Origin of the sequence: Amycolatopsis sp. NBC_01307, assembly GCF_035975215.1 — a bacterium.
Classification (GTDB): Bacteria; Actinomycetota; Actinomycetes; order Mycobacteriales; family Pseudonocardiaceae; genus Amycolatopsis.
The window spans coordinates 1,997,020-2,109,939 of record NZ_CP108403.1 but is presented as its reverse complement, the minus strand read 5'-3'; the positions used below and the strand labels follow the sequence as shown (position 1 = coordinate 2,109,939).

Annotated in this window: 106 protein-coding genes (2 of these 106 cut by a window edge); 41 read left to right on the top strand and 65 right to left on the bottom strand. The window is 73.2% G+C overall.

What is annotated here, in order from left to right:
* On the bottom strand, positions 1-574 hold the 5' portion of the coding sequence (locus tag OG439_RS09105) for a creatininase family protein (protein WP_326948930.1). Its footprint begins 170 nt before the window's first position; the window shows 574 of its 744 coding nt (coding positions 1-574); its start codon is at positions 572-574; its stop codon lies off the left edge, out of view.
* Between the two features lie 41 nt (positions 575-615).
* Here OG439_RS09105 and OG439_RS09100 point away from each other — a divergent pair, with 41 nt between their 5' ends.
* Positions 616-1,548, top strand: a complete 933-nt coding sequence (locus OG439_RS09100; protein WP_326948929.1) for an ROK family protein — start codon at positions 616-618, stop codon at positions 1,546-1,548.
* 5 nt (positions 1,549-1,553) lie between these two features.
* Here the strand turns inward: OG439_RS09100 and OG439_RS09095 are convergent, their stop codons facing one another.
* The 5 genes from OG439_RS09095 to OG439_RS09075 are packed head-to-tail and all read right to left on the bottom strand — an operon-like array spanning position 1,554 to position 6,535.
* Positions 1,554-2,357 (bottom strand): ATP-binding cassette domain-containing protein, encoded by an 804-nt coding sequence (locus OG439_RS09095; protein WP_326948928.1) that lies wholly within the window; start codon positions 2,355-2,357, stop codon positions 1,554-1,556.
* Positions 2,354-3,148 (bottom strand): ABC transporter ATP-binding protein, encoded by a 795-nt coding sequence (locus OG439_RS09090; RefSeq protein ID WP_326948927.1) that lies wholly within the window; start codon positions 3,146-3,148, stop codon positions 2,354-2,356. Before OG439_RS09090 ends, OG439_RS09095 begins: the two co-directional genes overlap by 4 nt.
* Positions 3,145-4,023, bottom strand: coding sequence for an ABC transporter permease (locus OG439_RS09085; protein WP_326948926.1), 879 nt, complete (start codon positions 4,021-4,023; stop codon positions 3,145-3,147). The genes OG439_RS09090 and OG439_RS09085 overlap by 4 nt, the downstream gene beginning before the upstream one ends.
* On the bottom strand, positions 4,020-4,991 hold the full coding sequence (locus tag OG439_RS09080; RefSeq protein WP_326948925.1) for an ABC transporter permease: 972 nt from the start codon (positions 4,989-4,991) through the stop codon (positions 4,020-4,022). The genes OG439_RS09085 and OG439_RS09080 overlap by 4 nt, the downstream gene beginning before the upstream one ends.
* Entirely contained in the window at positions 4,988-6,535 is a 1,548-nt protein-coding gene (locus tag OG439_RS09075) for an ABC transporter substrate-binding protein (protein ID WP_326948924.1), read from the bottom strand. Before OG439_RS09075 ends, OG439_RS09080 begins: the two co-directional genes overlap by 4 nt.
* A gap of 67 nt (positions 6,536-6,602) precedes the next feature.
* On the opposite strand from OG439_RS09075, the gene OG439_RS09070 reads away from it, so the two are divergent.
* Entirely contained in the window at positions 6,603-7,409 is an 807-nt protein-coding gene (locus OG439_RS09070; RefSeq protein ID WP_326948923.1) for an IclR family transcriptional regulator, read from the top strand.
* Positions 7,399-8,403, top strand: coding sequence for a serine hydrolase domain-containing protein (locus OG439_RS09065; RefSeq protein ID WP_326948922.1), 1,005 nt, complete (start codon positions 7,399-7,401; stop codon positions 8,401-8,403). The genes OG439_RS09070 and OG439_RS09065 overlap by 11 nt, the downstream gene beginning before the upstream one ends.
* Here OG439_RS09065 and OG439_RS09060 read toward each other — a convergent pair.
* Complete coding sequence (locus tag OG439_RS09060; RefSeq protein WP_326948921.1) at positions 8,400-8,873, bottom strand: MarR family winged helix-turn-helix transcriptional regulator; 474 nt, start codon at positions 8,871-8,873, stop codon at positions 8,400-8,402. The two genes, OG439_RS09065 and OG439_RS09060, sit on opposite strands and share 4 nt — an antisense overlap.
* An 84-nt stretch (positions 8,874-8,957) precedes the next feature.
* Here OG439_RS09060 and OG439_RS09055 point away from each other — a divergent pair, with 84 nt between their 5' ends.
* The 5 genes from OG439_RS09055 (at position 8,958) to OG439_RS09035 (ending at position 12,010) form a co-directional block, all read left to right on the top strand.
* Entirely contained in the window at positions 8,958-9,551 is a 594-nt protein-coding gene (locus OG439_RS09055) for an NADPH-dependent F420 reductase (RefSeq protein WP_326948920.1), read from the top strand.
* A 125-nt stretch (positions 9,552-9,676) separates the two neighbouring features.
* On the top strand, positions 9,677-10,114 hold the full coding sequence (locus OG439_RS09050) for an ATP-binding protein (protein ID WP_326948919.1): 438 nt from the start codon (positions 9,677-9,679) through the stop codon (positions 10,112-10,114).
* A 68-nt stretch (positions 10,115-10,182) separates the two neighbouring features.
* Positions 10,183-10,560 (top strand): STAS domain-containing protein, encoded by a 378-nt coding sequence (locus tag OG439_RS09045; RefSeq protein WP_247051110.1) that lies wholly within the window; start codon positions 10,183-10,185, stop codon positions 10,558-10,560.
* 89 nt (positions 10,561-10,649) lie between these two features.
* Complete coding sequence (locus OG439_RS09040; RefSeq protein ID WP_326948918.1) at positions 10,650-10,859, top strand: DUF2188 domain-containing protein; 210 nt, start codon at positions 10,650-10,652, stop codon at positions 10,857-10,859.
* A 164-nt stretch (positions 10,860-11,023) separates the two neighbouring features.
* Positions 11,024-12,010 (top strand): esterase/lipase family protein, encoded by a 987-nt coding sequence (locus OG439_RS09035; protein ID WP_326948917.1) that lies wholly within the window; start codon positions 11,024-11,026, stop codon positions 12,008-12,010.
* Between the two features lie 50 nt (positions 12,011-12,060).
* On the opposite strand, the gene OG439_RS09030 is transcribed toward OG439_RS09035, so the two are convergent.
* On the bottom strand, positions 12,061-12,540 hold the full coding sequence (locus OG439_RS09030) for a hemerythrin domain-containing protein (RefSeq protein ID WP_326948916.1): 480 nt from the start codon (positions 12,538-12,540) through the stop codon (positions 12,061-12,063).
* A gap of 61 nt (positions 12,541-12,601) precedes the next feature.
* Positions 12,602-13,792 carry a zinc-dependent alcohol dehydrogenase gene (locus tag OG439_RS09025; RefSeq protein ID WP_326948915.1) on the bottom strand — a complete coding sequence of 397 codons (1,191 nt, stop codon included), beginning with the start codon at positions 13,790-13,792 and terminating at the stop codon, positions 12,602-12,604.
* A gap of 192 nt (positions 13,793-13,984) precedes the next feature.
* Between OG439_RS09025 and OG439_RS09020 the strand changes: the two genes are divergently transcribed.
* Complete coding sequence (locus OG439_RS09020; RefSeq protein WP_326948914.1) at positions 13,985-14,392, top strand: ATP-binding protein; 408 nt, start codon at positions 13,985-13,987, stop codon at positions 14,390-14,392.
* Between the two features lie 3 nt (positions 14,393-14,395).
* Here OG439_RS09020 and OG439_RS09015 read toward each other — a convergent pair whose 3' ends face one another.
* The gene (locus OG439_RS09015; protein WP_326948913.1) at positions 14,396-14,812 is read right to left on the bottom strand and encodes an STAS domain-containing protein; all 417 of its coding nucleotides are present in this window, start codon (positions 14,810-14,812) and stop codon (positions 14,396-14,398) included.
* Positions 14,813-15,045: 233 nt separating this feature from the next.
* Positions 15,046-15,516: a MarR family winged helix-turn-helix transcriptional regulator gene (locus OG439_RS09010; RefSeq protein WP_326948912.1), complete on the bottom strand. Its 471-nt coding sequence runs from the start codon at positions 15,514-15,516 to the stop codon at positions 15,046-15,048.
* A gap of 49 nt (positions 15,517-15,565) precedes the next feature.
* Here OG439_RS09010 and OG439_RS09005 point away from each other — a divergent pair, with 49 nt between their 5' ends.
* Entirely contained in the window at positions 15,566-16,789 is a 1,224-nt protein-coding gene (locus OG439_RS09005; protein WP_326948911.1) for an MFS transporter, read from the top strand.
* A 4-nt stretch (positions 16,790-16,793) separates the two neighbouring features.
* On the opposite strand, the gene OG439_RS09000 is transcribed toward OG439_RS09005, so the two are convergent.
* From OG439_RS09000 to OG439_RS08990, 3 genes are all read right to left on the bottom strand, one after another.
* The gene (locus OG439_RS09000; protein WP_326948910.1) at positions 16,794-18,551 is read right to left on the bottom strand and encodes an SGNH/GDSL hydrolase family protein; all 1,758 of its coding nucleotides are present in this window, start codon (positions 18,549-18,551) and stop codon (positions 16,794-16,796) included.
* Between the two features lie 12 nt (positions 18,552-18,563).
* Entirely contained in the window at positions 18,564-21,764 is a 3,201-nt protein-coding gene (locus OG439_RS08995) for a family 78 glycoside hydrolase catalytic domain (RefSeq protein WP_326948909.1), read from the bottom strand.
* Between the two features lie 158 nt (positions 21,765-21,922).
* Positions 21,923-22,816, bottom strand: coding sequence for a TIGR03619 family F420-dependent LLM class oxidoreductase (locus OG439_RS08990; RefSeq protein WP_326948908.1), 894 nt, complete (start codon positions 22,814-22,816; stop codon positions 21,923-21,925).
* 154 nt (positions 22,817-22,970) lie between these two features.
* On the opposite strand from OG439_RS08990, the gene OG439_RS08985 reads away from it, so the two are divergent.
* Positions 22,971-24,035, top strand: a complete 1,065-nt coding sequence (locus OG439_RS08985) for a serine hydrolase domain-containing protein (RefSeq protein ID WP_326948907.1) — start codon at positions 22,971-22,973, stop codon at positions 24,033-24,035.
* Between the two features lie 18 nt (positions 24,036-24,053).
* Here the strand turns inward: OG439_RS08985 and OG439_RS08980 are convergent, their stop codons facing one another.
* The gene (locus OG439_RS08980) at positions 24,054-26,741 is read right to left on the bottom strand and encodes a helix-turn-helix transcriptional regulator (RefSeq protein ID WP_326948906.1); all 2,688 of its coding nucleotides are present in this window, start codon (positions 26,739-26,741) and stop codon (positions 24,054-24,056) included.
* A gap of 122 nt (positions 26,742-26,863) precedes the next feature.
* Between OG439_RS08980 and OG439_RS08975 the strand changes: the two genes are divergently transcribed.
* On the top strand, positions 26,864-27,289 hold the full coding sequence (locus OG439_RS08975) for a hypothetical protein (RefSeq protein WP_326948905.1): 426 nt from the start codon (positions 26,864-26,866) through the stop codon (positions 27,287-27,289).
* Here OG439_RS08975 and OG439_RS08970 read toward each other — a convergent pair.
* The 3 genes from OG439_RS08970 to OG439_RS08960 form a co-directional block, all read right to left on the bottom strand.
* Entirely contained in the window at positions 27,277-28,758 is a 1,482-nt protein-coding gene (locus tag OG439_RS08970) for a glycosyltransferase family 39 protein (RefSeq protein ID WP_326948904.1), read from the bottom strand. The two genes, OG439_RS08975 and OG439_RS08970, sit on opposite strands and share 13 nt — an antisense overlap.
* Entirely contained in the window at positions 28,742-29,467 is a 726-nt protein-coding gene (locus tag OG439_RS08965; protein WP_326948903.1) for a TetR/AcrR family transcriptional regulator, read from the bottom strand. Before OG439_RS08965 ends, OG439_RS08970 begins: the two co-directional genes overlap by 17 nt.
* Before the next feature lie 333 nt (positions 29,468-29,800).
* Positions 29,801-31,750: a potassium transporter Kup gene (locus tag OG439_RS08960; protein WP_326948902.1), complete on the bottom strand. Its 1,950-nt coding sequence runs from the start codon at positions 31,748-31,750 to the stop codon at positions 29,801-29,803.
* A gap of 167 nt (positions 31,751-31,917) precedes the next feature.
* Between OG439_RS08960 and OG439_RS08955 the strand changes: the two genes are divergently transcribed.
* On the top strand, positions 31,918-33,372 hold the full coding sequence (locus tag OG439_RS08955; RefSeq protein ID WP_326948901.1) for a phospholipase D-like domain-containing protein: 1,455 nt from the start codon (positions 31,918-31,920) through the stop codon (positions 33,370-33,372).
* A gap of 12 nt (positions 33,373-33,384) precedes the next feature.
* On the opposite strand, the gene OG439_RS08950 is transcribed toward OG439_RS08955, so the two are convergent.
* Positions 33,385-34,320, bottom strand: a complete 936-nt coding sequence (locus tag OG439_RS08950) for an AraC family transcriptional regulator (RefSeq protein WP_326948900.1) — start codon at positions 34,318-34,320, stop codon at positions 33,385-33,387.
* 82 nt (positions 34,321-34,402) lie between these two features.
* Here OG439_RS08950 and OG439_RS08945 point away from each other — a divergent pair, with 82 nt between their 5' ends.
* The 4 genes from OG439_RS08945 (at position 34,403) to OG439_RS08925 (ending at position 37,914) form a co-directional block, all read left to right on the top strand.
* The gene (locus OG439_RS08945) at positions 34,403-34,825 is read left to right on the top strand and encodes a pyridoxamine 5'-phosphate oxidase family protein (protein ID WP_326948899.1); all 423 of its coding nucleotides are present in this window, start codon (positions 34,403-34,405) and stop codon (positions 34,823-34,825) included.
* 110 nt (positions 34,826-34,935) lie between these two features.
* Entirely contained in the window at positions 34,936-36,033 is a 1,098-nt protein-coding gene (locus OG439_RS08940) for a ferredoxin reductase (RefSeq protein ID WP_326948898.1), read from the top strand.
* A gap of 14 nt (positions 36,034-36,047) precedes the next feature.
* The gene (locus tag OG439_RS08935) at positions 36,048-37,325 is read left to right on the top strand and encodes a fatty acid desaturase family protein (protein WP_326948897.1); all 1,278 of its coding nucleotides are present in this window, start codon (positions 36,048-36,050) and stop codon (positions 37,323-37,325) included.
* 286 nt (positions 37,326-37,611) lie between these two features.
* Positions 37,612-37,914: a hypothetical protein gene (locus OG439_RS08925; protein WP_326948896.1), complete on the top strand. Its 303-nt coding sequence runs from the start codon at positions 37,612-37,614 to the stop codon at positions 37,912-37,914.
* A 7-nt stretch (positions 37,915-37,921) separates the two neighbouring features.
* Here OG439_RS08925 and OG439_RS08920 read toward each other — a convergent pair whose 3' ends face one another.
* Positions 37,922-38,371: a MarR family winged helix-turn-helix transcriptional regulator gene (locus tag OG439_RS08920; protein ID WP_326948895.1), complete on the bottom strand. Its 450-nt coding sequence runs from the start codon at positions 38,369-38,371 to the stop codon at positions 37,922-37,924.
* A gap of 113 nt (positions 38,372-38,484) precedes the next feature.
* Between OG439_RS08920 and OG439_RS08915 the strand changes: the two genes are divergently transcribed.
* The gene (locus tag OG439_RS08915; protein WP_326948894.1) at positions 38,485-40,911 is read left to right on the top strand and encodes an FUSC family protein; all 2,427 of its coding nucleotides are present in this window, start codon (positions 38,485-38,487) and stop codon (positions 40,909-40,911) included.
* 79 nt (positions 40,912-40,990) lie between these two features.
* Positions 40,991-41,599 carry an ArsR/SmtB family transcription factor gene (locus OG439_RS08910; protein WP_326948893.1) on the top strand — a complete coding sequence of 203 codons (609 nt, stop codon included), beginning with the start codon at positions 40,991-40,993 and terminating at the stop codon, positions 41,597-41,599.
* 156 nt (positions 41,600-41,755) lie between these two features.
* On the opposite strand, the gene OG439_RS08905 is transcribed toward OG439_RS08910, so the two are convergent.
* From OG439_RS08905 to OG439_RS08855, 9 genes are all read right to left on the bottom strand, one after another.
* Positions 41,756-42,166, bottom strand: coding sequence for an STAS domain-containing protein (locus OG439_RS08905; protein ID WP_326948892.1), 411 nt, complete (start codon positions 42,164-42,166; stop codon positions 41,756-41,758).
* 202 nt (positions 42,167-42,368) lie between these two features.
* Positions 42,369-44,507 carry a SpoIIE family protein phosphatase gene (locus OG439_RS08900; protein ID WP_326948891.1) on the bottom strand — a complete coding sequence of 713 codons (2,139 nt, stop codon included), beginning with the start codon at positions 44,505-44,507 and terminating at the stop codon, positions 42,369-42,371.
* A 168-nt stretch (positions 44,508-44,675) separates the two neighbouring features.
* A complete protein-coding gene (locus OG439_RS08895) occupies positions 44,676-45,644 on the bottom strand; it encodes a glycine betaine ABC transporter substrate-binding protein (protein ID WP_326948890.1) in 969 nt (322 codons plus the stop codon).
* Positions 45,645-45,671: 27 nt separating this feature from the next.
* Positions 45,672-48,056, bottom strand: a complete 2,385-nt coding sequence (locus OG439_RS50045) for an ABC transporter permease subunit (RefSeq protein WP_442792291.1) — start codon at positions 48,054-48,056, stop codon at positions 45,672-45,674.
* 145 nt (positions 48,057-48,201) lie between these two features.
* Positions 48,202-48,969, bottom strand: a complete 768-nt coding sequence (locus tag OG439_RS08875) for a sigma-70 family RNA polymerase sigma factor (protein WP_326948889.1) — start codon at positions 48,967-48,969, stop codon at positions 48,202-48,204.
* Positions 48,970-49,236: 267 nt separating this feature from the next.
* Positions 49,237-49,803: an SRPBCC family protein gene (locus tag OG439_RS08870; protein ID WP_326948888.1), complete on the bottom strand. Its 567-nt coding sequence runs from the start codon at positions 49,801-49,803 to the stop codon at positions 49,237-49,239.
* A gap of 98 nt (positions 49,804-49,901) precedes the next feature.
* Positions 49,902-50,489 (bottom strand): ABC transporter permease, encoded by a 588-nt coding sequence (locus OG439_RS08865; protein ID WP_326948887.1) that lies wholly within the window; start codon positions 50,487-50,489, stop codon positions 49,902-49,904.
* The gene (locus OG439_RS08860) at positions 50,486-51,118 is read right to left on the bottom strand and encodes a TetR/AcrR family transcriptional regulator (RefSeq protein WP_326948886.1); all 633 of its coding nucleotides are present in this window, start codon (positions 51,116-51,118) and stop codon (positions 50,486-50,488) included. Before OG439_RS08860 ends, OG439_RS08865 begins: the two co-directional genes overlap by 4 nt.
* The gene (locus OG439_RS08855; RefSeq protein WP_326948885.1) at positions 51,115-52,167 is read right to left on the bottom strand and encodes a medium chain dehydrogenase/reductase family protein; all 1,053 of its coding nucleotides are present in this window, start codon (positions 52,165-52,167) and stop codon (positions 51,115-51,117) included. The genes OG439_RS08860 and OG439_RS08855 overlap by 4 nt, the downstream gene beginning before the upstream one ends.
* A gap of 108 nt (positions 52,168-52,275) precedes the next feature.
* Between OG439_RS08855 and OG439_RS08850 the strand changes: the two genes are divergently transcribed.
* Genes OG439_RS08850 through OG439_RS08840 form a run of 3 tightly spaced genes read left to right on the top strand, consistent with a single transcriptional unit; the run spans position 52,276 to position 56,507 of the window.
* Positions 52,276-52,908, top strand: coding sequence for a TetR/AcrR family transcriptional regulator (locus OG439_RS08850; RefSeq protein ID WP_326948884.1), 633 nt, complete (start codon positions 52,276-52,278; stop codon positions 52,906-52,908).
* A gap of 60 nt (positions 52,909-52,968) precedes the next feature.
* Positions 52,969-54,942 (top strand): hypothetical protein, encoded by a 1,974-nt coding sequence (locus tag OG439_RS08845; protein WP_326948883.1) that lies wholly within the window; start codon positions 52,969-52,971, stop codon positions 54,940-54,942.
* Between the two features lie 2 nt (positions 54,943-54,944).
* On the top strand, positions 54,945-56,507 hold the full coding sequence (locus OG439_RS08840) for a hypothetical protein (RefSeq protein WP_326948882.1): 1,563 nt from the start codon (positions 54,945-54,947) through the stop codon (positions 56,505-56,507).
* A 4-nt stretch (positions 56,508-56,511) separates the two neighbouring features.
* Here OG439_RS08840 and OG439_RS08835 read toward each other — a convergent pair whose 3' ends face one another.
* Positions 56,512-57,060, bottom strand: coding sequence for a TetR/AcrR family transcriptional regulator (locus OG439_RS08835; protein ID WP_326948881.1), 549 nt, complete (start codon positions 57,058-57,060; stop codon positions 56,512-56,514).
* Between the two features lie 110 nt (positions 57,061-57,170).
* On the opposite strand from OG439_RS08835, the gene OG439_RS08830 reads away from it, so the two are divergent.
* Positions 57,171-58,184: an NADP-dependent oxidoreductase gene (locus OG439_RS08830; protein WP_326948880.1), complete on the top strand. Its 1,014-nt coding sequence runs from the start codon at positions 57,171-57,173 to the stop codon at positions 58,182-58,184.
* Positions 58,185-58,272: 88 nt separating this feature from the next.
* On the opposite strand, the gene OG439_RS08825 is transcribed toward OG439_RS08830, so the two are convergent.
* Positions 58,273-59,094, bottom strand: coding sequence for a MerR family transcriptional regulator (locus OG439_RS08825; protein ID WP_326948879.1), 822 nt, complete (start codon positions 59,092-59,094; stop codon positions 58,273-58,275).
* 231 nt (positions 59,095-59,325) lie between these two features.
* Here OG439_RS08825 and OG439_RS08820 point away from each other — a divergent pair, with 231 nt between their 5' ends.
* On the top strand, positions 59,326-59,670 hold the full coding sequence (locus OG439_RS08820) for a putative quinol monooxygenase (RefSeq protein ID WP_326948878.1): 345 nt from the start codon (positions 59,326-59,328) through the stop codon (positions 59,668-59,670).
* Here the strand turns inward: OG439_RS08820 and OG439_RS08815 are convergent.
* Positions 59,636-60,418 carry an oxidoreductase gene (locus OG439_RS08815; RefSeq protein WP_326948877.1) on the bottom strand — a complete coding sequence of 261 codons (783 nt, stop codon included), beginning with the start codon at positions 60,416-60,418 and terminating at the stop codon, positions 59,636-59,638. The genes OG439_RS08820 and OG439_RS08815 overlap by 35 nt on opposite strands.
* Before the next feature lie 75 nt (positions 60,419-60,493).
* Here OG439_RS08815 and OG439_RS08810 point away from each other — a divergent pair, with 75 nt between their 5' ends.
* The 3 genes from OG439_RS08810 (at position 60,494) to OG439_RS08800 (ending at position 62,452) form a co-directional block, all read left to right on the top strand.
* Positions 60,494-60,982: a MarR family winged helix-turn-helix transcriptional regulator gene (locus tag OG439_RS08810; protein WP_326948876.1), complete on the top strand. Its 489-nt coding sequence runs from the start codon at positions 60,494-60,496 to the stop codon at positions 60,980-60,982.
* A gap of 76 nt (positions 60,983-61,058) precedes the next feature.
* Entirely contained in the window at positions 61,059-61,667 is a 609-nt protein-coding gene (locus OG439_RS08805; RefSeq protein WP_326948875.1) for a TMEM175 family protein, read from the top strand.
* A gap of 50 nt (positions 61,668-61,717) precedes the next feature.
* Positions 61,718-62,452 carry a hypothetical protein gene (locus OG439_RS08800; protein WP_326948874.1) on the top strand — a complete coding sequence of 245 codons (735 nt, stop codon included), beginning with the start codon at positions 61,718-61,720 and terminating at the stop codon, positions 62,450-62,452.
* Here the strand turns inward: OG439_RS08800 and OG439_RS08795 are convergent.
* Entirely contained in the window at positions 62,419-63,882 is a 1,464-nt protein-coding gene (locus tag OG439_RS08795) for an MDR family MFS transporter (RefSeq protein WP_326948873.1), read from the bottom strand. The two genes, OG439_RS08800 and OG439_RS08795, sit on opposite strands and share 34 nt — an antisense overlap.
* A gap of 88 nt (positions 63,883-63,970) precedes the next feature.
* On the opposite strand from OG439_RS08795, the gene OG439_RS08790 reads away from it, so the two are divergent.
* Both OG439_RS08790 and OG439_RS08785 read left to right on the top strand, forming a co-directional pair.
* Entirely contained in the window at positions 63,971-64,555 is a 585-nt protein-coding gene (locus tag OG439_RS08790; protein WP_326948872.1) for a TetR/AcrR family transcriptional regulator, read from the top strand.
* 256 nt (positions 64,556-64,811) lie between these two features.
* Positions 64,812-65,162, top strand: coding sequence for a DoxX family protein (locus OG439_RS08785; RefSeq protein WP_326948871.1), 351 nt, complete (start codon positions 64,812-64,814; stop codon positions 65,160-65,162).
* Here the strand turns inward: OG439_RS08785 and OG439_RS08780 are convergent, their stop codons facing one another.
* The 4 genes from OG439_RS08780 to OG439_RS08765 all read right to left on the bottom strand — a co-directional run bounded on the left by OG439_RS08780 (position 65,163) and on the right by OG439_RS08765 (position 69,745).
* Complete coding sequence (locus OG439_RS08780) at positions 65,163-67,190, bottom strand: MGH1-like glycoside hydrolase domain-containing protein (protein ID WP_326948870.1); 2,028 nt, start codon at positions 67,188-67,190, stop codon at positions 65,163-65,165.
* Between the two features lie 110 nt (positions 67,191-67,300).
* Positions 67,301-68,203: an NADP-dependent oxidoreductase gene (locus OG439_RS08775; protein ID WP_326948869.1), complete on the bottom strand. Its 903-nt coding sequence runs from the start codon at positions 68,201-68,203 to the stop codon at positions 67,301-67,303.
* Complete coding sequence (locus tag OG439_RS08770) at positions 68,200-69,156, bottom strand: alpha/beta hydrolase (protein ID WP_326948868.1); 957 nt, start codon at positions 69,154-69,156, stop codon at positions 68,200-68,202. The genes OG439_RS08775 and OG439_RS08770 overlap by 4 nt, the downstream gene beginning before the upstream one ends.
* A gap of 28 nt (positions 69,157-69,184) precedes the next feature.
* Positions 69,185-69,745 carry a hypothetical protein gene (locus tag OG439_RS08765; RefSeq protein WP_326948867.1) on the bottom strand — a complete coding sequence of 187 codons (561 nt, stop codon included), beginning with the start codon at positions 69,743-69,745 and terminating at the stop codon, positions 69,185-69,187.
* A gap of 139 nt (positions 69,746-69,884) precedes the next feature.
* Between OG439_RS08765 and OG439_RS08760 the strand changes: the two genes are divergently transcribed.
* The 4 genes from OG439_RS08760 (at position 69,885) to OG439_RS08745 (ending at position 73,332) form a co-directional block, all read left to right on the top strand.
* On the top strand, positions 69,885-70,454 hold the full coding sequence (locus OG439_RS08760) for a TetR/AcrR family transcriptional regulator (protein ID WP_326948866.1): 570 nt from the start codon (positions 69,885-69,887) through the stop codon (positions 70,452-70,454).
* A gap of 61 nt (positions 70,455-70,515) precedes the next feature.
* Positions 70,516-71,433 (top strand): trypsin-like serine peptidase, encoded by a 918-nt coding sequence (locus tag OG439_RS08755; protein WP_326948865.1) that lies wholly within the window; start codon positions 70,516-70,518, stop codon positions 71,431-71,433.
* Between the two features lie 118 nt (positions 71,434-71,551).
* Entirely contained in the window at positions 71,552-72,187 is a 636-nt protein-coding gene (locus OG439_RS08750; RefSeq protein WP_326951509.1) for a hypothetical protein, read from the top strand.
* The gene (locus tag OG439_RS08745; protein WP_326948864.1) at positions 72,184-73,332 is read left to right on the top strand and encodes a PrsW family intramembrane metalloprotease; all 1,149 of its coding nucleotides are present in this window, start codon (positions 72,184-72,186) and stop codon (positions 73,330-73,332) included. The genes OG439_RS08750 and OG439_RS08745 overlap by 4 nt, the downstream gene beginning before the upstream one ends.
* 2 nt (positions 73,333-73,334) lie before the next feature.
* On the opposite strand, the gene OG439_RS08740 is transcribed toward OG439_RS08745, so the two are convergent.
* Positions 73,335-73,835, bottom strand: coding sequence for a DUF6630 family protein (locus OG439_RS08740; protein WP_326948863.1), 501 nt, complete (start codon positions 73,833-73,835; stop codon positions 73,335-73,337).
* A gap of 78 nt (positions 73,836-73,913) precedes the next feature.
* On the opposite strand from OG439_RS08740, the gene OG439_RS08735 reads away from it, so the two are divergent.
* On the top strand, positions 73,914-75,500 hold the full coding sequence (locus tag OG439_RS08735) for an amidase (RefSeq protein ID WP_326948862.1): 1,587 nt from the start codon (positions 73,914-73,916) through the stop codon (positions 75,498-75,500).
* Between the two features lie 14 nt (positions 75,501-75,514).
* Here the strand turns inward: OG439_RS08735 and OG439_RS08730 are convergent, their stop codons facing one another.
* Positions 75,515-76,378: an AraC family transcriptional regulator gene (locus OG439_RS08730; protein WP_326948861.1), complete on the bottom strand. Its 864-nt coding sequence runs from the start codon at positions 76,376-76,378 to the stop codon at positions 75,515-75,517.
* 33 nt (positions 76,379-76,411) lie between these two features.
* Entirely contained in the window at positions 76,412-76,834 is a 423-nt protein-coding gene (locus OG439_RS08725) for a tautomerase family protein (protein ID WP_326948860.1), read from the bottom strand.
* Between the two features lie 124 nt (positions 76,835-76,958).
* Here OG439_RS08725 and OG439_RS08720 point away from each other — a divergent pair, with 124 nt between their 5' ends.
* The 3 genes from OG439_RS08720 to OG439_RS08710 all read left to right on the top strand — a co-directional run bounded on the left by OG439_RS08720 (position 76,959) and on the right by OG439_RS08710 (position 79,371).
* Positions 76,959-77,852 carry an isocitrate lyase/PEP mutase family protein gene (locus tag OG439_RS08720; protein WP_326948859.1) on the top strand — a complete coding sequence of 298 codons (894 nt, stop codon included), beginning with the start codon at positions 76,959-76,961 and terminating at the stop codon, positions 77,850-77,852.
* Between the two features lie 84 nt (positions 77,853-77,936).
* Positions 77,937-78,755: an alpha/beta fold hydrolase gene (locus OG439_RS08715; RefSeq protein WP_326948858.1), complete on the top strand. Its 819-nt coding sequence runs from the start codon at positions 77,937-77,939 to the stop codon at positions 78,753-78,755.
* Between the two features lie 43 nt (positions 78,756-78,798).
* Positions 78,799-79,371 carry a TetR/AcrR family transcriptional regulator gene (locus tag OG439_RS08710; RefSeq protein ID WP_326948857.1) on the top strand — a complete coding sequence of 191 codons (573 nt, stop codon included), beginning with the start codon at positions 78,799-78,801 and terminating at the stop codon, positions 79,369-79,371.
* Between the two features lie 407 nt (positions 79,372-79,778).
* Here OG439_RS08710 and OG439_RS08705 read toward each other — a convergent pair whose 3' ends face one another.
* Both OG439_RS08705 and OG439_RS08700 read right to left on the bottom strand, forming a co-directional pair.
* Positions 79,779-81,194, bottom strand: coding sequence for a hypothetical protein (locus tag OG439_RS08705; RefSeq protein ID WP_326948856.1), 1,416 nt, complete (start codon positions 81,192-81,194; stop codon positions 79,779-79,781).
* A 97-nt stretch (positions 81,195-81,291) separates the two neighbouring features.
* On the bottom strand, positions 81,292-82,731 hold the full coding sequence (locus OG439_RS08700) for an FAD-dependent monooxygenase (protein WP_326948855.1): 1,440 nt from the start codon (positions 82,729-82,731) through the stop codon (positions 81,292-81,294).
* A 115-nt stretch (positions 82,732-82,846) separates the two neighbouring features.
* On the opposite strand from OG439_RS08700, the gene OG439_RS08695 reads away from it, so the two are divergent.
* Positions 82,847-83,812, top strand: coding sequence for an Lrp/AsnC family transcriptional regulator (locus OG439_RS08695; protein WP_326948854.1), 966 nt, complete (start codon positions 82,847-82,849; stop codon positions 83,810-83,812).
* 59 nt (positions 83,813-83,871) lie between these two features.
* Here OG439_RS08695 and OG439_RS08690 read toward each other — a convergent pair whose 3' ends face one another.
* From OG439_RS08690 to OG439_RS08680, 3 genes are read right to left on the bottom strand one after another with little or no spacing between them, the layout of a single operon-like run.
* Entirely contained in the window at positions 83,872-84,675 is an 804-nt protein-coding gene (locus tag OG439_RS08690) for an alpha/beta fold hydrolase (protein ID WP_326948853.1), read from the bottom strand.
* Positions 84,668-85,954: an O-acetylhomoserine aminocarboxypropyltransferase/cysteine synthase family protein gene (locus OG439_RS08685; RefSeq protein WP_326948852.1), complete on the bottom strand. Its 1,287-nt coding sequence runs from the start codon at positions 85,952-85,954 to the stop codon at positions 84,668-84,670. Before OG439_RS08685 ends, OG439_RS08690 begins: the two co-directional genes overlap by 8 nt.
* A complete protein-coding gene (locus OG439_RS08680; RefSeq protein WP_326948851.1) occupies positions 85,951-86,982 on the bottom strand; it encodes an isopenicillin N synthase family dioxygenase in 1,032 nt (343 codons plus the stop codon). Before OG439_RS08680 ends, OG439_RS08685 begins: the two co-directional genes overlap by 4 nt.
* Positions 86,983-87,218: 236 nt before the next feature.
* Between OG439_RS08680 and OG439_RS08675 the strand changes: the two genes are divergently transcribed.
* Entirely contained in the window at positions 87,219-88,382 is a 1,164-nt protein-coding gene (locus OG439_RS08675) for a S8 family peptidase (RefSeq protein ID WP_326948850.1), read from the top strand.
* 53 nt (positions 88,383-88,435) lie between these two features.
* Here OG439_RS08675 and OG439_RS08670 read toward each other — a convergent pair whose 3' ends face one another.
* Both OG439_RS08670 and OG439_RS08665 read right to left on the bottom strand, forming a co-directional pair.
* Positions 88,436-89,257 carry a hypothetical protein gene (locus OG439_RS08670; protein WP_326948849.1) on the bottom strand — a complete coding sequence of 274 codons (822 nt, stop codon included), beginning with the start codon at positions 89,255-89,257 and terminating at the stop codon, positions 88,436-88,438.
* Positions 89,258-89,422: 165 nt separating this feature from the next.
* Complete coding sequence (locus OG439_RS08665; RefSeq protein ID WP_326948848.1) at positions 89,423-89,965, bottom strand: TetR/AcrR family transcriptional regulator; 543 nt, start codon at positions 89,963-89,965, stop codon at positions 89,423-89,425.
* An 86-nt stretch (positions 89,966-90,051) separates the two neighbouring features.
* On the opposite strand from OG439_RS08665, the gene OG439_RS08660 reads away from it, so the two are divergent.
* The gene (locus tag OG439_RS08660) at positions 90,052-90,981 is read left to right on the top strand and encodes a TIGR03564 family F420-dependent LLM class oxidoreductase (RefSeq protein WP_326948847.1); all 930 of its coding nucleotides are present in this window, start codon (positions 90,052-90,054) and stop codon (positions 90,979-90,981) included.
* 3 nt (positions 90,982-90,984) lie between these two features.
* Here OG439_RS08660 and OG439_RS08655 read toward each other — a convergent pair whose 3' ends face one another.
* The 17 genes from OG439_RS08655 to OG439_RS08575 form a co-directional block, all read right to left on the bottom strand.
* Entirely contained in the window at positions 90,985-92,172 is a 1,188-nt protein-coding gene (locus tag OG439_RS08655; RefSeq protein ID WP_442792326.1) for an FAD-dependent monooxygenase, read from the bottom strand.
* A 90-nt stretch (positions 92,173-92,262) separates the two neighbouring features.
* Positions 92,263-93,528 (bottom strand): cation:proton antiporter domain-containing protein, encoded by a 1,266-nt coding sequence (locus OG439_RS08650; protein WP_326948845.1) that lies wholly within the window; start codon positions 93,526-93,528, stop codon positions 92,263-92,265.
* The gene (locus OG439_RS08645; protein ID WP_326948844.1) at positions 93,525-96,443 is read right to left on the bottom strand and encodes an AfsR/SARP family transcriptional regulator; all 2,919 of its coding nucleotides are present in this window, start codon (positions 96,441-96,443) and stop codon (positions 93,525-93,527) included. Before OG439_RS08645 ends, OG439_RS08650 begins: the two co-directional genes overlap by 4 nt.
* A gap of 182 nt (positions 96,444-96,625) precedes the next feature.
* The gene (locus tag OG439_RS08640) at positions 96,626-97,351 is read right to left on the bottom strand and encodes a DsbA family protein (protein ID WP_326948843.1); all 726 of its coding nucleotides are present in this window, start codon (positions 97,349-97,351) and stop codon (positions 96,626-96,628) included.
* 34 nt (positions 97,352-97,385) lie between these two features.
* Positions 97,386-98,441, bottom strand: a complete 1,056-nt coding sequence (locus OG439_RS08635; protein WP_326948842.1) for a serine hydrolase domain-containing protein — start codon at positions 98,439-98,441, stop codon at positions 97,386-97,388.
* Complete coding sequence (locus OG439_RS08630; protein WP_326948841.1) at positions 98,435-99,028, bottom strand: nitroreductase family protein; 594 nt, start codon at positions 99,026-99,028, stop codon at positions 98,435-98,437. Before OG439_RS08630 ends, OG439_RS08635 begins: the two co-directional genes overlap by 7 nt.
* On the bottom strand, positions 99,015-99,560 hold the full coding sequence (locus OG439_RS08625) for a flavin reductase family protein (protein WP_326948840.1): 546 nt from the start codon (positions 99,558-99,560) through the stop codon (positions 99,015-99,017). Before OG439_RS08625 ends, OG439_RS08630 begins: the two co-directional genes overlap by 14 nt.
* A complete protein-coding gene (locus OG439_RS08620; RefSeq protein WP_326948839.1) occupies positions 99,544-100,662 on the bottom strand; it encodes a HesA/MoeB/ThiF family protein in 1,119 nt (372 codons plus the stop codon). Before OG439_RS08620 ends, OG439_RS08625 begins: the two co-directional genes overlap by 17 nt.
* Positions 100,659-101,909 carry an aKG-HExxH-type peptide beta-hydroxylase gene (locus OG439_RS08615; protein ID WP_326948838.1) on the bottom strand — a complete coding sequence of 417 codons (1,251 nt, stop codon included), beginning with the start codon at positions 101,907-101,909 and terminating at the stop codon, positions 100,659-100,661. The genes OG439_RS08620 and OG439_RS08615 overlap by 4 nt, the downstream gene beginning before the upstream one ends.
* Positions 101,906-103,198: an aKG-HExxH-type peptide beta-hydroxylase gene (locus OG439_RS08610; RefSeq protein WP_326948837.1), complete on the bottom strand. Its 1,293-nt coding sequence runs from the start codon at positions 103,196-103,198 to the stop codon at positions 101,906-101,908. Before OG439_RS08610 ends, OG439_RS08615 begins: the two co-directional genes overlap by 4 nt.
* A gap of 5 nt (positions 103,199-103,203) precedes the next feature.
* On the bottom strand, positions 103,204-104,457 hold the full coding sequence (locus OG439_RS08605) for an aKG-HExxH-type peptide beta-hydroxylase (RefSeq protein ID WP_326948836.1): 1,254 nt from the start codon (positions 104,455-104,457) through the stop codon (positions 103,204-103,206).
* Entirely contained in the window at positions 104,454-105,791 is a 1,338-nt protein-coding gene (locus OG439_RS08600) for a tetratricopeptide repeat protein (RefSeq protein WP_326948835.1), read from the bottom strand. Before OG439_RS08600 ends, OG439_RS08605 begins: the two co-directional genes overlap by 4 nt.
* The gene (locus OG439_RS08595; protein WP_326948834.1) at positions 105,788-107,143 is read right to left on the bottom strand and encodes a tetratricopeptide repeat protein; all 1,356 of its coding nucleotides are present in this window, start codon (positions 107,141-107,143) and stop codon (positions 105,788-105,790) included. The genes OG439_RS08600 and OG439_RS08595 overlap by 4 nt, the downstream gene beginning before the upstream one ends.
* Positions 107,144-107,149: 6 nt before the next feature.
* Entirely contained in the window at positions 107,150-108,721 is a 1,572-nt protein-coding gene (locus OG439_RS08590; protein ID WP_326948833.1) for an NAD(P)/FAD-dependent oxidoreductase, read from the bottom strand.
* Positions 108,718-110,439, bottom strand: coding sequence for a S9 family peptidase (locus OG439_RS08585; RefSeq protein WP_326948832.1), 1,722 nt, complete (start codon positions 110,437-110,439; stop codon positions 108,718-108,720). The genes OG439_RS08590 and OG439_RS08585 overlap by 4 nt, the downstream gene beginning before the upstream one ends.
* Positions 110,436-111,689 carry an MFS transporter gene (locus OG439_RS08580; RefSeq protein WP_326948831.1) on the bottom strand — a complete coding sequence of 418 codons (1,254 nt, stop codon included), beginning with the start codon at positions 111,687-111,689 and terminating at the stop codon, positions 110,436-110,438. Before OG439_RS08580 ends, OG439_RS08585 begins: the two co-directional genes overlap by 4 nt.
* Before the next feature lie 135 nt (positions 111,690-111,824).
* Positions 111,825-111,962 carry a hypothetical protein gene (locus tag OG439_RS08575; RefSeq protein WP_247050999.1) on the bottom strand — a complete coding sequence of 46 codons (138 nt, stop codon included), beginning with the start codon at positions 111,960-111,962 and terminating at the stop codon, positions 111,825-111,827.
* A 130-nt stretch (positions 111,963-112,092) separates the two neighbouring features.
* Between OG439_RS08575 and OG439_RS08570 the strand changes: the two genes are divergently transcribed.
* Complete coding sequence (locus OG439_RS08570) at positions 112,093-112,692, top strand: alpha/beta fold hydrolase (protein ID WP_326948830.1); 600 nt, start codon at positions 112,093-112,095, stop codon at positions 112,690-112,692.
* Here the strand turns inward: OG439_RS08570 and OG439_RS08565 are convergent.
* Positions 112,670-112,920, bottom strand: partial view of a TetR/AcrR family transcriptional regulator gene (locus OG439_RS08565; protein WP_326948829.1) — the 3' end only. It continues 340 nt past the right edge of the window; only the last 251 of its 591 coding nucleotides appear in the window; its start codon lies beyond the right edge, outside the window — the gene reads right to left on this strand; it ends in the stop codon at positions 112,670-112,672. The genes OG439_RS08570 and OG439_RS08565 overlap by 23 nt on opposite strands.

Here is a 112,920-nt window from a genome sequence, read left to right as displayed (position 1 = left end):
CGGTCAGGCCCGGGTACGGCGGGTACGCGAACAGCGGTGGCGGCGTGACGTCGGCGCGTGGTTCGGGCGGCCGCACCAGGTCGCCGCGGGTGGCGAGCATCAGCGACGTCTCGAACGCCCCGGCGTGGCCCGGCGAGGAGCCGTCGCCGAGCGAGAAGTAGGAGCACGCCGCGAGCGCGACGTCGGCCCGCAGCGCGTACTCCTTGACGGCGAGGCGCATGATCTCGTCGTTGCCGCCGTGGCCGTTGACCACGAGGATCCGCCGGAAGCCGCTGCCAGCGAGCGAGTCCAGGACGTCGGCGAGCACGGCCTGCAGCGTCGACGCCCGGAGCGAGACGGCGGCGGCGAACAGGTGGTGCGGGCTGTGGCCGAACGGCAGCGCGGGCAGCCGCACCACGACCGGGTCGGCCACCCGCGCCAGCGCGCCGTCGACGACGGCTTCGGCGAGCATCGTGTCGGTGCCCATCGGCAGGTGGGCGGCGTGCTGCTCCTGCGAACCGATGGGCAGCAACGCGATCGCCGACCGCCCGGCGTCACGCACCTCCCGCCAGGTCATCCGCGTCAGTTCCGGCACGTGGTCTCCCCTCCGGAGCCGGGTCGTGGCATCGTGATCGCATGAGCACCGGCGAACGCCCGGCCCTGCGGCTGGTCCCGGCGCCGGCCGCGCCCGAGGCCGGCGCGGGCCCGGTGCTGGGCGCCGTCGAGCTGCTGCCGGGCCGGGTCCGGGCCGCGTTGCTCGACCTGTCCGGCACCGTGCTGTGGCGCGCCGAGGCGACTTACCCGCGCGACACGTCCGACCGGGCCGAGATCGACGCCGCACTGGCCGAAGCCGTGCGGTTCCCCACGCCGCCGGTGGGCGTCGGCGTGGCCGCCGCGGGCCTGGTCGACGCCGACGCCGGCGTGATCATCGAGGTCAGCGAAGTGCCCGCGCTGCACGGTTATCCCGTGGCGGCCGTGCTCGCCGAGCTGGTGCACGCGCCGGTCCACATCGAGCACCGGGCGCGGCTGCAGGTGCTGGGCGACCGCTGGTTCGGCCCGGGTCGCGGCCGCACGACGTTCGCGTCCGTGTCGACGGGCGAGGTGCTCGGCGTCGGCCTGCTGTACGACGGCGAGGTGCTCGCCCCGCCGGGTGGCCGCAGCGGCGCGCACATGACGGTCGCCGCGAGCGGCCGGCCGTGCACCTGCGGCGCGCGTGGCTGCTGGAAGACCGTCGCGACGACGCCGTGGCTGCGCGCGGAGGCCGAGCGGCGGGGCCTCGGCGCACGCACGGTGCGGGAGCTGGCGGGTGACCCGCTGCTCGACGAGTACGCCGCCAACATCGCGCTGGGCCTGGTGAACATCCAGCAGCTCTTCGCGCCGGGCCTGTTCGTGCTGCACGGCGAAGCCGCCGAGGGCGGCGAGCGCTTCCGGGCGCGGATCGAGCAGCGGCTGCGTGAGGACTCGTCGTGGGCGCTGACCGCCGAACCGCCGACGGTCGTCGTGAACCCCGGCCCGGCCGACGATATCGCGCTGCTCGGCGGCGCCGGGCTCGTGCTGTCCCACCACTGACGCCCTCACGCCGTCACCTGGCGGCGGCGCGCGAGCCGGGGATCCGGGTTCGGGACCGCGTCGAGCAGGCTCTTCGTGTACTCGTGCGACGGCGACGCGAACAGCCGCGCCGACGGCGCCAGCTCCACGATCTTCCCCGCCCGCATCACCGCGACGCGGTCCGCGATCTGCTGCACCACCGCCAGGTTGTGCGACACGAACACGTACGTCAGCTTCAGCCGGTCCTGCAGGTCGGCCAGCAGGTCCAGCACCTGGGCCTGCACCGAGACGTCGAGGGCGCTCGTCGGCTCGTCGAGCACCACCAGCCGGGGTTCCAGGGCCAGCGCGCGGGCGATGGAGATCCGCTGCCGCTGGCCGCCGGAGAACTCGTGCGGATAACGGTCCTGGACCTGCGGTGACAGCCCGACGGCGTCCAGCAGGCCCGACACGCGCTCACGCACCTTCGCCCGGCCGCGGCGGCCCCGCAGTGAGACGTCGTGCGTCACCAGCGGTTCGGCGACGATCTCCGTCACGCGCAGCCGCGGGTTCATGCTCGAGTACGGGTCCTGCAGCACGACCTGCATCTCGCGCCGCACCTTGCGCAAGCTCGCCGCGCCCAGCGCGTGCAGGTCCGCGCCGTCGAACCGGACCGTGCCCGCCGTCGGCTCGATCAGGCACAGCAGCAGGCGGGTCAGCGTCGTCTTGCCGCTGCCCGACTCGCCGACGACGGCCAGGGTCTCCCCCGAGACGACGTCGAGGTCGACACCGTCCACCGCGGACAGTGCGCCGTAGTCCTTGCGCAGCCCGCGGATCTCGACCAGGTTCGTCATACCCGCTCCAGCTTCGGTGTCGCGCGCAGCAGTTCGCGTGTGTAGTCCTCGCGCGGCGCCTCGAACAGCGGCACCACGTCCCCGGTCTCGACGACCCGGCCCGACTTGAGCACCACGACCCGGTCGGCGACCTCCGCGACGACGCCGAGGTCGTGCGTGATGAGCAGGATCGCCATCCCGTGCCGCCGTTGCAGGTCGACCAGCAGCTCCAGGATCTGCGCCTGAACGGTGACGTCGAGGGCCGTGGTCGGCTCGTCGGCGATGAGCACCCGGGGCCGGCCGACCAGGGCCATCGCGATCATCACGCGTTGCCGCAGCCCGCCCGAGAGCTGGTGCGGGTACTGCGAAGCGCGCGCCTCGGGATCGGGAATCCCCGCCTCTCGCAACGCCTCCACGGCAGCGGCCCGCGCGTCGGAGCGTGACGCGTTCTGGTGCTTGCGGACGACCTCGGCCACCTGCGCGCCGACGCGCTTGACCGGGTTGAGGCTCGTCATCGGGTCCTGGAAGACCATCGCGACGTCGTTGCCGCGGATCCCCCGGAGGTCCTTTTCGGACAGTCGCAGCACGTCACGGCCGTCGAGGAGGATCTCGCCGCCCGCGTACACGCACGGCGGCTCGGGGTTGAGCCGCAGCACCGACAACGCGGTCGCGGTCTTGCCGCTGCCCGACTCCCCCACCAGCGCGAGGGTCTCGCCCTCGGCCACGGACAGGCTCACGCCGTCGACGGCGGTCACGGTGCCGGTGTCCACCCGGAACTCGACGCTCAGGTCGGTGATCTCCAGCAGGCTCATGAGCGGTACGCCTTCGGGTCCGCGACGTCGCGCAGGACGTCGCCGGTGATGTTGACGGCCAGCGCGGTGAGCATCAGCGCGACGCCGGGGAACACGGCCACCCACCACGACGTGCCGAGGTAGAGCTGGCCGTCGGCGAGCATCCCGCCCCAGGTCACGGTCCGCTTGGGCACGCCGAGACCGAGGTAGCTCAACGACGCCTCGGCGACGATCGCCGCGGCGACGTGCAGGGTGCCGATGGTCGCCAGCGGCGCCATCACGTTGGGCAGCAGGTGGCGGCGCATGATCGTGAAGTCCGTGACGCCGATCGCGCGCGCCTCGGTGACGAACTCCCTGGTGCGCAAGGAAAGCACCTCGGAGCGGATCACCCGGGCGTAGGACACCCAGCCGGTGAAGCCGAGCACCAGCACGACGTACCAGAGGCCGGAGCCGAGGAACCCGACGATGGCGAGCGCGAGCAGGATCGACGGGAACGCGAGCTGGATGTCGGCGATCCGCATCAGGATCCGGTCGAACCAGCCGCCGAGGAACCCGGCGACCAGGCCGATCGCGGCGCCGACGACGCCGGCCAGCAGCGCCGCGCACGCGCCGACGAGCAGCGAGACGCGGGCGCCGTAGCACAGGCGCGACAGGATGTCGCGGCCCAGCTGGTCGGTGCCGAGCAGGTGCGCGGAGTCGCCGCCGGCGGCCCACGCGGGTGGGTGCAGCCGCACCAGCAGATCCTGCGCGCCCGGGTCGTACGGCGCGATCAGCGGCGCGAGCAGGGCAGCGAGCACCACCAGCGTCAGCACGCTCACGGCGACGACGCCGAGCTTGTTGCGCAGGACCCCGCGCACCACACCCGGCCGGGCCAGGGGAACAGCGATGGCGGTCACGCGGTCACCCGCACCCTCGGGTCGAGAATCGTGTAGGACAGGTCCACCAGCAGGTTCACCACGACGAACGTCGCGGCGAAGAACAGCACCGCGGCCTGCACCAGCGGGAAGTCGCGGTTCTGGATGGCCTCGACGGTGAGCCGGCCGAGGCCGGGCCAGGAGAACACCTGCTCGGTGAGGATCGCGCCGCCCAGCAGGCTGCCGACCTCCAGGCCGACGACCGTGACGACGGGCAGCGCGGCGTTGCGCAGGCCGTGGCCCAGCACGATCCCGCCGGGGCTCAGGCCCTTGGCCCGCGCGGTGCGGATGTAGTCCGAGCCGAGCACGTCGACCAGGGAGCTGCGCAGCAACCGCGCGATCACCGCCACCGAGTACACCGCCAGCGTGATGGCCGGGAGCACGAGGTGCTCGAAGCCGCCGTAACCGGACGCGGGCAGCACCTGCAGCTGCACGGCGAAGATGAGGATCAGCAGGATCCCGACCCAGAACGCGGGCGTCGACTGGCCGACGAGGACCCCGGTCATCACGCCGGTGTCGCCCGCGCGGCCGCGGCGCAAGGCGGCGAACGTGCCCGCCGGGACGGCCAGCACGAGCGCGACGAGCAGCGCGGCGCCGGCCAGTTCCAGCGTCGCGGGGACGCGGGAGAACAGGACTTCGGCGACCGGCTGGTCGTAGACGAGCGACGTGCCCAGGTGCAGCCGCGGCAGGCCGCCGAGGTAGTCGAGGTACTGGGTGAGCAGCGGCCGGTCCAGCCCGAGGCTCGCGCGCAGCGTGGCCTCCTGCGCCGCGGTGGCGTCCGGCGGCAGGATCAGCTTCACCGGGTCGCCGGACAGCCGGACCAGGAAGAACGCCGCGGTGGCCACGAAGAACAGCACCACGATCGCGGTCAGCACCTTGGTGACGACCACGCGGAGCACCCCGCGGCCCGGGGCGGCCGGGCGGGTCACGGCGACGGCCGGCGCGGTCACCGGGTCACCGTCGCCTTCGCCATGCCGAGCACACCGACCACACCCGGTGTCCACTGTGGACGCGTGTTGACCGCGTAGACGTTGTCGATCTGGTAGAGGAACACGAACGGCGCCTCCTGCTTGAGAAGTTGCTGGAGCGAGGTGAAGGCCCGCTGCCGGTCGGCGGGCGCGAGCGACTGCTCCTCGGCGTCCACGAGCCGGTCGGCCTCGGGGTTGGTCCACCGGCTCTGCCGCCGGTCGTGGCGGACGTTGGACTGCACGAGGCTTTCGGCGTCGAGCGTCCAGCCGGTGCTGGCGGCGAGGTAGATCGGGCCGAGCGCGCCGCGGTTGCTGGACGTCAGGCGGCTGCTGTACGTGCCGGGGTCGACGAGGTCCACGCGGGCTCGGACGCCGACGCGGGCGAGGAGCCCGGAGATCGCCTCGGCGAGGTTCGAGTCGGCGGTCTGCGCGGTGATCGAAGTGTCGAACCCGGCCGCGAAGCCGGCTTCGGCGAGCAGCTGCTTCGCCAGGCCGACGTCACGGGTGAAGGGCGTGATCGCCGGGTCGAAGCCGAACGCCTCGCGCGGGAACATCGTCGGCACCTCGCGGGCCTTGCCGTCGAGCACGGCCTTGATCAGCAGCGGGACGTCGACGGCGTGGTTGAGCGCGCGGCGCACCCGGACGTCGCGCAGCGGGCCGGCGGTGGTGTCGAGTGAGAGGTACGACGTGCGGATGCCCGGGTAGTGCCGGATCGAGACGCCGGTGTAGCCCTGCAGCTGGAGCGCGGCGTCCGGGGTGAGCCCGGCGACGATGTCGACCTCGTCGCTCTGCAGCGAGGCCAGCGACGAGGACGCGTCGGGCATCGGGAGGAACACCAGCTCGTCGTAGGCCGGTTTGCCGCCCCAGTACGCGGGGTTCGCGCGCAGCCGCAGCTGGTGGTCGCGCTGGAACTCCTCGAAGGTGAACGGCCCGGTGCCGACCGGGTGCTTCGCGAAGCCGGCCGAGCCGACCTGCTTGAGGTAGCCGGGCGGCACGGCGACGCCGCCGAACAGCGAGACTTTGGCCGGGATGATCGGGTCCGGGGCGCTGCAGCGGAGGTCCACTGTGGACGCGTCGAGCGCGACGGCCTGCTTCACGTAGCGCAGCTCGACGATCGGCGACTTCGTGGCCGGGTCGAGCAGCCGGTTGATGCTGAACGCGACGGCGTTGGCGTCACACGGCTCGCCGTTGTGGAACCGCACGCCGGGGCGGAGCTTGAACCGCCAGGTCAGCGGGTCGGGCGAGGTCCACGACAGCGCGAGCCCGGGCGCGAGCTGGTTGTCCGGGCCGCGGGTGGTGAGCGTGTCGAACAGGTTGGTCAGCACGTTCATCGAGGTCAGGTCGCCCTGCTTCTGCGGGTCGAGCGTCTTGGGGTCCGACGACTGCGCGACCCGCAGCACAGTGCCGGTGGTGCCCGCGGCGCTGCCGCACGCGGAGAGCAGGCCGGGCAGGGCCAGCGCGGGGAGCGCGAGACCGCCGAGCCGGAGGGCGTCGCGGCGCGACAGCCGGGAACGGGCCACGGTCACCAACTATCTTCCGTCCTGTGAAACACCGTTCCGTCAGATGGAACGCGATTGCGCTAAGGTAGGCGGCGTGAACAACGCTGTCAACACTTCGCCCGGCAGCTCGCCCGGCAGCTCACGTGGTGCGGTCGAGAAGGCCCTGGAGGTGCTCGCCACCCTCTCGGCCCCCGGCGGCCCGCACCGGCTGGCCGACCTCGCACAGGCTTGTGACCTGCCGAAACCGACCGCGCACCGGATGCTGCAGACGTTCACCGAGGCCGGGTACGCGGTCGGTGCGGGCAGCGGGCGCTACACGGTCGGGCCGCGGCTGCTGGGCCTGTCGGCGGCGGCGCTGACCAGCACGCGGCCGCTGCGCCCGGTGCTGGCGGACCTGCAGCGGCGCAGCGGGCACACGGTGCACTACGCGGTGCGCCACGCCGACCGCGCGGTGTACGTCGAGAAGCTCGAACCGGACCAGGCCTACCGGCTCAACACCCGGCCCGGCGGCGAGGTGCCGCTGTACTGCACCGCCGTGGGCCGCGCGATCCTCTCGCGTCTGCCCGAGGCCGACGTCGCCGCGGCGCTCGCCACGCCGCTCACCGCGCGCACGGCCAAGACCTTGACCGACCCCGGCGCCGTCCGCCGCGAACTGGCCACTGTGGACAGTGCGGGTTACGTCGTGGACGACGAGCAGTTCGAGGCGCACGTGCGCTGCCTCGGCGCGCCGGTGCTGGACGCCGAGGGTGCCGTCGTCGGCGCGGTGAGCGTGTCGGGGCTGACGTTCACCCTGCAGCCGTCGAGCTTCGACGTCCTGGGGCCGCTCGTGGCCGAGGCGGCGAACCGGCTGTCCGCCGTCCTGGCCGGGACGGCGCCGCGGGCGGTGCCCGATGCTCGCTGACCTCCTCGCCCGGGCCCGCGACGCGCGGGTGTTCTCCGCCGCCGCGTGGTCGGTGGGCACCGCGGACGGTGTCCTCGACCGGGGCGTTCTCGGCACGCGGTGGCAGGACGGGCCACCCGCCGGCGAGACGAGCCGGTGGGATCTGGCGTCGGTGACCAAGCCCGTCGTGGGCATCGTGGTGGCCGCGCTGGCCGAGCGCGGCGTGCTCGCCCTCGACGACCCGCTCCCCCGCCACCTCCCGGCCTACGCCGGCACCGACAAGGCGTCGATCACCGTGCGGCAGCTGCTCCTGCACACCTCGGGCCTGCCCGGCGGCACGCCGTTGTGGCGGACGCACGACACCCGCGAGGCGCTGCTGGAAGCCATCCGCACGACGCCGTTGCCCGTCGCCCCCGGCACGCGCGTGGAGTACTCGTCGCAGGGGTTCATCCTGCTCGGCCTGATCGCGTCGGCCGCCGCCGGAAAGCCGTTGGACCGCCTGGTCGCGGACCTCGTCACGACACCGGCGGGGATGCCGGACACCGGCTTCGGCCCGGTGGCCGACGCCGTGGCCACCGAGGACTGCCCGTGGCGCGGCCGGGTCGTGCGCGGGCAGGTGCACGACGAGAACGCCGTGGTGCTGGGCGGAATCTGCGGCCACGCCGGGCTGTTCGCGCCGCTGGGCGACGTCGAGCGCCTCGGCCGGGTGCTCGCCGGCGGCGCCGCGCCGCTGCTGAAACCGGCCACGCACGCCGAGATGATCACCGTTCAGACGGCAGGCCTGCGCCGCGGCCTGGGGTGGCAGGGACTGGACGCCCCGGGTTCGCCGGTCGGCACCGCGCTGGAGCCGGATGCCTACGGCCACACCGGGTTCACCGGCACGAGCCTGTGGGTGGAGCCTTCGCGTGGGCGGTACTACGTGCTGCTCACCAACCGCGTCCACCCGACGCGCTCGGGCGACGCGATCGCGGCGGTGCGCCGCGAGTTCCACGACACGGCGGCCCGGCTGGGCTAGCCGTCACCGGCGGTCAGGGCCGCGAGGCGGCCGCGGACCTTCTCGCCGATGGTGGTGAGCGTCTCCAGCTCCGCCACGGTGAGCTGGTCGATGAACGCGTGCCGGACGTCGGCCACGTGCTGTGGGGCCGCGGCCTCGATCAGTTCCCGGCCTCGCGGGGTGCTGACGACGACCGCCCCGCGCTGGTCGGTGGCGCACCGCTCGCGCGTCACCAGGCCGCGGTGCTGCATCCGGCCCAGGTGCTGGGACAAGCGGCTCTTCTCCCAACGCAGCAGCTCGCCGAGTTCGAACGACCGCAACCGGCCTTCCGGCGCCTCGGAAAGGTGGGCCAGCACCTGGTAGTCGGCCCGGGACAGCCCGCAGCGGGTCCGCAGCTGCCGCTCGATGAACTCCGAGAGACCGTCCTGCATCGCCATCAGGCCACGCCAGGCCCGGTCTTCCCGTTCGTCCAGCCACCGCGCGTCCGCCATGACCGGGACTCTACCGCTTGGTTGACATGTGAACCAGTTGCGGCCTACGTTTGGTTAACACGTTAACCACATCGGGAGGACACCATGACCACGCGCCCCGCGATCATCGGCAGCGGCAACATCGGCTCGGCCCTGGCCCGGCTGTTCGCCCGGGCCGGCGTCGAGGTGAGCATCGCCAACACCCGCGGACCGGAGTCGCTGCCGTCGTTCGGCGCCGGCGTGCACGCCGTGCCGCTGGAAGAGACGCTGGAGAGCGACGTCCTCTTCCTGGCGATCCCGTTCACGGCGGTCGAGCGCTTCGGCAAGTCCCGGCCGGACTGGACCGGCAAGACCGTCGTCGACACCACGAACGCGTACTACGCGCCGAACGCCGACGAGATCCTGCAAGGCCGGCTGTCCACCCACTACGTCGCCGAGCAGCTGCCCGGCGCCGAGGTCGTCAAGGCCTTCAACCAGCTGCCGTCCGGGACCCTCGCGGCCGAACCCGCCCCGGGACCGGGCAAGCGGGTGGTCTTCATCGCGACCGACGCGCCGGCCGCGGGCGACCGGATCGCGGACCTCGCCGTCGCGCTCGGCTTCGCCGCGGTGCAGCTGGGCCGGATCGACGAAGGCGGCCGCCTGATCCAGGCGCAGAACGCCCTCGTGCTGCGCAACTTCGTCGAGCTGCCGCTGCGCTGAGCACGGCGCTCCGACGGCCGCGGCGGGCGCCGATCCCGAGCGCGGGTAGCCTGCCTGGAGAACACGACAGCCCAGGCAGGGTCCTCACCTCTGGGAACGGGCCCGCGGGAGGAGTCGTTTTGCCGGTGACCTGGGCTCGAGACGACCAGGCCGGCTGGCAGATCCTGGACGTGACCGGCCGCGACCGGGCCGACTCGGCGTCCGCGCGGCACTGGGCCGAAGCCCGGCTCGCCACGCTGGGCGAACCACACCGCCTCGACGTGCTCATGGTGATCGGCGAACTGCTCGACAACGCCTATCAGCACGCCGACGGCCCCACCCAGGTCCGGCTCCACCGGCTCGCCGACCCCTGCGAGATCACCGTGGCCGTCGCCGACACCAGCGGCAGCTCGCCGCGGCTGCGCGTCCCCGACGACCACGGCGGCCGCGGGCTGCTGCTCGTCGACCAGCTGTGCCTCGCCTGGGGCGCGAGCTACCACGACGACGGCAAGGTCGTGTGGGGCCGCCTCGGCTGCGCGGAGCCCGGCCTCGCCTGCCCGAAGGACGAAGCCGGCCCGAGCTAGGCAGGCCCCTTGGTATCCGCCGCCGGACCTGGTGGGATGGAACCGGCCACGCGAGTGGAGGAGCTGCCATGGAGACGCCGCGTCCGGACGGCACCGGACCCGCCGACGACCTGCTCACGGTGACCCGGCAGAGCGCCGGTGACGGCGACGTGAGCGTGCGGGCGCGCGGCGAGGTCGACGCCTCGACCAGCCCCGTCCTGGAGGACGCGCTGACCGCGGAGCTCGCCGGCGGCCCGCGACGGCTCACGCTCGACCTCGACTCCGTGACCTTCTTCAGCTCCGCCGGCATCTCGACGCTGGTGACCGTGCAGGGGCGCTGCGCCGACCGCGGAACGAGGTTCGTCGTCCTCGCACCGCGCCGGGTCCGGCGGGTGATCGGCCTCGCCGGGATCGACCGGGTCGTGACGGTGCTCGACTCGGGCGCCCCCGGCCCGGGCGGCACTTGAGCCCTTGATCGGCGGTACCGCGTTTGTGTCGCACCGGGAAGGGCACCCACCTCGGGTAGGACGGCCCACCCACGGTGAAAGGCGTCGGCGTGACCCGGGGAGACGTGCACACGTACTACGAAGACGGACTGTGGAAGAACCGGATCGAGGGCGGCGTCCGCGCCTCGAACACCTCGGCGCGCCGCAGCGACGCGGTGTCGTTCGGGCGCACGATGGCGCGCCGGAAGCGGGTCACGCACTTCGTCCACGACGCGGCGGGAAACGTCGAAAGCCGGAAAACGTACGGGCCGCGTTCCTGACGGCGATTCGGCGTCCATTCAGGACAGTGAGAACGGCCCGGGCCCGGCAGTGCGTCGGACGTCACCCCGGCGCTTCGGGTCCGGCCGCGTACCGGGCGTCGACGCGGGTAGTCCCCCACCTGAGGCCGGCCGGTCCTGCGGCGGCGAAGCACGGAAGAAGCACCATGACGAAGACGACCGCTTCGGCGCTGCACGCACTGCTGGGCCGGGTCCCCGCGCGACTCGCGTGGCGGTACTGGGCCGGCTCGGTGCTCGAGTCCTCGGCGGGGCACTACGTCACCGGGGTCGCCCACGGGGTGTTCGGCGCGAGCCTGCCCGCTCCCGGCCGGGACGCCATGACCGTCCGAGCGGCCCGAAGAGCCGTCGAGGTCGAGCGCCGGACGCTCGCCGCGGCCTTCCCGGACGCGACCGGCAGCGTGGTGGTCTTCCTGCACGGCCTGGTGGAGACCGAGCGCGGCTGGTTCCGCGATGCGACCCCCGGCGCCGACTTCGGGACGCGCTTGGCCGCCGACGTCGGCAGCACCCCGGTGTACCTGCGGTACAACTCGGGCCGCCACGTCTGGGAGAACGGCCGTGAGCTCGTCGCGCTGCTGTCCCGGCTCGTCGCCGCGTGGCCGGTCCCCGTCACCGACGTCGTCCTCATCGGACACTCCATGGGCGGCCTGGTCGCGCGAAGCGCGCTGTACCAAGCACAAGAACAGGGTTCGCCGTGGCTCCCCCGCGTGACGCGCCTGGTGTGCCTGGGCACCCCGCACCGCGGCGCGCCGCTCGAACGCCACGTCGCCCGGCTCGTCGGCGTGCTCGGCCGCTCGGCCGCGGCGGCGCCCCTGGCCCGGGTGCTCGCGCTGCGCAGCGACGGCATCCAGGACCTCGCCTACGGCCACGTCCACCACGCGCAAGCAGAGGCCGGGGCCACCTGGCGACCGGAACCCGGCTCGGGCGCGGGCATCCGCCGGTTGTTCGTGTCCGCGACGCTCTCGCGCACCCAGGACAGCACGTGGGGCCGGCTCTTCGGCGATCTCCTGGTGACCCCGGTCGGGAGCGACGACCTGACCGAGGACGCCGACGTCGTCTGGCTCGGCGGGCTGAACCACTTCGCGCTGCTGCACGAGAACGTCGTCTACGAGGCCCTGCTCGGCTGGTTGCGGTGACGGGACCGGCCCGGGCGCGAGTGCGCCCGGGCCGGTTCACGCGACGCGCGTCAGGCGTGCGCGCTGCGGATCTTCAGCGGGTCCTTGGGGGCCTTCGACCGGATGTCGCGCATGGTCTGCCCGATCTCCTGCAACCGCTTGCGCCCCAACGCCTTGCGCACCTCCGGGAACCACTCTTCCTCTTCTTCTTCGACGTGGTGGCGCACGCTTTCGGTGAGCACGGTGACCTTCGCGTCGAAGGTTTCGTCCTTCGGGTCGAGCGTCCGCAGCTCGGCCATCAGCCACACCATCACGTGGTGCTCTTCCACGCTTTCCAGCACGTGGTCGCGCGTTTCCGGAACGGCTTCGCGGGCGACGGGGTAGAAGATCTCTTCTTCGATGTACGTGTGGGTGGTCAGCTCCTCGATCATCGCGTCGACGAGCTTCCGCTTCTCCTGGTAGGCCCGCTCGCCCGCCTTCTCGAACTGCTTGAACAGCCTTTCGACTGTCTTGTGATCGTCCTTGAGCATCACGATCGCGTCGGTCGACACGGGCAGCCTCCTTCGTCCCCCGGCGGGTACCCGCCGGGGGACGGCCCAACCGGCGTCCCGCTCAGGACCCCGGCCGCAGCAGGATCTTCTGGGCACCGTCGAGCTTCTTCTGGAACATCTCGTACGCCCGGGGCGCCTCCGACAGCGGCAGCTTGTGCGTGGCGAACCCTTCGACGCCGAGCGGGTCGCCGTCCCCGGTCAGCACCGGCATGATGTCGTCGATCCAGTGGCGGACGTTCGCTTGGCCCATCCGCAGCTGGAGCTGCTTGTCGAACATGTCCATCAGCGGCAGCGGGTCGACCATCCCGCCGTACACCCCGGACAGCGAGATCGTGCCGCCGCGGCGCACGCTGTCGATCGCGGCGTAGACGACGCTCAACCGGTCGATGCCGGCCTTCTCGGTGATCTTCGCGCCGATCGGCTGCGGCAGCATCGCGACCAGGTTGTGCGCGAGCTTGCCCACCGGGGCGCCGTGCGCCTCCATGCCGACGGCGTCGATCACCGAGTCGGCGCCGCGGCCGCCGGTCAGCTGCCGGATCGCGTCGCCGATGACCTTGTGGTCGCGGGTGTCGATCGCGGTGGCGCCGTGTTCGCGGGCGCGGGCGAGCCGTTCCGGCACCAGGTCGACGCCGATGACCTGGCCGGCGCCGCGGTGGCGGGCGATCCGGCAGGCCATCTGCCCGATCGGGCCGAGGCCGAAGACCACGACCGTGCCGTCGCGGGGGACGTTCGCGTACTCGACGGCCTGCCAGGCGGTCGGGACGACGTCGGACAGGTAGACGAACCGCTCGTCCGGCGGGCCGTCCGGGACCTTGACCGGCCCGTACTGCGCCTGCGGGACCCGCAGATACTCGGCCTGCCCGCCCGGCACCTGGCCGTAGAGCTTGGTGTAGCCCAGCAGCGCGGCGCCCTTGCCCTGGCCGGTGACCTGGGTGGTCTCGCACTGCGACTGCAGCCCGCGCTCGCACATCCAGCAGTGGCCGCACGAGATGTTGAACGGGACGACCACGCGGTCACCCGGCTTCAGGCCGGTCACCTCGGCCCCGACCTCCTCGACCACGCCCATCGGCTCGTGGCCCAGGATGTCGCCCTCGGTCATGAACGCCCCGAGCACCTCGTACAGGTGCAGGTCGGAGCCGCAGATGCCGCTGGAGGTGATCCGCACGATCGCGTCGGTGGGTTCTTCGAGCTTCGGATCCGGCACTTCTTCGACGCGGACGTCACGCTTGCCGTGCCAGGTCACTGCCTTCATGGGACTCCTCTGCGGGTACGGACTACCCGGTTTCCCGCGACGGGCGGGCACAAACCCGGTTCAGCCGGTCGGGGCGTCCGCGAAAAGGGGCGCGAGTCACGGGTAAGCCCGGCGGCTCGGGGTACCTACCGGACAACGACGCCGGCCACCTGTGCTCCCCGGTGTGGCGGACGTCGTCGTGAGGAGTTGTTCATGCCGGTGACCTGGCGCGAAACCGATCGGCCCGGCTGGCAGGTCCTGGACCTGACCGGCCACGATCTCGCCGACCTCGCCGCGGCCCGGCGGTGGACCGAAGCGCGGCTCTCGACCCTCGACGAGGCCCACCGCGTCGACACGATGCTGGTCGTCGGGGAGCTGCTCGACAACGCCTACCACCACGCGAAAGGGCCGATCCAGCTCCGGCTCCACCAGGTGGACGACCCCTGCGAGGTCGTGGTGGCCGTCGCCGACCACGGCGGCGGCGTGCCGCGCATGCGGGACCCGGCCCACGACGGCGGCCGCGGGCTGCTGCTGGTCGACCGGATCTGCCGGGCCTGGGGTGTCAGCGACGACGACGGCGGCAAGACCGTCTGGGGCCGGGTCCCCTGCACGGAAGCCTGAGGGCTAGCAGTCCGGCGCCGGCTCGGTCAGCCGCGGCAGCAGCGCCAGCCACGACAACGCCTCGGCGAGGTCGCGGTAGACCGGCAGCACCCGCTCCAGCCCCAGCGCGGTCAGCGGGCGCAGCACCGACCGCTGCCGGGTCACGAGCACGAACGGGACCCCGGCGGCGTGCGCGTCGGCGGCGGTCTTCACCAGCACGGTCAGCGCCCGCGCCGCGCAGAAGGTGACGGCCGCGGCGTCGACCACGAGGACCGGCGGCCGCAGGGCCAGTTCACGCTCGAGCGACTCGGCGAGCGAAGCGGCGACGGAGATGTCGAGCTCACCGGCCGCGGCCAGCACCGTGGCCTCGGCCGAGACCGAAACGTCGAACCGCGCCGACGCGAACACGCCGCGCTGACGGGGCAGCGGAACAGCAGGCATGACGGGTGGCCTCCCTCTTCACCGTGAGGCCAAACCGCGGCGTGCACCAGTCCAGTCCCACGCCGGTCCCGGACGGGATCGCGGATGTGGGGTGCGGCGGCTGCTCAGGTGAACCGCTGCACCCCTGACGGTACAACCGATTCACAACCGATGCAGAATCCGGGTCCCGAAGCCCGGCTCCTGGCCTGGCGCGGGCGACCTGACGAGCGTGCAACGGTTGTGCGACGCGGTGCTCAGGACGCGTCTTCGCCGGGTTCCGGCAGCCGCCCCGCGACGTGGTCGCGGAGCCGGCCCAGAGTGTCGAGCAGAGCGCTGCGCTCGGCGGCGCCGAGGACGGCGAAGGTGTGTTCGGCGTGCGCGTCGTGCAGGGCCTTGATCTCGCCGAGGTGTTCGCGGCCCTTGGCGGTGATCTCGAGCCGGGTGGAGCGGCGGTCGCCGGGGTCGTCGCACCGGCGCAGCAGGCCCTCGTCCTCCAGGCCGTCCACCAGGGACGTGATCGACCGGCCGGTGACGCCGAGCCGGTCCTTGAGCTCACCCATCCGCGGGGTGCCCGCTTCGTCGACGGCGAGCATCAGCAGCACCCGGGACGTGGACCAGCCGCGTTGCTGGTAGGGCTGCCCGGCGTACCGCCGCAGCGCGTGGGTGGTGCGCATGAGCGCGTCGGCCAGCTGCGCCCCGGACGGCGGCGTTATCTCACTTGACACGCTCCCAGAGTAGCCGCAACCCTCATGTACACAATTGACACTATCCGGGTTGAAACGTCTTGGGGAGAACATCGTGTGGCGAAGCCGCAACTACCGGCTGCAGTTCGCGAGTGCGGTCGTCTCGGCGCTGGGTACGGCCGCCGCCCCGGTCGCGATGGCGTTCGCGATCCTCTACGCCGGCGGCTCGGGCACGGCGGTGGGCCTGGTGTCCGCGGCGGGCACGGTGCCGGCGGTGTTGTTCTTCGCGATCGGCGGCGTCGTGGCCGACCGGCTGCCGCGGCACCTGGTCATCGTGGCCGCGAACCTGGTCAGCGCGCTCGCGCAGGCGCTGTTCGCGCTGGTGGTCTTCATGGAATCGGTGAAGGTCTGGCAGCTGGTGGTCTTCGCCGCCGTCAACGGCCTCGCCATCGCTTTCCGCATGCCCGCCACCGAGGGTCTGCTGATGCGCAGCGTGGACCGGGCGGACGCGAGCAAGGCGTTCGCGCTCTTCCGGACCGGCCTCAACGGCGCCCAGGTCGCCGGGGCCGCGCTCGGCGGTGTGCTGGTCGCGGGCTTCGGCCCGGGCTGGGTACTGGCCCTCGACGCGGCGACGTTCCTCGTCGCGTCCGGACTGGGGGTGCTGATGGAGGTCGACGGCCACCTGCGCAAGCGCACCGCGCTGCTGACCGAGCTGCGCGAAGGCTGGACGGAGTTCGCCGGCCGGCGGTGGTTGTGGAGCGTGGTGGGCCAGTTCGCCGTCGTCAACGCCCTCGGTGTCGGCGCTTTCGCCGTCCTCGGCGCGCTGGCCGCCCACGCGAAGTTCAACGGCGCGGCCGACTGGGGTTTCATCCTGTCGTGCGACGCGGCCGGCATGATCCTCGGCGGCTTGCGCATGGTGCGGTTGCGGCCGAAGCGGCTGCTGGTGTCCGGTACCGCCGCGGCGTCGCTGCTGGCCCTGCCGCTCGCGGCGTTCGCGGCTTCGGCGCCGCTCCTGGTGATCTGCGCGGCGTCCCTGCTGGCCGGGGTCGGCGTGGAGATCTTCAGCGTCAACTGGCTGACGACCCTGCGGCAGGAGGTGCCGCACGACAAGTTCTCGCGCGTCGCGGCCTACGAGGCACTCGGCTCCTTCGGGCTCACTCCCCTGGGCGCGGCCGCCGCGGGTCCGGCGGCGGACAAGATCGGCCTGGACCGCACGCTGTGGTGCGCGACCGGCGCCATCGTGGCCGCGACCGCCGCGGTCCTTGCCATTCCCGACGTGCGGCGGATCCGCCGCACGGCAGAGAGTCCGAAGTAGACACTCACAGCGCGTCGAGGGGGATGGCCTCGGCCATGGCGCGGTAGCCCGCGTCGCCGGGGTGCAGGTGGTCGCCCGAGTCGTAGACCGGCAGCATGGCCTCCGGGTCGGCCGGGTCGCGGACCGCCGCGTCGAAGTCGATCCAGCCGTCGAACACTCCCGTGCTCGTGCGGATGAAGGTGTTCACCTGGTCGCGGGCCGCCAGGTGGGCGTCGTTGCTGCAGGAGCAGCCCTTGATCGGCGTGAGCGTGGCCGCCAGCACCCGGATGCGGGCCGCGTGCAGCTCGGTGGCGATCTGTTTCAGCCCGGCGATGACGTCGTCGGCGCTCGCGTCGCTGTTGATGTCGTTGATGCCCTCCAGCACGATCGCGGAGCGGGCCCCGGGCTGGCTGATCAGGTCGTGGCCCAGCCGGGCGAGGCCGCTCACGCCGGCCGTGCGGCCGTCGGGGAAGCCGCTGAAGGCGTCCTGCAGGATGCGGTTGCCCGCGATGCCCTCGTCGACCACCCCGGGCGCACTGTCCGGGCCGCGCGCGAGCAGGCGCTGGGCCAGGAAGTCCGGCCAGCGGCTGTTGGTGTTCGGGGTCGACGAGTAGCCGTCGGTGATCGAGTCGCCGAAGGCCACCACGGAACCGGCCGGGCCCGCGTCCGCGACGTCGATGCCGCTGAGGATCGTCCAGAAGCCGAACGTGCCGGCGGACGGGAAGTCGCCGGCGTCGGCGGTGTGGTCGCCGGTGCCGTCCGCCGTGGTGTACATGTCCTGCAGCCCGACGCTGTGCGCGGGCGCGTTGGTCACGGTCCCCTTCAGGTACAGGCTCACGAGCAGGTCGGCGTCGGCGGGCACTGCGAACGGCAGCGCGTCGCTGACGGCCTGTCCGCCCGCGGGCAACCCGGCTTCCGGCTGCCCGCCGAAGGTCAGGGTGACCGGCGTGCTCACCGGCGTCGCGCCCGCCTGCCGCACCGCGACGGTGGCGTGGCCGACGACCAGCGGCCCGGGGTCGTAGGCGTTGTCGAGCCGGACCCGCGCCTGGGAGCCGCCGCGGCTGGTGTGCTCGACCATGCGCAGCGTCCGCTCGGTCCACGGACCCGCGGCGAGGCCGTCGTCGGTCGCCGCGGCCCACGTTCCCGCCCACGGCCCGGCCGCGGGCCGCACGCCGAGGGCGAACACGTGCAGGGCCGCGCCCGGGCTGATCGTGGGCAGGGTGACGGCGGTGGCCGGCGCACCCGGGTCGAGCGGGACCGACACCGTGTACAGCTTGGCGGAGAAGGCGTTCGGCCCGCTCGGGGTGTTCCACCGCGGGAACGACACGGTCATCCGGTCACCCGGCCCGAAGTACCAGTCGGGTGCGCCCAGCTGAAAGGCCTGGACGTGCCCGTCCGCGTACTCGATCGTCCCGGTCCCGGCGGACGCCGTACCCGTGCTCGTCACCAGGAACGACAGCGCCGCACCGGAAAAGGCACCCTCGATCCGCTGGCCGGCGGCGACGACGTTGTCGGGCGAGCCCGGGCTGTAGCCGGGCAGCGCCAGCGGTGCGCCGTCGACGGTGACCGTGCGGCCCGGATCCCAGCCCGCGGCGGCGAGGTCTTCGGCGATGAGGCTGTGCCCGCTCCCGTCGAGGTCGGCCGCGCCCGGCTGGGCGGCGGTGCTGACGCCGACGTTGTCGAAGGCGGCGGCGAGACCCGGGTAGCTGACGGCCGCGGCGGCCGTGCTGACCGGGACGACAAGACCGGCGACCACCAAGGCGGCCAAGAGGATTCGCTTCACAAGGACTCCCAGTCAGTCGCAGTGGCGGGCGGTGAACGTCCAGGTGCCGGAGCCCACGGAGAACCGGTTCGCCCCCGGCAACGGCGTCGCACCCGGCGGCGCCGTCACGCCCGTACCGGGGACCGTCACCGTGCCGGTCGTGGTGGCGGGCACCGTGACGGTCAGGTCCAGCCGGCACCCGGACTGCGTCCACGCCGACGAAACCGGGCCGCGGACCGTGTCGAGCGACGCCGCCACGTGCCCGAGACCGGCGGGAACCTGGGGTGCGAAAGCGATCGCGGCGTAGCCGGGCGCGGCCGGGGTGATCCCGGCGAACTGCGTGTACAGCGCGGCGTTGACGCCCGCGAACATGGCGTGGTCGTGGGTTTCCATGCCGGACTGGTACGTCCACTGCTCCCACGGCGTCGTCGCGCCGCGGCCGATCTCGTACCCGAACCCGGGGTAGGTCTTCTGGTCGAGCACGGTCAGCGCGACGTCGATCCGGCCGACCTTGGCGAGCGCCTCGGGCAGGTAGCGGGTGCCGAAGATGCCGGTGTCGAGGTGGCCGCCGTTCTTCGTCAGGATCGTGTCGACGAGCTGCGCGCCGACGGCGGCGAGCTTGTCCGGCGGCACGATGCCGAAGGCGAGCGGCAGGATGCTGGTGGTCTGGCGGCCGTCGCCGTAGGTGTTGCCTGCGGCGTTGAGGAAGTGCGCGTTGAACGCGTCGGCGATCGACGTCGCCAGTCCGGCGAAGTGGGCCGCGTCGGCCGCGTTCCCCAGTGCTCGCGCGGCTTTCGCGACGTCGGCGGCCTGCCGGAACGACAGGGCCGTGTTGACGATCGACCGCTCGCTGAAGCAGTCGCCCGCCGACGGGTTTCCCTGACCCCCGTTGGCGTTCGGGCCGCGGTCGGGCGGGCACCAGTCGCCGAACCCGCGGTCGTCCGGCCAGATCCGGCCGGGGTAGGCGGCCGCGTTGGTGTCCACGAACGCCGTCATCTTCGGGTAGGTCGCGGCGAGGCGCCCGAGGTCGCCGTACTGCTCGTAGAGCGACCACGCGAGGTCGACCGATCCGCCGCCCATGTCCGGCAGCTGCGCGTTGCCCGCGTCGCTGGGCAGCGCCGTGCCGGGCGGCAGGTCCTGCAGGTACTTGCCGTAGAAGCCGTCCATGCCGAAGTCGAGGACGGCCGCGTCGTGGTAGGCCTGCACGTCCATGCCCGGCGGCGTCCGCTCGTCGCGGACCGGGTTGTCGGTGGGCAGGCTCATCGAGTTGTTCAGGACGGCACGCCGGTTGTTCGCCCAGATCGTGTTCAGCAGCGGGTCGGACGTCTCGACGTGCCCGGTGGCCGCGACGTCGGCGTGCGCGACGCGGCCGGCGACGCTGCCGAGGTCCGGCGTGCCCGGGAAGCCGGTCAGCTCGAGGTAGCGGAAGCCGTGGTAGGTGAACCGCGGCTCGTAGACCTGGGTCCCCGCGGCGGATCCGAGCGTGTAGGAGTCGGTCGACGCGGCGTTCCGGTTGGTGCTGGTGTCGAGCATCCCGTCGGCGCCGACCTCCTCCGCCGTGCGCATCCGCACGGTCGTCCCGGCCGGCCCGGCGACGCGGAGCTGCGCCCAGCCCGCGAAGTTCTGCCCGAAGTCGTAGACGTGGACACCCGGGCGGGGCTGCTTCACCGACACCGCGCGCAGGGTCTGCACCACGCGGATCGGCGGCGCCGTGGCGGCGGTGAGGGTGGCGCTGGGCGCCGCGACCGTGCGCACCGGGTGCCAGGACGCGTCGGCGAAACCGGGCCGGTCCCAGCCGTTCTGCTGCAGCCGCGCGTCGTAGCTCTCCCCCGCGTAGAGGTCGTTGGCCGTCACCGGGCCGTCGGACCAGCGCCAGGTGTCGTCGGTGGTGACGGTCCGGGTCGTCCCGTCGGTGAAGGTGACGGCGAGCGCGAGGATGCCCTGTTTCGGGCCCGTCCACCGGAAGCCGTACTGGCTGAACCGCGAGCCGTACCCGTTGCCGAGCCACAGGCCCACGGCGTTGCGCCCGGCGTGGACCTGCTTGGTGACGTCGAAGGAGTCGTAGAGGTTTCGCTGGTCGTAAGGGGTACTGGCGGGCGAGAGGACCTGGTCGCCGGTCTTATCGCCGTTGAGGTGGAGTTCGTAGAAGCCGAGGCCGTAGACGTACGCCCGCGCGGTGGCGACCGGCTTGTCCAGGACGAACTCGTGGCGCAGCAACGGCGCGTCCGGCGTCTGGGCCAGCAGGACCGGGTCGCCCTGCGGTTCCAGCTGGCCGTCGGCGATGGTGACGCCGGGGAAGCGCGGGTCCGGGACGGCCGAGAAGTCGTCGGAGAACAGCGGTGTGCCGTCGGGCGCGTGCACGGCGACGTTGTCGTAGCGGGCGTCCTCGGCCGTGCCCTGGCTGACGGACGTCCGGAAGCCGAGGGTGCCGGTGGTCGCCGCGCCGACCGTGCGGGAGTCGACCTGCGTGCCGTCGATCGAGGTGACGACGGTGTCGCCGCGGGCTTCGAGACGCAGGTGGTGCGGTGCGCCGACGGTGCCCGGGGTGATGACGGGCGCGAGGTCGGTCTCGCCGAGGAGCGTGAAGGCGCCGTGGCTCTTCACGTGCGGCCGCAGCAGCACTTTGCCCGGTGTCGTGGCCGCGTTGACCTGCCACATCAGGAAGTCGTCGGGGCCGGCGGCGCGGAAGAGGACGCTCGCGGCGCCCGCCTTGATCGTGAAGTCGAGGTCGAGGGTGAAGTCCTGCCACGCGTACGCGCTCCCCGCGTCCGGGCTGATCCAGGCCGCGCTCCCCCAGTCCGCCGGCCCGGTCTCCCACCAGGCGGGCCCGGCCGGTTTTGTCACGCCACCGCGGGAATCCCAGACTTCGACGGTCCAGTAGCTCCGCTTCCCGGCCGCGGCGGCCGCACCGCGGTAGGGCACCGAAACCGACTCGCCGCTCACGACCTTGCCGCTGTCCCAGACGTCGGTGCGACGCGCCGCGAGCAGGCCGGGCGAACTGGCGACGAGGATCCGGTAGGCCGTCTGCCGCGCGCCGGACCGGTCGGAGCGCAGTTTCCAGCTCAGCGTCGGAACGCCGGTGGTGGCCAGCGGGTTGACAACGTTGTCGGCGCGCAGGTCGTAGACCTCGATCCCCGCGCCGCGATCCCCCGCGAGCGCGGGGGTGCCGAGGAAGAGCGTCGAGAGCAAGGCGCACAGGAAAGCGAGCGCGACTCGTGCGGGGTGACCGGGCATGGACGCTCCACTCGCGGCCGCAGCCGGCCGACGTCAAATCTTCGCTGATTTGAAACGTTTCAAGTTATCTTATCACCACGCCGGTGACGCAGACAACCGGAAATCGTCGGGAACGCTCCGGTGGCGGCTCACCCGCGGGCGGGCCGCCACCGGGGATTTCAGCCCTGGGCGGTCAGTTCCAGCAACCGGCCGGTGAGGTCGATGTGCTCGTCCACACTGCTGGTCAGGTAGCTGATGTCGATGAAGGTGTGGTCCGGCTCGAGGATCGAGACGATCTTGACGACGGACTCGGCGATGTCCTCTGGCTTCGTGTCCGGGGCCGCGTTCACCCGCAGCGCCGCGCTCAGCGCCCCCGGGTCACGGCCGGCCTGCTCGGCGTCGGCGCGGAGCTTGGCCAGGGTCGTGGTGAGCACGTCCGCGGGGAACGCTTCGGGGATCGACCAGACCGGCAGCCAGCCGTCGGCCCGCTCGGCGACCCGGCGCAGCGACTTCTCGCCGAACCCGGCCAGGTGCACCGGCGGCTTCCGCACCGGCTTGAGGTCGACGTACGACTCCGCGATCTTGTAGCCGACACCCTCGTGGGACACGATGTCCTTGCTCCACCAGGTGTCGAGCAGGTCGAGCAGGTCGTCGAGCCGCTTGCCGCGCTCGGACATCGGGATGCCGACGGCGTCGTATTCGTCCGGCGACCAGCCGATGCCCAGCCCGGGCAGCAGCCGGCCGTTGCTGGCGACGTCGATGCTGGTCAGCAGCCGCGCGAGGTTGGCGGGCTGGTACTGCGTGGCGTTGATGGTGCTGGAGCCGAGGATCACGGTCTCGGTCACCGCCGCGGCGACGGCCAGCGCGGCGAACGGGTCCTGGGCGGTCCGGAACTCGTCGGGCATGGTCTCGTAACCCGGGTAGGGCACCACGGGCTTGACCGGCGACAACAGCCGGTCCCCCACCCACAGACCGGCCGCCCCGGCCTCTTCGGCGGCCCGCGCGTACCGCGCGACCCCGCCCGGCGTGGCCGCCGCCTTGCCGAACACCGGAAGGCTGAAACCAATGCGCATCAATGACTCCCCTGGAGAACGAACGGATCATGGAGGTCCTGGTGCCACTACTACTCGCATCTGGTTGTTCGTTCAAGTAATTCGGCGGCGCGGCTGATCACGGCCTGCGTTAATCCGTTGGCGCCGGCCGGGAAACGAGGGTTGGGTACCGCTCATGGCCCACATCGAGGGTACGTGTGACGAACGGTTCGAAGCGGTGCGGGACGCCCTGGCGGCGTCGCTGGACAAGGACGACGTCGGGGCGTCCGTCGCGGTGTACGTGGACGGTGCGCCGGTCGTCGACCTCTGGGGCGGGTACGCCGACGAGGCGCGGACGCGGCCGTGGGAGCGCGACACGATCACCGCGGTCTGGTCGACCACCAAGACGATGACCGCGCTGTGCGCGCTGATCCTCGCCGATCGCGGTGAGCTCGACCTGGACGCGCCCGTGGCCGCGTACTGGCCCGAGTTCGCCGCCGCCGGGAAGGGCGACGTGCGGGTGCGGCACGTGCTCGGGCACACCGCGGGCCTGCCGTCCTGGGACGAGCCCCTGACCGTCGAGCAGCTCTACGACTGGCCCGCGATGACCGCGCTGCTGGCGGCGCAGGCGCCCGCCTCGAAGCCGGGCACAGTGGGCGCCTACCACGCCGTCACGCAGGGGTACCTGGCCGGCGAGGTGATCCGCCGGGTCACCGGGCGCCGGCTCGGCCGGTTCTTCGCCGAGGAGGTGGCCGGGCCGCTGGGCGCCGACTTCCACATCGGGCTGGCGCCCGAGCACGACCACCGGGTCGCGCCGGTCATCCCGGCCACGACGCGGGCGCCCGAGTTCGCGGACCGTGGGCCCGGCAACCCGGACGTCCCCGCGGCGGTGGCCAACACGGAGGCGTGGCGGCGGGCGGACATCCCGTCCGCCAACGGGTTCGGCAACGCGCGGTCGGTGGCCGCCGTGCAGTCGGTGCTCACCTCGGGCGGCCGGGGGCTGCTGTCCGCGGCCGGCTGCGAGCGGGCCCTGGAGGAGCAGTTCGCCGGCGAAGACCAGGTCCTGGGCGCCCGGATCCGGTACGGCATGGGTTACGCCGTGCAGGGCCGCAGCTGTTCCTGGGGCGGCTGGGGCGGATCGCTCGTCATGAACGACTTCGACCGCCGCATGACCGTGGCATATGTGATGAACCGGATGCTGGAACAAGGCCCGCTGGGCGACGACCGCGGGCTGAGCGTCGTGCTGGCCACGTTCGGCTGACCGGCCGGGCCCCGGGCGTCAGACGTCGAGGCCCGGCTGGTTCCGCAGCTGCCGGCGGGACGTGATGCCCAGTTTGCGGAAGATGTTGCGCAGATGGGCATCCACGGTGCGGGGGCTGAGGAACAGCTGCGCGGCGATCTCGTTGGACGTCGCGCCGGTGGCGGCCATGCGGGCGATGTGCGTCTCCTGCATGGTCAGCCGGTCCGCGGTGCGCGCGGACCGGGCCCGCGCCGTTTCGCCGGTGGCGCGCAGTTCCTTCGCCGCGCGCTCGGCGAACGCTTCCATCCCCGCGCCCGTCAGGAGTTCGTGCGCGGTGCGCAGGTGCTCGCGGCTGTCGCGCCGGCGGCCTTCGCGGCGCAGCCATTCCCCGTACAGGAGGTGCGCCCGGGCCCGGTACGCGAGCAGCGGGCTCTCCCCCAGGTGCTCGACGGCGTCGCGGTAGTGGTCCTCGACGCCGGTCACCACGCCGCGCGCGTACGCCGCGACGCCGAGGCCCGTGGCGGTTCCGCTCGCTTCGGTGCGTTCGGTCAGCGACGCCAGGGCCGCGGCGGCTTCGGCGGGATTTCCGGTCCGGGCGGCCGCCTCCACCAGTTCGGGCAGAGCTGCTCCGGCGAGGGAGAGCCCGCCGTGCGCGGTGGCCTGGCGGGCGGCCGCCAGCGCGGCCGGGTAGTCGGCCAGCCCGTTGTGCAGCACGGCCGACGCCCAGTGCACGTTGGCGACCAGCTGGCCCGCGCCGCCGGCGGTCGCGGTCGCCGTGGCGGACTCGAACAGCGCCAGGGCCTCCTCGCGACGGCCGCGCATCGCCGCCAGGTGCAGCCGCGGGTACAGCATCGGCGGCCCGTCGACCGCGTCGGCGATCGCCTCCTCCTCGGCGATCGCCGCCATCGCCTGCCCGGTGTCGCCGGTCAGCGCGCCCTGCGAGGCCAGCTGGGCGAGGCCGAGCCGCAGGACGAGCGGCGACCCCGACTCGCGGCCGGTCTTCATCAGCCACTCGGTGATCGCCGCCTGGGCGTGGGGATCCCACATCTCCGACGCGAGCATGATCGCGAGCGCCGGCCGTTGCGTCCACAAGGGACTGTCACCGTCGTCGAACAGTTTGCGCAGCAGGGGAACCGCGGCCCGGTGCTCTCCCCCGGTCACCAGCACCAGCACGTCGAGGACGTCCGGTGAGCCCGGCGCGGGCCCGGCGGACCGGACCGCGGCCAGCACCGTGTCCAGCACACCACCGGGCCGGCCGACGAGCAGGCCCATCTCGAGCGCGTCGAGGTAGCACTCGCGCGACCGGTCCGGATCCAGCTCCGCGAGCCGCCGCGCGGCCCGCACCATGAACATCGGGCCGTCGCCGTCGTGGTGCCGCTGGAAGGCGACCTGACCGCGCAGGAGATCGACCTGCGCGTGCCGGATCTCGTCCAGGGCCACGGGTTCGACGACCGTGAGGAGCTCGGCCGCCGCGTCGGGCGCACCCGCGTCGAGTGCGGCCCGGGCCGCGACGATCGTCCGTTCGACCCGCTTCCCGGCGTCCAGCGACAACGCGGCAGCGCGGTCCAGGAAGGCCGCGGCGGCCACCACCCCACCCCGGGACCGGGCCCGGGACGCGCACCGCTCCAGCTCGGCGGCGACGTCGTCGTCGGGGCCGGCGCAGGCCTGGGCGCGGTGCCAGGCCCGCCGGTCGGGATCGACGGCCGGGTCGGTGACCTCGGCCAGCACCCGGTGGACCGCGTAGCGCCGACTCGCCTCCGCGGCCTGGTAGACCGCCGACCGGGCCAGCGGGTGGCAGAAGCGGACGCGGGTGGCGAACTCGACCAGCCCGGTGGCGGCCGCGGCCGCGCCGGCCGTGGCGACGTCGAGGTCCAGCCGCCGCGCGGCCGGCCACAGCAGGCCCGGGTCGCCGGTCGGGTCGGCGCTCGCGAGGGTGAGCAGCAGCCGCGCGGCGGCGGGCAGGTCCGCCAGCCGGGCCTGGAAGCCGCGTTCGATCCGGGACGGCACCGACGAGGAGTCCGGCGCGGCGAACCCGCCGGCCGTCGAGAGTTCCAGCAACGCCAACGGGTTCCCGCGCGCCTCGGCCAGCAGCCGGGCGCGCACCTGCTCGTCGAGCGTCACGTGGCTCCGCGCCGCCAGCAGCTCCCGCGCGTCGGTGTCGCTCAGCCCGTCGACGTCCACGCCCGGCAGCCCGGCCAGCGCGCCCGCACCCGGCGGCCGGACCGCGACCACCACCGCCACGCGCTCGGCGCCGACGCGACGGGCGAGGAAAGCCAGTGCCTTGGCCGACTCCGCGTCCAGCCACTGCGCGTCGTCGACGACGCACAGCAGCGGGCGTTCCGCCGCCGCGGCCGCCAGCAGCGCCAGGGTCGCCAGGCCGACGCGGAACAGGTCCGGGGTGCCCTCGGCCAGCCCGAACGCGACGCGCAGGGCGTCGCCGTGCCGGCCGGGCAGGTCGGCGAGCCGCGCCAGCACCGGCACGCACAACTGGTGCAGCGCGGCGAACGGCAGCTCCGACTCGAACTCGGCGCCGCCGGCCCGCACGACCCGGAACCCGGACGCCTGTGCGGCGTGCTCCAGCAGCGCGCTCTTGCCGATCCCCGCCTCACCGCGGAGCACGAGCACGCCACCCTCGCCCGCGCGTGCCGCCGTCGTCAGCTCGTCGATCCGCCGGATCTCGGCGCGCCGCCCGAAGAGCGGTCCACGGGGGTGCGCCGGCGTCCGCATCCCGCGAATGCTAGCCGGGCCGTGATCGATCGCCTACCCGGTCACCTAGGTGATTACCGCCGACGCGAACGGCCGTCCGCCGGTGCGAACGTGAAGGCCCGACCAGCACACCGGAGGCAGCCATGACCACCCAGGACACCGCGCTCACCACCCGCCCCGCGACCACCCGCCGAGACGTGCTCGGGCGGGTCCTGCTCACCATCGCCTCGCTCGCCACCGTCGGCGCGGCCATCCGCGGGATCGTGTACACGAGCCAGGTCGCCGACGACCGGGTCTGGATCGAGAGCTGGCGGATGACCGCTTTCTGGCTGGTGGCCGGGCTGTTCGCGCTGCTCGCCTGGAAACCGCGGGCGCAGCGCGGGGTCTGGGAGCTGCTCTTCGCCCAGAAGGCGTCGCTCGTCGTCATCGCCGTGGCGCTGGGTGACGTGCCCGAGGCCGGCGAGGCCGGGTACGTCGACTTCGGCCTCGTCGTGATCCTCGTGGCGGCGTACTTCCTGTGCCGCGGCTGGCTCGGCTGGCGCCGCGCCGAGCCCGCTCAGCCCAGGTGAGCCAGCTCCGGCCACAGCTGCGTCCAGGTCCCGCGCGGCTGCCGGCACAGGTAAATCGCCGCGCCCTTCTCGACCTCTTCGTTCGACAGGCCGTCGGGCAGGGTGAGCGGCGCGATCTCCGTCACCTGCGCCCAGAAGCGGTGCAGGTAGGCGGGGGTGAACTCGCCGACGCAGAGCACGGTGGCGTCGCTGCCCGGGGGCGGCCCCCAGAACCCGTAGGCGTTGTGGCCGCTGGCGACCGGGTTGCGCAGGCCCTCGGCCGGGCCGAGGGTGGTCAACGCGCCGGCTTCGCCGTAGTTGCTGGTGAAGATCACCGTGTCGGCCGGGTAGCGGTCCGCGACCGCGACGATCTGGCGCACGTACCCGGGCCAGCCGTAGGTCTCCATCACGGTGCTGCTCAAGCCGATGCCGTTCGTGATCTTCGGCGGGAACACGGGCAGGCCGATCACGACCGCGAACACGGCCGTGGCGGCGATCGCGATAGGCCACGACCGCCGGCCGTCCCGCGTGTCCGCGGCCTCCACCGCCACCGCGCCGGCGGCGAACAGGCCGGGCAGCATCGGGGCCGCGTAGTAGGACTTGCCCGACGTGACGGCGATGAACACCACCGCGGTGATCGCCACGACCAGCAGCCACCGGTGCGGCCGCCCCGCGCCGGTGCACAACCGGCGTACGCCGATCACCCCCAGGCAGAGCAGCGGCGGGCCGGTCAGCACCAGCAGCAGCAAGGGAACCTGGGTGAGCGCGTTGCCCTCCCGGCCGGACAGCACCCCGGCCATCCGCACGGCCGGCCACGGCCAGCCGTAGGAGGCGTTCCACAGGATGTTCGGCAACGCGATCAGCAGCGCCACTACGGCGGCCAGCCACGGCCCCGGGGTGCGCAGCACCGCACGCCGGGTGACGACCAGCCCGAGCCCGATGCCGACGAGCAGCGCGGCGATGGTGTCTTTGTTCTCCAGCCCCACCCCGGCGAGCAGGCCGGCGAGCAGCCACGCCGGGATCGTGCCCAGCCGCAGCGCCCGCGCCGTTGCGACCATCACGCCCAGCCAGCACAGCTGGTCGAGGACGGTGGTGCCGAACAACGCCGACGCGGCCACGAACGCCGGGCAGGCCGCCACCGCGGCGGCCGCGACGAGCTGGGCCCGCCGACGTCCGCCGAGCTCGGCGGCGAGTTTCGCGGCCAGCAGCACACAGCCGGCCGCGGCCGCGATGGCCAGGACGCGCAGCGGCAGCACCCCGCCGGGCAGCGCGGCGGCCAGTCGCGCCAGCGCCGGCGTCAACGGCGGTTGGTCGACGTACCCCCAGGCCGGGTGGCGGCCGGTGAGCACGTAGTAGAACTCGTCGCGGTGCCAGCCGTAGCGGGCGGCCACGGCCAGGTGGATCACCGCGACCACCCCGGCGATCAGCAGGACCGGCCGCCACTCCACGCGCGGTCCGGTTTCCCGGGTGTCCTCAACCGTCTGCGTCATCGTCATTTCCCCCAGGAGATGGCTCGGCCGGCAGAAACGCGGCCAGCAACAGGTGGCGCACGGTGCGCCGGCAGTCGTCGTCCTTGAGCATCAACGAATCCTGGTCACCGTGGCGGTGCCAGGCGAACCAGGCGACGGACTCGACGAGGAACCGCGCCGACGTCGGGACGTCCGGGACGGGACGCAGGTGCCCGGAGCGGATGCGGCGGCGCAGGTAGTCGCCGAGCTGGTCGAGGACCACGCGCCGGCCGCGCACGAAGTGCAGCTCGGCCAGCTCCGGGATGTCCCGCGCGCAGCTCTCGACCAGCGCGAGCAGGCCTTGGTGGCCTTCGATGTAGGCGTACAGCTCGTCGATGATCCCGCCGAGTTCGTCGGCCACCGGCTTGGTGCGCCGGCCGAGAGCGGCGTCCAGCGCCGGAAAGCCGGCGGACGCGACCGACCGCGCGTCGATCTCCGCGATCCCCGCCGGCCCCGGGCTGCCGACCGGAATGGTCAGCCCGGCCGGCGCCTCCGGTTCGGCGAGGTGCAGGAAAGCCAGGTACAGCAAGGCTTCCTTGCTGTCCACATAGGTGTAGAGGGCGCCGTGGCTCAGGCCGAGCACGGCGGCCACGTCGGAGATCCCGGCCGCCTTGTACCCCTTGCCGGTGAACACCCGCGCCGCGGCCGCGGCGATCTCGCCCAACGGCCGCGGCTGTACCCGTCCGCGCATGCGGTGAGTATTGACTGAACGAGTCAGTCAGTCAAGAGGTCGTGCTACGCGGCTTCCCCGAGCTCGTCGCGGGTCAGGCTTCGAGCGCCCAGCGCACGCAACGCATCTTCGGGGTGAAGCCGGCCTTGGCGATGAGCCCGGACCAGGCTCGACGCGCAGCCCGCCGGGGATCGCGGTGGCCGGGATCGCGGTGCCGGGCGGGTGCTCCCCTCCGCTGGAACCAGCGGACCGGCGTGAAACCGCGGGAGCGGACGAGTTCGCGTCGACGTCGAAGGCGCCCAGGCTCGCGCGCTCCAGGTCGTCCACGCGGCCGACCGCAATGGCCCGCCCGGTTCACACCTCGATGTGCGAGCCCATCACGACCGTGCGGTCGCGGGGCAGCGCGAACTGCTCGGCCGCGTCCGCGGTGATGAACGACGTCGCGATGAACAGCCGCTTGCGCCAGCCCGCCATCGTCTTCGCCTCGCCGAGCTGGAGCTCGATCTTCGACAGGAAGTACGACGCGTCGTCCACCTGCAGCCGGCCCTCCGTCTCCTTCGGCTCGAGGGACCGCAGCGCGGCGGGGACGTCGGGGCGCTCCATGTAGCCGAACCGGGCGCTGACGTGGGTGATGCCGTCGTGGGCGTGGCCGAGGTCGTCGACGACCGTGCGCTCGCTCTCCGGCACCCGGGGCACCGGCTCCGTCTCGATCGAGACGATCACGACGTGCTCGTGCCGGACGTGGTTGTGCTCCGCGTTGGCCCGCATCGCCAGCGGCGCGGTCACCTTGCCGCGGTTGAGGAAGACGGCCGTGCCCGGGACGCGCTGGGTGACGGGCTTGTCGTTCTCCAGGTCGTCGATGAACTCGCGCAGCGAGCCCTCGTGCTGCTCGCGCTCCGCGGTGACGATCTGCCGGCCCCGCTGCCACGTGATCATGACGGTGAACACGGTGAGGGCGATCAGCAGCGGCAGCCACGCGCCGTGGATCAGCTTGGTCAGGTTGGCCGCGACGAACAGCAGGTCCACCGACAGCAGCACGGTCGCGCCGAGCCCGATCAGCCACTTCGGCGTGCCCCACTTCACGCGGGCGACGTAGAAGAACAGCAGGGTCATGATGGTGATCGTGCCGGTCACCGTCATGCCGTACGCGTAGGCCAGCGCCGCCGAGCTGCGGAACGCGAAGACCAGCGTCAGCACCGAAACCAGCAGCAGCCAGTTGATCCACGGGACGTAGATCTGGCCGATGTTCGACTCCGAGGTGTGCCGGATCCGCAGCCGGGGCAGGTAGCCGAGCCGGGCGGCCTGCGCCGTGACCGAGTACGCGCCGGTGATGACGGCCTGGGACGCGATCACGGTCGCGGCGGTGGCCAGCAGGACCATCGGCAGCCGCGCCCAGCCGGGCACGAGCAGGAAGAACGGGCTGCTGATACTGGCCTGGTCCGCCAGGATCAACGCGCCCTGACCGAAGTAGCTGAGCGTGCACGCGGGAAGCACCAGGAACAGCCAGCCGCGGGTGATCGCCCGCCTGCCGAAGTGGCCCATGTCGGCGTAGATCGCTTCGGCGCCGGTGACCGCCAGCACGATCGCGGCCAGCGCGAAGAACGCGATGCCGAAGTGCCCGGCCAGGAAACCCAGGGCGTAGGTCGGCGACAGCGCCTTCAGGATCTGCGGGTGGCCGGCGATCCCGCTGATGCCGAACGCTCCGATCGCGGCGAACCAGACGATCATCACCGGCCCGAACAGCCGCCCGACGGTCGCGGTCCCCTTGCGCTGCACCAGGAACAGCAGCGCGATGATGACCGCGGCGATCGGTACGACCAGCTCGCCCAGCGCGGGCTCGACGATCTTGAGCCCCTCGACCGCGGACAGCACCGAGATCGCCGGGGTGATCATGCTGTCGCCGAAGAACAGCGAAGCGCCGAAGATGCCCACGCCGGACAGCACCAGCGCGGTCCGGGCGCCGCGCTGCCCGCTCCAGCGCCGCAGCTGCGTGATGAGCGCCATGATGCCGCCCTCGCCGTCGTTGTCGGCGCGCATGGCCAGCAGCACGTAGGTGACCGTGACGATGATCATCACCGACCAGAAGATCAGCGACACCACGCCGTAGACGTTGTCGGTGCTCACCGGGACGGGGTGCGGGTCGCTCGGGCTGAACACCGTCTGCAGGGTGTAGATCGGGCTGGTCCCGATGTCGCCGAACACCACGCCCAGGGCCCCGATGACCACGGCGAGCCGCACGGCCTCGCGCCCGCTCGGCGCGTGTCCCGGGGCCACCGGATCGGCGGCCGGGTTCTGATCAGCCATGACGTTCCCCTCCGAGCAGGCAGCCGGAACCCTCGTCGCCCGGTGCACCGTGCCGGACCCTACCGACACCCGGGCCGCTCCCCCGGCGCCCCGGCCCGCGACGCGCCGACCGGGTAGCGGAGAGTCACTGCGCGGCGGACCGGGCCGATCTGTAGTGCCATGGAGGGGTGACGACATTCCACTCCTTCCTGGACAAGGCGGACGAGCGGCTGGGCGACCGGCTCGAGCACGTCCTGTGCGCCCACCACCGGCGGCGGCTGCGCGGGCTCGGCTGGGGTGACGTCCTCGAGCCCGGCGGCCCGGCCGGCCGGTTCGGCGGCCGCGCCGCGGTCCGCGACGGCAACCGCGTCGAGATCCTGATCGACGGCGAAGAGGCGCTGCCGGCCATCCAGGACGCCATCCGGCACGCGAAGTCCCACGTCCACATCGCCAACTGGCACGCGAGCGCGGACTTCCGGCTGACCCGCGAGCCCGGCGCGCCCACCCTGCGTGAGCTGCTCGCCGAGACCGCCGGCCGCGGGGTCGACGTGCGGATCCTGCTGTGGGGCGGGCCGCCCGTCCCGGCCTTCAAGCCGACGCGGGGCCTCGCGAAGGAAGAGCAGCGGAAGCTCACCGAGGGCACCGGCGTGCGCTGCGTGCTGGACTCGCGGGAGCGGACTCTGCACTGCCACCACGAAAAGCTGGTGGTGGTCGACGACGTCGTCGCGTTCGTCGGCGGCGTCGACTTCACCGCGCTCGAAGGCGACCGGCACGACAGCCCGGACCACCCGCCGCGGCAGATCGGCTGGCACGACCTGGTGTCCCGGCTCGAAGGACCGATCGTCGCCGACGTCGCCGAGCACCTCCGGCACCGGTGGACCGAGGTGGCGGGCGAAGAGCTGCCGGCGCCGAAGGTGCCCGAACCGGCCGGCGAGACCCGCGTGCAGCTGCTGCGGACGGTGCCGAACAGCACCTACGACTTCGCGCCGAAGGGCGAGTTCACCATCCTCGACGGCTACCTGCGGGCGCTGCGGTCGGCGCGGCGGCTGATCTACCTGGAGAACCAGTTCCTGTGGTCCCCCGAGATCGCCGAGGTGCTGCTCGACAAGCTGCGCAACCCGCCCGAGGACCGCTTCCGCGTCGTCCTGCTGCTGCCGCGCAAGCCCAGCAACGGCGCCGACACCACCCGCGGCCAGCTCGGCCGCCTGGTCGACGCCGACGACGGCAACAACCGGCTGCTGGCCACGACGATCAGCGCGCACGAGGGCGACACCGCCGCGCCGGTGTACGTGCACGCGAAGCTCGGCATCGTGGACGACGAGTGGCTGACCGTCGGGTCCGCGAACCTCAACGAGCACTCGCTGTTCAACGACACCGAGGTCAACATCGCGACCGACGACCGGGACCTGATCCGCGCGACGCGGCTGCGGCTGTGGGCCGAGCACCTGGGCCGCCCGGTGGCGGAGCTGGACAAGGACCCGGCGGACGTCGTCGACGACCTGTGGCGGCCGCTGGCCGAAGAACAGGCGGAGCGGGAACGCCGGGGCGAGCCCCGCACCCATCGGCTCGTGCTGCTCCCCGGCGTGTCCCGCCGGGCCGGCCGGCTCCAGGGCCCGCTGCGGGGACTGCTGGTGGACGGCTGACGTCCGTGCGCTTCAAGCGTTGGAAACCGCCGAAGCCGCGCGCCGGTACTCGCTCGGGTTGGCGCCGCGGACCCGCTTGAACGCCGCGCTGAACCCGAACGGATCGGCGTACCCCACCGCGCGGGCGACGTCCGCGATGGTGGCGGTTTCGCGCTCGGTCAACAGATCCGCCGCGAGCGTCATGCGCCAGTGGGTCAAGTACGTGAGCGGCGGCTCGCCGACCAGGTCGGCGAAGCGCTTCGCCAGCGTCGACCGCGAGACGCCGGTGCGGTCCGCCAGCGCCGCGACCGTCCAGGGCGCCGCCGGTTCGGCGTGCAGCAGGCGCAGCGCGTCGCCGACCACCGGGTCGCGCTGAGCGGCCCACCAGGCCGGGGCCCCGCTCCCGGGGCGGTCGAACCATTCGCGCAGCGTGCACACCAGCATCCAGTCCAGCAGCCGGTCGAGGACCACCTGCTGGCCCGGCGCGTCGACGGCGACCTCGGCCGCGAGGTGGTCCAGCACGGCGTCACCGGTGCCGCCGCTGGCCGCGCGCAGCACGACGGGCAGCGCGTCCAGCAACCGGCGGCTGAGTTCGCCGCGCACCGGGTACGCGCCGACGATGAGCGTCGTCGCGCCGCCGTCGTCGTCGGCCCAGCCGAGCCGGTGGCGGGTGCCGCCCTGCTCGGGCGTCGCGCAGAACTCGCCGCACGCGACCGGTGCGGCCCGCGTGCCGACCTCGTCGACGAAGGTGAACGTCGCGGGCCCGCGCACGACGACCGTCTCGCGGGCGCGCAGCGGCTCGGGCGGGCCGTGCGCCGGCACGATCCAGCCCGCCCCGCCGAGGACGGTGCACAGGGTCAGCGGCGCGCCGTCCACGAACTCCAGCGCCCAGGGCGGGGACAGCGTCGAGCTGCCGAACAGCGAGCCGTGGGCCCGCACCCCGCGGATCAGGTCGTCGAACACGTCCACCCGGCCGAGGTTAGACGAATGGACAGGCGATCCGGGCTTTCACCTATGGGATTGTCCGAGCGAGCCGGGTTGAATCGGCGTCATGAGCACCGACGTCCTGACCGCCGAAGACCTCGAGTTCCTCCGCCGCCCCCTGCACGGCTTCCTGACCGTGGCCGCGGGCCCGGTTCCGCCGCAGCCGCGGCCGGTGTGGTTCGAGGCCGCGCCTGACGGCACGCTCCAGCTGTTCACCGAACCGGACGCGCTCAAGGTGCGACGGCTGGGCCGCGACCCGCGCGCCTCGATCGTCGTCGCCGCGCCGGTGGGTGAACGCGAGCGGTGGGTTTCGGTCGCCGGCCGCACCACGCTGGAGACCGGCGGCGCCCACGACCTGGCCCGCCGCCTGGCCGCCCGCTACTGGGACCTCGGCGACCCGGCCCGGGCCGCGGACCTCGCCGGAATCCTGGCCGTCGATCAGCTTCGCCTGGTGATCCACCCGGAGTCCGTGCGCCGCTACACGTACTGATCGCCACTCAGGCTGCGAGTTGAGTGCACGCCTGTACACTCAATCAGCATGATCGCCACCACCTGGTCCCACGAGGTCGTGACCGCCGGCCGCGAGCGGGGCGGTGCCTGATGGCCGAAGTGGGGATGCGGCCCCCGGCGTCGCCGCTGCGGCGCCGGGCCTTGCGTGCCGTGCGCTGGCTGTTCACCCCGTTGCGGGCGGACGACTACCTCGAGCTGATCAACCCCCTGTGGTCGACCCGCGAGCTGCGCGGCCGCGTCGAACGCGTCGTACCCGAGCGAGGTGACGCCGCCACCGTGCTGATCCGGCCGGGGTTCGACTGGGTCGGACACCGGCCCGGCCAGTACGTGCGGCTGGGCGTGGTCATCGACGGCGTCCACCACTGGCGGGCGTACTCGCTGACCTCGAGCCCGGACCGCGCGGACGGGCTCATCTCGGTCACCCCCAAGAAGGTCGACGGCGGGGTCGTCTCGCCGTACCTGGTCGAGCGGGCCCGGCCCGGCGAGGTCGTGCGGCTCGGCGAGGTCGAAGGGGCCTTCACCCTGCCGGACCGGCTCGACCGCGGCCTGCTGTTCGTCACGGCGGGCAGCGGCATCACGCCGGTGATGAGCATGCTGCGCCACCTCGGCCCGGGTCCCGGCCTGCGCGACGTCGTCCACGTGCACTCGGCGCGCGAGACCGACGGCGTCACTTTCGGCGACGAGCTGGCCGCGCTGGAAAAGCAGCACGAGGGCTTTCGCCTGGAGCTGCGCATCACCAGCCGCGACGGCCGGTTCTCCCCCGCCGACCTGGACGCCCTGTGCCCGGACTGGCGCGACCGCGACACCTACGCCTGCGGTCCCGGCGAGCTGCTCGACGCGCTGCAGGCGCACTGGAAGAGCCACGGCGACGTCGAACGGCTGCACCACGAACGGTTCCAGCCGATCGTCGGGGGCGACGCCGCCGACGGCGCGGGCGGCACCGTGCGGTTCGCGCACCGCAACGTCGACGCGGACTGCCCGCCCGGCACGCCGATCCTCGTCGCGGGCGAGAACGCCGGCGTCGACATGCCCTTCGGGTGCCGGGTCGGGGTCTGCCACACCTGCGTGCTGCCGATCCGGGACGGCCGGATCCGCGACCTGCGCACCAACGTCGTCAGCCAGCTGAACAACGAGATCGTGCGGACCTGCGTGAACGGCGCCGAAGGCCCGGTCACGGTCGAACTCTGAACGGAGAGGAACTCATGTCCACGCCGGTAACTTCCCCCGACGTCCACCCGTTCGCGCACTTGAGCGCGCACCAGCTCGACGAACTCGCCCGCGAGTTCGACGCCATCCACGACCAGGTCCGCGGTGATCTGGGCGAGCGCGACCGCCGCTACATCAAGGGCGTCATCAAGCTGCACCGCCAGATCGCGGTGGCCGGCCGGGCGCTGCTGCTCGGCTCCCGGTCCAAGCCGGCGTGGCTGGCGGGCACCGGCTGCCTGGCCGTCGCGAAGATCCTGGAGAACATGGAGATCGGGCACAACGTCCTGCACGGCCAGTGGGACTGGATGAACGACCCCTACATCCATTCGTCCACTTGGGACTGGGACACCGCTTCGACGGCGGCGGCGTGGAAGCACTCCCACAACTTCGTCCACCACACCTACACCAACATCCGCGGCAAGGACAAAGATCTCGGGTACGAGATCATGCGCATCGACCCGCACCAGAAGTGGCACCCGGCGTACCTGGCGCAACCGCTGTACAACCTGCTGCTGATGGCCTTCTTCGAGTGGGGTGTCGCGGTCCACGACCTCGACGTCGAAGCCATCCGCGCCGGCGAGAAGCCGATGAAGGACGTGTGGCACGACATCAAGGGCATCTCCGGCAAGGCCCGCGACCAGATCCTGAAGGACTACGTCGGCTGGCCGCTCGTGAGCGCCCTCGCCGCAACGGCGGTGGGGCGGCTCGCGCGGCCCGAACCCCGCTCCCGGCTGCGGGTCCTGGCGGACCGGGCCGGTGGCCGGCGCCGGAAGGGCGCGGTGCGCGCCCAGCTGGAAGCGATCCGCACGGAAGGCGGCGGCACGTTCGCCGCGACGTTCTGGGCGAACTTCACGGCCAACATCATCCGCAACCTGTGGGCGCACTCGATCATCTTCTGCGGCCACTTCCCGGACCAGACCTACACGTTCGGCCAGGACGAGGTCCGCGACGAGACCCGCGGCGGCTGGTACGTCCGGCAGCTCGTCGGCGCGGCGAACATCACCGGCTCCCCGCTGTTCCACCTGATGAGCGGGAACCTCGGGTACCAGGTCGAGCACCACCTGTTCCCGGACATGCCGAGCAGCCGCTACGCCGAAATCGCCCCGCAGGTCCGCGAGATCTGCCGGCGCTACGGCCTGCCGTACAACACCGGGCCGTTCTCCCGCCAGCTCGGCACGGTCCACCGCACGATCCTGCGACTCGCTTTCCCGGGCGGCAAGCCCCGCCCGAAGCCGGGCCCCTACCCGGGCGACGAGGTGGAGCGCGCCGCTTAGCCCCGAGCGCACCGCGTGGGACGAGGTCGACCGCGGCCGCGGTTTCCTGGTCGCTGCGGTAGCGGCCGGCCCATCGTCCGGCGGCGGCGACCGGCACCTGGAACCGTGGCGCAGCTCGCCGCAACGGCCGGCCCTCGTCGACGACACGGCCGGCCAGGCGCAGCCTGCGGGTCGGCGGTGTCGCACCGATCGCCCCCCAAGCGGGAATACATCCGACACTTAGTCACTACTCATGACTATCAAGGTTCCGACCTATCCGGCCGGACCGAGGCATGAGGAGCTGACGATGTCGGTCATCGAGATGACCACCTTCATAGTGGCCCCCGAGCACACGCAGGCGATGCTGGACCCGCGCCCCGGCATGGTGGCGGCGTTCCGCGACGACCGGCGCGGGTTCCTGGCGGCCCGGCTGGTGCGCCTCGACCACGAGCACCGGCGTGCGTTCTTCTTCGGCGCCGACCGGTTCGAAGCGCCTGACGGCCGTGTCTTCACCGCCGGCAGCGGCCAGCCGCTCTTCCACGTCGAGCACTCCGTGGCCGGCCCCGAGGACGACCCGCTCAACCTCGGGCGGGAGCTGGTCCGCCGCTGACCCGGGCTCAGTCCGGCAGCAGGCTCACGTCGTAGTGGCGGGCGACGGCCTGGTTGTAGCGGGCGAACGACTCCCCGATCACCCGCAGCTCGTCCTCGGGCGCGCCGTCGAACATCACGGCCAGGTTGTCGCGGCGGCGGTCGTGGACGCGGCGGGCGCGCAGCCGCCCCTCCGCCGTCGCCGCGACGATGCCGCGGCGGCGGTCTTCCGGGGCCGGGGTCCGTTCGACCAGGCCGGCCGCCGTCATCGCCGCCACCTGGCGGCCCACCGTGGACGGGTCCAGGCCGAGCCGCGTCGCCAGTGTGGTGATGTCGGCCGGGCCGGTCACTTCGAGCGTGCGCAGCAGGAGGTAGCCCGCGCGGTCGAGCTCGTCGTAGATGTCGGTGCGGCGGCTGAGCAGCTCGAAGTTGCGCACCATGACCGCGGTGTGGGCCTCGATGAGGTCGAGCGCGTCCATCACGTGAACCTACCTTCCGGCCGATTGCCCGGCCGCAAGGCATATCGGTATCATACCGGTAATTATCGGCATGATACCGATATCCACGACCGGGGGTAGGAGAAATCACTCGAATGGGACGCGCGTCGACGGCGATGCACCGGATCAGGGACAAGGCGAGAGGCTCGGACCCGGGGCTGACCCGGTTGTGGAGCGCGGTCTCGGCGGCCGTCGCCATGACGACCGGGCTGGCCGTCGAGTACGTCTTCGCGACGCTGACCGGGGCCGCGCCGCAGGCCACCCTGGTCGCGGTCCTGCTCGGCGCCATCACCGCGATGATGGGCTCGATGGCCCTGAGCGGCACCGGGGTCTGGCCGAAGGTCCGCACCGCCGCGCTGTTCCCGGTGGCGATGGGGCTCGGGATGGCGCTCGGCATCGCGGTCGCGCCGCACACCGACCTCATGCTCGCCGTGTTCGTCGTCGTGATGTTCACCGCCGTGTTCGTGCGGCGGTTCGGCGTGCCGTTCTTCTTCTACGGCTTCATGGTCTGGATGGGCTACTTCTTCGCCGCGTTCCTGCACGCGACGCTCGGCGGGCTGCCCGCCATGCTCCTCGCCGTCGTGATCGCGACCGTCTGGGTGCTGCTGCTGTCGCTGACCGTGCTGCGCGGCAACCCCGCCCGCACGCTCGCCCGCACCCGCCGCGCGTTCGGCGCCCGGGCCCGCGCGGTCGTCCGGCTCTGCGCGACCCTCCTGGAAGCCGGGCCCGACGAGCGGCTCACCCGGCGGATCCACGCGGCGCAGGCCCGGCTCGCCGAGTCCGCGCTGATGATCGAGGCGTGGTCGGCCGAGGTCCCGGTGCTGCCCGGCGCCGTCCCGGCGGCGTCGATCCGGCGCACGACGATGGACGCGCAGCTCGCGATCGACCTGCTCGTCACCGCCTGCGCGCAGCTCGGCCCCGGCGACGCGCCGGACCTGGTGACCCGCGCGGCCCACCTGCTCGACCTGTTCGCCCGCAACGACTACGCCACCGCCGGGCGCACGGCCGAGGCCCTCCTGGCCCAGGCGGGCGGGTCCCCCGTCCGGCTGGTGGCCGTGGCGGTCACCGACTACCTCGGCGTCGTCCGCCGCGCCGGCCAGGACGGCTTCGCCGGCACCGGCGACTTCGAGCCCGCCGTGTCGATCGCGCTCGGCGCGCTGCCCGGGTCCGCGGCCGCGGCCGGCGACGTCGAACCCCGCGGCGGCGCGTGGAACCCGTTGCGCCGCCTCGACTTCACGACCCGCCAGGCCGTGCAGGTGGCCGTGGCGGGCGGGCTGGCGATCGTGCTCGGGCGGCTGCTGTCCGAGCAGCGCTACTACTGGGCGGTGATCGCCGCGTTCGTCGCGTTCACCGGCACGGCGACCCGGTCGGAGGTGTTCCTCAAGTCGGTCAACCGCGTGGCGGGCACCCTGGTCGGGCTGGGCGCGGGCATCGGGCTCGCGCACCTGACGGCCGGGCACCCGGCGGCGGTGCTCGCGGTGATCGTCGGCAGCATGTTCTGCGGTTTCTACCTGCAACGGCTGTCCTACGCCTACATGATCTTCTTCGTCACGATCATGGTCAGCCAGCTCTACAGCGTGCTCAACGAGTTCTCGACGGGCCTGCTCGTCCTGCGGCTGGAGGAGACGGCGATCGGCGCGGCCGTCGGCGTCGGGGTCGGCCTGGTGCTGACGCCGCTGAGCACCCGCGACACCGTCCGCACCACCCACCGCGCCCTGGCGCGCACATTGTCAGAGCTGCTGACCGCCGTGGCGGACCGGATCGAGGGCCACGCCGGCGTCCCGGACCTCGACGCCCGGGTCCGCGTCCTGGACAACGACCTGCGCCAGCTGCGGCTCGTGGCCGCGCCGCTGGTGGCCGCCGTGCCGTGGGGTGGCGGGTCCCGCACCACCCGGCACCGGCTGACGCTGGCCGCCACGCTGGTGCAGCACACCCACCGGCTGGTCGCCGTCCTGCGCCGCGGCCGTGCGGGCGACCGCTCCCTGGCCGTACCCGCCCGGGCCCTGGCCGACGTCGCGACGGCCGTCGCCGACCCCGGCGAAGCGGACCTGACGGCGTTGCTGGGTCTCGTGGAGGCCGCCCTCGCGCAGCACTGCTCCCCCGCGGACGAGCCCGTCCTGGTCGAGCTGATCCACCTGCGCCGGCTGCTGCACGAGATCGCCACCGGCGACGAGCCCGGCCTGCTCCCCGAGCCGGCCGTCCCGGGCATGGGCGCGATCACCGGCCGCGTCCACGACGCGGCCGGGGCGCCGCTGGCGGAGGCGACCCTGACCCTGGTCGACGCGCACGGCAGGCAGACCGCCCGTGCGACGTCGGCGGCCGACGGGGGCTTCACGATGCAGGCCCCGCGAGCGGGGTCCTACGTCCTGATCACGGCCGCGGCCCGGCACCGCCCGGCCGCCACGACGGTACCGGCCCGCCACGGCCGCGACGTGGTGCAGGACATCTGGCTGACGGCGGCCCGGCCCCAGACCGCCTCGGCTCGCCGCCAGTGCCACCGCCACGACGTCCGGCTCCACTGACGAGCGGGTCCCGAGCCGGTTCTTCCGCAGATTGCAGAGAATCCTTTGCATAGGATCCTCTGTGGTCTACGGTAGCGGCATGACCGAGAACAGCCGGGAGGCGTCGCGACCGCTCGACGCACGGATGCTGCGCGCGCTGGGCCACCCGTTGCGGATGCGGATGCTCGAACTGCTGCAGGCGGATGGCCCGGCGACCGCGACCGGGCTGGGCAAACGCGTCGGCGAAAGCTCGGGGACCACCAGCTGGCACCTGCGGCTGCTGGCCGAAGCCGGCCTGGTCGAGGAGGACACCGGACGCGGGAACAAGCGCGAACGCTGGTGGCGCTCGGCGCAGCAGTCCACCCGGATGCGGGCCGTCGACTTCATCGACGATCCCGACCTGGCCGGCCCGCTGAACACGTTCCTGCGGTCCTCGCTCGAGCAGCGCTACCAGGCCGAGACGCAGTTCCTCAGCGAGCTTCCGCGGTGGATGGACCGGTGGCACGACAAGGCCGTCTTCGACGACGGGAGGCTGTCGCTGACTCCCGAGGAGACGGCGGCGATGAGCGCCGAGGTCGAAGCAGTGATCGACCGTTACCGCCGGGACGCGCGGCCGGGCGACGACAACGTGATCACGCACTGGTCGGCGTTCCCGCGGCAGGTGCGACCGGAGGACCCGGAAGGTCCGGCTGAGGGGGATGAATCGTGACGCACTTTCTGCTGGCCGAGGGCCTGGTCCGCGAACGCGAGGCGGAGCTGCGTCAGGCCGCCGGCCGGTCGCAGTACCGGCGAAGAGCAGGAACGCGACGGGCGCGCCTCGGGTGGCTTCTCGTCGAAGCGGGCCTGCGGCTGACGGCGGAAGCGCCTAGCTTTCGGTCACCGGCTCGGCCAGCTGGGGCAGCAGCTCGAGCCACGCGAGCGCCTGGCTGAGGTCGCCGTGCACCGGCAGCTCCCGCTCCAGCCCCAGCGCCGTCAGCGGGCGCAGGACGGCGCTGCTGCGGGTCACGATCGCGAACGGGATCCCGGCGGCCTTCGCGTCGGCGGCGGTCGTCACCAGGATGGTCACGGTGCGGGCCGAGCAGAACGTCACCGCCGTCGCGTCGACCACCATCGCCGCCGGGCCCAGGCCGAGCTCGCGGTGCAGCAGTGCGGCGAGCCGGCCGGTGACGGTCAGGTCGAGTTCACCGGCCGCCGCCAGGACGGTCGCGCCGGCGCTGGTCGTGATGCGGAAGCACGCGGTCGATCCGGACGGGTCGGGCGACCGGGTTTCGGACACGGCGGAGGGCCTCCTCGGGTGGACCGTGAGGCCAAACCACAGGGGCACCAGTCCGGTCGCACGCCGGCCCCAAGCGGGGACCGCGGGTTCGGGGTGCGACGGCTCCCGGGCTGAACCGCTGCCCCATGACGGTACAGCCGTGCCACGTCCGACGCAGCACCGTCCCGGTGAGTGGATGACTACCCGTCGCACTGCATGTCGGTCAGTCACGGGCGGTGATGATCAGGGCGGCCTGGTCGTCGGCCGCCTCCGCTTCGCCGGTGAACGCCCGGACCGCGGACGTGATCGCGTGCAGGAGCTGCTGGGCGGTCGCGTGGCGGGGCGCGGCGGCCACCGCGTCGACGAGCCGCCGGTCGCCGAACTCTTCCCGGCCCGGGTCGCGGGCTTCGAGGAAGCCGTCGGTGAGCAGGATGAGGCTTTCGCGCGGCCGCAGCCGGATCCGCCGCTCGGTGAGCCGCGGTGTGGTGTGGATGCCCAGCAGGCGGCCGGGGATGTCCAGCTCGTGGATGCGGTGGTCGGCGTCGAGCAGCAGGGGCAGGTTGTGGCCGGCCCGGATGAGGTCGAGGACGAGCCCGTCGGCGTCGCGGGCGAGGTGGCCGTAGACGAGCGTCGCGAAGTCGGTGCCGTGCGCGTGCGGCCGGTTGCTGAGCGCGGTGTCGATGGCGGTCACCACGGCCGTCGGGTCCCGCAGCAGCGGCGCGACGGCGCGGGCCGTGTGCCGGATCAGCGCGGTCGTGGTCGCCGCGTTGGCGCCCCGCCCGCAGACGTCGCCGAGCATGAACGCCCACGTGCGGTCGTCCAGCTCGAAGACGTCGTAGAAGTCGCCGCCGATCTCGAGACCTTCGCCTGCCGGGTGGTAGAAGGTGGCGAGCTCGGCGCCGGGCACTTCGGGCAGGTCGGGCATGAGCAGGCCGGCCTGCAGGTCACGGGCGAGCCGGACCCGCTGGTGGTACTGGCGGGCGCTGCGGGCGGCCGACGCCGCGCGCCGGGCGAGCTCTTCGACCAGCGTGACGGCGTGCTCGTCGAACGGGTGGTCACTGGTGGTGAACAGGGTCACCGCGCCGAAGGTGTGCCCGCGCTCGGTGAGGGGGACGCACAGGGACTCGGTGAAGCCCGGCCCCGGTCCGGCCGCGCGCACGGTCCGGCCCGAGGACAGCACGTCCGCGACGGTGCCACCGATCTCCGGGTCCGGGTCGGCGGGCGACGGGTCCGCGGCGGCCTGGGCGACCCGGCGCAGGTGGCCGTCCTGGACGATGTCGACGACCGCCAGCGGAGCGAGCTTGGGGACGTAGAGGTCCGCGAGCTGCTGCAGGGTCTGGACGTGGTCCAGATCCGCGGCGAGGGCCGTGCTGGCGTGGAGCAGGAACGCCAGGTCGTCGCGGATCGCCCGTTCCTTCTCCTCGGCGACCAGCCGGGCCCGCTCGGCCTCGTGCCGTTCGATGGCCAGTGCGGCCGTCTCGGCGAACAGACGGGCGAGGGCCAGGTCGTTGGCCTGCGGGGCGCGGGGCGCGCGGTGGTACATGGCGAACGTCCCGAGCAGCCGGCCGTCGCGGCCGAGGATGGGCGTCGACCAGCAGGCCGCCAGCCCGGCGCGGCCGGCCAGGTCCCGGAAGTCGGCCCAGAACGGGTCTTCGCCGATGTCGGTGACGATCACCGTCTGCCGGCGGTGGGCGGCGGTGCCGCACGAGCCGACGCCTTCGCCGGTGGCGATCCCGTCGATGGCCTCGTTGTAGAAGCCGGGCAGGCTGGGCGCCGCGCCGTGACGCAGGTGGCGGCCGTCCGGGTCGGCGAGCAGCACGGAGACGAGCACGTCCGGCGTGAGGTGCTCGATGGTGGCGGCCATGCCGTCGAGCACGTCGGCCAGCGGGGCCTGCCGGGCGATCTGCTCGAGGAGCGCGCGGTGCTCGGCGGTGAGCCGCTGCGCGTGCTTGATCTGGGTGGTTTCGACGCCGATGACGCGGACGCCGGTCACCGCGCCGGCGGCGTCCCGGCGGGGTTCGTAGGTGAAGTCGAAGAACGCTTCCCGGACGTCGGTCCCGGTCCCCAGCAGCACCCGGGCGTCGCGGCCGGTGAACGGCTGCCCGGTGCGGTAGACGCGGTCGAGCTGGTCGAGCAGGCCCTGCCCGGTCAGCTCCGGCACGAGCTCCCCGAGCGGGCGACCGGCCGCCAGCCGGCCGGCACTGCCGACGGCCTTGCCGAACGCCGGGTTCGCGGCCTCCAGCACGTGGGCGGGCCCGCTCAGCGAGGCGAACAACGCGGTGGACTGACCGAACAGGTCCCGCAGGTCGGCGTCCGCCGGGGCCGGGTCGCCGGCCAGCCGGTCGGCGCTCGCTGAAGACATCGGCCCGCTCTCGTTCCGTTGTACCTGAAGTCCGGTCAGGCGCTGAGCGGTCCGGCCCGCTCGTCAACGGTGTGCCTGTCTTCTCAAGCCTCGTCGACACGTGACGCCCACCACGGTGCGCGTCACCCGCCGCTCGAAGCATACCGACCGCCCCGCCGGCGGGGCGGTTCAGCTGATGAAGCCCGCCGCCTTCAGCCAGTCGTGGGCCACCGTGGCGGGCTTCCGGCCGTCCACGCTGACCTGCTTGTTCAGGTCCGTGAGCGTCGCGGTGTCGAGCTTCGCGGCGATCGGCGTGAAGACCTGCTCCAGCTGCGGGTACTTCTGCGCGATCGCCGAGGTGATCGAGATCGCGGGGTTGTAGGTCGGGAAGAAGTGCTTGTCGTCGTCGAGCACGGTCAGCTTCTGCCCGGCCACGCGCCCGTCGGTGGAGGCGACCGAGCCGAAGCCGCAGGGGTCGCCCTTGCCGATGCTGGTGTAGACGACGGCGTCGTTCAGCACGTGCACCTGGGCTTCGGGCAAGGTGAACCCGTAGGTCTTCTCCACACCCGGGAAGCCGTCGTCCCGGCTCTTGAACTCCGGGCCGATGCACGTCGAGGCCGCGGCCGGGTCCTTCTGCGCGAGCGCCGCGTAATCCGAGATCGTCTTGACGCCGGTCTTGGCGAGGGCCGCCGGGTTGCCGGCGAGGGCGTAGGTGTCGTTGGCCGGCGAACGGGCCCACCAGGTGACCTGGTTCGCCGCGTCGGCCTGCTTCACCGCGTCGTACTGCGCCTGCGGGTCGGCGGTCGGCTTGGTCTGCTTGAGGTAGCTGATCCAGGCGGTGCCGGTGTACTCCCAGTACAGGTCGATCGCGCCACTGGTGAGCGCCTGGCGGACGTTGCTCGAGCCGGTGATGTTGGTCTTGTCCTGCGGGCTCGCCCCGGCCGCCTGCAGCGCGACGATCGCGATCTGGCCGAGCAGCAGCTGCTCGTCGAACTCCTTGGAGCCGACGCGGATCTGCGCGCCGCTCAACGCGTCGATCTTCTTGATGGATCCCGCGCCCACCTGGGCGCCGGTCTCGTCCTTGCCGATCGTGCACCCGGCCGTGAGCGCCGCCGCCGCGACGAACGCGAGGACGGCGGCTGTCGTGCGCTGGAGCATGGGTGGAGCCTCCTTGAAGTGGGGGAGCTACATTCCGCGCGGGTGCAGGACCTCCTCGGCGACCAGGCCCAGCCAGTCGGCGAAGAGCGCCAGCGCGGCGACGACGATGCCGAAGGTCAGGCTCAGGATCGGGCGGTACAGCCCGATCCCGGCGACGAGCCCGCCGCCGAGACCGCCGCCGTCGATGAAGGTGGCCAGCGTCGCGCTCGCGACGGTGAGCACCAGCGCCGTCCGGATCCCGGCGAGGATCACCGGGACGGCCAGCGGCAGTTCGATCCGCCACAGGATCGCCGTCTTCGTCATGCCCATGCCCCGCGCGGCGTCGACGAGGGTCGGGTCGACGCCGTCGAGCCCGACGATCGTGTTGCGCAGCACCGGCAACGTCGCGTAGACGACCAGCGCCGTCACCGCCGTGGCGGTGCCGGTGCCGGTCCAGAGCGCGAGCAGCACGACGAGCCCGATCGACGGGATCGCCTGGCCGAGGTTGCCCAGGCCCAGCCCGACCGGCCGGGCCCAGCGGGCGCCCGCGCGGGTGAGCAGGATGCCGAGCGGGAGGGCGATGACGATGGTGCAGACCGTCGAGATCAGCGTGAGCCGCAGGTGCGCGCCCAGTTCGGTGAAGATCTCGCCGGCGTTGAGGTAGCGCTGTTCGATCGAGTCGAGCGGCTGCGCGCGCACGATCAGGTAGAGCGCCAGCAGGCCGAGGGCGAGCAGGACCGGGCGCACCAGCAGCCCGAGCCGGCTTCGGGACCGTTCGGGCACCTCGGTGTCCGGACGCGGATCGGGCGCTCCCCCGGCGTCCGGGACCGTGGGCGCGGGCGTCCCTTCCGCCGGCTGGAGTGCCGCGATCAGGCGCGGCACGTCGCACACGCCCAGTGCGCGCTCGCCATCGGTGACGACGACGGCGGTGCTTCCGGTGCGCACCATGGTGTCCAGCGCGTCCCGCAGGGTGGCCCGGTGCGAGACCGGCGGCAGGCCGTCCGCCGGCGCGCCGAGTTCGAGGTCCGCCAGCGGGATCAGCGCGAGCCGTTTCAGGTTCCGCTTCGAGCCGGCGAAGGCCGCGACGTAGTCGTCGGCCGGCGCGGCGAGGATCGCCTGGGGCGTGTCGTACTGCGCGAGCACCGACCGCGGCCGCAGCACGGCGATCCGGTCGCCGAGCTTGAGCGCCTCGTCGAAGTCGTGCGTGACGAACACGATCGTCTTGCGCACGTCCCGTTGCAGGCGCAGGAACTCGTCCTGCAGCCGGGCGCGGGTGATCGGGTCGGTGGAGCCGAACGGCTCGTCCATCAGCAGCACCGGCGGGTCCGCGGCCATCGCCCGCGCGACGCCGACGCGCTGCTGCTGGCCGCCGGAAAGCTCGCGCGGGTACCGGGTTCCGTGCTCGCGGGTCAGGCCGACGACGTCGAGCAGCTCGCCCACGCGGGCGGCGACGCGGCGCCGGGTCCAGCCGAGCACCCGCGGCACGACGCCGATGTTGGCGTCCACGCGCAGGTGCGGGAAGAGCCCGACCTGCTGGATGACGTACCCGGTGTGGCGCCGGTGTTCGTCGAGGTCGAGGGCCGAGACGTCGGTGCCGCCGACCGTGACGGCACCCGAGGTGGGTTCGACGAGCCGGTTGATCATCCGCATGGTCGTCGTCTTGCCGCACCCCGACGGCCCGGTCAGCACGACGATCTCGCCCGCGGGGATCCGCATCGTGAGGCGGTCGACCGCGGGCGCGGCCTGGCCGGGGTACCGCTTGCTCAGGTCCCGCAGCTCGATCGTCTCGCCGGCCGTGCCCGCGGCGTCGGCCGACGCCGCCGCCTCCCTGGCGAGCGGACGCCGCCACGTCGTCAGCTTGCCGACCAGCACGAACGCCAGGTCGAACAGCAGCGCCAGCACCACGATCCCGAGCGTCCCGGTCAGCACCTGGTTCAGCGAGTTCACCGAGCCGAACCGGCCGAGGCCGTCGAAGATCTCGTTGCCGAGCCCGGGGCCCTTGACGTACGCGCCGATGGCCGCGATCCCGATGGTGATCTGCGTCGAGACGCGGATGCCGGAGAGGATCACCGGCCAGGCGAGCGGCAGCCGCACGCGCCACAGCAGCCGCGCCCGGCCGAGCCCCATCCCGCGGGCGGCGTCCACCACGGCGGGGTCGACGCCGCGCAGCCCGACGATCGTGTTGCGTGTGATCGGCAGGAGCGCGTAGAGCACCAGCGCGCACAGGACGTTCGTCAGCCCGAGCCCGAACGGGCCGATCAGGATGCCCAGCAACGCGATCGACGGGATGGTGAGGAACGCCGCGGTCGTCGTGGTCGCGATCGAGCCGAGCCACCGCCGCCGGTAGGTGAGCAGCCCGAGCGTCATCCCGATCAGCACGGCCAGCGCCATCGCCGCGAGGGTGAGGTCCACGTGGAGGATCGCGTCGTTCACGACGTCGATCCAGTTCTCGCGGAGGTACTCGGAAAGGCTCAGGGCCGCGCTCCTCGGGCGTCGAGGGGCGGAAATTCACCGACCGCCCCAGTCCGGCTTGGACCCCAACCCCAGCACGTCGGCGGGTTCCTGTCCACCGCCCCGATCAGGCCGCGACGTGCGCGACCGCGGCGGGCAGCTCCTCGTTGAGCCGCCGGAGACTCGCGACCAGCTCCTGGCAGTCCGCGCAGCCGTCGAGGTGCGTCCGGATCCGGCTCGCCTTGTGGTGCCCGATGCCGTCGCGCACCCACCGGCCCAGCTGACCGCCGACGTCGCGGCAGTTCCGCCGCTGCGACGCCGGGACGTGCTGGTCCAGATAGGCCTGACGCAGCCCCTCCCGGGCGCGGTAGGCCAGCGCCGCGACGCTGTTCGGCGACATCCCCAGGTCCCGCGCGATCCGCGCCGGCGACTCGCCCTCGATCTCCGTGCGCCACAACACGATCCGCCACCGCTCGGGCAGGCCGGCGAAGGCGGCCGCGGCGACGGTGGCGTGCAGCCGGCTGCCCACCTGCTCGTCGCTTCCCGCGCTCGGCAGCACGTCCGGCACCTCGGCGACCACCGAGACGGACGCGTCGTGCCGGCGCCAGGTGATCATCGTGTTCCGGATCGTGGTGAGGAGATAGGGCCGGAAATCCTCGTTCGGCCCCTCCCCCGAGCGCAGAATCCGTAGTACGCGGGTGAATCCTTCGGCGATCAGGTCGTCCCGCTCCGCCGCGTCGGCCGCGATCGCGGCCGCCACCCGGCGAGCGGCGACGTAGTGCCGGTCGTACAGCCGGCCGTACGCCGCGACGTCCCCGCCACGCACCGCTTCGATCAGGACCGCGTCGTCCGGGACATCCCTCGCCCCGGCCTCCGCCGGTACCACGTCGGTCACCGCTCCCCCTCGCCCATGCTCTTGCTCATGCCCTTGCCCGTGCCGCTGCTCACGCTCTTGCACGTGCAGATTGATCCGAGATACTCACCCAACGAGGGAGCGGGCGCAAGGTTTCGGCGCCAGGTCCCGGTTTCTTCCGGAACAAGCGCCGTAAAACCGGAGTTTGTCAGGGCGCGGCGGGTTCGGACGCGAATTCGCCGGCCGGGCGATGACGGTAAAAATACCGGCAGCCTCCCTTTTCGGAAGGCCACCGGCATTCCCCGGAGATCAGTGACAGCCGGACCGCGCCTCGGCGGTGTCCCGCAACCGGTGCACCCAGTCGGCGAGGCCTTGGTCGAGGCTGCTTTGATTACCGGGAACGTCGGCTTCGACCGGCGGGCCCGCCCAGGATTCCTCGGTGGTCGCGAGTACGCCGTCCCCGGTCGGCTTGAACGTCCACAAGTGCACGCCGGTGATGCCGTTGACGGGCGCGCCCCATGCGGTGCACCCCAAGGGCTTCACGGTCTTGATCGTCGACTCGGCGTGCGTGTTCTGCGGCGACCACGAGAACACCGAGCCCGGCCGCAGCGGCCCCGGCGTTTCCTTGTGCGCGGGGGCGATCTCCGGGATCCAGCTCTGCCAGTGGTCGATGTCCGTGTGCAGGCGCCAGATCTCCGCCAGCGGCGCCTTGATGAGCGCACTCGCCCGGCTGACCACCGGCGCGGTCTTGTCGACGGTGACGCCCCGGCAGTCCTGATAGGTCCCGGAACTCGCCGAAGCGACCGACTGCGCGGACAGCGTCATCGCCGCGCCGAGGGTCACGACGCCGATACCGCGAAGAATGGTGTTGGTCATGATCAGTCCTTTTCGATCGTGAGGAAAGTGGTGGCGCCCCGGCGGTCACCGGAAACGTCGAAACTGTCGAACGACAATTCGAGCAGCGGGAACGTCGCTCAGCGGTTCGCACCTTCGGCGAGCCGGCGGTGTTCGAGGACGGTCGCGACCGCGTAACCACCACCTCCGGCGACGGCGAGGACCCAGAACAGCCCGGGCGTGCCGAAGGCGAGCGAGGCGGTGGAGACCAGGGCGAGCCAGCTGCCGAGGCCGTAGTGCAGGACGTTGCGGCGCACGGCGCCTTCGCCCAGGTAGAGCAGGCCGACGACGAGGCCGGAGCCGGCGGGCCAGAGCACGGTGGCCAGGTCCGGCGAGTCCATTGTGGACGTCAGGCCGGTGATGGCGAGGAAGAGCGCCGTGAAGCCGCCGACCCAGGACAGGCCGAGGAGCCGGCCGCTGAGGACGTCGGCGCCGCCGCGCTGGGCCCGGGCCGCGGCGAGGGTGGCGAACACGGTGCCGGCGGCGAGCCCGAGGCCGAGCAGCGTCATCGGCAGCCACCCGGGCAGGCGGACCAGCGGGTCGTCGCCCCCGGACACGGCGGCGGCGCCGTGGCCGAAGACGTACGCGAGGCCGAAGCTGAGGTAGGTGGCGCGGTTGTCGGTGTCCCCGGCGCGGGCGACCGGGGCGGCGGCGATGGCGGTGGTCATGACGGGAGTCCTCCGGAAGTGAGGCGGGACAGGGGAAACGCGATCCGCTCGACGATGTCGGCGGGCCACGGGAAGACGTCGGTGACGGCGCGCTGGTGGGCGAGCCCGTGCAGGCCCAGCCACAGCGCGACCGCGTCGGCGGCGGGATCGGTGCTGGTGCAGTACCCGGCGGCGACGCAGTCGGCGAGGCAGCCGGTCAGGACGCGCAGTGCTTCTTCGCCGAGGGCGGCCAGCTCGCCGGGCGCGGCCTCCGGGCTCCAGGTGCCGCCGAACATGGCGCCGTACCGCTCGGGATGGTCCCGGGCGAAGCCGAGGTAGGCGTGGCAGACGGCGTGCAGCCGGAGCCGGGGATCGGGGCCCGCGTCGGCGAGGGCGGTCCGGGCCCGGCCGGACAGCTCGGCGAACCCCTGGCGGACGACGTCCAGCAGGATCGCGGGCCGGTCGTGGAAGTGGCGGTAGATCGAGGGTGCGGTGATCCCGGCGCGGCGGGCGACGGCGCGCAGGGTCACGGCCCGCGGGTCACCGCCGGCGTCGAGCAGGGCGGTCGCGGCGGCCAGGATCTCGGCGCGGAGCCGGCCGCCTTCCCCACGCCGGTTCCGCGAGCGGGGCGGACCGGCGCCCGGGGTCACGGCCGGCCCGGGTCCGCCACGATCACGACCTTGCCCGCGACGGTCCGCGACTCGGCGAGCGCCAGCGCCGCACCGGCGTCCGACAGCGGGAACTCCGCGGCGATCTGCGGGCGCAGGACGCCGCTTTCCACCAGCCGCAGCACCTGCGTGAGGTCCTCGCGCAGCCGGGCCCGGAAGGTGTTCAGGCGGCGCTTGCCCGACCAGAAGTTGTAGAACCGCGCGCTCTTGCCGTTCGGCAGCAGGTTCCACAGCGCCAGCCGGGCGAACAGCCTCAGCACCGGCAGCTGCGAGTTGCCCTCGGTGTCCTTGGACGCCGCGGTGCCGTACGACACCAGGGTGCCGCCACGGCGCAGCAGCCGCCACGAGTCCGCCACGCCGGCCCCGCCGACGTGGTCGAACACCGCGTCCACGCCGTCCGGCGCGAGCTCACGGAGCTTCCGGTACATCTGCGGGTCGTGGTAGTCGACCGGGGTCACGCCCAGCTCGCGCAGCGCCGCGTGGTGGCGCGGCGACGCCGTGCCGAGCACCGTGATCCCGGCGTGGCGGGCCAGCTGCGCGAGCGTGGAGCCGACGCCGCCGTTGGCGCCCAGGACCACGATCGTCCCGCCGGCGCGCACGGTGGTGTTCCGGTGCAGCATCTGCCAGGCCGTGACGCCGTTGACCGCGACGGTCTCGGCGGCGGCCGCGGAGACCCCGTCCGGCACCGCCACCAGGTCGGCGGCGGCCAGCACCTGGGCGCTGGCCCAGCTGCCGACCTTGGTGACCGCGGCGAACCGGCGGCCGGCCAGGGCCGGGTCGACGTCCGGGCCGGTCGCAGTGACCGTGCCGACGACGTCGTAGCCGGGGACGAACGGGAACGGTGGCTGACTGAAGTACTTCCCGAGCCGCATCTGCTGCTCGGCGAAGGAAACGCCGGTCGCGTCCATGCTCAGGACGACCTGGCCCGCGGCGGGCGCCGGAAGGGTGCGGGTGCGGACCTGGAGGCCGGAGACTTCGACCTTGCCCGGCAGGACGACCTCGGTGGCGGTGGTGACAGTGGTGGTTCCCATGGCGGCTGCTCCGTCCGATCGGTTGTGCTTACAGCCGTAACCCTACGAGCGTTAGCGTACCGAGCGCAAGAGCTAACGCTTGTAAGTTTCATGGCGTAAACTGACGGCATGGACACCGAAGGCACCGCGACCCGCACCCGCAACCGCCGCGGCGAGGGCGCCCGCCTGCGCGACGAGATCGTGGCGGCGGCGGTCGAGCTGCTCGACGAGACGGGCGACGAAAGCGCCATCACCCTGCGCTCGGTCGCGCGGCACGTCGGGATCGCCGCGCCGTCGATCTACCGCCACTTCCCCGACCAGCCCGCGATCATGCTGGCCGTCGTCCGCAACGCCTTCGCCGAATTGGACGCCGAACTCCGCACCGCCCGGGACGCCGCGACCGGCCCTCGGCAGCGGCTGGTCGCGATCTGCGACAGCTACCTCGGCTACGCGCAGGCACACCCCGGGCGCTACCGCACGATGTTCGGCGGGCTCTGGATGCCCGACCTGACCGACAGCTCCCTGACCGAGACCGACCTGGCCACCCTGGGCCGGGCGAGCATGGAGCTGCTCCACGACGCCCTCGCGGACTGCGTGAGCGCCGGCGTCGCCACCAGCACCGACCTCGCGGCCGACACCGTCGCGTTGTGGGTCGGCGTGCACGGACTGGCCCACCAGCGCGGTGTGTCCCCCGCGTTCGTGTGGCCGCCGGACATCGCCGACCGCGTCGTCACCTCACTGGCGCACCTGAGCGCGGACTGAGTTCCGCCGGGTACCGGCGTTTTCTCGTATCAACGCGCCCCACCTCCTACTCTCAGTGGGGTGGACGGCATCGACAGTCTCCGGCACGCGATCGAAACCATTCCCATTCCCGGCGCCCCGCCGCGGCTGTCCCGCCAGGGCGCGGCGGTCGGGCTGGCGCTGCTGGACACCTCGCTGCGGCTCAACCACGTGCGCCGGCTGACCGAACGGCTGACCGTCGTCGAGCACGGGACGGCGCGGCGCAGCACCGAGGTCGACGTCAGCCTCAAGCTCCTCGACGAGGGCCAGCGCCAGGCCACCGCACAGCTGCAGGACCTGATCGGGCAGGAACACGGCGAACGGGCCACCTCGCGACCGGCCCGGCAGCGGTCCCTGTGGGTGCCGCTGGCCCGGCTGCCGCGCCGCGACGTCTCCCCCGTCGACGTCTTCGACAGCTCGGGCCAGAAACTGCCGCGGCTCACCCAGCACGAGGCGTCGCGGCTGGTCGCCGCCGGGCTCTACCGGCTGTTGCGCGGGATCCTCGCCGGCGACGAGAACGCGCAGACCGCCAAGCACGAGCTGAACACCTTCCTGTTCCAGGTGCACGAACCGCGCTGGCTCATCCAGCAGGCGCTGCTGACGCTGCTCACCGAGCGGAACCACCCGGAGGAGGAGTTCGCGCTGGCCCCGGCCGGCGGCACGGTGCCCGGGTACGGCCGGCAGTGCCGGGAACTGGCGCTCGACATCCTCGCCGGCTGCGCCGACCTGCTCGTCGAGTACGCCTACCTGCTGAACGTCGCCGTCCGCGACTACATGCTGGTGGTGGCGCTGGACGACACGGTCGAGGAACACCGGCTCAGCTACGAGACCCCGCTGCACGTCGACGCGCGCCAGCCCGTGGCGCGGGAGCAGTGGCGGCGGCTGGCGTCGAGCCGCCGTGGGTACGTCGTGAGCTACGAGACGATGATCCCGGCGACGCTGAAGTCGTACCACCTGGTGGCGGGCACCGCGCCGGAGGCCGAGATCTCCCGGATGTACCTGTCCACCGACGCCGACCAGCACCAGGTGGACGGCCTGGTCGAAGACCTGGCCTCACTGGCCGAACGGCAGGACGCCGCCCCGCTGCAGGAAGCCGATGGCGCCCGGCACAAGATCCTCGAGCTGCAGGCCCAGACCGTGCTGCGCCGGCTGGCGGACCTGGTGCGCCGCCGCAAGTGGGAGGCCGGCCAGTCCGGCGTCGAGCTGTCGCCGCGCAGCCTGCCGGCCTGCCACCGGCTCACCGCCGCGGCCACCACGGGCGAGGCCGTGCGGACGGATTCGGGCGAGCTCGACAACTCGCTGCGGCGGCACCCGGAGTTCACCGCCGCGAACCTCCGCGAGGCCGCCCAAGAGCTGACCGACCGGGAGTTCGGGCAGGACCTGGTGCTGGTCAACGGGATCGCCGACAACGAGGCGCGGGCGTACTGGCGCCGCTCCGGCGGCCGCGACGCGCGCGGCGACCACGTCCGGGTGCGCGCGACGCTGGTGCTCAAGGACTCCACGAAGTCCGGGCCGCTCAACGTGACGTTCTACGCGCTGGCCGTCGCGACGGTCTCGTTCGTGCTCGGCTGGATGCTGGTGGGCAGCCCGTGGTTCTACGGGCGGGCCGCCACCGAGACGCTCGGCCACATCGGCGACGGCCAGTCCGTGATCACCATGCTGTTGCTGCTGCCGGGTTTCCTCTACAGCCGGTTGTCGCTGCCGCCGCGCCGCACCGTGCTCGGCTACCTCGGCACGCTGCCGCAGGCGCTCGTGCAGCTGAGCATCGCGGCCGTCGCCGGGTTCGCCGCGGCCGTCGCGACGCAGAGCCGGGGCGAGGTCGTGCAGGTCACGCTCACGATCGCCGTCGGGCTGCCGGTGCTCGCCGCGCTCGTGCTGTTCAGCCAGGTGTCGTGGCGGGTCTCGGCGATCCCGCTGTCCCGCATCGGGGCGCCGCGGTGGGCGGGCGCCGGAGCCTGGGACCGCCGCAGGCCGCTGGACGCCGACGTCCGGTTCGACTCGTCCGGGGGGTGGTGAAGGTGCGCAACCAGCGGATCTCCGTGCGGAACGTCGCCGACCTGGCCCGGGCCGGCTTCGAGATCGCGCGCCAGCCGGTGACCAAAGTGGACTTCGAGGTGCACCACGCGACGGCCCGCCACGGCTACCTGCGCGAGCTCGTGTCCGACGACTCCGACACGACGATCTTCCTGGAGACGCTGTGTTCGGCCACGAACGGCGCCGGCGTCGTGATCGGCACCCGCACCCGAAAGCCGTTGGACGGCACCGAAGTCGTCGAACGCGTCGACGGCCAGCAGCCGGCCGAACGCCCGCAGCAGCGCCCGGGCGCCTGGGTGTTCCACCAGACGACCTCGCCCAACCCGACGTTCATCTACGAGTCCGCGCAGACCTTCGAGGGCCTGATCGGGATCGACCCGGGCGCGCACGAGGTGTGCGAGTGGCACGGCCTGGCCATCCGCGACCTGGCGAGCGAGATCTCCGACGCCGCGGCCGGGCTCATCGACGCGCCGCTGTTGTCCCTGCAGTGCCCGGCGCAGCTGCCGACGATCGTCAAGACCCGCAACCACGACCTGCGCACCCGCAAGGAGGTCGCGCCGCCGTGCGCGTCGCTGGCGGTCCGGTTCTCGATCGCGCTGCGGGACGCCTCCGCGGCCGCGCGGTTCGAGCTGGCCGACCGGTTCCGGGAGCTGTGCGAGAAGAACGGCTACAGCTTCTGGCTCGCCGACACGCGCCCGGGGCACCGGCAGGGCAACTGGTTCGAGGTCTACCACGCCGACGGCGAGTTCTCCCCGCTGTACAAGGGGGATCTCCGGTCCCGCCAGCGGGTCGGCACGTGCCTGCCGGTGACGTTCGTCGGGCCGGCGCGGATCGGCTCCACGCACGCGATCACGGCGTTCCTGCAGCGCTACCCGCAGGTGGGGGTGGTCGGCTGCGCCGGGACGACGTTGTCGGACGTCGCGTTCGTCCACCTGCAGCTGTCGATCCACGGCGTGGCCGCCGACCGGCTCAACCGGATCCTGGGCAAGCTGCTGGGCGAGTCCTCGACCCCGGCCCGGCCGTACAAGCTGCTGCGGGAGCTGTTCAAGCGGCTCGGCCTGCCACCGGACCCGGACGGCCCGGGCTCGGCGGCACCGGACCCGACGGGCGACTACCAGACCTTCGCCGGCCCCGCGTTCGCCTACCGCCCGTTCCAGATGCCCGACTGCATGGCCGTGTGGGTGTCGTGGGAGATCGCCCGCCAGCACCAGGGTCTGGCCGCCCCGCTGGACTGCCTGTACCGCGCGCTGGCCCAGATCGCGCCGCGGGCGGACGCCCAGCCGTCGGCGGCCGAGCTGACCACCGTCGAGTACCTCATCTGCCGCGCCACCGAGCAGTCGGTGATCCGGGGCAAGGCGAAGCTGGCCGTTCCCAAGTCGGCCCTGCGCCAGTTCGCCTCGGGTGGCGCCGAGCTGCCCGCGTCCAAGCTGTGCGCGTCGCTGGAGGAAGCGTGGAAGGCCCACGTGGACCAGTCCGGTGTGGACGGGGTGAGCGAGCTGACGGTGGCGTGGCGCGAATCCTGGCTCGGCCACTGGACGTACTCGTGACGGGCTAGCCCTTCACCAGGACGGCGCCCATGACGACGCCGAAGAGGCGTTCGACGCGCGGCTCGAGCGCGGGCTGGTCGCCGAGCCAGGCCAGCGACGCGGCCAGGGCGAACAGGTCCGCGCCGTCGATGTCGGTCCGCGCCGCGCCCGCGGCTTGGGCGCGGGTGAGCAGCCGGGTGCCGGCCGCGCGCATCGTGACGCAGGAGTCGTGCAGCGCGGACTCCGGGTCCTCGATGGCGTTCACCATCGACGTCACCACGCCGCGGTAGTTCGTCGTGCACGCGACGAAATCGCGCAGCCACGCCAGCAGCGCGTCCGCGGGCGGGCTCGTGGTCTCGACCTCGGCCGCTTTCGTCGTCAGCTCGTCGAAACTGGTGCGCAGCATGGCTTCCAGCAACGACTCGCGCGTCGGGAAGTGCCGCAGCAGGGTCGCGAGCCCGACCCCGGCCCGGCGGGCGATGTCGCGCATCGAGGCGTCGACGCCGTGCTCGGTGATGACGGTGCCCGCGACGACGAGCAGGTGGTCGTGGTTCGCCTTGGCGTCCGCCCGCATCTCCGCCTCCTTTGACATCCGGACCACTGATCCGCATAATCGGATCAGTGGTCCACATAAGTGGATCGTTGATCCGTTCAGCGTACCCGGTGCGCAGACAGGAGAACGCCGTGTCACCACGGACGATGAAGGCGATCCGGTTGCACGAGTTCGGCGGGCCCGAGGTCCTGCGGTACGACGACGTGCCGGTGCCCGAGCCGGGGCCGGGTGAGGTGCTCGTGCGCGTCCACGCGGTCGGCGTCAATCCCCCCGACTGGTACGCCCGCGAGGGGATGCCCGACGTGCCGCCCGAGCTGAAGCCGCCGTTCTCGCTGCCGCTGATCCCGGGGACGGACGTGTCGGGTGTCGTCGAGGCCGTCGCCGACGACGTCGAGGCGTTCGCCGCCGGCGACGAAGTCCTCGGCCTCCTCCGCTTCCCGGCCAGCCTGCAGGGCGCCGCGTACGCGGAGTACGTGACCGCGCCGGCCACCGACCTCGCCCGCAAGCCGGCCGGCGTCGACCACGTCGCCGCCGCCGGGCTGGCCATGGCGGGGTTGACCGCGTGGCAGTTCCTGATCGAGCTCGGCCACGACCACCCGTCGCCGTTCCAGGCGGCCCGGCACCAGCCGATGCCCCTCGGTGCGGACACCACGGTGCTCGTCAACGGCGCCGCGGGCGGCGTCGGGCACCTCGCCCTGCAGCTGGCGAAGTGGCGGGGCGCCCACGTCATCGCCGTCGCCTCGGGCACGCACGAGGCGTTCCTGCGGGAGCTCGGCGCGGACGAGTTCCTCGACTACCAGAAGGTCCGGCCCGAGGAGGTCGCCCGTGACCTCGACCTGGTGCTGGACACCGTCGGCGGCCCGGACAGCCGGCGGTTCCTGCGCACGCTCAAGCGCGGCGGTGCGCTGTACCCGGTGTACTTCGGCGAGTTCGACGACGAGGAGAACGAGAAGCTGGGCGTCACGGTCACGGCCACCCAGGTCCGCTCGAACGGCGCGCAGCTCGCCGAACTCGCGCGCCTGCTCGACGACGGCACGATCCGCGTCGCGATCGACAGCACGTTCCCGCTGGAGAAGGCGGCCGCGGCGCACGAACGGGCCGCGCGCGGGCACCTCCGGGGCAAGATCGTCCTCACCGTCGACTGAAGCGGCCGGCTCGATCGGCAGGATCGGGGTGCGTCTCGGCGACGTCGACCGGCTCGGCGCTCGCCGCGTTCCGGCGCGGTCCTGAGCGTCAGGTGGCGTCGGAGCGGAAGATCGGCCAGCCGACCTCGGTCCGCCACTCGGCTTCGGCGGACGTCTCGATCGGGTCCCGCAGGTAGTACTCCCGCAGCGGCCCTTCGACGCCGATCTCGTGGCGGGCGGCGTAAGTGCCCAGGTCGCCGTAGGTGAGGTCGATGTCGTTCAGCGGCCCCGCGTGCACCGCGATCGCCAGTTCGGCCGGCGGGACCACGAACGCCGTGACCCGCCCGACCGGGCGGAGGCCGGCCTCGACGGGGACGAACACCACGGCCTCGCCCCGCTCGTGTTCGTACAGGTCGCTGTCGAACAGGCCGCCACTGGGCCCGGTGCGGCGCAGGTGCTGCGCGCCGATGACGCCGTTCAGCTCCCCCAGCGCGCCCTGCCACCAGCTCAGCACGTCGGCGCGGTCGATGACGGCCCGGATCCCGATGGCCGGCTGGGCCGGCACGGACCGGTGCTCGATCACCGGACCGCCGGGAGCGCGTCGCAGGAGGTCCCGCAGGTCGTCGACCGCCGCCCGCGCCTCGACGAGCTTCGTCTCCAGGCGGTCCAGGTGCGCGCTGATCAGCTTGTTGCGGTCGGCGACCGCCTCGGCGGCCAGGACGGCCTTGACGTCGGCGACCGGCATGTCGAGGCCGCGCAGGCGGCGGATCACCTGCGCCGGGGGAACCTGGTCGAGGGAGTAGTACCGGTACCCGGTCGCCGGGTCGACGTCGGCCGGTTCGAGCAGCCCGACGTCGTGGTAGTGGCGCAGGGTCTTCGCGCTGAGGTGCGTCACCCGGGAGAACTCGCCGACCGTCAGACCTGCTCGCATGGCGCTCATTCTGAACCTTCCCCCGGCCGGAAGGTCCACCCGCCGGTCGCCCCTTGCCTCTCCCCCGGCCGCCGGGCCCAGCATCACCGGTACCGGCCACCGCGGCCGGCTCCCGACGGAAGGACAAAGTCATGGACACCGCACTTCCCGGCGTCATCGCCACGCTGATCGTGGTGCACAACACCCCGGCGCCCTACTGAGAACTGTTGCAAGCGAACGGAGCCTGACCACATGAGCACCACGGTCCTCACCGAACTCTTCGCCCGGCCCGGGCGGGGTGACGACGTCGCCGCCCTGCTGCTGGAGATCCTGCGCGAAAGCCTGGCACACCAGGGCTGCGAGACGATCCGGATCATCCGGGACCAGGACGACCCCGACCACGTCGCCGGACTGACCCAGTGGACCGAGCGGCAGGACTACACCGGCTACCTCGGCTGGCGGACCGCGCGCGGCTTCACCGGTACCTTCGAAGCGATGCTCACCCGGCCGCTGGTGATCAGCTACTACGACGAACTGTTTGCCGGCCAAGGGATCGCCGCGGTCAGAGGGTCGGGAGCAGGCCGCCGTCCACAGTGATGGCCGTGCCCGTCACGTAGGACGCGCGTGGCGAGGCCAGGAACGCGATCAGCTCCGCGGCCTCGTCCGCCCGGCCCGGCCGGCCCAGCGGCACGGTCAGCGACGCGTGGAACTGCGTGCGGACCTCGTCGACGGTGCGGCCCGAGTTTTCCGCCAGCTGCGCCAAAGTGGCGTCGAGCGCGCTGGTCTCGACGACGCCGGGCAGCACCGTGGTGACGCGGACGCCGTGCGGGCCGCAGGCGGTGGCGAGGCCCTTGCTGTAGGCGTTGAGCGCGGCTTTCGCGGCCGCGTAAAGAATGCCCGACGGCTGCGGGTAGCGGGCGGCGCCGGACGAGACGTGCACGACGGCGCCGCTGCCCTGCGCGGTCAGGTGCGGCACCAGGATCCGGTCCAGGCGCACGACCGACAGCAGGTTCGCGTCCAGGTTCGCCTGCCAGTCGTCGTCGGTCGCCGCGAGCACGCCGCCGGGTACGTGGCGGTTGCGGCCGGCGTTGGCCACCAGGACGTCGAGGCCGCCGAGGTGGCCGAGCGCCGCTTCGGCGGCGGCCTCGATCTCGGCCGGCACGGTCAGGTCGGCGGTCACCAGGTGCACGCCGTCCGGCACGTCGGCCGGCGTGCGGGCGATGGCGACCACCCGCGCGCCGGCCGCGACGAGGCGGGCCACGGTGGCGGCACCGATCCCCCGCGTGCCACCCGTGACGACGGCACGCGCACCCGCAAGACCCAGGTCATCGCGGCTTTCGAGCATGGCGGTCCTCCGGAAGTGCTTGAGTCGACTATATCGTTTAGCACGCTACACGATGTAGTTCGCTACAGTGAGCCGGTGACCACCGTCCCGGCCGCCGGCCACCGCGACAGCCCCGGCCTGATGTTCGCCCTGCTCGGCAACGAGACCATGCGCCGGCTGCGGGACGCGCACACCGCGAACGACCTGACCCCGCGCCAGTTCCAGATCCTCGGCCTGCTCCACGACCGCGGCCCGCTCGGCCAGACCGACCTGGCGACCGCCGTCGACACCGCCGCCAGCATCCTGGTCACCCAGCTCAACCCCCTGGAGGCGGCCGGCCTCGTCTCCCGCGACCGCGACCCCCACGACCGCCGTCGGCACGTCGTGCTGCTCACCCCTCTCGGCCGGGAACGCCTGGAGAAGGCCGCCGCCGCCCAGCAGGCGGTCGAGGACGACGTGTTCCAGGCCCTCACCCCGGCCCAGCGCGCCCAGCTGACCCGGCTGCTGATCCTGGTCCGCGACGACCTCACCGGCGGCCACGAACAGTGCGGCACCCCGGCCTCCCTGGACCGCGAGACCCGCTAGTCCTGTCGCCGACGGCCCCGGCACGCCGCTTCAGTAGCCTGGGTCGGCTGTGGCCGATCACCGACAGGAGCTCCCCATGGAACGGCAGAGGTCGCCCGAGAGGCTGGTCTTCTTCAGCGACGCCGTCGTCGCCATCGCCTTGACGCTGCTGGTGCTGCCGCTCACCGAGCTCGTGCCGGAACTGATCGCGGCCGGCGCGCCCGCGACGGAGGCCGTCACCGGGAACTGGCCGAAGATCTTCAGCTTCCTGCTCAGCTTCGCCGTGATCGGCCGGTTCTGGCTCATCCACCACCGCATCTTCGAGCACGTGCGCGCGTTCAACACCCCGCTCGTGCTCGTCAACTTCTGCTGGCTGCTCACGATCGCCGTGCTGCCGTTCCCGACCCAGCTCATCGGCGCCTACCAGTCGCAGCGCTTCACGGTGCTGTTCTACCTCGGCACCCTGCTCGCCGGCAGTGTGTGCCACACCGCACTGCTGTTCATCGTCCGCGGCGACCCCGCGGTCCACGGCGACGCCGAACCCGTGTCGGACGCCTGGACCCGCAGCTTCGTCGTGAGCACGGGCATCTTCGCCCTCGCGGTGGTCGTCGCCTGCGTCCGGCCGGGTTTCGGGTACTACGTCCTGCTGCTGCTCGCCCTGCAGCCACTGTTCACCCGCCGTCGCCCGGCGGCCAGACCGGCCTGACGTCAGCCGCCGTGCCCGGGTCTCCAGGTTGTCGGCCGCGAGGTGGCAGGATGCCGCGCATGCGAGTGACGCGCTACGGACCGTCCGAAGAGGCCGGACGCGGCCGGCTGGACACGAACACCGTCGCGCGGCTCGACGACGTCAGTAGCTTCACCGACCTGCTCGGCGTCCTCGGCGAACTGCGTTCCGAGCACGAGCCCGCCCGGGTCCTCTGCACGCTCGACGACGTCAACCAGTGTGCGTACACGAGCGGGCACGCCGGCCAAGACGACCGGCTCTGGTCGGACAGCGACGACGCCGACGCCCGCGCCGCCCACATCGCCGCCGCCCTCGACGATCCCGGGTCGCGGGTCGCGTGGGCGGACCTGCCCGGCGAGCGCCTCGGCGGGGAAGCCGACGTCGCGGCCCTCGTCGAGGTGAACCGGGACCCGGACGGCTTCCTCGACGACGTCGTGCTCGTCCAGCGCGTGCCCGTCCCCCGCGACGACCTCGCGATCGCCGGGATCCCGAACGGCTACTTCACCGCCGACTGGACCGTCTTCCAGAACCACGCGATCGTCCGGCGGCTGGCCGCGCACGGCTACCGGCACGTGGGGATCGGCGCGTCGCTGCTCGGGTTCGACCGCGCGGCCCCGCCGTCCGAAGACGAGGCCCGCGCGGTCGTCGCCGATCTCAAGCACCTCTACGGCGCGCCCGGCGCCTGGGCACAGCTCGCCGCGCTGCTCCCGGAGCGGCCGTACCTGCTTCTCGGCTACACAGAGGACTTCCCCGACTTGACCGGCTGAGCCGCCGCCAACGTCGCCGCGGCCGCGGCGGCCTGGACCTGCTTGCGCCCCGGCAGCCACACGCACAGCGCGGTCGCGAGGAGCGAGAAGCCCGTCGCCCACCAGAACGCGACGTGGAAGCCCGTCACGGCCGCGCCCGGTCCGGCACCGGCGATGGCCTGCTCCAGGACGACGGCGAGCACCGCCGTGCCGAACGACCCGCCGACCTGCTGGGCGATCCGCGTCAGGACGCTCGCGTGCCCGATCTCGGCGCGGGCGAGCCCGACGTAGGAAGCCGTCATGACCGGCATCGTGACGGCGCCGAGCCCGATGCCGCGGATCAGCAGCCACAGCGCGAGCAGCCAGCCGTCGCTCGTGGCGTCGACGAACGCGAACGGCACGGTCGCGGCCGCGACGACGACGAACCCGGCGACGGCGATGGACTGCGCCCCGATCCGGTCGGTGAGCGGGCCGGCGATCTGGCGGCTGAGCAGGGCCCCGATCCCCTGCGGGACCAGCATGAGCCCGGCCGTCAGCGCCGTCACGCCGCGGACTTCCTGGTAGTACAGGGGAAGCAGCAGCATCGCGCCGAACAGCGAGAAGCCCGACAGGAACAGCACGGCCGTCGACGACCCGACCGAACGCGCGGCGAGCAGCCGGATGTCCACGAGCGGGTCGCGGTGACGCAGCGCGTAGAGCGTGAAGGCGACGAGGAAGACCACGCCGATCGCGAGCGGCGCGAGGACGTCGAACCGGCCGAAGCCGGCCGCGCCGGCGTTCGAGAGGCCGAGGAGCACGGCCACGATGCCCGGGACGAGCAGCACGAGCCCCCACACGTCGAGCCGGGCCCGCGCGGCGGCCGGCGGGTCCTTGGGGAGGTAGCGGCCGGCGAGGATCAGGCCGGCGACGCAGAACGGCACGTTGACCCAGAACATGAAGCGCCAGCTGTAGTCCGTGATGATCGCGCCACCGACGAGCGGGCCGAGGATCGGCCCGAGCAGCCCGGGCAGCGCGACCCAGGTCATCGTCTTGCCGAGCGCGTGTCCCCCGGCGGCCTGCATGATCAGCGTCGTCATCACCGGCAGCATCAGCCCGCCGCCGAGCCCCTGCAGGACGCGCCAGCCGATGAGCGATCCCGCGTCCCACGCGAGGCTCGACCCGATCGAGCCGGCGAGGAAGACGGTGAGGGCGAACATCCAGACCCGCTTGCCGCCGAAGCGGGTGAGCGCCCAGGTGCTGAGCGGGACCGCCGCGCCGAGCGCGAGCATGTAGCCGGTCGTCACCCACTGGATCGTCGAGACCGGGACGTCTAGGCTGGTCGCCAGCTGGTGCAGCGCGACGCTGACGATCGTCGTGTCGAACACGACCGCCAGCGCCCCCACGACCAGGATCAACGCCGTCTTCAGCACCTTCGGGTCGACGCCGTCGCGCGCCGGTGTGTCCGCTGTCATCACTACCCCAATAAGAGAGGGATTATTTCCTTATTGGCGAGGGTAGGAGGACTGGCGAAGGAATGCAAGTCTCTCTTATCCTGGACGCATGCCGACCGAGGTCAAACGCCGCCGCCGGGGAACCGAGCTGGAGCACGCGCTCCTCGACGCGACCTGGGAGGAGCTGGCCGGCGCCGGGTTCGCGAAGCTGACGATGGAGTCCGTCGCGGACCGCGCGAAGACCGGGATCGCGGTGCTCTACCGCCGCTGGCCGGACAAGAACGCCCTGGTGCTCGCCGCCATCCGGCACTACGGCGACACCCACCCGGTCGAGATCCCGGACACCGGCAGCCTGCGCGACGACCTGCTCGCGCTGCTCCGGAACATCAACGCCGGCCGCATCGAGCTGGCGACGCTCGTCGGCGCGACGTTCGCGGGCCTGCACGACAGCGCCGGCCTCACCCCGGAGGAGGTCCGGCTGACGGTTCTCGGCGACGGCCCGAAGCGCTCCGACCCGGTGTACCGCCGCGCCCACGACCGCGGCGAGATCGACCTGGCGCGCATCCCGCAGGACGTCCTGGACCTGCCGTTCCAGCTCATGCGCCACGACATCCTGATGACGCTGACGCAGGTCTCCCCCGAACGGATCCGCTCGATCGTCGACGACGTCTTCTGGCCGCTCGTCGCGGGCTGACCCCACTCCCCCGGGCGGCTTCCCCACTCGGCGGCGAGTCGCAGGGGCGCTGGTGGCGAATTCGTGGCGAGGCGCCGGTGAGCGGTCTGCCGCGGCTGGTCGTGAGTGTTTAGGGCGGTTAGAACCGCCCTGAACACTCACGAGGGCCGCGGCAGAGGATTCGCCGGCAGCATCACGTCACCGGCCGAGTCCCGGTTTGTCACGTCTTGCGGGCCCGCGTCGTCCATCGGCGGACAGCTCAGCAGAAAGGGAGGCCATGTTCGCCGCCTATCTCAGCGTTACCCTCGTCGCCGCGGTTTTCACTGGTAGTGCCGCGGTTTTCTACCTGATCGGGCACGACTACCCGAAAGCCCAGGCGGACATGAAGGGCGTCCCGCGGTCGTGGCTGCCGTGGCTGGGCTCGGCCCTGGCCGCGGGGGCGGCCGGGCTGCTGGCCGGGCTCGCCGTGCCGCTGCTGGGTGTCCTCGCCGCCGGTGGGCTGGTGCTGTACTTCCTCGGCGCGCTCACGGCCCACCTGCGCGTCGGTTCCCGTCAGCTTGTCGGCGGAGTCGTATTTCTGGCCCTCGCGGTGGCGGACCTCGTGCTGAACCTGGGCTACCACGGGTAGTCAGCCGTGGTACTCCAGCCAGTCGAGGTTGATCGAGCCGGTGTCGCCGGGGGCGTACGACAGCGTCACCACCGGGTCGCGGCCGCTCAGCGGCACGCCGGTGAAGGTCACCGTGCCCCAGGCGTCCCAGCTGGCGGAGACCACCGGGAAGCTCACCTGCCGCACGGCTTTCCCGGCCACCGACAGCGTCATCGTGCGCGCGTCGCCGTTGGCGTTCGCGTACCGCACGGTGATCGCGCCCGTCGTGGCGTCGGCCGACGTGCGGTGCAGCGTGAACGACGACGCGGCGCCCTGGGCCCAGAGCCCGTCGAGGAACGCGCGGCCGGAGTAGCCGGTGTGGTTGACGTTCGTCTTGACCCCGCCGGTGTTGTGCGCGTCTTCGGCCTCGAGGTGCCCGGGGGCGGGACAGCCGGCGACGGTGCCGGCCGTGTCGGCGCAGCGGTCGGCGGCGTCCGCCACATGGTCGCCGTCCCGGTCGCCGGCGGGCGCGCCGGTGAGGGTGATCTCGACGCGGTGCGCGCCGCTCAAGGTCGCCGGGACGACGTTGCCGGGCGCGGGCCGGCCGTCGAGGGTGAACGCGCTGATCCGGGTGCCCGCCCCGTGCAGGGCGATCGTCAGGTCCGCGTTGCGGTAACGCAGGTTCCGCAGGGTGACGTCGCCCCAGCCCGCGGGCAGATCCGGCGTGAACGCCAGGCCGCGGTCGGTGAAGGTCAGGCCGAACAGTCCTGTGTGGACCATGTCGAGGAACGCCGTGGCCGACCAGGTCTGGTCGGGTTGCGAGCCCCAGTGGAACTTCACCGTGTCGCCGAGCCGCTGCCAGCCGCCGTCGACGACCCCGGTGTCGCCGTTGTAGATCTCCCAGAACCCGCTGTTGCCGCCGGCCAGCTTCGCCAGTTTCGCCGTTTCCGACGCGAATCCGCTCTGGTTTCCCTGCTCCGCCAGCGCTTTCGCCCACAGGCCCTGGACGAGCGGCCAGACGATCGCGTTGTGCCTGCCGGGCTGGGCGGCGGAGTAGCGGTCCCAGTGCGGGTAGGTGTCGGGCAGCCCCCAGGTCATCTCGCGGGCGTGGGTGACGATCGACCGGGCCTGGGCCGGGTCCGCGACGCCGAAGAGGATCGCGAACGCCAGCCCGGTGCCCTCCTGGTAGGCGCCTCTCGTGCCGTCGGCGAGCAGCTGGTAGTCGTACAGGCCGGTCGCGGCGTTCCAGAAGTGGTTGTTGATGGCGGCTTTCAGCGCGGCGGCCTTGGTCCGGTAGCCGGCGGCCTCCGTGGGACTTCCCAGCTGGTCGGCCATGTTCGCGGCGTTGACGTAGGCGGCGTAGTAGACCTCGTTGGTGCTCAAGTACATCCCGCTCGCGACGCCCGGCCACGGCGAGCTGCCCGTGCTGACCGACTCGGTCGCGTCGGCGGGCGGCGCGGGGTAGCCGGCGATGCCGTCGTTGAAGAACGACGGGCCGGTGAACAGCCCGTACGTGGCGTTGAACCCGGCCGTGCCGGCGTGTTCCCGGATGGTCAGCGTGTCGCCGGCGGTGCGGTAGGCGTCGCCGAGGAACTGCCGGTCCCCCGTGACCAGGTAGTGGTGCCACGCGGCGGTGACCCAGACGACCTGGTCCCACTGCTGGTCGTCCTGCTGCACCCGCAACGCGCCGCTCGCGTCCTTGTCGACGACCGCCCAGAGCGTGTTCTCCGCCAGCGCCGGGGCCAGCAGGCTCGTCGCGTTCCAGCTGTTCACCGACGCGTCCCGGGTCCACGGCTGGTCGTACCCGCCACCGGCGCGGACGAGGCCGACGGCCGGGTCCAGCAAACCGCTCTTGTCGTACTTGGCGTCGTAGCCGATCGTGTTGGTGCGCAGCAGGTTGTCCAACGCGGCCGCGTACGCGGTGCCGAACAGGGCCTGGCTCTCCGGGTTCGCGAACTCGAGCGTCGGCGCGGCGACCGGATCCGCCGTCGCCGGCGCCACGCCGGAGACGACGCCGCACGCGGTGACCAGCGCCAGGAGTGCGAGTGCGGTCCTGCGTCCGTGGCTCATGCCGTGCACCTTCCCCGGCACCGGGCCTGCCGGACCGAAAGGCCATTGCACCACGGAATCCCGGCCGGGGAGCGGGCCGGCGAAGATCCTGTCCGCTTCTGTCCGGCGCGCTAACCCATCAGCAGTACGAGCTTTCCGCGGACGCGACCGGCTTCCCCGGCCCGGTGCGCCTCGGCGATGCCCGCCAGCGGGAAGGTGCCACCGACCCGGACGACAAAGCGCCCGGCGTCGGCCAGCCGGCCGATCTCCGCCAGCACGTAGTACGCGCGGCCGCCGTCGCCCCGGCTGAACCGCACCCCGTGCCGCTGCGCGCCGGCGAAGTCCGCGACCGTGATGACGTGCTCCGGGCCGCCCGCGAGGTCGGCCAGTTCGGGCAGGACGCCGTTCCCGGCGACGTCGAGCGCGAGGTCCACGCCGTCGGCGGCCAGCGCGCGCACCCGCTCCGGCATGCCTTCGCCGTACGCGACGGGTTCCGCCCCGAGCGAGCGCAGGAAGTCGTGCGTAGCAGCACTTCCGGTGCCGATCACGCGGACGCCGCGGGCCACGGCGAGCTGGACGGCGGCGGTGCCGACGCTGCCCGAGGCGCCGTTGACCAGCAGCGTGTCGCCGGCTTCGACGCCGAGCTGGTCGAGGGCCCGCGCCGACGTCTCCCCGGCGACCGGCAACGCGGCCGCCGACGCGAAGTCCAGCGACGCCGGGATCGGCGCGTACCAGGACAGGACGGCCCGTTCGGCCTGCGCGGCACCGCCCTCGGACAGCCCGAACACCCGGTCCCCGACGGCCACGTCGGTGACGCCCTCGCCGAGCTCGTCGACGATCCCCGCCGCTTCGTAGCCCATCGTCTGCGGCAGGTCCGGGTCCATCAGGCCCTGGCGTTTCTTCCAGTCGCTCGCGTTGACGCCGGCCGCGCGCACGGTGATCCGGACCTGCCCGGCCGCCGGCCGCGGGTCGGGGAGGTCGACGATTTCGAGCACCTCTGGAGCCCCGAACCGGCTGAACCGCGCGGCTTTCACGCGTCCTCCTTCTCGCGAAGGGGCACGCCGTGCCCGGCGAGGAAGCGGCGCTGCTCGGCGACGGCCTCCCGGTCTTCCGGGCTGTCACCGCCGAACCCGGCGTGCGGCATGGCCTCGAACACGTGCAGGTCGGCCGCGACGCCGGCGTCGCGCAGCCTGCGGTGCATCCGGACGGTGTTGGAGAGGAACAGGTCGCGGGTGCCGCTGCGGAGGAACGTGGGCGGGAAGCCGGTCAGGTCGCCCAGGACCGGCGAGAGGTACGGCTGCCGCAGGTCCGCCCCGGCCGCGTAGAGCGCGTTCGGCGTGCGCAGGCTGCGCAGGACGTTGTCCACACCGGCCAGGGTCCGGAAGGTGTCGCCCGACTCGGTCAGGTCAACCTGCGGGGTGTTGAGCACCAGGGCCGCGGGCATCGGCAGCCCGGCGTCCTTGGCGCGCAACAGAAGGGCCGCGGCGATGTTCCCGCCGGCGGAGTCGCCGCCGACGAACACCCGCGCCGGATCACGGTCCCGCAGCAGACGCCGGTACACGGCGAGCGCGTCGTCGAGCCCGGCCGGGTACGGGTGCAGCGGCGGCAGCCGGTAGTCCACGCCCCACACGAGCAGCCCCGCGTTCGACGCGGTCCGCGCCGTCGTCATACGGCACGCGTCCCCGCCGCCGACCACGAGGCCGCCGGGGTGCATCCAGAGGTAGACCGGCTCGTCCGCGGCCTCCTCGACACCCTCGGGCCTCGCGGCGTACACGGCGACGCCGTCGACGTCCAGGTCCTCGACGGTGACCGGCAGGTCGGCGACCGGGAACCGCCGGGCCGCGGACCGGTCGGCTTCCTCGGCCAGCGCGAGCCAGCCACCGGTGTCGTCCAGGGCCGGGTAGGTCAGCTCGCTCTTGTCGAAGGCGAGCCACTCCTGGGCCTGCTCGCTGACGGTGGACGGGGCGGGGAAGGTGTCGTGGCGCATGAGCACTACGTTAACTGACTAAATTTAGTCACGCAACTACAGTGTTTCGCCGAGCACGACCCAGGCGCAGGGCGGAGACGAGGAAGAAGATTCCGCCGAGCGTCGCGTAGCCCGCCAGGTTCGTCAGCGAGGCACCGTCCTTTGTGGCCTGCAGGATGAACGAACCCCCGGCCAGCACGGAGATGCCGCCGCTGAGGATCATCGGCCACTGCCCGCCGAGGCCGCGGCGGCGGAGTCCGACGACGAGCTGGACGACGCCGGCCACGACGGCCCAGCTCCCCCACACCCGCAGGACGCCGGCGATCCCGCTCGAACCGACCACGGCCAGACCGACGGCGGCGAGCAGGCTGATCGCGATGTTCACGTACAGCACCGAAACCGACTGGGCCGCCTTCGACGAACGGACGTCGACGACCGCGGCGACCACGTCGAACACCGGGTACAGCACCAGCAGCGCGACGCCGGCGACCCCGAGGCTCGACCCGGTCGCGAACACCAGCGCGGCCCAGACGACAGCGAAGGCGAACCGGACGAAGTACAGCCGGCGCAGCGACGAGGCGACGTCGGCGGCGGGAACGGTGGTGGTCATGTTTTCCCCTTCGGACACAGCGAGGTAGATAGAACGATCGGTCTTGCTGATGAGGACTATGGCAGCGAACCGGCGAGTCGTCAAGACCGACCGTTCTATCTGCTACCGTGGAGCCAACGAACCGGAGGCAGGAGTTCAGGTGTCCGAAGCACGCGCGCGGCTGCTCAGTACCGCGACCCGGCTGTTCTACACAGAGGGCCTCCACGCCGTCGGCGTCGACCGGATCATCGCCGAGGCGTCCGTCACCCGCGCCACGCTCTACCGGCACTTCGCGAGCAAGGACGACCTGCTCGTCGCCTACCTGACCGCCGCCGACCAGGCGATCCGCGCCCAAGCCGACGCCGCCCGGGCCGGTGGCGGCGCGCCGGCCGACGTCGTCCGGGCGGTCGCCCGGTCGATCGCCGACGGCATCCGCTCCCCCGGCTTCCGCGGCTGCGCGTTCCTCAACGCCGCGGCGGAGTACCCCGACCCCGCCCACCCGGTGCACCAGGCCGTCCTCGCCCACCGGCAGTGGTTCCTGGACACCGTCACCGAGCTGCTCGCGCGGACCGGCGAGACCGCGCCGGAGCCCGCGGCCCGGCACTTCGTCATGCTCCGCGACGGCGCGATGGCCGCGGGCTGCCTCACCGACCCCGCACCGATCTGCGAGACGTTCCTGCTCGGCGTCGAAGGAATCCTGAGGTACCGGGACGCTTCCGTCGCGCCGTGAGGCGGTTCAAGATCACCCGCTCGGCGAACAACCCTCCCCGGCGGGCGGGCGTCCACCGGACATGACCACGAACTCGCGCGCCCTTTCCCGAGCCGGCACCCTGCTGGCGGTGGCCGGCACCGCGGCGGCGGTCCTGGCCGCCCCGGCCACCGCGGCCGACGGCGACCAGGTCGTGACGCAGGTGAGCGCGGCCGACCGGGCCGCGGCGCTGGCCCACTGGACGCCGGAGCGGATGCGGCAGTGGGCCGGCGCGGACTGGCTGCCGCCGGCCGAGAAGATCGGCCGGGTCTGGGACGGGCCCGTCCCGGCGGGCGTCGGGCGGCTGTTCTTCACCGCCGAGCCCGGGGTCGACGAGTCCTGCACCGCGACCGTGGTGCCCAGTGCGAGCAAGGACGTCGCCCTCACCGCCGGGCACTGCGTCAACGGCGGCCTGGACCGCTTCGACAACCCGATCAAGATCGTCAACGTCGTGTTCGTCCCCGGCTACGACCACGGGACGGCGCCCTACGGCGTGTTCCCGGTCCGGGCCTTCGCCTGGTCGGCCACCTACTCGGGTCCGACGAGCGGCACGGACGACGACGCGGTGCTCGCCCTCGACCCGGTCGGCGGCCGGCACGCCGCCGACGTCGCGGGCACCCAGGACGTCTCCTTCGACCAGCCGCCGTCCCCGGTCGGCACCACGATCCTCGGCTACCCGGTGTCGCAGTTGGCCGGCGGCGAAGCGCTGCTGTCCTGCGCGCGGCCGGCCACCCTCGAGGTCAACTCGGTCCTGTCGGACTGGAAGACGGACTGCGACCTGTCCGGCGGCTCCAGCGGCGGCCCGTGGCTGCGGGACTTCGACCCCGCCACCGGCCAGGGCACGATCTTCGGCGTCACCAGCCGGGGCACGATGAGCGAGGACGGCGTCACGCAGAACCTCACGAGCGCCGCGTTCACCGGCCCCGTGCGGGAGCTGTACGAGCGCGCCGGGCGGCTCTGACCCGGATTCACCCGCACGGGTGCACCACGCACCCGGCCCACCGCGGTGATCGCCGCGGTGGGCCGGTTCGTGTTCTGATGACCGTTACCCGACCCCCGCGAGGAGTTGTTCGTTGACCGTGACCGCGCCGGAACCACCGCAGGGCTGGGTGCCGGTCGAGCACCGGCTCTTCGGGCTCGACCGCCGGACCTTCACCCCGGCCCTGATCGTGCTCGCCATCGCCCTGCTGCTCGGGTACGGGCTGCCCGCGCTCAACGCCGCGATCCCCTGGCACAACGAGATCCGGGCCGGTGACCTGCTCGACCTCGGCGACGGCGCGACCGCCGTCCCGCCGGTGGGCTGGCAGCTGCAGAGCGGCACGCTGACCGGCGCCTCCGTCACGAACCCGACGAGCCTGCAGGTCGTCCTGGCCACCGGCGGCGCGACGATCGCCCTGCGCGGCGCGGCCTACAGCGGCACCGCGGAAGCCTTCCTCGACCAGGTGCGGCGCTCGGAGGGCAACGACGCTCCCGCGATCGACGGCACGCGGGGCACGGTGACGACCACCGCCGGGCTCACCGGCGTCGCGCAGAGCACGACGTCGCCGAGCGGTGACGGGCTCGACGTCGCCTTCAAGGTGGCCGGCCGCGGCGAGCCGGCCGACGCCGCGCCCGCGCTGCTGTTCCGGGTGCGCACCGCGCCGGGCCAGTTCGAGCGGTTCCGCGGCGAGATCGACGGCGTCCTGCGGAGCATCACCCCGGGAGCGAGCCGGTGACGACCACGTCCGAGACCAAGACGGCCCAGCTCGCCGCCATCGAGCAGTCGGGCTGGGGCCTGCCGTTCCGCTTCTTCCAGCCGCACAACCTGGCGTTCTGGGTGTACCTCGTCGGCGTCGGCGGTGGCGCGCTCGGGATGCTGCGTTACTTCGGCGGCGACGGCGGCTTCTACACCCCGGCCCTGACCGGCGGGATCCTGCTGTTCGGGCTCTACCTCGTGCCCTGGCTGGTGCTGCTGCGCCACCAGAACCGCTACACCGCGCAGCCGGGCCGGCTGCTGACGACGGCGTTCGCCTGGGGCGGGATCGCCGCGACGTTCTGGATCGCGCTCCCGGCCAACACCGCCCTGCTGGAGCTGTGGACGAAGCTCGGCGGCACGGCCTTCGCCGCCGACTGGGCCGCCGGGCTCACCGCCCCGATCAACGAGGAGTTCGGCAAGGCCCTCGGGCTCGTCCTGCTGATCGGGCTCGCGCCCCGGCTCGTCCGCAGCGTCTACGACGGGTTCATCATCGGCGCCTTCATCGGCCTGGGCTTCCAGGTCTTCGAGGACGTCCTCTACGTCTACAACGGCGCGGCGCAGAGCTTCGGCAGCAACCAGGTCGGCGCGTCGCTGCAGGTGTTCCTCTACCGGGGCGCGTCCGGCATCGTGTCGCACGCGCTGTTCAGCGCCATCTTCTGCGCCGGGCTGATGTGGGTGCTGAGCCGGGTGCCGGGTGAACGCAACGTCGTGCGCGGCGTGCTGACCATGCTGGTGGCGATGGTGTTCCACTTCGCGTGGGACGACATGACCGGCCTCGGCGGCCGCGGTCCCCTGGTCGCCGTGCTGCCGTTCGTGATCGCGGCGATCGAGCTGACGTTCCTGTTCCACGTCCTGCGCCACGCCGCCCGCCGCGAGCGGGCCTGGACCCGGGACCTGCTCGGCCCGGAAGCCGGCGCGGGCGTGCTGGACCCACCCCTGCTCGACGCGGTCAGCGGCCTCCGGAAGCAGCGCAAGGCCTACCGCAAGCACGTCCACAGCCGCCGCACGGCGAGGCACCGGATGGCCGCGGCGAGCGACCTGGCCCGGGAGATCGCCCGCGCCGGCGGCCGGGAGACGGACCGGGTCGCCCACGCCCGCGCGGAGGTCGTGCGGCTCAGCGGGTGACGCTAGGCCGGGAGGACCGCGGCCTTGAAGCCCGCCGCCGCGGCCAGGCCGGGGAGGTCGGCGGTCCTGGCGGGCGGCAGGAGCACGAGCGGGTAGCAGTCGGACTCGATGTCGAGGACGGCGAGCGCGGTGCCCGCGGCCGCCAGCTGCCCGCCCGCCAGTTCCAGGAACTCGAAGGTCGGGAGGTCCGCTTCCGCGAGCGACGTCCACGCCGCGTCCCCGGCCGGCGCGGATCGCAGGGCGCGCAGCCGGCCGACGATCTCGTCCGGTGCTTCCTTCCAGTCCACTTCGGCCAGCAGCCCGTGGTCGGCGAGTGCGTCCACCAAGGCGATCCAGGGCAGCTCGGGGATCGCGGTGTCGATGCCGCGGTCGTCGAGGCTGTCGCCGTGTTCCCGCAGGTAGGCCTCGGGATCGTCGTGTGCGGCCGCGGCGCGGGCACGCACCTGCGGCACGTCCGGCGCCACCAGGGCGGCCACGGCGATCAGCGCGTCGCGAGCAGTCATGAACGTCCTCCCAGGACACCCATGATCGCACCCGGGCCGACGAATGGCGGCTTGACCCCCGCCGGGTTCAGGAGTCACATGTACGCCGTGATCCGACTGCGCTCGTCCGCCGTGCTCCTCGCCCTCGCCGGCCTCGTCGCGGCCCCGGTGCCCGCGCCGGCCGCCGCCGCTCCCGCCCAGGCCGGCCCGTCACTGGGCTTCGACCTGGACGCGGCCACCATCCCCGAGCTCCAGCAGCGGATGGACCACGGCCGCCTGAGCGCCGTGGCGCTGACCGCCGCCTACCTCCACCGGATCGACGCGCTGGACGGCAAGATCCACTCCGTCGTCGCCGTCGACCCGACGGCGTTGCGCGCGGCCGCCGCCAGCGACGCCCGCCGCCGCACCGGCCACACGCTCGGGCAGCTCGACGGGATCCCGGTGCTGCTCAAGGACAACATCGACACCCGGACGCTGCCGGCCACCGCGGGTTCGCGGGCCCTGCCGCGCAGCCGGCCGGCGGCCGACGCCGCCCTCGTGGACCGGCTCCAGCGCGGCGGCGCGGTGATCCTCGGCAAGACCAACCTCTCCGAGTGGGCCAACTACCGCTCCACGAACGCGACGTCGGGCTGGTCCGGGATCGGCGGCCAGACGAACAACCCGTACGTCCTCGACCGGAACCCGTGCGGCTCTTCCTCGGGCTCCGGCGCCGCGGTGGCCGCGAGCCTGGCGCAGGTGGCGATCGGCACCGAGACCGACGGCTCGATCGTCTGCCCGGCCGGCGCCAACGACGTCGTCGGCGAGAAGCCGACGCTGGGCCTGGTCAGCCGGACCGGTGTCGTGCCGATCTCCGCGGAGCAGGACACCGCCGGGCCGCTGGCGCGCCACGTCGTCGACACGGCCATCACGCTGTCCGTCCTGCAGGGACGCGACAAGGCGGACCCCGCGACGGCGGCGATCCCGGCGGGCCAGCCGACGGACTACGCGGCCCTGCTGCGCCCCGGTGCCCTGCGCGGCGCCCGGATCGGCGTCTGGCGCAAGGCCGGCCAGGACGCCGACGTCGACCGCGTCGTCCAGGACGCCGTCCGCACGCTGACCTCGCGCGGCGCGACCGTCGTCGAGGTCGACCTGCCCTACCAGGACGAGATCGGCGCCGCCGAGTCCCCGGCCCTGCTCACCGAGTTCAAGCGCGACGTCAACGCCTACCTCACCCACCGGCCGGGCCATCCCGCGAACCTGAACGAGCTGATCGCGTTCGACAAGAAGGACCCGGTCGAGCTGTCGAAGTTCGGCCAGGAGCTGTTCGAGCAGGCGGCGGCCGCACCGGCCCCGACCGATCCCACCTACCGCGCCCAGCGCGCGACGGCGACGTCGCTGGCCCGCCGGTCGATCGACGAAACCCTGGCGGCGCACCACTTGGACGCCATCGTGGCGCCGACCAACAGCCCGGCCTGGAAGACGACGTACGGCTCCGGTGACGCGTTCGTCCTCGGCTCGTCGACCCCGGCGGCCGTCTCGGGCTACCCGAACGTGTCGGTGCCGGCCGGGTTCGCGGGCCCGCTGCCGATCGGCGTCTCGTTCTTCGCGGGACGCTGGGCGGACGCGCGGATCCTCTCGCTGGCGGCGGCGTTCGAGAAGGCGGCCCCGGCCCGGAAGGCACCCACCTTCATCCCGTCGATCGGCTGACCGTCCACAACGGACTACCGGGCCGCGCGGTACTGCGACGGGCTGACGCCGCGCGCCCGGCGGAACGCGGTGCTCAGGTGCTGCGGGTGGCTGAACCCGCAGTCCGCGGCGATGACGCCGATCGGGTCCGCCGTCGCGGCGAGCCGGTGTTCGGCCTCGCGCAGGCGCAGGTCCAGGACCCAGCGCATCGGCGTCACACCGGTGCTGCGGCGGAACGACCGCAGGAAGTGCCGCGGGCTGAAGCCGGCCACCGCGGCGAGCTGGTCGACGGTGACCGGGTCGCGCAGGTTCCGCCGGACGAAGCCGTCCAGGCGTGACAGCGTCCCGGCCGGCAGCCCGGCGGCGGGCGGTGCGGGTTCCGCCCCGCGCGTCAGCCGGACGAGGTGCGCGAGGCTCTGGCGGGCCACGCCGTCGACGAATAGGTCGAACGTCTCGTCCGGGGCCGCCGCCTCCGCCGTGACCTCACGCAGAGCGCGGACGAGCGGCGGCCGGTCGAAGCCGACGAGCGCGCGCCGCGGCGCCGGGAGGTCGTGGTCCGCGGCGAGGTCCGGGTCGAGGAACAGCACCGTGTAGCGGCAGAGGCCGTCGATCGCGAACGTGCCGGTGACCTCGGTGTCCGGCGGGATGTAGCAGAGGCTGTTGGTCGCGGTGACGACGTCGTGGAACGGCCGGCCGTCCACCGCGAGCCGCAGCTCGCGCACGCCGGAACCCCACCAGAACAGCGCCGCGGCCGGCTGGCGGAAGCGCCAGCCGATCGGGTCCGCCGAGGTGCGGGCCAGGGTTTCGAGCCGGGCGAGCGGGGTGCCGCCCGCCGCGCGCTCGACCACCCGGCCGCCGACCTCCCGCCAGGCGGGCCGTTCCTCACCCAGAACCGTCATACCGACATTCGTACCCGCTACGGAGGAGTCCGGTCAGGACTTCCCGAGCAGCGAACGGACGTGCTGGACGATTTCGTCGTTCGTGTAGGCGTGCCCGCCGATCCCCCAGCCGCCCGGGACGGCCTCGGTCAGCGCGACCCACGTCCGCGCGGCCAGCCCCGGGTCACCCGCGGCCGCGGCGACCTGGGCGGTGATGTCCTGGACGACGCCGAGCTGCTGCTCGCGGTCCAGCGCGCCGGCGTTGGTCGTCACCTGCACGCGGACGTGGTCACCGCCACCACCGGCGTCCGACAGCGCGTCGTCGGGCAGTTCGTGCACGAAGGCCGCGGTGTTCTCGGTGAAGAACGGGATCACCGGGACCTTCTCCCACCGCATCACGGTCTGCGCGAGTTCCTGGGCGAGCTTCTTCTTGTCGCCGATGACGCCCGCCGGGGCGTACACGTCGATCATGGGCATGGCGGTTCTCCGTTTCGACCGGTTCAGGGCGGTGCAGTCATCCTTGAGCGGTCCGGCGGCGGCGCACTTCCACGAGGCCGCCGTCTGCTACACCTGAGCGTCAGGAAACGAGGAGGTGGCCGGAGTGGCCGATCTGCTGGGACCACGGATTTCCGGGCCGGCGCGGCTGCGGGACCTGCTGGCCGGCGAGGAGTTCGTCGTCGCGCCCGGCGCGTACGACGCGCTGAGTGCCCGGCTGGTCGAGGCGGCCGGGTTCCCCGCCGTCTACATGACCGGGTTCGGCACGACGGCGTCGCTGCTCGGCCGGCCGGACGTCGGGCTGCTGACGATGACCGAGATGGTCCAGGCGGCGAGCCGGATCCGCTCGGTGGTCGAGGTGCCGGTGATCGCCGACGCCGACACCGGCTACGGCAACGCCCTCAACGTCATCCGCACGGTCCGCGAGTACGAGGCCGCCGGCGTCGCCGCGATCCACCTGGAGGACCAGGTCGCGCCGAAGCGCTGCGGGCACCTGGACGGCAAGCGCGTCGTGCCCGCCGCGACGATGGCCGACCGGGTCCGGGCGGCGGTCGACGCGCGGTACAACCCGGACTTCGTGCTGATCGCGCGCACCGACGCCCGCGCCGTCGAAGGGCTCGACGCCGCGATCGACCGCGCCCGCCGCTACCGGGACGCCGGTGCCGACATGCTTTTCGTCGAAGCGCTGCAGTCCGAAGCCGAGATCGAACGGGTCGCGGACACCTTCCGCGACGTGCCGCTGCTGTTCAACTGGGCCGAGGGCGGCAAGACGCCGCCGCTGGGCCGGGATCGCTTGCGGGAGCTGGGTTTCCGGCTGGTGATCTGTCCGATCTCGACGCTGCTGGCGGCCACCGAGGCCATGCGGTCGGTGCTCGGCCGGATCGCTCAGGACGGCACGCCGGTCAACGCCGTCCGGGACCTGCCCGGGCTGACGGACTTCGCCGAGCTGGTCGGGCTGCCCGAGATCGAGGAGATCGGCGAGAAGTACGGCGACGGCTGATCCCTCGGCTGTGCCCTGCGTCACTCTCCTTGACGACTCTAAGACGACCGGTCATATTGAAACGACCGAAGAGAGGACGAGGACATGAGCGAGATCAAGCCCCGGTTCCGCACCATCGACGGGCTGTCCGTCCGGTACGCCGAAAGCGACGGGCCGCACGAGACCGAGGCCCTCCTGCTGAGCCCGTGGCCGGAGAGCCTGTACGCCTTCGACGCGAGCTGGTCGCGGCTGGCGGAACACGCGCGCCTGATCGCCGTGGACCTGCCCGGGTTCGGGCACTCGGAACTGCGGGAGGAGCTGCTCTCCCCGCAGGCGATGGGCGAGTTCGTCGTGCGGATCGCCGACGAGCTGGGACTGGCGAAGCCACACGTCGTGGGGCCGGACGTCGGCACCAGCGCGGCCTTGTTCGCGGCGGCGCGGCACCCGGGCCGGTTCGCCACGGTGACCGTCGGCAGCGGCGGGACGGCCGTCCCGCTGAACCTCGGTGGGGTGCTGGACGAGTGGGTGCGGGCCGCGGACCTGGCGCCGTACCGGGCCATGGGGCCCAAGGACATCGTGACGTTCGCGCTCGCCACCATCGAGGGGTACGAGCTGCCCGAGGTCGTGCGCGAGGACTACCTGGCCGCCTACCGGGGTCAGCGGTTCGTCGACCAGATGCCCTACGTCCGGGCGTACCCCACCGAGCTGCCGATCCTCGGCGACCTGCTGCCGGGCATCGAGACGCCGGTCCAGATCATCGCCGGCGGCAAGGACCCGGTGGTGCCGGTGGCCAACGCCGAGTACCTGCACGAGCGGCTCCCCTACAGCAAGCTCGACGTCCTCGACGCGGGCCACTTCACCTGGGAGGAGGCCGCGGCCGACTACGCCCGGGTGCTCACCGGCTGGTGGCGGGCTAACATTTGAGGCGAGGTAGACGACCGCCCATATTGAACCGGAGGAGGCCCCGATGGCCCGGGCCAGCGTGCGAGAGCAGATCGTGGACGCCGCGTACGAGCAGTTCCACCGGCTCGGCTACAACGCGTGCGGCGTCAAGCTGATCACTGACAGCGCGGGCGTGCCCAAGGGGTCGTTCTACAACCACTTCGAGAGCAAGGAAGCGCTGGCGCTGGTCGTCATGGAGCGCTACGGCGCCACCCGCCGCGTGCCGGACCTGGCCAAGGCGGACGTCGCGCCGCTCACGAGACTGCGTGACCACTTCGGCTTCCTGGCGAGCGACATCGAGAAGTACGGCTACGAACGCGGGTGCGTGTTCGGCAACTTCAGCAACGAAGCGGCCGACCACAGCCCCGCCATTCGCGACGGCCTGGTGACGAGCTTCGCGAGCTGGTCGGCGGCCGTGGCGAGCACGATCCGCGAAGCCCAGGCCGACGGTTCGGTGACCACGAAGCAGGACCCGGAGGTGCTGGCCCGCTTCCTGGTCAACGCCTGGGAAGGCGCCATCGTGGGCGAACGCGCGGCGAAGGACGGCTCGTCCTTCGCCGCGTTCTTCACCCTCGCGTTCGGCACACTGCTGCGCTGAGCGGTCGCGCGTCCTGGTGCCGAACCAGGCGCCCCGGGATCATGAGTCCCAGGTGGCCACCGGGCCACGCGCGGAGGGTGGAGTGACCGACCGGACTCGCACCGGCTGAACCCAGGGCCACAACCTGGGGCCTCGTCTACTTCGGCTTCGGTCACGGTGGAAGACGAGGGAGTCGAACCCTCTCCGGTGATCGAGCGACGATCACCCGCGCTCCGGCGCGTCTCCCCACGGGCACCGGCGGTGGTTCAGCGGTGCCGCGAGCGCGGATGGCGGGCTCGGCTCGGCATCAGGTTCACGGCTTGCCCTCCCTGCTCGTCGTGGCCGAGTCGCTCGACCGCGGTCCGAAGTAGTAGCTCTCCCGGAGGATGCGCCACACCCGGCCCCGGCGTCCACCGATTTCCCTTGCGTCAGGCCGTTCCGTCGGCCATCGCGGTCAGGAACGTCGTCCAGGGGCCGTCCGGGAAGCGCTCTTCCACCCGGGCCAGGTTCGCCCGCATCGCCGCTGTCAAGGACTCGTCACCCTCGCGCAGGGCCGACAGCTGGTGGGCCAGGTCGTGGCCGGCCGGGCGCGGGTCCTCGGGATCCACCTCGACGCGGCTGAAGCCGGGGCCGAAGTGGTCGGCGAACGCGTCGTACGGCGTGACGGCGCACGGGATGCCCGCCAGCGCCGCGAGGGCCGGGCCGAGGCCGACGGTCTCGACGTCGACGCAGCTCGGCGTGAACAGCACCGCGCCGTGCGAGGCCCGCGCCACCCGCACCAGGTCGATCTCGTCCAGCTGCCACGCGCCGGCGCTGTCGCGGTGGCTCGAAATCGGGACCCCGTCGAGGAAGCGGACGGCGTCGGCGACGTCCGTCTCCGCCACGGCCTCGCGCACGACGTCCGCGTACCCCGGCTCCTCGTCGAGGCTGCCGAACACCAGCAGGACCGGGTCGGGCACGCCGAGGCGCGCGCACTCGTCACGCACGCCGGCGAACACCCGCACGGAGATGTCCACGCCCTTCACGGCGAAGACCCGCACGGGCACCAGGACGACAGGCCGGTCCGGCTCGATGTCGCGTTCGGCCAGGAACTCCTGGTGGCGGGACTCAAGCGGGCCGCCGGGCACCAGCGGGAGGACGTTGGTGAGCAGCTCCGGCTCCAGCTCGGACGGGTACTTCCGCGCCTCGGTCAGCAACGCCGGCGACACCACCGCCCACCGGTCCGATTCGGTGGTGCCGGGCACGGGCGTGAAGTCGTTGGGCGCGGCGGGGTAGAACCGTTTGCCGTCCTCGAAGATCGCGCAGCTGCCGAACAGGTCGTGGTCCCAGTACAGCACCCCGCCCGGCCGGTCCCCCGCCCACCGGCGGGCCGCGGCGCGGTGCAGCGCCGTGGTGACCGGGACGGCGTCCGAGAGGGTGAGGTTGATCGCGACCACCCAGTCGACGTCGTGCTCGGTGAACCAGTCGTAGAAGTACTTTTCGTAGTGTTCGCTGTAGGTCTCGATCTCACGCCGCAAGCCGGCGGCCTCGGCCTCGTCCAGCTCCTCCGCCGCGGCCACGGTGCGGCGGATCGTGTCGAGCTTTTCCATCCACCGCGCGGGATCCACCGATACCGGCACCGCGTCGGAGACCTGCAGCCACGACGGGTACTCGGCACCCGGCAGGCCGCGCGGGAAGAACCGCTGCTTGTCCGCCCGCCACGAGTAGCCGAGGTCCGCGGTGACCGGGAACTCCAGCAAGTCCGCGTCACGCGCCCGGTCGACGACGTTGCGGAAGATCGTCAGCAGCCCGCTGACCGGCAATCCGTCCCCACTGACCACTGCCCAGCGCATCTTCCGCCCCACCCACGGCCTCCTGTTCGTCCGGTCACCCCGTCGACACCGACCGTAGCCGGGGTCCCACCCGCGAATACCCAGTCCTGCTCGTCGCGAACCGGCCCGGTCAGCCGCGTGGTTCGCCGAACCACCGGGCCAGCGCCGGTTCCAGCTCATCCGGGTCGCCGGCCCAACAGACGTAGCCGTCCGGGCGGACGAGCAGCGGCTCGGTCGCCGCGCCTGCGCCCGCGCGGTCCACCCGGTCCGGCCGGCGGCCGGCCACCTCGGCGAAGGCGTCGTCCGGGTCGAGCAGGACGCCGCGGCCCGGGCGCAGCAGCTCGTGCAGCCGGGCCTCGCCCAGCCGCAGGTCCGACGCCGGGCGGCCGATCGACGGGTGGGCCTCCGACCCCGGCATCTCGTAGCGGATCGCCATCCCGGACAGCAGGTCGCCGAGGTGGCGCTGCACCTCCGGCAGCTCCGCCAGTGCCACGAACAGCTCCCGGGTGGCCACGACGTCCGGGTCGCGGGTGCCCGCCCAGTCCATCAGCAGGCTCTGCGCCTGGACGTTGCGCAGCACCGCCGCGCCGACCGGGTGCCGCTCCGCGTGGTAGGTGTCCAGCAGGCCCACCGGCGCCCAGCCGTGGACGGCGGCGCCGAGCTTCCAGCCGAGGTTCAGCGCGTCCTGCATGCCGGTGTTCATGCCCTGCGCGCCGAGCGGCAGGTGGACGTGCGCGGCGTCGCCGGCCAGGAAGACCCGCCCGTGCCGGTAGCGCTCGGCCTGCCGGGCCGCGTTGGTGATGCGCCGGCCGTAGCGCAGTTCGAGCAGCTCGACGGCGGAGCCGAACACCTCCTTCAGGCCGCCGCGGATCTCGTCCTCGGTGACCGGGACGTCCCGCGCCGGCGCGTCCGGGCCGCCCAGGACGAGCCGGCGCAGCGGCCGGCCTCGCGCGTCCGTGCCGAGCGGGTACAGCGCGGCCCAGTAACCGTCGTCGGTCCACGTGTGCGACATCGGCTCGCCGGCACCGCTCAGCCGGACGTCGGCGGCGATCACCGTCGACGTGCCCGGGCGGCCCGGGAACCCGGCCCCCAGCAGGGATCGCACCACGCTGTGCGCGCCGTCGGCGGCCACGAGGTAGCGGGCGCGGACGACCGCGCCGTTGCCGAAGGTGGCGGTGACGCCGTCGGCGTCCTGATCGAGGCCGCTCAGCTCGTGGTCACGCCGGACGTGGACGCCGTGCGCGGCGAGGTGCCGCTCGAAGAACCCCTCGATCTCGACCTGCGGCACGGACCGCCACGGCAGGCGGTGGGCGGTGTTCGCCGGCGAGAACCCGATGCCGGCGAAGTGCCCGGCGCTGGTCGGGTAGTTCCCGGTCGCCAGCAACGGTTCCAGGAGCCCGCGCTGGTCGAGCGCGGTCAGCGTGCGCGACTGCACGCCGCCGGCGCGCGAGAGTTCGCTGCGCCGCGGCAGTTTGTCGACGAGCACGGCGGGCACCCCCGCCACCCGCAGTTCGTTGGCCAGCGTCAGTCCGGTCGGGCCGGCTCCGACGACGAGCACTCCGGTGTCCATGGTTTCTCCCCTGGTTCGTGTCGATCAGGACGAGACCCACGCTGCGCCCGCCGCCGCGGCCGGGCCAGAAACGACGTGATCCGCGGTCGAATCCGGCACCAGTAGGCTCGTCACGGTGGAATCCGACTACGACGAGCTGGACCGCCGGCTCGTGCACGCGCTGCAGGTCGACGGCCGGGCCGCGTTCAGCACGATCGCCGACGTTCTCGGGGTGTCGGATCGCACCATCGCCCGCCGCTACGCCCGGTTGCGGGCGCTGGGGGCCGTGCGGGTGGTCGGCGACGTCGACCCGGCCGCGCTGGGTGGCGCGCTGTGGTTCCTGCGGGTGCGGTGCGCGCCCACCGCGGCGGTCCCGGTCGCCGAGGCGCTGGCCCGCCGGCCCGACACGTCCTGGGTGAGCCTGACCTCCGGCGGCACCGAGATCACCTGCACCGTGCGCACGGAGACCGCGGCCGACAGCGAGGCGCTGCTGCTGGCGAAGCTCCCCCGCACCCCGCGCGTCGAGGGCGTCACCGCGCATTCGGTGCTGCACACCTTCTACGGCGGCCCGGACAGCCTGATCGCCAAGCTCGGCTGGCTGGACGACGCCGCCGTCGAGCGCCTGCGCCCGCCCCCGTCACCCCGCCGGCCGGGCCCGGTGCGGCTCGACGACGGCGACCGGAAGCTGCTCGCCGCGCTGGCCACCGACGGCCGCACCGGAATCGCCCGGCTGGCCGCCCGCACGGGCTGGTCGCCGACGACGGTCCGGCGCCGGATGAGCGACCTGCGCGACCACGGCGTCCTGTACCTGGACATCGACATCGACGCACAGCTCTTCGGCACCGGCACGCGGACCCTGCTCTGGCTTTCGGTCGTCCCGGCGCAGCTGGCGCGGGCCGGGGAAGAGCTGGCCGGGCACCCGGAGGTCGCGTTCGCCGCGGCCACGACCGGGCCGAGCAACCTCTACGCCACCGTCGTGTGCCCGGACCAGCGGGCGCTGTACCGCTACCTGACGACCCGGGTGGCGGCGCTGCCCGCGATCACGCACATCGAGACGGCGCCGGTGATCCGGACGGTCAAGCAGACCGCTAACCAGCCGTGACCCTGGTCAGGCCGGGCGCAACCACCGGAGGTCCAGCTCAACCGCTCACAGGACAGTGCCTAGCCGCGGGCGTGTTCGGCGGCGAACTCGGCGAAGACGCGGTGGACGTCGTCGCGGTCCAGTTCGTTCAGGATGTTGTGGCGGTCTTCGGGGAAGACGACCACCCGGGCGTCCGGCAGCAGCTCGGCGGCCTTCCGGGCGCCGTCCGCGGGGGCGAGGTCGTCTTCGGCGCCGTGCAGCAGCAGGACCGGCAGGTCGAGCTTCGCGAGGACGGCCGTCGCCCGGGGGGCGGCCGCGCCGAGTGCGCCCAGGGTCTCCAGGCGCAGGCCGCCCTGCCAGGTCAGCGGGTCGTCGCGGATCTGCTGCGCGTAGCTCGGGTGGCGGGTCAGCTCGCCGGGGTCCTTGCGCAGCTCCCAGGGGTCGACGCCGCTCGCGAGCAGGTTCACGAGCCCGCCGGCGGCGTCCGGCACCAGCGAGGAACCGGCGAGCACCAGCGCTTTCGGGCGGTCCGGCAGCCGGTCCTCGCCGACGAGCAGCGTGGTGACGGTCGCGCCGAGCGAGTGCCCGGCGACCACCAGCGGCAGCCCCGGGTGCGCGTCGCGCGCCAGCGCCACGAGTGTGGCGGCGTCGGCGAGCAGGTCGTCGACCGACTCGATCAGGACGCGCTCGCCGTCGCTGTGGCCGTGCCCGGCGTGGTCGTGGGCCCAGACGGCGAACCCGGCCCCGGTGAGCGCGTCGAACAAGGGCTGGTAGCTGCCGATGTGCTCGCCCAGGCCGTGGAAGAACACCACGAGCGCATCGGGTTCGGGCGGGCTCCACTGTCCATAGTGGATCTTCCCGCGGCTTCCGGTGAATTCAGCCATCACGCGTCCCCAGTCCGTGTGCCAAGTCGGCGAGCAGGTCGCCGATTCCTTCCAGGCCGACCGAAAGCCGGATCAGCCCCGGCGTGACGCCGCTGGCCAGTTGCTGCTCCGCGTCGAGCTGGGCGTGGGTGGTCGACGCGGGGTGGATGACGAGGCTGCGCACGTCGCCGATGTTGGCCAGGTGGCTGAACAGCCGGACCCGGTCGACGAACCGGATTCCGGCCCGGGCGCCGTCCGCCAGGTCGAACGCCACCACCGCGCCGACGCCGAGCGAGAGGTAGCGTTTCGCCGCGTCGTGCCACGGGTTGCCCGGCAGCCCGGCGTAGTGCACCGCCTCGACCTCGGGCCGGTCGGCGAGCCACGCGGCGACGGCCCGCGCGTTCGACACGTGCCGTTCCATCCGCAGCGACAGCGTCTCGATGCCTTGCAGGAGCAGGAAACTGTTGAACGGCGAGACCGCGGGGCCGAGGTCGCGGACGAGCTTCGTGCGCAGCCTGAGGCTGTAGCCCAGCGCGCCGAACTCCCGCGCGAAGACGAGCCCGTGGTAGCTCGGGTCCGGCCGGGTCAGCTGCGGCCAGCGGTCCGGGTCCGCGGTGTAGTCGAACGTCCCGCCGTCGACGACGACGCCGCCGATCGCGGTGCCGTGCCCGGACAGGAACTTCGTCGTCGAGTGGACGACGACGTCCGCGCCGTGCTCCAGCGGCCGCGCGAGGTAGGGCGTGGGCACGGTGTTGTCGACGACCAGCGGCACCCCGGCCGTGTGGGCAACCTCGGCGACGGCGCTGATGTCGAGGACGTTCCCCCGCGGGTTGCCCACGGTCTCGGCGTAGAGCGCTTTCGTCTCGGGCCGGATGGCGGCGCGCCAGGCCTCGAGGTCGTCGGGGTCGCGCACGAAGCCGACGGTGATCCCGAGGTCGGCGAAGGTGTGGGCGAGCAGGTTGTACGTGCCGCCGTACAGGCTCGCCGCCGCCACGATGTGGTCGCCGGCGCGGGCGATGTTCAGCAGGGCCAGCGTCGTCGCGGCCTGGCCGCTGGCCACCGCGACCGCGGCGACGCCGCCTTCGAGGTCCGCGAGCCGCTCCTCCACCACCATGGTCGTCGGGTTCGACAACCGGGTGTAGGCGTGCGTTTCCAGGTCCCGCAAGGCGAACGCCTCGGCGGCGTGGTGCGCGTCGGCGAAGGCGAACGACGACGTCTGGTACACCGGCGTCGCGCGGGCCCCGGTCGCGGGATCCGGGCGGGCGCCGGCGTGGATCTGGCGGGTCTCGAAGGTGCTCACCCGCGCTCCGCCAGCACGTCGCTCCACCACCGCTGCGCGACCTTCGGGTGCGACCGCAGCCAGCCGACCAGCGCGTTCTCCCCGAACGCCGCGTGCAGCGGGTTGTCCGCGTCCTCGCTGACGCCCTTCGCGTCCGCGGCCAGCTCGGGCGGGAGCCGCAGCGGTTCGACGACGGCGTCGAGCCGGGGCCCGAGGAAGAACGGCACCGAGAACCGCTCGACCCCGGCCTGCGGGCTGACGACGCGGTGCCGGGTGGCTTTCAGGTACCCCTGGGTCGCGATCTCCAGCATCTCGCCGATGTTGAACACGAAGCTGCCCGGCACCGGGGTGGCGTCGATCCAGCTGCCGTCGGCCGCCTGGACCTGCAGGCCGCCGATCCCGTCCTGCTGCAGCAGGGCCAGGTAGCCGTAGTCCTTGTGCGCGCCGACGCCCTGGTCCCGCTCGGCCGACGGCCGGCCGGGGTAGCGCAGGATCTTCACGTGCGTGGACGCTTCTTCGTCGAACCACGCGTCGAAGTAGGCCTCGTCCTGGCCCAGCGCCGCGGCGAGCGCGCGCAGCACCTCACGGCTGACGCGCAGGGCTTCGGCCTGCCATTCGAGGGTGGTCTCGCGGAGCCCGGGAAGCGCTTCCGGCCATTGGTTCGGACCGATGAGCCGCTGCCACGCGGGGCCGCCGGGCGCCACCGGCTCGCGTTCCGGGCCGATGTCGATCTGCTCCCGCCAGTCGGGCGTCCCGCCGGTGTACTCGTGGCCGGTGCGGGTGTAGCCGCGGAACTGCGCGGAGTGGATGTTCTCGATCGCCAGCCGTTCTTCGACGGGCAGCGCGAAGAACTCCTGGGCCGCGTCGAAGATCCCGCTGGTCAGCCGCTCGGGCACGCCGTGGCCGACCACGTAGAAGAAGCCGACGTCGTGCGCGGCCCGCCGCAGCTCGTCCAGGAACGCCGCGCGGTCCGCGGCGGGCCCGCGCAAGCGCGAGATGTCGATCAGCGGCAGGGCGGTGGCCGCCCCGGATTCCTCGAGCGTCGTCACGTCTCGCAGCCTAAGCCCGCCCCGAGGCCCGGGCCGGGTGGTCCCACATCGCGGACAGGTCCGAGCGGGGCGTCCAGTCCGCGGAAACCTGCTTCCGCTGCGGGAAAACGCTTGCCCGGCGCCGTTGCGGAACCGCAAAACCCACCGTAAAACCGCAAAAATCCGCGGCTGCCGAAGAAACACCGGGCGACCTAGCTTCGGAGCCGGAGAAACCCACTTCCCCCGAGGAGCAGGAAATGCGCGCAGCGAGATCCGTCGGAGCCGCCGTCGCCGTCACGGCGGCCGTCGTCCTGACCGGAGTCACCCCCGCCCAGGCCGCGGAAGGCGTCGTGCTCGGCGCGGCCGACGCGAACGCCGTCAAGGACAGCTACATCGTCGTGCTCAAGGACAACGCGACCGACCGCGGTGACCTGGCCCGGCGCTACAGCGGCACCGTCGACCGGGTCTACACGCGGAACCTCGCCGGGTTCTCGGTGCACCTGGACGAAAAGCACGCCAAGCGGCTGGCCGCCGACACGGCGGTCGCGTTCGTCGAGCAGGACAAGACCGTGCGCACCGAGGCCGTGCAGCAGAACCCGCCGTCGTGGGGCCTGGACCGGATCGACCAGCGGAACCTGCCGCTGGACAGCAAGTACACCTACGCCACCACGGCGTCGAACGTGAACGTCTACGTGCTCGACACCGGCATCCGCGCGACGCACCAGACCTTCGGCGGCCGCGTGCACCAGGGTTTCGACTTCGTCGACAACGACACGAACGCCGACGACGGCTACGGGCACGGCACGCACGTCGCCGCGACGATCGCCGGGTCGCAGTACGGCGTCGCGAAGGGCGCGCAGCTGTACCCGGTGCGGGTGCTCGGTTCCGACGGCAGCGGCACCACCGCCGGCGTGATCGCCGGCGTCAACTGGATCACCGCCAACGCGAAGAAGCCGGCCGTCGCCAACGCCAGTCTCGGCGGCGGGGTCTCGACCGCGCTCGACACCGCCGTCCGCAACTCGATCGCCGCCGGCGTCACCTGGGCGGTCGCGGCGGGCAACTCCAACGCCAACGCCTCGACGTCGTCGCCGGCCCGGGTGGCCGAGGCGATCACCGTGGCCGCCGCGGACAAGACCGACACCCGCGCGTCCTTCTCCAACTACGGCGCCGGGGTCGACCTGTTCGCCCCGGGCGTCGGCATCACGTCGGCGTGGAACACCAACGACAATGCCACCTACACCGGCAACGGCACGTCGTTCGCCTCGCCGCACGTCGCCGGTGCGGCGGCGCTCTACCTTGCCACCCACACGACGGCGACCGCGGCCCAGGTCGCGCAGGCCCTGATCACCACCTCGACCCCGAACCTGGTCAAGAACCCGGGCAGCGGCAGCCCGAACCGCACGCTGTACGTCGCTCCCTGACGCCGCCGCGCAAGGAGGGTGTGGCCCCGGCACTCGCCGGGGCCACACCTGTTTCACGTCTCCCAGCGGATCCCGATCCGGCCCGCGACGTCGGCCTCGGCGACGTGCACGGTCCCGCCCGAGTCCGGCACCAGCTCACGGTCGGCGTCCTCGCCGTGGACGCGGACGCACTGCGCGGGCAGCTCGGCGAAGCGGGCTTCGAGCAGGTAGTCGCGCACCGGCCGGTCGAAGATCCGCACGTACCCCCGCGCGACGGGCCGGGCCGGGAACGTCGCGCGGTATTCGACGACGACGGATTCGCCCGGCGCGGGCGGTGAGTCCAGCACGAGCTCGGCGGTCAGCCGGTCGTGGTCCAGGTCGTGCTCGACGCTGCCGACGCAGCAGTTGCGGTCCGCGACGATCTTCGGCGCCACACCCGGCTCGAAGTGCCACCGCACCGGCCAGCGGTCCAGCCCGGCCGCGGTGGCGCGCAGGACGACGCGGGCCCGGACGGCCGAGAGCCCGCCGAGCGCGTCGATCTCCGCCCGGTCGTGCTGGCTGACGGTCACCAGCTGCCCGGCCCGGCCGCGGACCGGGGTCCGGCCACGCGGCCGCGGCGGCCCGAGCAGGGTCCCGAGGGAGCCGGCGGGCAGCTCGAGCACCTGCTCCAGCCCGGTGAGGACGCGCAGCGACTCGGCGCGTTCCGGACGGCGGCGGCCCGACTGCCAGAGGCTCAGCGTGGGCACGCTGACCGAGAGGCCGCGCCGGGCGAGCCGGTGGCGGATGCGGTCCAGGGACAGCCCGCGCGCGACGATCGCCGCCCGCAGCGCGGCCGGGAACGGCCCGTGCGCGAGCAGGTGGTCGAGGTCGGCCGGCCGTTCGGTGGCGCGGTGCATGAGGACTCCTCGGGCCGGATCGGTCGCGGAGACACGCTCAGCGACAACAGACCCGTCTCGCGGACGCCGTCGGACACGGTCGTGTGAGACGCCATCCCGTTGCCATGCACCGAAAGTAAGAACACGTGCGTGAAGTGTCAACGATGTCCGAATCATGAACATTTCTCACGACGTGGCGCGGACGCACTCCTGGCGCAGGCCGTCGAGCATCACGGTCGTCAGGTGGTCGTCGGGCCGGGCGCCCGGGCGGCAGACCACCACCGCGAGCAGGGCGACGACGTCCGGCGGCGGGATGTCCCGCCGCACGGTGCCCTCCCCCTGTGCCCGCTGGACGACCCGCGCGAACAGGTCGTCGCTCTCCTGTTCCAGCTCGGGCAGCCCGGTCCCGGCGGGCAGCGACCCGGCCAGCGACTTGGCCAGTGCCAGCGGCAGGCCGGCGCAGAACCGCACGATCGCCACCAGCGCCTGCCACCCGGCGTCCTCCCGTTCCAGCGCGCCGGCGCCGAACTCGATCAGGTCGCGCAACGCGCCCGCGGCGATGTCCAGCAGCAGCGCCTGCCGGTCCGGGAAGTGCCGGTACAGGGTGCCGACGCCCACCCCGGCCGCCTGGGCGATGGTGTCCATGCAGACGTCCGGGCCGCGCTCGGCGAACAGGGTCAGGGCGGCCGCGGCGATCCGCTCGCGGTTGCGCAGCGCGTCCGCTCGCATCGGCATCCCTCCCATCAACCGGAATATCACCTTCAGCTTAGGGTACGGTGGTTCCGGAAGATGAAGTTCCGGTTCACCTTGGAGGCATGATGCGGATCGGCCTGTACGTCCCCAGTGCGGACGTGACCCTGGACGACATCGGCGCGCAGGTCGGCGCCGCGGAGACCGCGGGGCTGGACAGCGTCTTCTTCCCCCAGCTGACGGCGTGGGACGCCCTGACGGTGGCGGCCCTGGTCGGGCAGCGGGTGCCGCGGATCGGCCTGGGCACCGCGGTCGTGCGGACCTACGCCGTGCACCCCCTCGCGCTGGCCGGGCAGGCGCTGAGCGTGCAGGCCGCCATCGGGAACCGGCTGACGCTCGGCATCGGGCCCAGCCACCGCGAGATCATCGAGGGCCAGTACGGCCTGTCGTTCGACCGCCCCGCGCGCCACGTCCGCGAATACCTGCAGGTGCTGCGGCCGCTGCTGCGCGGCGAAGAGGTCGAGCGGCGCGGGGAGGCCGTCAGCGCCGCGGGGATCATCGACGTCCCGGGCAGCACGCCGCCGTCCGTGCTCGTCTCGGCCCTCGGGCCGGTGATGCTGCGGATCGCCGGGGAGCTCGCGGACGGCACGACCACGGTCTGGGCCGGGCCCGAGGTGATCGGCGACCACATCGTGCCGGCCGTCACGCGAGCCGCCGCGGCGGCCGGGCGGCCCGCGCCGCGCGTCGTGGCCACGATCCCGGTGAGCGTGACGGCCGACCCGGACGGCGTCCGCGCGGACCTCGCCGCCCGGCTGGGCGCCGCCAGCCGGTTCGCCAGCTACCGCCGTCTCCTGGGCGAACAGGGCAAGACCGACACGTCCGAGACCCTCGTGGCGGGCGACGAAGACGCGGTCGCGGCCGCGATCCACCGCTTCGCCGAAGCCGGCGTCACCGAGCTGGTGGCCAGCGTGGCCGGCGGCGAAGCCGATCGCGCCCGGACCGTCGAAACCCTGAGGCACCTGCGGAAAACCCTGCCGCAGAACGACGTTTCGTGACGGCTACGGCGTGACCGGCGCCCCGGAGTCCGGCACGCCCGCGTAATCAGGCAGCTCGACGCCGTTGATCGCCCGCTCGACCAGCTCGGTGAGCGCCTCCACGTCGGGCTCCTCGCCCGGCTCGTCGTCCGGCCCGGGGACCGCGAGACTGCGCACGTGCAGCCGGCCGATCTCCTGGTTGGCCTCGACGAACGACCGCATCCGCCGCTCGTAGCCGGCAAACCCGGCCGCCGGGTCCCAGCCGGCGGCGGCCAGCTCGCCGGCCAGCAGGTAGGCGCCGACCAGGGCCAGCCCGGTGCCCTGCCCGGACATCGGCGACGCGCTGAACGCGGCGTCCCCGAGCAGCCCCACCCGGCCGCTCGACCAGCGGTCCAGCACGACCTGGGCGACCTGGTCGAGGTAGAAGTCCGGGGTGTCGTCCAGGTGCGCCAGGATCCGCGGGGTCAGCCAGCCCAGGCCGGCCATCCGCTCGCGCAGCAGGTCCTTCTGGGCCGCGATGTCGCGGTAGTCGACGTCGAACTCGGCCGCGGGGAAGGAGAACATGGCCATCGCCCGGGTGGTGTCCCCGATGGGCCGCAGGCTGGCGGAGCGCCCGGACGCGCGGTCCTGGTGGTCGAGCAGCCAGCGATCCAGCCCGAACTCGTTGGGCACGCTGTAGAAAGCGAGCACGAGCCCGAGGTGGCGGACGAACCGCTCGCGCCGCCCGAAGACCATCGCCCGCAGCGCCGAGTGCAGCCCGTCCGCCCCGATCACCAGGTCGAAGCGCCGCCGGACGCCGCCCGCGAAGGTCACGTCGACGCCGGTGTCGTCCTGGATGAGCTCGGCGATCCGGTCGCCGAAGAGGTACTCGACGCCGTCGCGGGTGTCGTCGTAGAGCACCTGGGACAGGTCCCCGCGCAGGATCTCGATCTCCGAGATGTACCCGTCGCCGCCGTCGTCCTCCGCGCTGAAGGTCTCCAGCACGGTCCCGTCCGCGTCCACGGTGTGCGCGCCGGCGGTCTGCGTGCGGGCCGCGCGCACCGCCGCGTCCAGCCCCATCCGCCGGATGACCTCCTTGGTCACCCCGCGCGCGTCGACCGCCTGCCCGCCGGGACGCAGCCCGGGAGCCCGCTCGACCACGGTCACCTCGGCCCCGCGCCGGCGCAGCCAGTGGGCCAGCGCCGGCCCCGCGATGCTCGCTCCCGCCACCAGAACCCTGATACCGCTCACCGTGTCCCCCGCTCACCGTCCGGCTGTCGGTCCGAAGTGTACGGTGCGCCGCGGCCCCGGCGAACGACGCGACTACCGATTCGCCCGGCTTCTCCCGGTTCCGGCCGTCCGGAGATTTCCGGTGTCCGGCAACGATCCCGGCTCGCCGATGCCGAACAGCGACAGGAGCGGCCCGGTCATCGCCGTCGTCACGATCGCCATCACGACCATCATCGAGTACAGCGCTCCACTCAGGACACCGAGCTGGAGCCCGACGCTCAGCACCACCAGCTCGGTGAGGCCGCGGGTGTTCATCAACGCCCCCATCCCGAGTGCGTCGCGGGTGTCCAGCCCGACCAGCCGGCCGCCGAGGAAGCCGCCGCCGAACTTGCCGGCGACCGCGACCAGGAGGATCAGCCCGGACGTCAGGAGCCCGGCGGTGCCGACGCCGGCGAGGTCGACCTGCAGTCCCGCGACGACGAAGTACACCGGCAGCAGCAGCTTCCCGATCTTGTCGGCGTAACCGGCCAGCTCCGCGCGGGCGTCGGCCGACTCGCCGCGCGGGAGCAGCGCGCCGAACAGGAACGCGCCGAAGATGAGGTGCAGGCCCAGGAACTCGGTGATCCAGCCGGCGGCCAGCACGCCGACGAACACCACCGTCAGCCGGTCCGCGGGCACCCGCCGCGCCCGCTCGCCCCGCTCGCGCCACAGCGCCCACCGCAGCACCGGCCGGAGCGCGACCAGGGCCGCGACGAACGGGACGACCAGGAGCAGCCGCCACGGACCGGCCCCCGCCGGCTGCGCGATGGCGGCCACGACCGTGAGCAACGCCCAGGCGAGCACGTCGCTCATCGACGCGGTCGCCAGTGCGAGCCGGCCGAGCGCGGTGTGCTGCAACCGCCGGTCGGTGAGGATCCGGGCCAGCACCGGGAACGCGGTGACCGCCATCGCCGCGCCGAGGAACAGCACGAACCCGAGCGGGCTGCGCGGGTGCTGCCCGGCGATCAGCACGACACCGAGCCCGGCACCGAGACCCAGCGGGAGCAGGGTGCTCACCACCGACAGCCCGATCGCGGAGCCGGTGGCGCGTCGCAGGTGCGCGTGGTCCAGCTCGAACCCGACGGCGAACATGAACAGCGCGACCCCGACGTCGGCCAGCGCGCTCAGGGTCGGCCGGGCGGCCGCCGGGACGAGCGTCTCGGCGACCGCGCCGTGGAACAGCGTCGGCCCCAGCAGGAGACCGGCGACGATCTCGCCGATCACCGGCGGCTGCCCCAGCCGGAGCGCGACCGCGCCGCAGAGCCGGGCCAGCACGAGGATCAGCACGAGGTCGGCGAAGACCAGGGGCACGCCGGTCACCGGGTCACCTCACGGGCGCCTCCGGCCGCCAGGCACGCCCGGATCCGCGCGGTGAGCGCCGAATCGAGCGTCTCGCACTCCCCCAGCGCGCTGCGCCAGAGCCAGTGGGCCTTCTCCGGGCTGCCGACGGCGAGCGCGGCCTGCGCGAGGCCGTTCAGCGCCCGGGCGATGACGGCCCGCACGCCGGTCCGGCGGCCCAGCTGCAGGGCCGACTCGTGCACCTGCCGCGCGCCGTCGAAGTCCCCCGCGTCGTAGAGGGTTTCGCCGAAGCTGTTGAGCGCGCCCGCTTCCAGCAGCGGCTCCCCGGTGATCTTCGCCAGGGCGAGGGCGCGCTGGTGGCAGTGAAGGGCGTCGGAGATGCGCCCGGCGTCGCGGTGGACGTCGGCGAGGTGGGTCAGCACGATCCCCCGCTCGACCCGGTGGTGCGGCCGGCTCAGCAGGCCCAGGGCCCGGTTGAGGTGCGTGACGTCGGCGGGCTGGTGCCCCAGCAGGGCGTGCGCCCGGCCGAGTGCGCCGAGGATCAGGCCGTGCTGCGTCTCGTTCCCGGTCTCCGCCACCAGCCCGAGCGCGGTGCGCAGGTGTACGACGGCCTCGGCCGGTTTGCCCCGGTCGAGCGAGATCTCACCGAGGACGCGCAGGGCGTACCCCTCGCCCTCGCGGTCGCCGGCGTGCCGGTGGACGTTCAGCGCGCGACGGCAGAAGTCGACCGCGTCCCGCGTCGGGCCCAGCAGACGGGCCACCTCGGCCAGCACCGACAGCGTCTGCGCTTCGCCCCGCACCTCGCCCAGGTCCCGCCGGAGCACCAGCGCGTCGACCAGGTGGGTCCGGGCGTCGTCGAGCGTGCCGGTCCGGGCCTCGAAGCGGCCCAGGTCGTGCAGGGCCTCGGCTTCCCGGCGCTGGTCCCCGGTGCGCCGGGACGTCTGCAGGGCCCGCAGCGTCAGCGCCTTGGCCGCGTCGAGGTCGCCGCCGAGCTCCGCGTGCCGGGCCCAGGCCCGCGCCAGCGCGATCGACCGGGCCGGGCGGGCGACGTCGGAGTCCAGGTCGGCCAGGGCGAGCAGGGCCGGGAGCCGGTTGCCGCAGGCGCCCGGCTCGCCGCGGCCGGGGGACGCGCCCCGCGGGGCCGGGACGAGGACCGTGGTGTCCGCCTCGTCCAGGTAGTACTCGACGAGCTGGTCGACCACCGCGGCCCGGGTCCGGTGCGGGATGTGGCGCTCGGCCAGGCCGGCGGCGTAGCGCCGGACCAGTTCGTGCATCGTGAAGCCGGGCGGCTCCGCGCGGAGCAGGCCCGCGTCGGCGAGGTCCGCCAGCAGCCCACGCGCCCGCGCAGTGGTCACGCCCGCCATCGCCGCCGCCGCGCCCTCTTCGATCGGCGCGCCGGGGTGCAGCCCGAGCAGGAGGAACAGCTCCCGGGTGGCGCCGGTGAGCGCGCGGAAGGAGCTCCCGAACGCGGCCGCCACCCCGCCGAGCTGCCGCAGCGGATCGGTCAGTTCCGCGGTGACCGTCTCCGGGGTGCCGTACGCCAGGTGCTCGACGGCCGCGCGCAGGGCCAGCGGGAGCAGGCCGCACTTGCGGGCCAGCTCGCCCAGGGCCGTGCGCCCGCCGGCGTCGGGGTGCCCGGCGCCGGCGGTCAGGAGGGCGACGGCGTCGTCCTCGGGGAGGGTGTGCAGCGGCAGCCGGACCAGCCGGTCGATCCCGGTGAGCCGGTGCCGGCCCGTGAGGAGGACCAGACATCGCCCGGTGGCCGGCACCAGCGGGGCCACCTGGGCGGCGGACGCGGCGTCGTCGAGCAGCAGCAGGATCCGGCGGTCGGCGAGCACCTCCTGGAACGCGGCGGCCCGCCGGGCGGGGTCGGCGGGCACCGGGTGGTCGAGGGCACCGAGCAGGTGCTCCAGCGCGACGCCGGGTGGCAGCGGTGTCTCACCGGTCCCGCGCAGGTCGAGGTAGAGCTGCCCGTCGGGGTAGTCGTCGGCCAGCTGGTGCGCCGCGTACAGCGCGACGGCCGACTTGCCGCTGCCGGGCATGCCCTCGATCGAGACGATCCGGGGCGCCTCGGTCCGGCCGTGCCCGGCGTGCAGGATCCGCGTCAGCTCGGCGGCGCGGCCGGCGAACGACGGCGGTGGCGCGGGCAGCTGGGCGGGGGTGGGCCGCGGGCCCGCCGGGGCGGCCGGGGCCGCGTAGAAGTCCCCGAGGTCGTCGCGCAGGATCGCCGCGTGCAGGTTCCGCAGCTCCGCGCCCGGTTCCACGCCCAGCTCGTCGATGAAGTGCCGCCGGGTCTCCCGGAAGAACTCCAGGGCCTCGGGCTTGCGGCCCGACAGGTAGAGGCAGCACATCAGGGCCTTGCGCAGCCGTTCGCGCAGCGGGTTCTCCCGGACGAGCGTGAAGAGCTCGGCGAGCAGTTCTTCGTGCCCGCCGACCGCAAGATCGGACTCGACGCGGCGTTCGAGCGCGTCGAGCCGTTCGCTCTCCAGGCCTTCGCAGAGCGCCTCGCGGACGTGCTCGGCCATGCCGACCAGCGGCTGGTCCCGCCACAGCGCGAGCGCCGTGCGCAGGTCGCCGGCGACCCGGTGCAGGTCGTCGGACCGGCGGGCCAGCCGCACGAGGCTGCGGAACCGGCCGACGTCGACGGCTTCGGGGTCGACGTCGAGCCGGTAGCCGGAACCGGTGGTCACGACGTACTCCCGGGGATCCGCGCCGAGCGCGCGCCGCACCTGGGAGATGTAGACCTGGATGGCGGCCCGGGCGCGGGCGGGCGGTTCCTCCGCCCAGAGCACGTCCACGAGGCGGTCGACCGACACCGTCCGTCCCGGGTTCATCAACAGGGTCGCCAGCGTCTGGCGCGCGCGGGGTGGTCCCAGTTCGATGGCTCGGCCGTCCCGGTGTACCGCCAAGGACCCCAATACGAAAAACCTCAGCATCTGAAGAACCCCCAAAGTCGATCAGCCTGCTTGGATCCGGCTTACCAAGAACTCACAAGTAGATCAAGAGCTTTCAATCTTTGGTAAATGATTCGACGAGCGCCGCGAACGCCTGACCTGCGATTGCCGGAAATCGCCGATCCGGCCGGGCCGGTTCGACGATTTCGAGCGACCCGCGGGGCTCAGCTCGCGACCCCCAGGCTCGCCAGCCACCGCTCGTCGTCGGTGTCCAGCACGCGGGTGCCGACGGCGATGGTCGGCGTGCCGCGGAAGGCGCGCCCGTTGCCGTCCGGGCGGTCGACCTGGAACGCCGGCTCGGCCTTCACCTGCTCGAAGGCGGCTTCGACCTCGGCGAAGTGGGTTTGCCCGGTGACGCAGGCCGCGAACTCCGGCGCGGTGATCCCGAGGTCGTGCCCGATCGCGATCAGCTTCGGGTCGTCGAAGACCGGGGCCGCCTCCGGAGGCTGGTTGTGCATCAGCGTCTCGTGGTAGGAAACGAACCCGCCCTGATCGGCCGCGCACAACGCCGCGTTGGCCGCGCGCAGCGAATAGCGGTCGCTGTTCGGTTTCCGCTGCAGCATCGGCAGTTCGTGATAACGCACCTTGAGCCGGCCCGCGTCGAGTTCGGTCCGGATCCGCTCGGAATACTTCTTCTCGAATTCCGCGCAGTGCGGGCAGAGGAAATCCTCGTACACGTCGATCGTCACCGGCGCGGAATCCTTTCCCGCGGTGACGACGGCGTCCTGCCGGACGGCCGGATAACTCGCGGAAACGGATTGCGCGTGCACTTCCTGGGGCGTCCGGAAGAGCCACACGAGCGCGCCGGCCACCACGGCCAGCACAAGCACGCCGACAAAGATCAGGTTGGCTTTCCGGCGCCGGGAGCGGACCGAGGTGGTCGCGTCCATCAGCACTTCCTCTCTCTCGCGGGGGGACAACGGTTCACCGGGGGAACCCGGCGAGCACTCGGTCGGCGAACGCCCGGACGTCCGGCAGCGCCGTCTCCGACTTCGGCGTCACCGAGACCGATACGCAGCGGAAGGGGTCTTCGACGCACCGCACGACGGTCAGGTAGCCGCCGAAGCCACCGGTGCAGCCCCACGCCGGCCGCCCGTCGGGCAGGGCGCCGCGGAACAGCGCGAGCCCCCAGTCGCGTCCCTCGTCCGCGGGCACGGTGGTGGTCAGTTCCCGCAGTGCGCGGCGGGAGAGCAGACCGGCGGTGAAAAGCGCGGTGAAGAACCGGCACAGGTCGGCGGCGGTCGTGATCAGATCGCCGGAACCCCACGCCTTGGCCGGGTTCTGCACGGTGATGTCGATCGGCCGCCGCGCGCCACCCCGGCCGGGCCAGGCGTACCCGCGCAGGTGCGGCCCGGGAATGAAGGGCGACGTCCCGGGCAATACGCTCGCGCCGAGTCCGGCGGCCACGAGGATCCGGCCGAGCAGCGTTTCGTACCGCTCACCGGTAACCCGGTCGAGAAGCAGCGCGAGCACGAGGTAACCGGTGTTCGAATAACGCCATTCCGCCCCCGGCTCGAAATGGGCGGGCCGGGCCAGCGCCGCCTCGGCGAGCCGGCTCGGCGCCGTGGTCCGGAACCGCGCGGCGGTCAGCAGGTCGGCCGGGGTGACCGGCCGGACCTCGGTGGTGTCGACCAGGCCGCCGGTGTGGTTCAGCAGCTGCCGGACCGTCACGCGGGGGTGGTCGCGCAGCAGTTCCGGGAGGTACGAGCCGGCCGGGACGTCGAGTTCGACGCCGCCCGCGTCCACGAGCCGGAGGACGGCGACCGCGACGAACGCCTTCGTCAGGCTCCCCGCCCGGAAGAGGTGCTCCGGCGCCGCGGGCCGGCCGGTGGCCAGGTCCGCGGTCCCGGCGGCCGCGCTGTGACCCGTCACCCCGTCGGTCGCGTGCGCGACCGCGGCGGTCGCCGCCGTCGTCACGAGCGCGTCGAGCCCGGCGCGCAGCACGGCGTCCGGCGCCGCGGTCGTCAGCAGCGTCACCACTTTCCCCAGTGCACGACGTCTTCCAGGGGTTTGCGGGCGATCGCGGGCCGCCACGGCGGGTCCGGGTCGAGGCGGTAGTCGCGGTGCCCGATCGCGATCGCGCCGACCGGCGTGTACTCGGCGGGGATGCCGAAGCGTTCGCGGAACGAGTCCAGCACCGGCGGGAGGATGCCGAAGAACTTCGCGCCCAGCCCGGCGTCGACGGTCGCCAGCAGCGTCAGCAGCGCCGTGAACCCGGTGTCGATGTACCAGTACGGCACCGCCCACCGGTCCTCCGCGCGGTCGGTCCAGTTCTTGTCCGCCTGCGTGTAGCGGTCCAGGTACGCCTGCTTCGAGGCGAGCGGGACGACGATCAGCGGCGCGCGCTTGACCGGGTTGCCCTTCGCCGGGTCCTGTCCCAGCGCGAGCCAGAACTCCGCGCGTTCCTCCTCGGTCCGCAGCGCGAGCAGCGCGTAACCCTGGCTGAACCCGGCCGACGGCCCGCGGTTGGCCACGTCGAGCAGCCGCCGCACGGTCTCGTCGTCGAGCGGCTCGTCGGTGAACGAGCGCACCATCCGCCGTTTGCGGATCACGTCACGGAATTCCATGTGCTGAGCCCCTTTCCCGAGGCGTCGGGCCGCCGAGCCGGGCGTAGTCCCCGCGGAAGTGCACGAGGGGCGCGCGGTCGGCGGCGGAGGTGACGTCGAGGACGGCGGCGAGGACCACGTCGTGGTCGCCGCCCTCGACGGTCCGGGCGACCTCGCACTCGAGCCAGGCGAGGCCGCCGGTGAGCAAAGGGGCGCCGGTGTGCGGGCCGGTCCGGTGCGCGAGGCCGGTGAACTGCGCCGCGCCGTCCGGCCGGCCGCCGTCGGAGAACCGCCGGACGGCCGGGTGGTCGCGCTCGCCCAGGACGGTGAGGGCGAACCGCCCGGCGGCCCGCACGAGCAGCGCGGTGCGGCTCTCCCGGGCCAGGCAGACCAGCACCATCGGCGGCCGCAGCGACACCGACGTCAGGCTGCTGACGGCGGTCCCGTGCGACGCGCCCGCGTGGTGGACGCCGAGGACCGCCACCCCGGTCGCGAAGTTGCCCATCGCCCGGCGGAAGGCGACGGCGCCGACCCGGTCACGGGCGGGCAGCACCGGCGCCGTCCTGTCCGCCTTCGCCGTGGCACACCGGGCACTCCGGGTGCGGCGGCCGCGGCACGGTCACCGGCCCCGGGTCGACGCTGATCTCGACGACGGCGTTCGTCGTGGCCGGCGGGGCGTACCCGCTCAGGAAGCGGAAGATGTCGAGCGCCGCGGGCGCGCCGGCGAGCATCGCCAGGGAGCTGAGCGAGCCGGAGTTCCCCTTGGGCAGCCGCCTGCCGGCCTCGACGAGCCGCGGCATCTTGGGGTTGCGGTCGACCAGGGCGGCCCAGTCGCACATCTGGCAGCTGGTCCGGCCCGGCACGTAGAGCGGGCCGACCCGGGTGCCCGAGACGTTGATGTTGGGCACCCCGGCCTCCCGCCCGGCGCGCGCGGCCCACTCCCGGATCAGCCACGGCGGGGTGTCCGCGCACCCCACCAGCAGGTCCGCGCCCTTGATGAGCGGCACCAGCTCGTCCGGGCCGGCGATGTACCGGTCGTGGAGCTCGACGTCGGTGCGCGGCGCGAACCGCCGGACCGCGTCGCGCGCCGCCTCGACCTTGCGGCGCCCGACATCGCCTTCGGCGTAGAGGATCGAGCGGTTGAGGTTGGAGGCCTCCACGACGTCGCCGTCGATCAGGCGCAGCCGCCCGACACCCATGCACAGCAGGTTGTAGACCATCCAGCTGCCGAGGCCGCCGGTGCCGAGCACGACGACGTCGGACCCGATCAGCCGCCGGATGTAGTCGAAGCGGCTCGTCTCCGGCGTCTCGAACTCGGAGAAGAAGTCCACCAGCCGCGAGAGCCGCGCGAGATCGGCGGGGTCGATGTCGTCGGGTGTGTGCGGCTCTTCGAGGAAACCCAGCTCCCGCAACCGGTTCACGGCCGCCTCGGCCGCAGCGGCGGCCGCCGGGCCGAACCGGGCGGCGAGCCGGCCGGACAGCACCTCAGGCTCGGCGCCCTCCGCCAGCCGGGCGAGCAGCTCCTCCACGGCCTCGTCGAACGGGGCCAGCACGTGCACCCGCTTCCCGAGGCGCAGGATGACGCGCTCGCCGTCGCTCACCAGCTGCGTCCGGGCCCGCAGCCGGACCATCGTTTCCGTGCCGACCGCCGTCATGTGCCTTCTCCTTCCGCGCGGGCCCCGCTCACGCGGCCGCTCGCCGGGCTCGCCGCGTGCGCGGCGGCCTCTTCCAGCAGTTCGGTCCCCGCCTCGCTGAGCGCCCCCGACGTCGCCAGGGTGTCCTGCGCTTCGCGGAACTCGGCGTGGCATTCGTGGCCGCGTTCGGCGAACCGCTCGTCGCCCGTCACCGCCGCCGCGCGGGCCATCACGACCGCGACCCGGGCCAGGACGAATGCCGCGTGGTAGACGCCGGCGGCCGGGCGGGCGTCCTTGCGCAGCGGCGACGACAGCAGCCGGTGCTGCCCGCCCTCGGCGAAGAACCGCGTGCGCACCGACAGCACGTACAGCCGGGTGTGCGCGGCCTCGTGCACGAGCCGTTCCGCGGTGAAGCGGACCGGATCGGGCACGTCGTCGTCCGACACGGCCCGGAGGAAGATCGCGCCGAGGTGCGACAGCGACGTCCACCCCTCCATCAGGGCGCTGGTGAACGGCACGACCAGCCGGACGTGGGTGGTCAGCTCGGCCAGGCAGTCCGGCCAGGCGCGGCCGATCAGCCCGGCGGCGCGGGAGAACACCGCCTCGACGCGGGTCGCGTCGGGCACCGGGCGGATGTCGCGCGGCGGGTACGGCGGTGGCGACGGCGTGGCGTTGACCCCGGCGAGCACCTCCTCGACCCACGGGTCGGTCGCGTCCAGCTCCACCGGGGTGCCCGCGAGCACCGGCCTGCGGGACTCCCCGAGCCCGGCGGCGGCGAGGATCCCGGCCGGGAACGTCTCGGTGACGCCGTCGCGTTCGACGCGCAGCTCGCCGCCTTCCCGCGACACGACCACCGACGGGTCGGTGCCCGGCCGCACCACGAGATGCCGCGGCAGCCCGGGAACGCGCAGCTGGTCGCCGCGCACGAGCGGTACCCGGACGCGCGCGAAGTCGTCCCGCGCGAGCAGGGCGGGGGCCAGCAGCAGCCGCGGCAGGCTGTCCAGCCACGCCGAGATCCGGTCGCCGGCGCCGATCTTCACCCGGGCGTCCAATGTGGACCGCCAGTGCCGGAACAGCGGGTGCAGCACGGCGGCGCGCAACGCCGCCGGGTCGGCCGCCTCGACCAGGGCCCGCGCGGCCGCCAGCGGCCCGTCCGGCTCGGCACCGCCGGCGTTCAGCACGGCGGTCAGCGACCGGAGAGCCGCGTCACCGCAGGCCAGCAGCGCGGGATCGTCGGGCTGCCGCGCCGGGACGAAGGCGGCCGTCACCGCTCCTCCCCCGGGCCGGCCTCGACCGGGGTCCGCGCTTCCGCGGCGAACTGGTCGAGCAGGGTCCGCCCGAGCGGGGTGAACCCGACGTTGTTGATCTCGAGCACCTGCAACGCGGCTTCGACGTCGGCCACGACCTCGATCCGCCGCCGCGCGTACCGCTGTTCGCCGGTCAGCCGGTGGGCGTACCGCAGGAACCGCGCGACCCTGGCGAAGACGAAGACCCCTTGCACGATCCCGATGAGCGGCCGCGGGTCGCGCCGCCACGGCGACTCGACGAGCGTGTCGCCACTGCCGTGGAAGACCGGGTCCTGCTCCATGATCATGCACAGCCGCACGTGGCTGTGCTCGTGCAGCAGGTGCTCGGCGGTGTACATCAGGTCCGAGAACGGGTGCCGGCACTCCCCCATGAACACCGCGCCGGGGAACGCCGCCTCGGCGAACGTCGAGTAGGACCGGCTCACGAACGGCACCAGCAGCCGGGTGTAGCCGAGCAGCTCGGCGCCCGCGGCGGGCCAGGCGCGCGAGATCAGCGCGCAGGCCGCGGCGAGGTGGTCGAGCGTCTCCGGTGCCACCACCGGCATCGCGGCGAGGTCGCGGGGCGGGTAGCCGGCCATCGGCGGCCGGGCGTTCATCGACGCGTACAGGTCGCCGACGAACGGGTCGGTGCCGTCCACCTCGATCGCGGTGCCCGGGATCAGCGGCCGCTCGGCGACCGGCGAGCCACCGCCGGGCGCGACCTCGCCGAGCAGCTCGGCGACCGGGACGTGGATGTCGCACCCCGGCCCCCGCACGTTCAGCCGGTCACCGTCCACAGTGGCGTGGACCGGGCCGTCCGGGGTGCCGACGGGCAGCAGCACGTGCCGGAGGTGACCGGGGAACCGGAGCTGGCCGCCCCGGGCCCGCAGCTCGACCCCGCCGCCGGGGACCAGTCCGTGCCGGGCCGCGGGCAGCAGCACGAACCGCCCGACGTCGGGCATGGCTTCCAGGAGCGCGGCCCGCTGGCCGGCCACGCTCCGCTCGTACTGCTTGACCAGCCAGTACATGTAGTAGGGGTGGGACTCGACGGCGGCCCGCTCGGCGGCGGGCAACCCCTTCAGCGCGTCGGCCGCGAACCGCAGCGGGGCCAGCTCGCCGGGTGTGAGGACCGTCGCCAGGCGCGTCGCGATGCGGTCGAGAGCACCGTCCAACCGGGACAGGACGAACCGGCGGCTGAGGTCGTTCTCGACGGTGCTGACGGCGAGGTCCGCGACGCCGTCGGCCAGGGGCGTGTCTTCCAGGGTGGTCATGACGCTCAGAACTCCTCGTAGATCTTGGGTTCGTCGGGGGCGGCGGCGCCGTAGGCCGCGGCGAGGTCGGTGATGTGCGCGTCGGCTTCGTCGAGCAGCGCGGCGCCGTCGGGGGTGAGCCGGACGTCCCGGCGCAGCGTGCCGAGCGCGAGCCGCACCTGCGTGACCAGCACCGGGATCCGCTCCGCGTAGCCGAGATCGCCGTCCAGCCGGTGCACCCGGTCGAGGGCGCGCGCGGCGCGGGTCACCACGAACGCGCCGTGGTAGAGCCCCATGATCGGGCGCAGCCCGGCGCGGAACGGCGACGGCACCCGGTCGGCGGCGTCGTGGTCGTAGAGCTTCGTGCGCGCCATCACCAGGTTGAGCCGCAGGTGGCTGGTCTCGTGGACCAGCCGCTCCACGTCCTGGACGTCGTCGTGGACGGTGGTGCGTAGGAACACAGCGCCCTGCCAGCCGACGTTGGTGAAGGCCGCGCGCACCTGACTGGAGAACGGCGCGACGAGCCGGACGTAGTCCTCGAACTCGCGCCGCATCTCCGGCCACGCCCGGCCGAGCCGGTCCACGGCACCGCCCAGCCAGGTCTGCGCGGCGACGTCCGCCGCCGCCGGTGCGAGGTCGTCGCGGCTGCGTCCCGGCGAGGGCGCGGTGACGTTCTCGACCTCGAAGAACTCCCCGACCCACGGGTCGGACGAGTCGAGTTCCACGGCCGTGCCGGGGATGGCCGGGCGCAGCACACCGGGGCCGGGGCGATGCTCGTCCAGCAGCTCGGCCACCGGCACGGCGTCGTGCCCGGTGAGCACCAGCTCGCCGTTCGTGGCCCGGGCCCGCAGCGCACCGGACGCCTCGACGCGCAGGTGCCGTCGATGGCCGGGGAACCGCAGCTCCCCGGCACGCGGTGGCGGCAGGGCCAGGTCGACGTCGCCCCGGCGCAGCAGCGGGATGAGCAGGAAGCGGGACAGCTCGGGGACCAGCGACGTCACTTCGGCGGCCCGGCCCGCAGCCACCGCCTGGGACAACCGGCTCCACCAGTACGAGTAGTACGGGTGGAGCGCGATGTCCGTCCATTCCGGACGGTCCAGCTCCGCGGCCAGCCGGGCGCCGCGCTCCAGGAGAGCGGCTTCGGCGGCCGGGAGGCGGGAGCCGAGCAGGCCGGCGAAGCGGCCGAGCCCGGCGAGCCGGAACTCCGCGAACCGGGCGACCGACGCGTCGCTCTCCTTCGGCACCGGCGAAAACGGCACGGTGGGACTGATGGTGGTCATGCTCGGGCCCCCTGTCGGACGGTCGTGGACGACGGAACCGGCGCGGCCGGGCCGGCCAGCCGGTGGTGCAGCACGTGGAGCCGGTCGCGCGCCCAGCCGGCGAGGAACCGCTGGCCGGTCCGGTCCGCGACGCCGTGCAGCCGGTGCAGCGCGGTGATGCCCAGCGGCTCCGCGGCGACGGAGTTCGCGTAGGCCTGCGCCGCCTGGTCGAGGTCGCCCAGCGCCTCGTGGCAGCGACCCGTGCAGTACCAGGCGGTTCCGGTGAAGGGCGCGCCCAGCACGGCCGCGGTCCGGTAGGCGTCCAGCGCGTCCGGCGTCCGGCCGTCGTCCCAGTGCACGGCCCCGAGCTGCAGCCACGCCCGGGGTTCCCGCGGGTCGTGCGCGGTCAGTGCGGTGGCGGCGGCGAGCGCGGTCTCACGGTCCCCGCGCGCGACCGCGGCGTTGGTGATCGTCTCGAGGACGGCGTAGCGGTTCTCGTCGGCCAGCACCAGCGGCACCCCGGGCGCTCCGGTGACGTCGACGGCGTGGGCCTCGGCCTGCTTGAGCATCGCCGCCACGGCGTCGTGGTCCCCGCGCACGAACGGGCCGAAACTGGCCGCGCGCAAGGTGATGCTCGCCATCAGGAGGTCGCGCGGGCTCCCCTCGGCGTGCTGCGCGGCCGCTTCGGCGAGCACCCGGTCCGACCACTCGACGGTGGCCTCGCGGTCGCGGGTGGCCCGGCCGTAGTGGATGGCCAGGTTGACCGCCACGGCGAGCCGCACGCGCGGGGACGCCGGCGTCTGCTCCAAGACGGCCAGTGTGCGCGGTACCAGGTCGTGGACGGACTCGCCGAGCTTGGACCGCGCGCCGATGATCCGCAGCTCGCTCAGCGCGGTGAACTCGCCGGGCGGGCCGAGGCGGTCCCCGAGCGCCACGGCCGCGTCGAACAAGCACAGCTTGTACAGCGCGCAGATCACCTGGTAGCGCCGGAACGCGCCCAGCTCGTCCCACGCGTCCACGGCGTCGCACAGCGCCTGCCAGTGCGGGCTCCGCGCGGTTTCGGGCAGCTCGCCCGGCCAGGTGACGTCGTAGCTCGCGAGGCCGGTCTCGCGGATCAGCGCCGTCCGCAGGGACCGTTTCGTGTTGCCCTGGGGCGCGATCCAGCCGTCGGCCTCGGGCTCCGGTCCGGCGACGCTCTCCCCCACGTAGGCCGCGGCCTTCGCGTTGACCGGTCCGCCGGGCCCGCCGAGGTCGAGGAACGGGCGGAGCAGGTGGCCCGAGAGCGTCCCGGTCTCCGGGGTGACGAGGTCGTGCTCCTCGAGGAACTGCGTCGCGGTCAGCACTCGCTGTCTCATCGTGCCTGCTCCTTCGCCGTCGTGCGGGCGGGCGCCTTCAGCCGGGTGGTGATCTCCCCCAGCGAGCCGCCGGCCCAGGCGGGCAACGCCGCGAGCCCGCCGTCCGCCGCCCCGGCCAGTTCGTGGATGCGCAGCCGGGCGTCCACACTGGCCGGGTCCGCGCGCACGGCTTCGGCGTAGGCCCGCAACGCGCCCGCGTGGTCGCCGAGCCGGTCCAGGCAGCGGGCCGTCAGGTACCAGGACAGGCCGGTGAACGGCGCGCCCAGCGTGATCGCCCGCCGCAGCTCGGGGAGCGCTTTCTCGGGCGCGCCGTCGTCGAGGTGGAACTTGCCGACGTGGATGCGCACCTTCGCGCTGAGCGGTTCGAGCTCGGCGAGCTGGGACAGGCGCGCCCACCCGCCGTCGCGGTCGCCGGTGTCGAGCGCGGCCCGCATCCGGGTCTCCAGCAGCGGGTTCATGTTGGCGGCCCAGACCATCCGCTCGGTGCTGTCCCGGGGCCGGAACGCCAGCGCGTGGTGCTCGGCGGCGTCGAGCTCCTCCGTGGTCCGCACGCGGTCACCGAGCAGGTGCGGCAGGTAGCACACGGCGCGCCAGAACGTGCTGGCGTACAACACGTCCGGCAGCCCGGCTCCGGGATCGAGCAGGACGTACTGGGATTCGGCGACCTCGCGCCAGTGCCGGACTTCCTCGACGTCCCGTCGCTTGGCCGCCAGGACCACCAGGGTGAGGGCGGCGCCGAGCCGGACGTACCGGTCGCCCCGGTCGTTCTCCGCGGCCTGCCGCAGGGTCGCCGCGTTCACCCGCTCGGTGTCGGCCGAGGGATCGATGCGCAGCCGGGCGATGGCGAGCTGCATGCTCAGCGCCGTCGCGACGCCGTCGCCGCTGTCGACGTCCCCGATCCGGCCGGTGAACAGCTCCACGGTCTCGCCGAACAGGCCCAGCGTGTTCAGCAGCGTCGCGAGCCGCAGCCGCTGGCCCAGCGGCAGCAGCCGGGCCCGCGTCCACTCGACGAGCTGCCGCCACCGGTCGGTGCGCAGCCGCTCGGGCAGCTCCCGCGCCCGGGTGATCCCGTAGGCCGGCAGGCCGCTTTCGCGCACGAGCGCGGTCCGCAGGCCGCGCCCGGGGTGGGTCTGGATCATCAGCCGGGGCGCGTCCGGCGCGGCGAGCTGGCGGAACGCGACCTCGACCGACGTCGTCTCGCTGGGCCCGTCGACGAACTCGCTCAGGTCCAGGTACGGCCGGAGCAGGTACGCGCTGAGCGGGCCGCCCACGTCGTCGAGCCCCAGCTCGCGCGCCGGGACGTCCGCGACGCCCAGCTGGGCGCGCTCGAGCACGATGTGCTTGTGGTGCATCGGAACTCACCTCTCCGCCGGGAGCAGGCCGGCCCCGGCCGCGCGGAAGATGCCCGCCTTCACCAGCGCCCCGGCCAGCAGGGCCAGGTGCTGCCGGCGGGCACCGTCCGATGTGGACGCTTCGAGTAGGCTGCGGAGATCGCGCCGGCCGTCGACCGCCGCGAGCAGCCGCTGCCCCGGCGTGCCGCCGGAGAAGTCGATTTCGTGCGTGCGACGCCGTCGGTGCGCCACGCGCGTCGCCGGTACCAGCCGGCCACCCGCCCGGGTCCAGTCCTGGCGCAGCTCGACCTCGTCGGCGAACGACAGCACCGTGTGCTCGGGCAGACGGGTGGGCGGGAGCGCCGAGGTGAACTCGGGCAGCAGCCGGCGCACCGCCGCCGGGAGCCGGATCGAGCCGTCCGCCTCCGCCTTGGCGAACAGCTCGACGCTGCCGGCCCCGATGTGGCGCAGCAGTTCCTCCGCCTGGCCGTCGGTCAGGTGCTCGAGCGAGCGGGCCCGCCAGAACCGGGTGTCGCCGGGGTGGGCCGCGTAGAGCAGCTTGGTCATTTCGGTGGTGCGGCGGTAGTGCCCGCGGACGCGCTCGTCGTACCACTTCGCCGCGCCGTCCTCGGGCAGGTCGCCCGCCAGCACCGACGCGATGCCCGCCGCGGCCAGCGAGGCCGAGTAGAGCGTCGCGTTGATGCCGGTGGAGAACAGCGGGTCGACGAACGCGGCGGTGTCGCCGACGAGCAGGTAGCCGTCGGTCCACAGTGGAGTCGCCACGGTGTGGTTGGTGTAGCGGAGCAGCCGCGGTTTCCGCGCCATGGTCGCGTTCGCCAGCAGGCGCCGGACGAGCTGGGAACTGGCGATCTGCCGGGTGAACACCTCGGCGGGCGCGCCGGTGATGTCCTCGGCGTCGCCGACGAAGCCGACGCCGGTCTGGCCGTCCGCGAACGGGATGAACCAGATCCAGCCGTCCGCGCAGGCTTCGCTGATGACGTCGGCGGTGTGCGGCGCGTCCGGGCGCAGCGCGTCGTCCCAGTAGACGGTGACCGCCGCCCGCTGCGGACCGAACAGGTCCATCGGCAGGCCCAGGCGTTTCGGCAGGAACTGGAACAGGCCGCTGGCGTCGACGACGTAGCGCGCCCGCACCTCGAAGGTCGTGCCGCCGGCTTCCTGGGCGAGCAGCCCGGTCATCCGGCCGGTGTCGTCCCACCTCGGCTGCCGCGCCCAGGTCTCGGTGCGGACGTCGACGCCGGCGTCCCGCGCGTTGTCGAGCAGGAGCTGGTCGAAGTGCTCGCGCTGCACCTGGAACGCGAAGCCGGGCCGCGGCATCTCCAGGCTGATCAGCGACGGCGAGGCGCCCCAGACCCAGAGCGAGCCGAGCTTGCGGTTGAACTGCTCCAGCTGCGGCAGCACGCCGAGCTCCTCGAGGACCGGCATCGACGCGGCCAGCAGCGACTCGCCGATGTGCCAGCGCGGGAACCGGGTGCCCTCCAGCACCAGCACCCGCGCGCCGGCCCGGGCGAGGAACGTCGCCGTCGTCGAGCCGCCGGGTCCGCCGCCGATCACGACGACGTCGTAGTCCAGGGTCGTCATGCCAGCACCCGCCCCAGGAAGTCCCGCGCGGCGGCGGCATAGCGGGCGGCGTTGCGCCGGATGCGGAAGCTGTGGTCGTCGTTCGCCAGCAGCACCCATTCGTGCCCGGCGCCGTCGAGGCGGGCGAACATCGCCTCGGCGTCCCCGGCGGGCACCTGCTTGTCGCGTTCGCCGTGCACCGACAGGACCGGGCAGCGGGAGGGCAGCGCGGCGGCCGGGTCACCGGCCCAGGCCCGGTCCGCGAACGCCGCAGCCGCGAAGCGGTGCACCTCCGGGTCGCCGCTGCCGGCCAGCACCGCCGGGTGCAGGTAGCCGCTCGTCGTGATCACACCGGCGACCTCCGGCAGCGCCAGCGACGCGCGGTAGGCGATGAACGCGCCGTGGCTGTGGCCGGCCAGGACGATCCGGCCGGGCTGGGCGAGGCCGAGCCGGATCAGGGCCGCGACGCTGTCGGCGACGTCCTCGACTTCGCGGACGCCGTGCTCGGTGACCGGCACCGGGGGCACCGGCCAGCCGGTGAACGTCGTGCCGCGGGTTTCCAGCAGCACCACGCGGTAACCGGCGCCGAGCAGGTCGAGCAGGACCGGGTTCCAGCCGTTGCGCCAGCAGGATGCGGGTCCGCCGTGCAGCATCACGACCGTCCCCCGGTCCGGGATCCACGGCTCGTAGGCGAGCGCGGGCAGGTCGAAGCCTTCCCGGCTGGGCAAGCGGACCACGGACGGCGAGACCGGCCGGGACACCGTCGCCGGCGGGGTCACCGGTAGCGCATCGGTGGCGCCCGGGCGCCACCGCCGCACCGCGGGCGGGTGGTCCGGGCCGAGCACGCGGAAGTAGCAGTCGTCGCCGTGCCACTGCGGCGCTTCGGCGCAGGTGCCCGCCGGGGCCGGCACCTCGGTCAGCGTCCGGGACGGCAGATCGTGGACGTGGAGCCGGGTGACGGGCCAGTCGTGGGCGGCGAAGGCCAGCTTGGTCCCGTCGCCGTTCCACACCGGCACGTCGGTCGGCGCGGGCCCGTCGAGGACCTCCATGGTGCCGGCGACCAGGTCGATCAGCCGGGCTTCGGTGGCCCGCCGCCGCCGGACGAGCACGACGACCGACCGGCCGTCCGGGCTCCAGCGCGCCCGGGCCGGCGCCGCGCTGCGGTTGCCGGCGAGCAGAGTGGTGACCACGCCGTGGTCGAGCACCACGATGTCCTGGCCGGTCCCGGACGCGACGGTCAGCACGATCCGGCCGTCCGGCGCGACGTCGGGCACCGGGTCCGGCCACCGCGGCGAGGCCGGCAGGCGCCACAGGGTCTCGGGACGTGCTCCCGGCGTCACGGCGACCCGGGCGAGCACCGGGCCGTCGGCGGCCTGCCAGGTGGTGACGACGTGGTCCGGGCCGGCCCAGGCGACCCCGCAGGGCTGGCGCGGGGCTTCGATCGCCGTCCGCACCGGCGTTTCCCCGGGGACGGCGGTGAACAGGACGAACCGGTTGTCCTCGTCGGCCAGCTGCGCCCAGAAGGCGATCCGCCGCGGCCCGCCGGAGAGGCCGGCCTGGTCGATGCTCGGCAGGGTGTTCGCCGGTTCGGGCGGGCTATCCGGACCTGACACGGTGTGGACGCGCGGGCCGTCGGCGGTGCTCCACGCGACCGCCACCCGGCCGTCGCCGGTCACCGCGAAGGATTCGGCCCAGCCGGTCTCGAGGAACAGCGCGCCGGGGCGGGTTGAGGTCGTCACTGCAAGCTCCTTACCGCGCGGGACGAAACGATGGCGGCGCCCCCGGCGAAGAAGGTCGCGGCGATGATCACCACGGCCCAGCGGGGTTCCAGCAGCGCGCCCAGCCAGCCGAAGAACAGCGGGCCCAGCGGCATCAGCCACTGCACGAAGGACGTCAGGGTGCCGAACGCCCGGCCGCGGAACTGTCTGTCCACATTGGTCTGGACCCAGGAGGACAGGGCGATCTGGCTCGCGCCGGCCGGCAGGCCCATCAGCAGGAACGCGGCGGTGCCGACGACGGGGTCGGGGACGAGCACGAAGAGCCCGAGCATGACGCCCTGGGAGAGGTGGTTGACCGCGAGCACCGGCCCCCGCCGGCGCCGCAGCCCGGTGTGCGCGAACACCCAGGCCCCCAGCACCCGGCCGATCGCGTTGGCGGCCAGCAGCGCGCCGAACAGCCAGCTCGCGGTGTACTTCGCCGCGGACAGGTAGGACGGGAGCAGGAAGACCAGCGAGTAGGCCGCGGCCTCCATGAAGGGGAAGACGGTGAACTGCCGCCGGAGCACCTCGTTGCCGAAGATGTACCGCAGTCCTTCCCGGACGTCGGCGAGGAGGTTGCGGCGCGGGCGCGGTGGTTCCGGCGGCGGCGCGAGGGCCGGCGTCCCGGGTCCGGGAAGCGCTCTCCGGACGTAGAAGACCGCGACCGCGGACACCGCGAACGTGCCCGCGTCGAACCAGAGGAACCCGCTCATGCCGACGAACGGGTACAGCGCCCCGGCCAGCGCGGGGCCGACGACGCCGACGACGTTGATGGTCGTCAGGAACAGCGCGTCGAACTTGATCATCCGGTCCCGGTCGGGGAACAGGTCGGGCAGCCACGACTGCAGCGCCGGGGTGAAGCAGACACCGGACGCCGCCAGCACCGCGGCGCCGGCCAGCAGCGCCGGCAGGCCGGGTCCGTTGCCGAGGAAGAGCACGGCGAACGCCGCCACCACGGCGAACCGGACGACGTCGGTCACGATCATCAGGCCCGGGCGGTTGAAGCGGTCGATCACGACGCCGCCGAACATGCCCAGCAGGGCCACCGGCAGCGCCATCGCCGTGCCGAGCAGGGCGGCCGGGCCGATGCCGCCGTCCGTGGTGGCGTTCCAGGTCAGGCCGACCCGGTAGAAGCTGTCCCCGAGCAGGGACACCGCGAGGCCGAGCCACAGTGCGGTCGTGACTCCGGCCGCGACCGTGCGCTTCGGCGCGTCAACTGCAGGCGACGACATCCGTGGTCCTTTCCTGGGTGGGGCGTCGAAGACTGGGTGCGCCCGTCGCGATCGCGACGGGCGCACCCGCTGGGAAAACGTCACTCCGGTGCGGAGCCGGACCCCGCGGCGCGAGCCGGGAGGTCACTCACCGGGTCACGCGCCGTAGCAGTACTCACACAGGGAGAGCACACCGAACTCGTCGAGGAGTTCCTGCTCGCTCACGTCGAGGCTGAACGTGGCGTCCTTCGGAGCCTCGACCTTGGCCTGCACGGTGGTGGTTGCCGACATCATCTTCACCTCCTCTCGTCTGACGGGAGGAAGGTTCGCGCGCCGCCCTTTCCGTCCGCCAAAGATTCACCAACCGGCTACCAACGGCCGGGTTTTCCGGTTGACTGGCGGAGGCCGACCCGAAGGAGCGCGCGTGAACGTCCTGCTGGTCCACGGCGGACTGCACGAAGACATGGACGCCCGGCGATTCTGGGGAAGCACCGGCGTCGTCAGCGGTCTGGAGCAGCGAGGACTGCGCGTCCACGCCCCTGACCGCCTCGCCGGCGCCCGCAGCTGGCAGTCCGAAGCGGACCACCTGACGCCGGTGCTTCCTGACGAACCGGTCGTGGTGGTCGCCGGGTCCAACGGCTGCTCGGCCGCCGTCCGGCTGGCCCTCACGCACCCGGGGCGGGTCAGCCGGCTGCTCCTCGCCTGGCCGGCCACCGCCGGGGACACCTCGATCGACGACCGCGTCCGCGAGCGCGTCACCGACCCGGCGATCGCCGCCGAGCTGCTGCGGGGCGAGACGCTGCGCGGGGTCCTCGACGGCGAGCTGGCGGGCCTGCGCGTGCCGACCGGCGTGCTCCCGTCGGCGCCGCACAACCCGGTGCACCAGCGCCGGACGGTGGACGCGCTGCTGCGGCTGCTGCCCGACGCGCGGGAGCTACCCGGCTTCCCCGAACCCGTGCGGCCCGGGTTCGCCGATCACCAGGACGCCTTCCTCGGCACGATCACGGCGTTCGCCGGGGCCTGACCTCCCCGGGCCGCCGGCCGACGCCGTCGAGGACGAACCCGAGGAGGCGGCGGGCGTCGCCGGGGTCGCCGCCGCCGGCGTGCGCGACCGCCGCGACGAGCGCCATCAGCTCGGCCGCACGCAGATCCGGGTGCGCGGTCCCGGCGGCCTGCGCGTCGTGCAGCAACGGGACGGCCGCGTCGTCGGTCATGCGATGCCATTCGGCGAGCTGCGGCGCTCCACTGCCGG

Excerpts from the sequence above, each read along its gene's own strand:
- OG439_RS09100 (WP_326948929.1), top strand. The coding sequence starts at position 616 with ATGAGCACCGGCGAACGCCCGGCCCTGCGGCTGGTCCCGGCGCCGGCC.
- OG439_RS09095 (WP_326948928.1), bottom strand. The coding sequence starts at position 2,357 with ATGACGAACCTGGTCGAGATCCGCGGGCTGCGCAAGGACTACGGCGCA.
- OG439_RS09090 (WP_326948927.1), bottom strand. The coding sequence starts at position 3,148 with ATGAGCCTGCTGGAGATCACCGACCTGAGCGTCGAGTTCCGGGTGGAC.
- OG439_RS09065 (WP_326948922.1), top strand. The coding sequence starts at position 7,399 with ATGCTCGCTGACCTCCTCGCCCGGGCCCGCGACGCGCGGGTGTTCTCC.
- OG439_RS09060 (WP_326948921.1), bottom strand. The coding sequence starts at position 8,873 with ATGGCGGACGCGCGGTGGCTGGACGAACGGGAAGACCGGGCCTGGCGT.
- OG439_RS09055 (WP_326948920.1), top strand. The coding sequence starts at position 8,958 with ATGACCACGCGCCCCGCGATCATCGGCAGCGGCAACATCGGCTCGGCC.
- OG439_RS09045 (WP_247051110.1), top strand. The coding sequence starts at position 10,183 with ATGGAGACGCCGCGTCCGGACGGCACCGGACCCGCCGACGACCTGCTC.
- OG439_RS09035 (WP_326948917.1), top strand. The coding sequence starts at position 11,024 with ATGACGAAGACGACCGCTTCGGCGCTGCACGCACTGCTGGGCCGGGTC.
- OG439_RS09025 (WP_326948915.1), bottom strand. The coding sequence starts at position 13,792 with ATGAAGGCAGTGACCTGGCACGGCAAGCGTGACGTCCGCGTCGAAGAA.
- OG439_RS09020 (WP_326948914.1), top strand. The coding sequence starts at position 13,985 with ATGCCGGTGACCTGGCGCGAAACCGATCGGCCCGGCTGGCAGGTCCTG.
- OG439_RS09015 (WP_326948913.1), bottom strand. The coding sequence starts at position 14,812 with ATGCCTGCTGTTCCGCTGCCCCGTCAGCGCGGCGTGTTCGCGTCGGCG.
- OG439_RS08995 (WP_326948909.1), bottom strand. The coding sequence starts at position 21,764 with ATGCCCGGTCACCCCGCACGAGTCGCGCTCGCTTTCCTGTGCGCCTTG.
- OG439_RS08990 (WP_326948908.1), bottom strand. The coding sequence starts at position 22,816 with ATGCGCATTGGTTTCAGCCTTCCGGTGTTCGGCAAGGCGGCGGCCACG.
- OG439_RS08985 (WP_326948907.1), top strand. The coding sequence starts at position 22,971 with ATGGCCCACATCGAGGGTACGTGTGACGAACGGTTCGAAGCGGTGCGG.
- OG439_RS08980 (WP_326948906.1), bottom strand. The coding sequence starts at position 26,741 with ATGCGGACGCCGGCGCACCCCCGTGGACCGCTCTTCGGGCGGCGCGCC.
- OG439_RS08975 (WP_326948905.1), top strand. The coding sequence starts at position 26,864 with ATGACCACCCAGGACACCGCGCTCACCACCCGCCCCGCGACCACCCGC.
- OG439_RS08970 (WP_326948904.1), bottom strand. The coding sequence starts at position 28,758 with ATGACGCAGACGGTTGAGGACACCCGGGAAACCGGACCGCGCGTGGAG.
- OG439_RS08965 (WP_326948903.1), bottom strand. The coding sequence starts at position 29,467 with ATGCGCGGACGGGTACAGCCGCGGCCGTTGGGCGAGATCGCCGCGGCC.
- OG439_RS08960 (WP_326948902.1), bottom strand. The coding sequence starts at position 31,750 with ATGGCTGATCAGAACCCGGCCGCCGATCCGGTGGCCCCGGGACACGCG.
- OG439_RS08945 (WP_326948899.1), top strand. The coding sequence starts at position 34,403 with ATGAGCACCGACGTCCTGACCGCCGAAGACCTCGAGTTCCTCCGCCGC.
- OG439_RS08940 (WP_326948898.1), top strand. The coding sequence starts at position 34,936 with ATGGCCGAAGTGGGGATGCGGCCCCCGGCGTCGCCGCTGCGGCGCCGG.
- OG439_RS08935 (WP_326948897.1), top strand. The coding sequence starts at position 36,048 with ATGTCCACGCCGGTAACTTCCCCCGACGTCCACCCGTTCGCGCACTTG.
- OG439_RS08925 (WP_326948896.1), top strand. The coding sequence starts at position 37,612 with ATGTCGGTCATCGAGATGACCACCTTCATAGTGGCCCCCGAGCACACG.
- OG439_RS08920 (WP_326948895.1), bottom strand. The coding sequence starts at position 38,371 with ATGGACGCGCTCGACCTCATCGAGGCCCACACCGCGGTCATGGTGCGC.
- OG439_RS08915 (WP_326948894.1), top strand. The coding sequence starts at position 38,485 with ATGGGACGCGCGTCGACGGCGATGCACCGGATCAGGGACAAGGCGAGA.
- OG439_RS08910 (WP_326948893.1), top strand. The coding sequence starts at position 40,991 with ATGACCGAGAACAGCCGGGAGGCGTCGCGACCGCTCGACGCACGGATG.
- OG439_RS08900 (WP_326948891.1), bottom strand. The coding sequence starts at position 44,507 with ATGTCTTCAGCGAGCGCCGACCGGCTGGCCGGCGACCCGGCCCCGGCG.
- OG439_RS08895 (WP_326948890.1), bottom strand. The coding sequence starts at position 45,644 with ATGCTCCAGCGCACGACAGCCGCCGTCCTCGCGTTCGTCGCGGCGGCG.
- OG439_RS08870 (WP_326948888.1), bottom strand. The coding sequence starts at position 49,803 with ATGACCAACACCATTCTTCGCGGTATCGGCGTCGTGACCCTCGGCGCG.
- OG439_RS08865 (WP_326948887.1), bottom strand. The coding sequence starts at position 50,489 with ATGACCACCGCCATCGCCGCCGCCCCGGTCGCCCGCGCCGGGGACACC.
- OG439_RS08855 (WP_326948885.1), bottom strand. The coding sequence starts at position 52,167 with ATGGGAACCACCACTGTCACCACCGCCACCGAGGTCGTCCTGCCGGGC.
- OG439_RS08850 (WP_326948884.1), top strand. The coding sequence starts at position 52,276 with ATGGACACCGAAGGCACCGCGACCCGCACCCGCAACCGCCGCGGCGAG.
- OG439_RS08835 (WP_326948881.1), bottom strand. The coding sequence starts at position 57,060 with ATGCGGGCGGACGCCAAGGCGAACCACGACCACCTGCTCGTCGTCGCG.
- OG439_RS08825 (WP_326948879.1), bottom strand. The coding sequence starts at position 59,094 with ATGCGAGCAGGTCTGACGGTCGGCGAGTTCTCCCGGGTGACGCACCTC.
- OG439_RS08820 (WP_326948878.1), top strand. The coding sequence starts at position 59,326 with ATGAGCACCACGGTCCTCACCGAACTCTTCGCCCGGCCCGGGCGGGGT.
- OG439_RS08815 (WP_326948877.1), bottom strand. The coding sequence starts at position 60,418 with ATGCTCGAAAGCCGCGATGACCTGGGTCTTGCGGGTGCGCGTGCCGTC.
- OG439_RS08805 (WP_326948875.1), top strand. The coding sequence starts at position 61,059 with ATGGAACGGCAGAGGTCGCCCGAGAGGCTGGTCTTCTTCAGCGACGCC.
- OG439_RS08800 (WP_326948874.1), top strand. The coding sequence starts at position 61,718 with ATGCCGCGCATGCGAGTGACGCGCTACGGACCGTCCGAAGAGGCCGGA.
- OG439_RS08795 (WP_326948873.1), bottom strand. The coding sequence starts at position 63,882 with ATGACAGCGGACACACCGGCGCGCGACGGCGTCGACCCGAAGGTGCTG.
- OG439_RS08790 (WP_326948872.1), top strand. The coding sequence starts at position 63,971 with ATGCCGACCGAGGTCAAACGCCGCCGCCGGGGAACCGAGCTGGAGCAC.
- OG439_RS08785 (WP_326948871.1), top strand. The coding sequence starts at position 64,812 with ATGTTCGCCGCCTATCTCAGCGTTACCCTCGTCGCCGCGGTTTTCACT.
- OG439_RS08780 (WP_326948870.1), bottom strand. The coding sequence starts at position 67,190 with ATGAGCCACGGACGCAGGACCGCACTCGCACTCCTGGCGCTGGTCACC.
- OG439_RS08770 (WP_326948868.1), bottom strand. The coding sequence starts at position 69,156 with ATGCGCCACGACACCTTCCCCGCCCCGTCCACCGTCAGCGAGCAGGCC.
- OG439_RS08765 (WP_326948867.1), bottom strand. The coding sequence starts at position 69,745 with ATGACCACCACCGTTCCCGCCGCCGACGTCGCCTCGTCGCTGCGCCGG.
- OG439_RS08755 (WP_326948865.1), top strand. The coding sequence starts at position 70,516 with ATGACCACGAACTCGCGCGCCCTTTCCCGAGCCGGCACCCTGCTGGCG.
- OG439_RS08740 (WP_326948863.1), bottom strand. The coding sequence starts at position 73,835 with ATGACTGCTCGCGACGCGCTGATCGCCGTGGCCGCCCTGGTGGCGCCG.
- OG439_RS08735 (WP_326948862.1), top strand. The coding sequence starts at position 73,914 with ATGTACGCCGTGATCCGACTGCGCTCGTCCGCCGTGCTCCTCGCCCTC.
- OG439_RS08730 (WP_326948861.1), bottom strand. The coding sequence starts at position 76,378 with ATGACGGTTCTGGGTGAGGAACGGCCCGCCTGGCGGGAGGTCGGCGGC.
- OG439_RS08725 (WP_326948860.1), bottom strand. The coding sequence starts at position 76,834 with ATGCCCATGATCGACGTGTACGCCCCGGCGGGCGTCATCGGCGACAAG.
- OG439_RS08715 (WP_326948858.1), top strand. The coding sequence starts at position 77,937 with ATGAGCGAGATCAAGCCCCGGTTCCGCACCATCGACGGGCTGTCCGTC.
- OG439_RS08710 (WP_326948857.1), top strand. The coding sequence starts at position 78,799 with ATGGCCCGGGCCAGCGTGCGAGAGCAGATCGTGGACGCCGCGTACGAG.
- OG439_RS08700 (WP_326948855.1), bottom strand. The coding sequence starts at position 82,731 with ATGGACACCGGAGTGCTCGTCGTCGGAGCCGGCCCGACCGGACTGACG.
- OG439_RS08690 (WP_326948853.1), bottom strand. The coding sequence starts at position 84,675 with ATGGCTGAATTCACCGGAAGCCGCGGGAAGATCCACTATGGACAGTGG.
- OG439_RS08675 (WP_326948850.1), top strand. The coding sequence starts at position 87,219 with ATGCGCGCAGCGAGATCCGTCGGAGCCGCCGTCGCCGTCACGGCGGCC.
- OG439_RS08670 (WP_326948849.1), bottom strand. The coding sequence starts at position 89,257 with ATGCACCGCGCCACCGAACGGCCGGCCGACCTCGACCACCTGCTCGCG.
- OG439_RS08665 (WP_326948848.1), bottom strand. The coding sequence starts at position 89,965 with ATGCGAGCGGACGCGCTGCGCAACCGCGAGCGGATCGCCGCGGCCGCC.
- OG439_RS08660 (WP_326948847.1), top strand. The coding sequence starts at position 90,052 with ATGATGCGGATCGGCCTGTACGTCCCCAGTGCGGACGTGACCCTGGAC.
- OG439_RS08645 (WP_326948844.1), bottom strand. The coding sequence starts at position 96,443 with ATGCTGAGGTTTTTCGTATTGGGGTCCTTGGCGGTACACCGGGACGGC.
- OG439_RS08640 (WP_326948843.1), bottom strand. The coding sequence starts at position 97,351 with ATGGACGCGACCACCTCGGTCCGCTCCCGGCGCCGGAAAGCCAACCTG.
- OG439_RS08630 (WP_326948841.1), bottom strand. The coding sequence starts at position 99,028 with ATGGAATTCCGTGACGTGATCCGCAAACGGCGGATGGTGCGCTCGTTC.
- OG439_RS08620 (WP_326948839.1), bottom strand. The coding sequence starts at position 100,662 with ATGACGGCGGTCGGCACGGAAACGATGGTCCGGCTGCGGGCCCGGACG.
- OG439_RS08610 (WP_326948837.1), bottom strand. The coding sequence starts at position 103,198 with ATGACCACCCTGGAAGACACGCCCCTGGCCGACGGCGTCGCGGACCTC.
- OG439_RS08605 (WP_326948836.1), bottom strand. The coding sequence starts at position 104,457 with ATGACCACCATCAGTCCCACCGTGCCGTTTTCGCCGGTGCCGAAGGAG.
- OG439_RS08600 (WP_326948835.1), bottom strand. The coding sequence starts at position 105,791 with ATGAGACAGCGAGTGCTGACCGCGACGCAGTTCCTCGAGGAGCACGAC.
- OG439_RS08595 (WP_326948834.1), bottom strand. The coding sequence starts at position 107,143 with ATGCACCACAAGCACATCGTGCTCGAGCGCGCCCAGCTGGGCGTCGCG.
- OG439_RS08590 (WP_326948833.1), bottom strand. The coding sequence starts at position 108,721 with ATGACGACCCTGGACTACGACGTCGTCGTGATCGGCGGCGGACCCGGC.
- OG439_RS08580 (WP_326948831.1), bottom strand. The coding sequence starts at position 111,689 with ATGTCGTCGCCTGCAGTTGACGCGCCGAAGCGCACGGTCGCGGCCGGA.
- OG439_RS08575 (WP_247050999.1), bottom strand. The coding sequence starts at position 111,962 with ATGATGTCGGCAACCACCACCGTGCAGGCCAAGGTCGAGGCTCCGAAG.